Origin of the sequence: Roseinatronobacter thiooxidans, assembly GCF_001870675.1 — a bacterium.
Lineage (GTDB): Bacteria > Pseudomonadota > Alphaproteobacteria > Rhodobacterales > Rhodobacteraceae > Roseinatronobacter > Roseinatronobacter thiooxidans.
In genome coordinates, this window is record NZ_MEHT01000009.1 from 283225 (window position 1) to 396887 (window position 113663).

Genomic DNA, 113663 nt, shown 5'->3' on the forward strand with positions numbered 1-113663 from the left:
CCAACTGGCGCGGCGGCCCCTCCAACCCCGGCGCATTGTTGCCAGAGCTGGAATATGAACTGGAGGCTGCGCGCGTGGGTGTCGAGGCCGATATTCCCACTGTGATCGTGCATTCCGGCGAAAGCCAAACCGACATGGGCACCGCCGCGCGGGTCTATTGGACGCTGAAATCGCTGGGGGTGCAGGATCTGGCGCTTCTGAATGGCGGGTTTGCCGCTTGGGCGGGCGCTGAACTGCCTGTCTCGACCACACCTGTCGAAATCGCCGAGACCGATTTCATGGCAGAGTGGAATGACGAATGGTACATCTCGACCACCGAAGTGGCCGATCTGGTAGAGCGCGGCGAGGCGCGCTTGCTCGATAGCCGCCCAAGCGGGTTCTTTGAAGGGATCGCATGGTCCATCGCACGCCCCGGCACAGTTCGCGGTGCAGAAAACCTTGAATATGGCGATTTCTTTGACGGCAACCGCATGGTCAGCCCAGAGCGTGCGCGTGAAGTGGCAGCCCAAAAAGACCTGCTCGAATCGCCGGTCACTGTGTCCTTTTGCAATACAGGCCATTGGGCTGCACTGAACTGGTTTGCCCTAAGCGAATTGGCAGGCGTCGAGAATACGCGCCTTTATGCCGAGAGCATGGCAGAATACACCATCCATGGCCACGAGCTGGACAATGAACCCACACGCGTTGCCTATCTGTGGCGTTCAACCAAGCGCTGGGTCGAGGGCTTGTTCTGATCCGCTATTTGCGGCACCTTGCATAACACCACGTTCGACGCGCGCAGCTTTGGCGCGCGTCCTCTTTTTTAGCGAAAGGCCATCAAGATGTTCCTTCAGCGTGCCTCTGTGCTTCTGATCGTGCTGGGTTTTGCAGCATTTACCTTTGTTATGGCAGGGCCGCGCGCAGGGCTTCTGGTGCTGGTGGGCCTTGGCTTCGGGCTGGTGCTGGAAGGGTTGCGTTTCGGCTTTGCCGGTCCTTGGCGAATGATTGTCACAGATCGTGACGGGCGCGGGCTGCTGGCGCAGTTGATCGCTATTGCCCTTGTTGCCGTGGTGGCCTTTCCGCTGATGGCAGGCAGCAGCGGCGAGTTGGTGCCTGCACATGCGCCCGTGGGTGTGGGCATGATTCTTGGGGCGTTTGTTTTTGGCGCAGCGATGCAGCTTGTCATGGGCTGCGGCTCTGGCACGCTGGTGAATGCGGGCAGTGGCAATCTGGTCGGGCTGATCGCACTGGCCGGTTTCATCGGGGGCAGCTTTGTGGGAACGCTGCATCTGGGCTGGTGGACCAGCCTTGGCAGCCTGCCGGTTTTGTCCGCTCAGGGCAGCTTTGGCGATATGGGCGGGCTGGCACTGACACTGGCGGGATTGGTGCTGGTCGGGGTGGTGACATTCCTGCGCAGCGCACCGGGCAAACGCATGCCCCCACGCCGCTTGTGGATCGCTGCGGCCCTGATCGCTGTGCTTGCACTTGCCAATCTGGTCATTGCGGGCCAGCCTTGGGGTATTGTCTACGGGCTTGGGCTGTGGGGGGCAAAAATCGCGCAAGCGGGCGGCGCCGACCTTGGCGCGACAGCGTTCTGGGCAGCAGAGGGCAACGCCGCGCGGCTGGCCGAATCGATCCTGACAGACGTCACCTCGCTGACAAATATCGGGCTGTTGATCGGGGCCTTTGCGGTCATGCGCTGGCGCGCTGACCCCGGCGCACAGACCCAAGCGCTGACACCCCTCTCCTATGCCGCAGTGCTGGCGGCGGCGGTGGTGCTGGGGTATTCTGCGCGCATGGCTTTTGGTTGCAATGTTGGCGCGTTTTTCAGCGGCATATCGACCGGATCGCTGCATGGCTGGGTCTGGCTGGTCGCGGCCTTTGCTGGCTCGATCCTTGGCATTCGGATGCGTCCGGTGTTGTTGCGGCCAAGTCTTAATCAGGGGGCCTACGCATGAGCGCGCGTCTTTCTCGCCCGGCCACAGGGTTCATGGCGCTGGCGCTGGTGCTTGCAATTCTGGCGCTGGACCTCTCGCGCAGTGGCGCGCCTGACCTGTTCAGCGCACCGCCCGCTTTCGCTCTAGGCTCTGGCGCGGCCCCCGAAGGGGCGCATTGCACAGGCGGATAAATCAGGATTCGGGCTGGTGCAGATGGGATTTTTCTGTTCTCGTACAGATGATACGTTCCAGAGTCAGGAGAACCCCATGCGCCGCCTTTTCCTTGCGCTTCCCGCAGCCCTTGCCTTGGCCGCCTGCGTTGAAGTTGACATGACAGTCGACGTGCTGAACGAAGATGAAGCGCGGCTGACAGGTTTTGTCCAGATGCAACGCCAGATGTTCGAGATGTCGGGCGAAGACGCGTCCTTTTGCTCTGCAGAAGATGGCGGCACGCTAGAGCTGACAGATACGCATGCGCGCTGCACATTCGATCAAACCGGCACTTTCGCAGAGTTGATGCGCCCGAATGCAGCAGAGGATGTGCCAAGCGATATACAGGGCGAGTTGACCTATCTGGGCGCAGACCGCGTGCGCGCGCTGTTCCCTTTGTCGGCAATGAATGAAGGGATGGACGAGATGATCGAAGACCCGCAGATGATGGCGATGATGCGCCAGATGTTTGCGGGCATGTCAATCAGCTTCACCGTTCAGGGGCGCGAGATCGAAAGCTCGACCGGCACGATTTCCGATGATGGCACGCGCGCCACGATCTTGCTGGGGGTGGATGATCTGATCTCACCCGATGCAGACCAATTGACCGATTTTGAAACAATCGTGCGCTTCTGAGGGCGCCAAAAGCGGATAGAAAGCACGGCAATCTGTGGCGCTTTCTACGATTTCTAGGCGCAGTCTCTAGCCTTGATAGGCGCGCAAGAAGGCAACAAGCGCTTGTGTGGACGGGTCTTTGTCCGAGGCATCTGCCCCGTCCAGAACCGGCCCCAGGGCAGATGCGAGTTCCTTGCCCAGTTCGACCCCCCATTGATCGAAGGAATTGATGCCAAGCACCACCCCTTCCACGAAAACGCGGTGTTCATATAACGCAATGATCTGGCCCAGGACGAAGGGCGTAAGCTGCGGATAGACCAGTGTTGTGGACGGGCGGTTTCCGGGGAAGACGCGGTGGCGCGCCTGCCGGTCCAGTTCTGCACCCTCCAGCCCTTTGGCCGCCATCAGCGCGCGCGCCTCTTCAAGCGAGCGGCCACGCATCAGGGCCTCTGACTGCGCCAGACAATTTGCGGCCAGCAACCTGTGCTGGTGGGCCAGTTCCGGTTCATGCCCTTTTGCGGCCAGCAGAAATTCGCATGGCACAATCCGCGTGCCCTGATGGATCAGCTGATAGAACGCATGCTGCCCGTTGGTTCCCGGCTCTCCCCAGACAATCGGGCCGGACTGGCGGTCCAGATCGCGCCCGTCCATGCCGACACGCTTGCCATTCGATTCCATTTCCAATTGCTGCAAATAGGCCGGAAGCCGCGCAAGCCGCTGGTCATAGGGCAACACCGCGCGGGTTGCATGGCCGCAAAGCTGGTTGTGCCAGATGCCCACAAGCGCCAGCAATACTGGCATATTCTGGTCCAATGGCGCATCCATGAAATGCGCATCCATCGCGCGGCCACCAGCCAGAAACCCATCAAACCCCTCCGCGCCGATTGCGATCATCAGGCTCAGCCCTATCGGCCCCCAGACCGAATAGCGCCCCCCCACCCAATCGGCAAAACCAAAGACGCGTTCAGGCGCGATGCCAAATTCCGCCGTCTTGTCCAGTGCGGTAGAGACGGCTGCGAATTGCGCCCCCGGATCGGCAACTTTTGCCGCCATCCAGTCGCGCGCGGTGCGCGCATTGGTCATCGTCTCGATGGTCGTAAAGGTCTTGGACGCAACAATCACCAAGGTCGTCTCGGGGGTCAACCCCTTCAGCGTATCGGCAATATGCGCCCCATCCACATTGCTGACATAATGCACGCGCGGCCCGTCGTGATAGGGGGCAAGTGCCAGTGTCGCCATTGCAGGCCCCAGATCAGACCCGCCAATCCCGATATTGACCACATCCGTGATCCGTCCGCCCTGCCCCTGAAAACGCCCCGCGCGCACGTCTTCTGCAAAGCCATAGGCGCGCGCGCGGATCGCGCGCAATTCCGGCATGACATCTGCGCCCGCACAGGCAATGACCGCGTCATCGCCCGCGCGCTGCGCGATATGCAGCACCGCGCGCCCTTCAGTCTCGTTGATCTGCGCACCGCCAAACATCGCCGCACGCTTTTCAACCAGCCCCGCTTCTTCGGCCAGCCGCACCAACAAGGCGCGCCCGTCCTCGTCGATATTGGTCTTGGAATAATCCAGTACCATCTCGCCTGCCTGCACCGCAAACTGCGCAGCGCGCGCCGTATCTGCGAAAAGTTCCCGAATATGCCGCGTTTCGGTTGCGCGTTGATGCCGCGCCAGATCGTTCCAGATGCTCATGCCGTGCCCCAAGTCATTTTCTTGCTCTAAATACTCAAATCAGGGGGCGTCAGCCCCCTGCCCTTTATTCTGCCCAATGCACCTGCGCCTGATCCAGCACGCAGGCAATCGGGGCTTCTCGCGGTGTCAGCTTCGCCGCGCGCTCGATTGCGGCGCGTTTGGACGCGCCTGTAATCAGCACATGCACCCGCAGCGCTGCGCGCAAGACAGGTGCCGTCAGGGTGATGCGCGGCTCGCCTGCCGCCTCGGCGCGCATGGCCATCAGGGGTGGCGCGCCCGGTGCAAGTGCCGCGTCCAGATTATCGGCCCCCGGAAACAGCGAGGCTGTGTGCATATCCTCGCCCATTCCCAACAGCAGCACCGAAATCGGCAGATGTGGCAAAAGCCCGTCGATCAACCCGTCAAGTGCCGCGTCCGGGTCCGGCAGATCAGCATAAAGCGGGATCAATTTCGCCTGCGCGGCCTTGCCATGCAGCAGACGCGCGCGCAGCAAGGCCGTGTTCGAGCGCGGATTGTCTTCCCCCACCCAGCGTTCATCATTCAGCACGACCGAGACCTGTGACCAGTCCAGATCAACCCCGCTTAGCGTATCGAAAACCGGCCCCGGTGTGGTCCCGCCCGGCACAGACAGCGTGGCGCGGCCATGCGCGCGCAAGCTTTCGCCCAATTCGGATGCGATGCGCTGCGCCACGCGCAGCATCATCATTTCGCGGTCCGGATATTCGTGAAATTCCATCATCTGATCTCCCGCCAGCGTCGGCCGTCCTTATGCATCAGCATAAGCGCGCCTTCCGGCCCTGTCGATCCCGGCTCATAGGCCTCGGGGCGGTCATCGCGCTGCTCCCACCCCTCGATCACGGGGTCGACCCAAGCCCAAGCGGCCTCTACCTCATCCCCGCGCATGAACAGGGTCTGGTTGCCGCGGATCACATCCATGATCAGCCGCTCATAGGCATCCGGAATATCCAGATCATTGCCCAAGGCTTCGGCAAAGCTCATGTCCAGCGCCACATCCTTCAGACGCATACCCCCCGGCCCCGGTTCCTTGATCATAACGCGCAGATCCATGCCTTCATCGGGTTGCAGGCGGATCACCAGCACATTTTCGCGCCACTGGTTCGATTCGCCAAAGATCGAATGCGGGGGTTCCTTGAAGGTCACGGCAATTTCGGACACGCGCGATTTCAGGCGTTTTCCTGTGCGCAGGTAAAACGGTGTGCCCTTCCAGCGCCAGTTCGAGATATGCAGCTTCATGGCGATGAAGCTTTCGGTGCGGCTGTCAGGATTGCCGCTGTCGATCAGATAATCCTCGCGCCCGCGCCCCCGATACTGGCCGCGCACATATTCGCCCGGTCCCATAGGGTCCAGCGCGCGAATGACCTTCAGCTTTTCGTCGCGCATGGCGTCGGGTTCAAAGCAATGCGGCGGCTCCATTGCGATCAGGCATAAAAGCTGCATCAGGTGGTTTTGCACCATATCGCGCATGGCACCCGAAGTGTCGTAATACTCGCCCCGTCCATCGACCCCCACTGTCTCGGCCACGGTGATCTGGACATGGTCCACGAATTGCGAATTCCACAGCGGCTCGAACAGGATATTGGCAAAGCGCACGGCCATCAGGTTCTGGACCGTTTCCTTGCCCAGATAATGGTCGATGCGGTAAATCTGGTCTTCGTGGAAATACTCGGCCAAGGCGGCGTTCAGCGCGCGCGCGGTTGCCAGATCCTTGCCAAAGGGTTTTTCAACCACAATGCGCGAATTCCGGTCTGCAATGCCGCGCGTGTGCAGGCGTTTGGCAATATCGCCAAACAGGGCGGGCGCGACCGAGAGATAGAACGCCCGCACAATATCGGCGCGCATCATGTTGGACAGCACATCCCAGCCAGCATCGCCCTTGGCGTCGATGGTTACATAATCCAGCATGTCCAGGAAACTGGCGATTGTGTCATCCACCAGTTCCTTGCGGTCCAGAAACTCTTGCAAGGCGGCGCGCACCATCTCGCGGAAATCGTCGCGTGCAACCTCGCTGCGGGCGGCCCCGATAATTTTCGAGCCTTCGGGAATTTGCCCTTCCTTCCAGCGCCGGTACAGGCCCGGCAGGATCTTGCGGCGTGCCAGATCGCCTGTTGCGCCGAAAATGACAAGATCGAACTGTTCAACCGGAATAACGCGTGCAACCATGCTAACCCCTTGCCCGTAGGCCTGCCTTGCGCCGTGCCGGCTGTCTGCGCTGTGCCGACTGTCCGTTAGCGCTATCACCGCCTCATTTACAGTGTGGCGGACCACCTGTCCAGAGGGCAGGAATAGAGCGCGCTTACGCGTCCAGTTCGGTATCCCAATACAGGTAATCAAGCCAGCTGTCATGCAGATGGTTGGGCGGAAAGCGGCGGCCCAGATTGCGCAACTGCTCGGATTCGGGACGCGTGGGTTGGGTGCGCAGCTTCATGCCCGACTCGCGCAGGGTCTTGGACCCTTTGCGCAGATTGCACGGCGCGCAGGCAGCCACCACATTTTCCCAGCTTGTCACCCCGCCCAGTTTGCGCGGCAGAACATGGTCAAAGGTCAGATCATGTTTTGCGCCGCAATACTGGCAGGAAAATTCGTCACGCAAGAACAGGTTGAAGCGGGTGAAGGCCACGCGTTTGCGCGGCTTGACATATTCGCGCAGCACGACGACAGACGGCACCCGAATTTCCATCAACTGGCTGCGCACAACATGGTCATATTCGGCCAGAATATCGACCCTGTCCAGAAACACCGCCTTAACCGCATCCTGCCACGGCCAGAGCGATAGCGGGTAGTATGAAAGCGGCCTGTAATCGGCATTCAGCACCAAAGCGGGAAACTGACGCAGCGCGACAGGGTCGCGTACAAAATCTGTTCTGAAATCACCATCCACAAGTGCCGCCTCCGCTCTGGCGGCCCTTGGGGCGACATCTTGCGCGCGCCCCGCAGGGCCGAATGTATGCTGCGCCACAGCATTCCATGGCATGGACTATATATAGCGCGAAGCATCTGGCAAGCATTTAGATCGCACCAAATGTCGCATGATCATGTGCTAAGAGGGAACTGCGACACCCATATGACAGATCGCGGGACGCAGTGCTGCAACATTGGGCACTTGGCCGGAATAGCTAAAAGGGCGTGTGCCAGTTGGCAGAAGCTCTACAATGAGGGGTTGGGGGGTGTTGGAAAGCTGGCCCAAGCCGCGTAGCGTCGGGCCGCGGTGCGGCGATCCTCGATTTGGGCTATAGCACTTTATGCTTGCCAAATCCTCGAAAGATCAAGGCTTTGTACGGTGCCAAGCCAAATCGCCGTGCCGTCGGGGCGGCCCGGCGATGCGCGGCGGCGCTACGCACATTGACTCCGCGCGTGGGGGCAACTGAAACGCTGCCACGTCTCGCGCTTGCAGCGTCCAAGCGCGAAGGCTTCATGGGGCGGCGACGTTGATGGCTGGCGGGATAAACAGTCGTCCAACACCCCAAACCGCCGCCAAACGCCTCCCCCCGATAAGCGCCAAGCGGGCCTTAGCCCGGCAGTTTCTCGCGCAGGAATGACAGCGCCAGCGACAGCCCGTCATGGGCGATACCATGCGCTGTCCCCTTCGAGATATGGCTATAGGTTTCAAACCCTGCGGCCACCAGCGCATCAGCGGCTTCGGATAGGCTGGCAAGGGGCACAACATCGTCCTGATCACCATGAACCAACAGGATTGGCAGGGGTGACACCGCCTCGCCTTCCAGCCGTTCCGGCACCATCAACCGGCCTGAAAAGCCCACAAGCCCTGCAAGCGGGTCACCCCTGCGGGGTGCGATATGCAGGCTCATCATTGTGCCTTGCGAAAACCCCACCAGCGCAAGCCGGTCAGGGGTCAGCCCTTCATCGGCCAGAACCTTGTCAAGAAAGGCATTCAGATCCTGCGCCGCCGCTTCCAGCCCTGCAAGTGCCTGCTCCTCGCTGGACCCATCCAGCCAAGGGATCGGGAACCACTGAAACCCGAACGGGTTGCCAGTGCATTTCTCGGGCGCGTTGGGCGAATAGAACGCCGTGTCAGGCAGGTGCGGGCCAAGCGGGTCGGCCAGTCCAAGCAGGTCCGCGCCATCGGCCCCATATCCATGCACAAATATAACGGCGGATTTCGCCTTGCCCCCCGAAGCAGGCCCCCGGCGGTCAGAGTGCAGCGCGCGTGTCATATGATTCCTTCCCTCTCGGTTTCGACGCGGTAATAAGCCCACAACAGCCCCGCCGCAACTGTGCGCCAAGGGGTCCAATCTGCTGCCATACGCCGCATGGCGGCTTCTCGCGGGCGGTCGGGCAGATGGAACAGCCGCTTGGCGGATTCCTGCAAGGCAAGATCGGCAGGCGCAAAGACATCGGCGCGGCCAAGGCTGAACATGGCGTAAATCTCGGCCGTCCAGCGCCCGATGCCCGACACTTCGGTCAGGATGCGGGTGATCTCTTCATCGGGCAGAACGCGCAAAGCGTCGAAATCTATGCCCGCGCTGGCAAGCGCGCGCGCATAGCGCATTTTCTGCATCGACAGGCCGGGCGCGCGCAGGGTTTCATCATCGGCGGCCAGCACCGCCTCTGGCGTGGTCAGCCCTGCCCCCTCCATCCGGCCCCAGATGGCGCGGGCGGCATGGGTGCTGACCTGCTGGCTGACAATGGCCGACAGCAGGTGCGCGAATCCGTCCGGCCTGCGCCGCAGCGGTGGCGTGCCCGTCAGGCGAAGGGCATGGGCAAAACGCGGCTCATGCGCGGCCAGCCATTCGGCCCCTTCGGCCATGCAATCCTCACTGGTCAGGATGCGCCCGACCATCACGCCTGCGCCGTTTTGTTGCACATGTAAAAGACCCCTTCCCCAAGCCAGATATTCCGTCTAATCCTGCGCGCATGAATGATACAGTTGCAACCCCCGATAACGCCCGCGCCAAACGCAATGTGATGGTCCTTGTCGCTGCGCAGGCAGTGGTGGGCGCGCAATTGCCGATCCTGTTCATCATTGGCGGGCTTGCGGGGCAGATGCTGGCCTCTAACCCCTGCTGGGCCACGCTGCCCATCTCGCTGATCGTGCTGGGGTCTATGGCGGCGGCCACGCCGCTGTCCAGTTTCATGCAGGCTTACGGGCGGCGCGCGGGGTTCTGGGTGGCCTGCGGCGCGGGTGCTGTGGGGGCAGCGATTTCGGCCTATGCGCTGATGCTTGGCTCTTTCGAGTTGTTTCTTCTCGGGTCTTTCATCACCGGCACTTACATGTCGGCCAACGGGTTCTACCGCTTTGCCGCGACCGACACAGCCACCCCCGAATTCCGCCCAAAGGCGATTTCCTATGTCATGGCAGGCGGGCTGCTCTCGGCAGTATTCGGCCCGCAACTGGTCTCGTTGACGACTGATGCAATGCCGGTGCCGTTTCTGGCAACCTATCTGACCGTGATCGCGCTGAATATCGCAGGCGTGGCGCTGCTAAGCGCGCTGGACATTCCCACCCCCCCCAAGCCCACCAGCACCAGCATTGCAGGCCGGTCGCGCAGAGAGTTGCTGAGTGTCCCTGTTATTGCAGTGGCCGTGATTTGCGGCACAGTCGCCTATGCGCTGATGAACCTTGTCATGACCTCGACCCCGCTGGCGGTGGTGGGTTGCGGCTTTGCCACATCGGATGCGGCCAATATCGTCTCGGCGCATGTGCTGGCAATGTATGCGCCATCCTTCTTTACCGGCCATCTGATCGCGCGGTTTGGCGCGCGGGCCATTGTGGGCACTGGGCTGGTCATTCTGGCCGCCTCGGGCGCGGTGGCGATGACGGGGGTAGAATTGGAGCAGTTTTATATCGCCCTGATCCTGCTGGGTGTGGGCTGGAATTTCGGCTTTATCGGGGCCACAACCATGCTGACCGCCAACCATACCCCCGAAGAACGCGGGCGGGTGCAGGGCATGAATGACATGATCGTTTTTGGCGGTGTTTTTGTCGCCTCGCTCAGTTCCGGCACGCTGATGAATTGCTCTGGGGGCAATGCCGAGACGGGCTGGCAACTGGTCAATATGGCGATGCTGCCTTTCCTTGTGCTGGCAGGCTCTGCGCTGATTTGGCTGGCCCTGCGCCCGCGCGAGGCCTGACGCCTGCCCTGAACACGCGCCTTTGAACGGGCACCGGCCTGCCTGTGGCTTGCGTGGCGGGGCTATCAATGCTCTGCTGGGTGCATTGGGAAGGGAGGCCCGCCATGCATCCATTCAAGACCGGCGCCGATCTGCGCGCGATCGAGGCTGAAAGCAGTTGGGACGCGCGCGAAATGCCTGTCTCGGTCTATCGGGCGCTGCAACAAACTGCCAAACGCCACGGCGCGCGCAAGGCCATCAGCTTTCAGATGTTCGCCGCCCCCGGTGCGAAAGCGCAAACGCTGACATGGGCGCAACTGCTGGCGCGCGTCACCCAAGCGGCCAATCTGTTTCGCAGCCTTGGTGTGGGGGAAAGTGACAGTGTCGCCTATATTCTGCCCACGCTGAATGAAACCGCCATCACGCTGCTGGGCGGGATGACAGCGGGGCGCGTGTCGCCCATCAACCCGCTGTTGGAGCCGGAGAAAATTGCAGCGCTTTTGCGCGAGACGGGCGCGAAAGTTGTCGTCACGCTGCGCGCCTTTCCCAAAACCGATGTGGCGCAAAAAGTGGCGCAGGCTGTGGCACTTGCGCCAGATGTCCAGACAGTGCTGGAATTGGACATGCTGCCCCATCTCAGCCCGCCCAAAGCTTGGATCGTGCCGTTCATCCGCCCCAAGAACCCGCATAACCACCCCGCGAAAGTGCTGGATTTTCACCGCGAACTTGACCGCCAGCCAAGCGATGCACTGACCTTTGACGCACCAAAAACCGACCGGATTGCGGCCTATTTCCACACGGGCGGCACCACAGGCATGCCCAAAATGGCGCAGCACCGCTATGGCGGGATGATCTATAATGGCTGGCTGGGGGCAGAGCTGATCTTCACGGAAAAGGACGTGCTTCTCTGCCCTCTGCCGCTATTCCATGTGTTTGCGGCCTATCCCATTTTGATGTGCTGCATCATGTCGGGCGCGCATGTCGTCTTTCCCACCCCCCAAGGCTACCGCGGCGAGGGGGTGTTCGACAATTTCTGGAAACTGATCGAGCGTTGGGGCGTCACCTTCATGATCACAGTGCCCACAGCCCTGTCGGCCCTGATGCAGCGCAAGGTGGATGCCAATATCACAACCCTGCGCACCGGCATTTCGGGTTCTGCCGCGCTGCCGCGCGAGACGTATAAGCGTTTCGAGCAAGCGACCGGCGTGCAGATTGCCGAAGGCTATGGCCTGACCGAAGCGACCTGCCTTGTGTCCTGCAACCCTGTGGACGGGATGAAAAAAATCGGCTCTGTCGGGTTGCCGCTGCCCTATACCAAGGTCAGGATCATGCGCACAGATAATGGCGCCATGGTAGACTGCGCCACGAATGAGGTGGGTGAAATTTGTATCAGCAGCCCCGGCGTGACCCCGCCAACCTATACAGAAGAAAAGAAAAACCATGATCTGTATGTCGCAGGGGATTTTCTGCGCACAGGCGATCTGGGGCGCGTTGATGAAGATGGCTATCTGTGGATCACAGGCCGCCAGAAAGACCTGATCATTCGCGGCGGCCACAATATCGACCCCGCCGAGATTGAAGAGGCACTTCTCAGCCACCCCGATGTGGCCTTTGCCGGTGCCATTGGCCAGCCGGATGCGCGTTCGGGCGAGTTGCCTTGCGCCTATGTCGAACTTGTCACCGGCGCGCGCACCACGCCAGATGCGTTGCTGGCGCATGTGACGGACCTTATTTCGGAACGTGCCGCCATCCCCAAACATATCGAGGTTCTGGACGAATTGCCCAAAACCGCTGTTGGCAAAGTGTTCAAGCCCGATTTGCGGCGCTTGGCGATTGCGCGCGTGCTGGATGCGGCACTGAGCGATGCAAAGCTGGCCGCGCGCGTGTCAGAGGTGGTTGAAGACAAGCATCGCGGCCTTGTCGCGCGGATCGACGCCAAGGATAGCGCCAGCGACAGTGACCTTGCACAAGTGCTGGACAAGTTCACCATCGCCACCGAACGGGTTTAACCCCGCAATTGGGGTTTATTTCCGCACTGTGCCATCGCCTGTGACCAGATATTTGAAGCTGGTCAACTGCTCTGCCCCCACTGGCCCGCGTGCATGCATCTTGCCGGTGGCAATGCCAATCTCGGCCCCCAGCCCGAATTCGCCCCCATCGGCAAACTGGGTCGAGGCATTGTGCATCAGAATGGCCGAATCCAGCCCCGCAAAGAACCGCGCAGCGACCCCCGCATCTTCCGCAATCACCGCCTCGGTATGTTGCGAGCCATAAGCACGAATATGCGCCATTGCGCCCTCGACATCTTCGACCACCGCCGCCGCCATGATCATGTCGAGAAACTCATAGCCGAAATCCTCCGGGCGCGCAGCCACAACACCGGGCAGATGCTGCAAGCCGTCGCCCACGCGCATCTCCACCCCTGCGGCGACCAGATCGGCAATAATCTGCGCGCCAAGCCCGCCCACAATGTCGCGGTGGATCAGCAGGCATTCCGCCGCCCCGCAAGGGCTGGTGCGGCGTGTCTTGGCGTTCAGGACCACGCGGCGCGCTTTCTCTGCATCGGCGCTGGCATCGACAAAGACATGGCAAATGCCTTCGAGATGCGAGAATACCGGCACCCGCGCCTCGCGCTGCACCAAGCCCACCAGCCCCTTGCCCCCGCGTGGGACGATCACATCAATATGCTCGACCATGCGCAGCATGTCCGATACAGCCGCGCGGTCGGTGGTCTGGACAAGCTGGATCGCATCTTCGGGCAGCCCTGCCGCCTGCAATCCGGCCACCAGCGCGCCATGGATCGCGCGCGAGGAGTTGAAACTCTCCGACCCACCGCGCAGGATCACGGCATTGCCGGATTTCAGACACAGCGCGCCCGCATCCGCCGTGACATTCGGCCGCGATTCAAAGATCACGCCGACCACGCCCAGAGGCGTGCGCACGCGCTGGATATGTAGCCCGTTTGGGCGATCCCATTCCGCGATGACCGCGCCCACAGGATCGGGTTGCGCCGCAATCTCGCGCAAGGCGCCCGCAATTCCCTGCAAACGCGCCGCGTCCAGCATCAGTCGGTCCAGCATCGGAGCCGACAGCCCCTTGTCGCGCCCCGCTGCCATATCAAGGGCATTGGCCGCAAGGATCGTCTCCTGCGCCGCGATCAGCGCCTCGGCGGCGGCGTTCAGCGCCTGCGCCTTGGCCTCGGGCGGGGTGGTGGCAAGCACTGTAGCAGCAGCACGGGCGCGCGCGCCCATCTCAAACATCTGGGGACTGATTTCGGTCATAAGGCCATCTCGTCTCTGTGGATAAGGGCCACGCGGCCCGGATAGTTGAGTATTTGTTCAATCTCGCGCGAATGGTGGCCCGCAATCGCGGCAGCCTCTACGCTGTCATAGCCTGCCAGCCCGATGCCCAACGGCCCCTCTGGCCCCATAATGGCCACCGGATCGCCGCGCTGAAACTGCCCTTCGACACGCGCAACCCCCGCAGGCAGCAGCGACTTGCCCTGCCCCAGCGCCTGCACCGCACCCGCATCGACATGTAAAACGCCCTTGGGCTTCATCGCTGCAATCCAGCGCTTGCGCGCCGAGCGCGGGTCGCCCTGTGCCAGAAACAGCGTGGCGCGTGCGCCTTTTGCCAGCTGGTCCAGCGGATGCATGGCAGCGCCCGCCGTAATCACCATCGCGCAGCCCGCCGCCACTGCCGTTTTCGCGGCCATGACCTTGGTTTTCATGCCCCCTTTCGACAGGCTGGAGGTGGGCGCACCCGCCATCGCCTCAATCTCGGGGGTGATCATATCGACCTGCGCGAAATGGCGCGCCTGCGGGTCGGTCTGCGGGTTGCCGGTATACAGCCCGTCCACATCGGACAAAAGCACCAGCAGATCGGCCCCGATTGTCACCGCAACTTGTGCCGCCAGCCGGTCATTGTCGCCGTAGCGGATTTCATCGGTGGCGATTGTGTCGTTCTCGTTTACAATCGGCACAACCCCAAGGCCCAGCAAAGTGGCCAGTGTCGCACGGATATTCAGATAGCGGCGGCGGTCATGCGTGTCATCCAGCGTCAGCAGGATTTGCCCTGTGGCAATCTTATGCGGCGTCAAAGCCTCTTCATAGGCGCGCGCCAGACGGATCTGCCCGACAGAGGCCGCCGCCTGGCTTTGCTCCAACGCCAAAGCCCCGGCAGGCAGCCCCAGCGCCCCGCGCCCCAGCGCGATAGAGCCGGAAGACACGATCACCACATCCGCCCCGCCCGCGCGCAAAGCGGCCACATCTGCGGCCAGACTGCGCAGCCATTCCCCCCGCAAACTGCCTTGTTCCACCAACAGCGCCGAGCCTATCTTGATCACAACCCTGCGCGCCTGTGCCAGCGCGCTGGCAGCAGTCAGGGTTGCCATGGCCCATCATCCTCTTCGCGGGGTTTCGACTTGTCGATCCGTGCCAGCAGGGCGCGCAGCACAGTCTGCATCCCCTCGCCCGAAACCGCCGAGATCATATGCACAGGCCGCCCGCAAATCGCCTCGAGTGCGGCCTTTTTCTCGGCGCGTTCCTCATCATCCAGCGCGTCGATCTTGTTCAGCGCGATGATGCGCGGCTTGATGGCCACATCATGCGAATAGGCATCAAGCTCATGGTCGATGATACGCCAGTCTTCGGCCACATCTTCGGATGTGCCATCGACAAGCTGCAACAGCACCGAGCACCGCTCGACATGGCCCAGAAACTGGTCGCCCAAGCCCCGCCCTTCGGAGGCACCCTCAATCAGGCCGGGAATATCGGCCATGACAAACTCGCGCCCATCCACACCCACAACCCCCAGATTGGGGTGCAGTGTGGTAAACGGGTAATCCGCAATCTTGGGCCGCGCGTTGGATGTGGCGGCCAGAAAGGTCGATTTGCCTGCATTGGGCAGGCCCGCAAGGCCGGCATCAGCAATCAGTTTCAGGCGCAGCCAGATTTCACGCTCAACCCCCGGCTGGCCCGGATTGGCGCGGCGCGGGGCCTGGTTGGTCGATGACTTGAACTGAAGATTGCCCCAGCCGCCATTGCCACCCTTGGCCAGAAGCACACGCTGGCCCACTTCTGTCAGATCGGCGATGACCGTTTCCTGATCTTCGTCCAGAATCTCGGTGCCCACAGGCACCCGCAAGGTTACCGAAGCACCATCCTTGCCCGTGCGGCCCTGCCCCATGCCGCCCTGGCCGGAATTGGCAAAGAAATGTTGCTGAAAGCGGAAATCGATCAGCGTGTTCAGCCCATCGACCACTTCGGCCCAGACATCGCCACCCCGACCACCATCGCCCCCGTCAGGGCCACCATATTCAATGAATTTCTCGCGCCGGAACGACACGCAACCGGACCCACCCCCGCCAGAGCGGATTTGGACCTTAGCAAGATCTAGAAATTTCATGCGCGCGCACTCCGCCTTAGGTTCAGGCGCTAGCCTCTACAGGCAAATGACGGCCGCCTCAAGCGCTCACCGTCCTCTCAGAAGCCCGCCAAGCACACCGCGCACAAGCGCCTGCCCAGAGCGCGTGCCCAATTGCCGCGCCATAGATTTGGCAAACACATCCACAGCCGAGTCGCCACGCCGCGCCGGGCTTCGACCCGGCGCCTCCCGGCTGGCCCCGCGCGCGGGCGGCTGATAGCGGCGCGCAGCGGTGAATTCACGCTCTTTTTCCGCCTCGGCCTGCTGCAATACCGCTTCGGCCTCTTTCGCCGCCTGCTCTGCGCGGCGCGCCAGCATTTCATGCGCGCTGTCGCTGTCGATCATCACCTCATACTTGCCCGCAACCGGCGCGCGCAGCATCAGCATCCGGCGCGCGCCCTCTTCTATCGGCCCCATCTGCGAGGACGGCGGGCGGATCAGCGTGCGTTCGGCAATTCCCGGACTGCCCTTATCTTCCAGAAACGAGGTCACCGCCTCACCCACGCCGACATCGCGGATGGCATCGCCAATATCAAACCGCGCATTGGGCCTGTAGGTCTGCGCGGCGCGGCGAAGCGCCTGCTGGTCGCGCGCAGTGAAAGCGCGCAACGCATGCTGGATACGATTGCCCAACTGGCCCAAGACGGACTCGGGCACATCATCGGGGTTTTGTGTCACGAAATAGACCCCCACCCCCTTGGACCGGATCAGCCGCGCCACGCGTTCCACCTTTTCCACCAGCGCGCGGGGGGAATTGTTGAACAGCAAATGCGCCTCGTCAAAGAAGAACACCAACACAGGCTTGTCCGGGTTTCCAACCTCTGGCAATTCCTCGAACAGTTGCGACAACAGCCAGAGCAGGAAGGTCGCATATAGCTGCGGGGTGCGCATCAGCCGTTCGGCATGCAAAATGCTGACATAGCCGCGCCCGTCAGGGGCAATGCGCATGAAATCCGCCAGTTCCAGCGCGGGTTCCGAGAAGAAATGCGCCGCCCCCTGATTTTCCAGCACCAGCAGCTTGCGCTGGATGGCCCCGATGCTTTGTGTGGTGACATTGCCATATTGCAGTGAAATTTCGCGCTGGTTCTCGCCCAGAAAATTCAGGATCGCGCGCAAATCTTTCAGGTCCAGAATCGGCAAGCCTTCATCGTCGGAAATGCGAAAGGCCACATTGATCACGCCTTCCTGCGCCTCGGTCAGATCCAGCATGCGCGACAGCAAAAGCGGGCCAACTTCGGCAATGGTCGCGCGCACAGGGTGGCCATGCTCGCCAAAGAAATCCCAGAAAATGACCGGCGTTTCACGGTAGCCAAACCCCTCCAGCCCGATTTGTTCGGCGCGCCGTTCGAGCCCCGCACGCGGGGTGCCGGGCATCGCCATGCCGCCCACATCGCCCTTGATATCGGTCAGGAAGACCGGCACGCCCGCCGCCGAGAATTCTTCGGCCAGAACCTGCATGGTGATGGTCTTGCCTGTGCCGGTGGCACCCGCAATCAAGCCATGCCGGTTGCCATAATCCAGACGCAACACCTGCGGGTCGCGCTGCGTCTCGCCCCCGCCCCCCACGAAGATTGCTTTTTGCGAAATCGACATAAAAAACCTTTCCTGCTCAAACCTGCAATACACACAAACGCCGCGCCAAGCCTAGAACAGCGCAGGCTGCTTTGGAAAGGCATTCTTAATCTTTCCAAGGCAGAGTGGAAGGGCAGGCATGCCCTGTCTGCATTTCCTCCCTGTCAGACTCGCTGCGCCACTGGCGCAGCGTTTTTTGGGCGCATGGCTGCCTGTGCGCTGGCCTGTCCGCTGGCCTGTCAACGCATGTAAACCTGTACGCGCAATGCAGAAAATCTGGCAAAGGTTTTTCTGTTGACGGACCCAAGATTTAATTCTAACGTCTTGTCAATTCGTCGGCCGGTCCGGCAGGGAGATAAAAAAATTAAACGAATAAGGGCCTTTGGGCCCTTATTTTAATTTTTGCGCAGCGCGGCCTTCGTGCGCGTGTTGGCAGTTTGGGGCACTGGCTGCCAGTCTTTGGCCGGGATCGGTGGCGCTGCTGCTGGCTCACAGATGTTCAAATGTCTCGCAAATCTCGTTTTTCTGCCTGACTCTTGATTTGACACATGTTACCAGTTCCCCAATCCAGACCATGATTTTAAGGAACCAGAATGGCACAGTGGACTGTTGGCATTATCAAAACAACCATGGCCGCCGCGGCCTTTACATTAAGCGCATCAAGTCTGTTCGCACAGACATCCGAAGCGGCCGACTCGCCCCTGACAGGCTTGTCTACGGGTGAAATCATCACTCAGGAAAATGACGAAAGCTATGTTGGCAACACGCATGGCGATTGGGAACTTGTCTGCGTGCGCATTCCTGATGAACAAGACCCTTGCCAGATGTACCAGCTTCTGCGTGACGGCGAAGGCAACGCCACTGCGGAAATCACTGTATTCCCCCTGCCCCCGGGCCAAGAGGCAGCGGCAGGCGCAACCATCCTGACACCGCTTGACACGCTGCTGACGGCGCAGTTGGTCATGCAGGTCGATAATGGGGATGCAAAACGCTACCCTTTCACATTCTGCACCGCCATCGGCTGCATTGCACGGGTGGGCTTCACGGCTGCCGAAGTTGATGCATTTCGTCGTGGCGCAACTGCGACATGGTCGCTGGTACCTGTTGCGGCACCAGATCAGGTTGTGAACCTGAATATGTCCCTGATCGGCTTCACTGCCGCTTTCGCCGAATTGAACGAGCAACTGGGCGAATAAAACCGCTGAAATTCTGTCTTGGCCCGGCCATTGTGCCGGGCTTTTTCATGCCCGCAAGCTTGGTGGTTGTTGTTGCAAGCCGTTCAAACGGGTCAGAACCCCGCCGCATCGAAATTGGGATCATATGTGCGCGCCAGTCGCAATGCGGCCTGCCGCGCGAACCCCTGAAGCACCGCCCTCCGCCGCGCTGGCGCCAAAGGCATGGCGTCGGGCATACGCAAGATTTCAGCGCCATATCCATCCCCCAGCAACAGGCCAGAGGGCTCGGGCAAAATCTCGGTCGGGAATTCGGGGCCGACAGCCCAGAAAAACCTGTCGCACCACTCCAGATAGCCCTGCCATTTCTGGTCTGACATGAAATCGCTGCGGCTGGATTTGCATTCGATTACCCAGATCTCGCCCTTCGGACCAAGCCCCATGACATCGACACGCAGCCCGCGCGCGGGCACAAATTCGGTCAATGGCGCAAACCCCAGACTGCTGAGGCAGCGGCTAACACCGCGCGCCAGCACCATGCCGGGGGCCAATGGCTGTTGGTCTGGGGGTAAGGGCTGCATCGGGGTAAACATGAACACATCATGAACTTGCGTCAAGTGCATGTTTGATCTTGCACCACTGCCAGACGCAACCTATCTGTATGGCAGGCAGGTGCTGCTCTTCGCGTGCGTGGCCCTTTTCCAGTGGCCGATAAGTACATCCGAGGGAGCTGGCTCTGACAGGGTCCTGGCCTTGTTATCTGGCGCCCACCTGAATTTTCAGGCTCTCGGGAAATTCACGCCACCACGGTTGCTGCGGGCCTGCCGCCCTTTAAAGCGTTCCGGTTTTTCTGTTGAAACTGCCGAAACGCTTTTGTTTTATGCTGCCAGCAGCTTGAACCAGAAAAACCCGCCAGCTTTCCCTGAGATTGCCTTAGCGCAGGCCGTCCCTGTCGCGTGTAGAAATGCGGATCGGAATCAGCTTGCCGTTCCAGATGGGCATGCCGCGGTCGTCATCATCGTCATCATCGTCTTCATACCCCATCCGCATGATGCGAATGGCAAACTGAACTGCCGCAAAGACAAGCCCGTTGAAGAAGAAGATAAGAAAAAGCCCCAGCAACCCGTCGCTGGAGCCAAGCAGCAATCTCTGAAGATTGCCGATGTCGAAATATATCAGAATGGCGGTAAAGACCGCAGACAGACCAAAGCCTATGAAAATCTGCTGGATATAGAGCTTGATCAGTTTCGGCATATCTGGCCCCCTGGCGTTAGAAGATACAGATAGGCATCACGCACCGAAATACAACCTGTTATCGCACAGACTGGCGAGATGTCGCACACAGACAAAACTTCAGAAGATGGTCGGGGCGATAGGATTCGAACCTACGACCTACGGTACCCAAAACCGTCGCGCTACCAAGCTGCGCCACGCCCCGACTGAGAGTGTCTTTAGCGGGGTTGTCGGACAGAGAAAAGAGCGAATTGAACTTTCGGCAAAAGAAAAATGCTCACTCGCATGGCCAGAGCGCGGCAGCCTGATCCAGCCGCGGGTGGCGCATCTCGCTGCCCGTGACCATGCCCAGCATCTGCGACAAACCGCCGTTGATTTCCAGCACCATCAAAACATTCGGGCCACCGGGAATCGGCGTTATGTCATGCGGAATCGCGTCGCGGTGAATGCGCGTCACCTGCCCTGTCGGATCAACAAAAATCATGTCCAGCGGGATCAATGTGTTGCGCATCCAGAACGAGGGTTCTGTCGGCGCGTCATAGATGAACAGCATTCCAGCAGACCGCGGCAGGCTTTCGCGGTGCATCAGCCCGCGTGCCCGCGTTTCTTCGGTATCGACAATCTCGACAGAGAAACGCGCCTGCCCCCATGGGCCGCGCAGATCGACATATTCCTCTGCGCAGGCGGCAAAAGCGCCATTCGCCAGCAGAGACAGTACACCCGCCACCAGCACTATGTGCAAGGCGCGCATCATTCTTGTGCCGCCCCGCTTTCGGCCTTGCGCGGCACGATACCTGCCTCCCACGGTTCGATCGAGACGGCCATGCGCCCCCGCTCTCCCGCGACGGCGCGCAGGGCGATGGCTTCGCCCGGTTGCAGATCGGCCATGCCAGACCGGCGCAGGGTTTCCATGTGAATGAACACATCCTCGGACCTGCCAAAGACATTGGCGAAGCCAAATCCCTTGACCTTGTCAAACCACTTCACCCGCCCGGGCTCTATCGGGATAGAGGTGTCGATCGGCATGGCCTGCCCGTCTGCATCATCGGTTGACGCGGTCTCGTCTTCGGGGGGCAGCACTTCCAGCACTTCATGGGTCTGCAACCCCCGCGCGGTGCTTTGCACCGATACGCGGATGCGCGCGCGGTCGCAGACAGAACTCAGACCGAAATTGCGCAGCGCATTGGCATGCAGCAGAATATCCGTCTCTGCCTCATCCGACAAGATAAAGCCAAAACCCTTGGCCGGATCAAACCATTTAACCACCCCCGCGATGATTTCGACGGAGCTTTCGTCAGAGGCCATTCTTACTGTCTCGCCTGTTCTGGGGTGATCTAGCGGATCGCGGACCACAGTCTTTGGATTAACACTCGGAACACAGAATACAAACGCAGATATCAGCTTTTTCAGGACTTAGGGCGACAATCTCAATATGGTCCAACCCGTCTCTGAAGGCGCTTTACGCCAGCATATCCTGTCATGCAATCGAAACGCACCATCGGCCCAGAATTCAATTTCGACAGGGGTAATCTTGAACCCGCCCCAAAAAGGCGGGCGCGGCGGGTTGGTGCCATGGCGCGCGGTCTGGCGCGCAACTTCGGCCATCAGTTCCGCCCGCGACCCCAAAGGTTGCGACTGGCGCGACGCCCATGCCCCAAGGCGGCTTTTCAGCGATCTTGACGCGTAATATGCATCGGCTTCTGGCCCATCCAGCTTGCTGACATGCCCGCGCACGCGCACCTGACGCCTCAACGACTTCCAATGCATGACAAAAGCAGCCTTGCCGCCGTATTCCAATTCCTGCGCCTTGGCACTCTCGAAATTTGTGTAGAATGTAAAACCGTCGGGTGCGATATCTTTCAGCAGCACCATCCGCGCATTCGGCATGCCTGTGCTATCGACAGTCGACAGGGCGATTGCATTGGGGTCATTGGGTTCGGAAAGTTCCGCCTCGTCAAGCCAACGCTTCACAATCTCGAACGGGTCTTGCCCGGCAAATATTCCGCTTCGCTCGCTCAAGGTCATTCCTTTTTGCATGGACATGATCACATCACAAAGTGACAGGTTTCGCCACAGCACCCAACAGGAAACTATTTTAATTCACAAGTGTTAACAACTCTGTCAGATGACGCAACCCCGCATAAAGGGTTTCAACCGCCGCGCCCCTGCCGCGCCTTGGCGCATCCTGTGTTTCACCCCGGACAATCTTGCCCTTGTGCATGGCTTGGCATAGAACACCGTAACGTCATCTTGGGGTAGACATAAAATGAGCGGTTTGATGAACGGCAAGCGTGGCCTGATTATGGGCCTTGCGAATGACAAATCCATCGCATGGGGAATTGCCAAGGCACTGGCCGAACATGGCGCGGAACTTGCGTTCTCGTATCAGGGCGAAGCGCTGAAAAAACGCGTGCTGCCGCTGGCGGAACGTCTTGGCACGCCGCAGGTTTTTGAATGTGACGTGGCCGACATGGCCTCTCTCGACCAGCTGTTTGCAGACCTCGAAGCGCTCTGGGGCAAGATAGATTTTGTCGTCCACGCCATCGGCTTTTCCGACAAGAACGAATTGCGCGGCCGCTATGTCGATACCAGCCGCGACAATTTCAACATGACAATGGACATCTCGGTCTATTCCTTCACCGCCGTATGCCAACGCGCGGCCCGCATGATGAATGATGGCGGCAGCCTGCTGACCATGACATATTACGGCGCAGAACAGGTTATGCCGCATTACAATGTGATGGGCGTGGCAAAAGCGGCGCTGGAAGCATCGGTCAAGTATATTGCCGAAGACCTGGGCAAAGACGGCATTCGCTGCAATGCCATCAGCGCGGGGCCGATCAAGACGCTTGCGGCATCCGGCATTGGCGATTTCCGCTATATCATGAAATGGAACGAGCTGAACTCTCCCCTGCGGCGCAATGTTACGCAGGAAGAAGTTGGCAAGGCCGCGCTGTATTTGCTGTCAGACCTCGGCTCTGGCACAACGGGCGAGAACCTGCATGTCGATGCAGGCTATCATGTCGTCGGCATGAAAGCCGTAGATGCGCCCGATATTGATGTTGTGACCGGCAAGAAAGAGGCTTGAGAATGACCGAGCGCCTGCCCCATGAAAAAGGCTTCCACATCAGCTGGGACCAGATCCACCGCGACAGCCGCGCGCTTGCGTGGCGGTTGGAACAGCAAGGCCCCGGTGGCGGGCAATGGCGGGCGATTGTTGCCATTACGCGCGGCGGGCTGGCGCCTGCAATGATCATCGCGCGCGAATTGGACATTCGTGTGGTCGATACGATTTCCGTGAAATCCTATGACAACCAGACTCAGGCCGAAGCCGTTGTCCTGAAAGCCCCGCAAGCCGAGATCATGGGCGATCAGGGCGAAGGCATTTTGGTGATCGATGATCTGGTAGATACCGGCAAGACGCTGGATCTGGTGCGCAAACTCTACCCGAAAGCGCATTTCGCCACTGTCTATGCAAAGCCGATGGGCCGCGACATGGTGGACAGCTTCATCACCGAAGTCAGTCAGGACACATGGATTTTCTTTCCATGGGATATGGCACTGCAATATGTGGAACCCTATCGCGGGCGCTAAGGCCGCGATACCCGCCCCAGACGTTCGGCGATCACTGCTTGGGCCTGCGCAATAGCCTGCTCGATGCTCAGATCGGTCGTGTCCAGCACCACGGCATCTTCTGCCGGACGCAACGGCGCATCTGCGCGTTCCATATCGCGGGCGTCCCGAATGCGCACCTGCTCCAGCACCTCGTCATAGCTGCCTTCGCCCGTTTCTTGCCAACGGCGCATGGCGCGCGTCTCGGGGCTGGCGGTGACAAACAGTTTCACTTCGGCCTGCGGGCAGATGACAGTTCCAATATCGCGCCCGTCAAGAACCGCGCCGCCCTCGCGGCGGGCAAAGTCGCGCTGGAACGCAACCAGTGCGGCGCGCACCTGCGGGTTGACGGCCACACGGCTGGCAGCCTCACCCGCCGCAACTGTGCGCAACCCCTCGCGCGCAAGATCCTGCGCCGAGAGCGTGCGCGCAATCTCGACCGGATCGCCCGTTTTCATGCCAACCGCGCGGTATAACAGCCCTGTATCCAGATGGGCCGCGCCCAGATGCTGAGCGATTGCGCGGCTGATCGTGCCTTTTCCGGCCGCTGCGGGACCATCGATAGCGATTGTGAACTGCATTCCGATTTCCTGTTTTTTCACCGCTCTGATGCCCGCTCTGTAACCAAATAACAAGATTTCTGTGGCAGATTCATATTTCCAACTTGGACAGATGCAAATCCACACAAAAGGCCTTAAGTATAATCGAGACCACCACGACCTGAGTCGCTTTTAACGTTTGGGAGTATCATGAAACACCGTCTTTGTGCCATTTCGACAGGTATACTTGCCGCAGCCTTGCTGTCACAGCCCGTGCTGGCACAGGATCGCGCGTTGTCGTTTTCGGTGACAGGTGGGGCGGGCGTTGCGCCCAGCTACTTCGGGGCGGATGATTACACCATCAGCCCGACGGGCAGTCTTGGCTTTACCGGCCTGCGCTTTGGTGCCGTGCAACTTGGCGACCCGGATGGGCCTGCGCGTTTTGTTCCCGGCACACGGCTACGCGGCGCGTTTCGCTATATCTCCAAGCGCGAAGGCAAGGACGAGCTTGCAGGATTGAACGATGTAGATGCCGCGCTGGAAATCGGTTTGGGCCTGCACCACTCTGCCGAATGGTGGGAAGTTTATGGCGACCTGCGCTATGGGGTGATTGGCCACAAGGCTTTCGCGGGCGAAATTGGGACGAACCTGATCTACCGCAGCGAAACAGGACTGGTTTTATATGGGGGGCCGCGCGCCGAATTTGGCGATGCCCGCTTTATGCGGACATATTTTGGCGTGACGGGGGCGGAAACTGGTCCGTCCTTTCCCACTGCTTACACCCCCAGCGGTGGCCTGTATTCGGTCGGGGCCGAACTTGGCGGCTATCAACCCTTGAACGCCGATTGGGGCGTGACCGGCAGGCTGCGCTATGACCGGTTGCAAGGCGACGCGGCGGACTCTCCCATCGTGCAACAAGGCAGCCGCAACCAGATTTCAGCCCAGATCGGCCTGACACGGCATTTTAACCTGCGGTTCTGAAGGCCGCCAGACAGACAGCGACGGGAATTAAACCTTGGCATGAAACCAGCATGGCCTTTCTGCCTTAGTCGCGCTACCTCTGGGCTGAACCAACACCCGGAGGCCATATGACCCGCAGCTTGCTGACCGAAGCCAAGCCTTTCACACCTGACGCGCTTGCCACTCATACAGGGCAGGTCATTCTGTTCGCGGATGTAGGCAGCCCCCTGCCCCGTGCCACCCAGCATGCGGACCAACTGACCCATGGCGCGATTGCGCGCGCGGTTGCGAGCGAAGCATTCGCCAAGCTGAAATCCGGCGCGGGGCTGAAACTTGGCTTTCCATCGGGGATGCTGGCCGAATCTGTTCATCTTATCCGCTTGTCACACACCCCTGCTGAAACTGAGTTGCGCGCCGCAGGCCTGACAATCGGCAAGGTTCAGGACAAAAGCGCGACGCTCATCTGCGCCGACAGCCTGCCAGTGGGCGAGATGGCACAGGCCGCCATGCTGCGCGCCTATCAGTACGAATCCCAGAAATCCGACCCGAAGCCCGAATTCGGCCCCCTGCATCTGATGGTTGCTGACGCGCCTGCGGCCACCGAAGCGCTGGAACTGGCAACAAGCATGGCGCGCGCGGTCCACCTGACGCGCGATCTGGTCAATGCCCCGGCCAATATCCTGACCACCACCAGCTTTGCCAAACAGATCGAAGGGATGGCCGAACTTGGCCTGAAAATCGAGATTCTGGATGAGGACGCGTTGGAGCAGCTTGGCATGCGCGCGCTTCTGGCTGTAGGGCAAGGGTCTGAAAGCCCATCCAAGGTGGCGATCATGAAATGGCAAGGGGCAAGCGGCGCGCCTGTGGCCATTGTGGGCAAGGGCGTGATGTTCGACACAGGCGGCGTGTCATTGAAGCCGGGCGCAGGCATGGAAGAGATGACCATGGACATGGGCGGCGCGGCGGTCACTGTGGGGCTGATGCACGCCTTGGCCGAACGCAAGGCACGCGCGCATGTCATCGGGCTGGTTGGTCTGGTCGAGAATATGCCAGATGCCCGCGCGCAACGTCCCGGCGATGTGGTGAAATCCATGAAGGGCGACATGATCGAGGTCATCAACACCGATGCCGAAGGGCGCATGGTGCTGGCCGATGTGCTGTGGTACGCGCAAACCCGATTCAGCCCCCGCGCGGTGATCGATCTTGCCACACTGACAGGGGCCATCATCGTCGCCCTTGGGCATGAAAAGGCAGGTGTGTTTTCCAATAATGACGATCTGGCCGAAAGCGTGCTGACAGCGGCCGCTCAGGTTGGCGAGGGGGCGTGGCGCATGCCGCTGGACCCTGGCTATGAACCGCTGATCAAATCGCGCATCGCCGATATAAAGAACACAGGCGGGCGGCCTGCAGGCTCCATTACCGCTGCGCAATTCCTGCAACATTTCATCAAGCCGGATATGCCTTGGGTGCATCTGGACATTGCAGGCGTGGCGTTGACAAAAACCGACAGCGCCCATGCCCCCAAAGGTGCGTCAGGATGGGGCGTTCTGACGCTTGACGCCCTGATCCGCGCCAAATTCGAGGACGGTTAACGCCAGATGGGCAAGGCTATGTTCTACCACCTGACGCAGAACCCGTTGGAGGTGACAGCCACCAACCTGCTGACACGCGCCTATGGTCAGGGGCTGCGTGTGGCCGTGCGCGCGCGCGATGCCGCGCGGCTGGACTGGTTGGACGCGGCGCTGTGGCTTGGGCATAAAGCAAGCTTTCTGCCCCATGGGCTGGCCGGTGGCCCGCATGATGCCGCCCAGCCCATTTTGCTGACCACACAGACCACCAGTCCGAATGCGGCCCGGATTGTCATGGCAATCGATTCCGCCGAAGCGCAGCCCGAGGAAGTCGCCCAACTGGAACGGCTTTGGGTGCTGTTCGATGGCAACGACTCCGATGCCGTCGCGCATGCGCGCCTTCAGTGGAAAGCAATGGTGGCGGCAGGGGTGTTGGCGGAATACTGGTCCGAAGACAGCGGACGCTGGGAGATGAAAGCGCAAACTGCCACCCAGAGTTCGTCACCTGACGCAAGATAACAGGTGACGGCTGGGAAGGGCTTCGGGGACATTGAAGAGGTGACCCAAGCCGCGCAGCGTCGGGCCGTAGTGCGGCGATGCTCGCTTCCTGCTACAGCACTTTATGCCAGCCAAATCCGCGTATGAACAAGGCTTTGCGCGTAGCCAAGCCAAATCGCCGTGCCGGGGTACGGCACGGCGATGCGCGGCGGCCTACGGCCTGTACTCCGCGCAGGCGAATGGCTGAGTTGTCCCGCAGAGCTAACCTTCGTAACTGAGGGCCATTTTACACAGGACACCTGTCTTTCAGGTGGCGACTGAACGGGTATGCGGCGCAGTTCCTGGCAGGTGTCGTTTATTGCACAGCTGCTGTGGCCTGATGCGGAATGGCGCTGCTTGGGGGTGAAAAGCTATGTGTCTGTCATCACTGACAAAGGATATATCATCATGACTAACACAACCTTTCTTCTTGCCGCGCGTATACTGCTGGGGCTTCTCTTCGTTGTCGCAGGGCTTGGCAAACTTGGCGATGTCGCGGGCTTTGGCGGCTTCATGGCAACAGGCGGAATTCCCGCAATACTGGCCTGGCCTGTCGTCCTGTTTGAAATCATCGCCGGTCTGGCGCTGATTGCAGGGTTCCAGACACGCATCACCGCGCTTGCGCTGGCGGGGTTTTGTGTGCTGTCGGGGCTGCTCTATCATTTCGACCCTGCCGACCAGATGCAGATGACACAGGTGCTGAAAAACCTTGGCCTTGCAGGCGGGTATCTGGCGCTATGGGTTACAGGCGCGGGCGCGTGGTCGCTGGATGCGAAACTGGGCCGCACGGCAACAGCTTAAACCGCGATATTAGGGCGAGGGGTTCCCCCCTCGCCCTGATGCAATCTTTCAAGACTTGTCGGACAGGCCACGCGCTGCGCGCACCAGATCCAGAATTTTCTTTGCCGCATCTGGAATATTCGTGCCCGGCCCGAAAATGGCCTTCACGCCTGCATCGTAAAGAAACTGGTAATCCTGCTGCGGAATAACGCCCCCGCAGATAACCAAAATATCATCCGCACCTGCCTTTTTCAGCGCTTTCACCAGTTGCGGTGCAAGCGTCTTGTGGCCAGCGGCCTGACTGGAAATGCCGATCAGGTGCACGTCATTGTCGATCGCATCCTGCGCGGCCTCGTCCGGGGTCTGGAACAGAGGGCCGACATCGACATCGAACCCAATATCGGCGAATGCGGTGGCAATCACTTTGGCCCCGCGATCATGCCCGTCCTGCCCCATCTTGACCACCAGCATGCGCGGGCGGCGGCCCTCTACCTCGGCAAAGGCTTCGACATCGGCTTGAATGGCGGCGAAGCTGTCATCGCCCTCATAGGCGGCACCATAGACACCTGCCAAAGTCTTGACCTCGGCGCGGTGGCGGCCGAACACTTTTTCCATAGCCATGCTGATCTCTCCGACAGAGGCGCGGGCGCGCGCGGCATCAACAGCCGCTTCAAGAAGGTTGCCGCCCTCGGTGGCGCGGCGGGTCAGTTCTTCAAGGGCGGCATCGCACGCGGCCTGATCGCGGGTTGCACGAATTTTCTCAAGTCGCGCAATCTGGCTGTCGCGCACTTTGGCATTGTCGATATCGCGGAAATCGATCGGGTCTTCGCTGTCCTTGCGGTATTTGTTGACGCCGACAATCACTTCCTCGCCGCGGTCGATCATGGCCTGACGGCGTGCCGCTGTCTCTTCGATGCGCAGTTTCGGCATGCCAGAGGCGACCGCCTTGGTCATGCCGCCCAGTTCTTCCACCTCTTGCATCAGCGCCCAAGCGGCATCGGCCAGATCATTGGTCAGCTTTTCAATGTAATAGCTGCCCGCCAATGGGTCCACGACCTTGGTGACGCCGGTTTCTTCCTGCAACACCAACTGCGTGTTGCGTGCAATGCGCGCGCTGAAATCGGTGGGCAGGGCAATCGCTTCGTCCAATGCATTGGTGTGCAAGGACTGCGTGCCGCCCAGCACTGCCGACATCGCCTCATAGGCTGTGCGGATCACGTTGTTATACGGGTCTTGTTCCTGCAAACTAACGCCCGATGTCTGGCAATGCGTGCGCAGCATGCTGGATTTCGGGTCTTTGGGGTCGAACTCTTCCATCACGCGCGACCACAACAGACGCGCGGCGCGCAATTTGGCGATTTCCATGAAGAAATTCATGCCGATGGCAAAGAAGAACGACAAGCGGCCTGCGAAATGGTCCACATCCATGCCGCGATGAATGGCCGCGCGCACATATTCGCGCCCATCAGCCAGCGTAAAGGCCAGTTCCTGTACCAGATTGGCGCCTGCTTCCTGCATGTGATAGCCGGAAATCGAGATCGAGTTGAACTTCGGCATCTCGGCGCTGGTATATTCGATGATATCCGCGATGATCCGCATCGAGGGTTCGGGCGGATAGACATAGGTGTTGCGGACCATGAATTCCTTGAGAATGTCATTTTGAATGGTGCCGGACAGAAGTTTGCGGTCAACGCCCTGTTCTTCGCCGGTGACAATGAAATTTGCCAGAATTGGAATGACCGCGCCGTTCATCGTCATCGACACGCTGACTTTTTCCAGCGGGATACCATCGAAGAGGATTTTCATATCCTCGACCGAGTCGATGGCCACACCGGCCTTGCCCACATCCCCCTCAACGCGCGGGTGGTCGCTGTCATAGCCGCGATGGGTGGCCAGATCGAAGGCCACAGACACACCTTGCTGCCCCGATGCCAGCGCCTTGCGGTAAAAGCTGTTCGACTCCTCGGCGGTGGAGAAGCCCGCATATTGCCGGATCGTCCAAGGGCGGCCTGTATACATGGTGGCGCGCACGCCGCGCGTATAGGGTGCCTCGCCGGGGATACTGCCCAGATGGGGCAGTCCCTCGACATCGGCCTGCGTGTAAAGCGGCTGCACCTTGATCCCTTCAAGGGTGTTCCATGTCAGGCTGTCAAGCGGGCGGGATTTCAACTCTTTCGCCGCAATAGTCGACCAGCGGCTTTTCGGATCGCTCATGGCAAGTCCTTTCTGACGTCAGGCAACGGCAAAAATGCGTGCCCTATGGTGTTTTCTTTGGATTTACGCCTATATGCACAACATGCAGGAGGCCTTATGAAACCGCTCTTTACGATTGTTTTCTCACTCGTTTTTCCATTCGCCCTTGGGGCGACGGAAGTCACCGATACTGGCGCAGCCGCCCAAGACACTGCCTTGGCCGCACAGGCCGAAACCGTGACCGATGCGCAAGACGAAGCGCTTGATCCCGATACCACTTTGCTGTTTCTGGATGCCCGCGAGGTGGATGTGCGCGATTTCATCTGGGAACGGCGCATCATCGTGGTGATGGCAGAAACACCTGATGACCCGCAATTCAACCGCCAGCTGGATGCCTTGCGCGAACGGGCCGCAGAATTCATCGAGCGTGATGCCGTCGTAATCTTTGACGCCCATCCGCAGGACCGCAGCACATTGCGGCAGGTGCTGCGCCCGCGCGCCTTCATGACCGCCATCATCGACAAGGATGGAGAGGTCAAGGCACGGCGTCCGGCAGTGCGGTCGGGGCGCGAGTTGATGGCGGTAATCGACCGGTTCCCAACGCGGCGGCAGGAAATGCTGGAGCAGCGCCCCGCCGGGCGGTAAACGGGTTTGACCTTATTGTGGCTGCCGCCAAGCCTATCTTGCGGGGGGCTGCCGCCCCCAAGCGGCTGCGCCGCTTTCCCCCGCGCCTGTTGCAGATGGGTCATTTGAAATACCCGATCTTCTCGGCCCATTGCGACATGATCCACCAGCCCGGCCCGAACACACCGGCCAGCCAGAAAACAAGTGCTGTCCCCGGGTCCATCAGGCCCAGCCAGACGACGCCCGTCAAAACCGCACCAAGACCATAGACCAGCCCGCCCCCCACAGCGATGAATTCCAGCCCCAACCGGATACGGCTAAGCAGTGGAAACAACCCGTGAAAAACTGCCATCCCCCCCAGTGGCGGCAATAGCAGCAGCATCCATTGCCCTTCGCGCACGCCCTCGGCAAGGCGCATCAGGATCAGCCAGCATAGCGCCAGCGCCGCCACAAAGCTGATGAAATACATCACAAACAGGCGCATGGGGCTGCGGGCCTGCATCATTCAAACTCCATGATGACTTCGTCCACGGCCAAAGATGCGCCCGCAACCGCATTGACCTTGGCGACCTTGCCCTTGCGTTCGGCACGCAGGATGTTTTCCATCTTCATCGCTTCAATCGTGGCAAGGGCCTGACCTTCATATACCTCGTCCCCTTCCTCGACCGAAATTGACACAACCATACCCGGCATGGGGCATAGCAGCAGCTTCGAGGTGTCGGCGGGCACTTTCTCGGGCATCAAACGGGCCAGTTCGGCCTGCCGTTCCGAGAAGACATGCACTTTCAGATCCGCCCCGCGCAGACGCAGACGGAAGCCGCCGGGCAATTTGCCCACCTTCATAACCAGTGGCGTGCCATTAATCATCAGGCGCGCCAGCGGCTGGCCCGGTTTCCAGTCGGAGGTGATGCGGAACTCCTGCCCTGCCAGCAGGACAGTCGCCCCCTCGCGGTCGGCGGCTATGCTGGCTTGCAGGCTATGCCCGTCGATATTGATGACCCACTCGGTGCCGACAACGCGTTCGTGGTTGTCCATCCGCCCAGAAACGCGCGCACGCCGGATTTCGGCCACGCGGTTCATGGCACATGCACCCGCAGCCACGCGGTGCAGCAGATCATCTGTCAGCGCAGCCCCCTCGAACCCGTCGGGGTATTCTTCGGCGATAAAGGCAGTCGTAATCTCGCCCGAGACAAAGCGCGGGTGGTCCATGACGGCAGAGAGGAACGGCAGGTTATGGCCAATGCCTTCCAACTCGAACTCGTCCAGCGCCAGACGCATTTCCTCTATGGCCTTGGCGCGGGTGGGGGCCCAAGTGCAGAGTTTGGCGATCATCGGGTCATAATACATCGAGATTTCGCCACCCTCGTAGACGCCGGTATCGTTGCGCACGGCGCGCGCGGCTTCGACCACTTCGGCAGGGGGCCGGTAGCGCGTCAGACGCCCGATCGAGGGCAGAAAGTTGCGATACGGGTCTTCGGCATAAAGGCGCGATTCCATGGCCCAGCCGTTGATCTTCAGGTCTGATTGGGCGAAAGGCAATTTCTCGCCCGCGGCCACGCGGATCATCTGTTCAACCAGATCAACGCCTGTAATCAATTCTGTCACAGGGTGTTCCACCTGAAGGCGCGTGTTCATTTCAAGGAAATAGAAATTGCGGTCACCGTCCACAATGAATTCCACGGTGCCCGCCGAGGTGTAGCCCACAGCCGCCGCCAGCGCGCAGGCCTGCTCGCCCATGGCGCGGCGGGTGTCTTCATCCAGAAATGGCGAGGGGGCTTCCTCGATTACCTTTTGATTGCGGCGCTGGATCGAGCATTCGCGCTCATGCAGGTAAACCGTGTTGCCATGCTGGTCGGCCAGCACCTGAATTTCAATATGGCGCGGTTGGGTCACGAATTTCTCGATGAAAATGCGGTCATCGCCAAAGCTGCTGGCCGCCTCGTTCTTGGAGGACTGAAAGCCCTCGCGCGCCTCTTCATCGTTCCATGCGATGCGCATGCCTTTGCCGCCGCCGCCCGCGCTGGCCTTGATCATCACCGGATAGCCGACTTCGTTGCTGATTTTCACAGCATCTTCAGCATCGGAAATCAGGCCCATATAGCCGGGAACAGTACTGACATTGGCTTCTGCCGCCAGCTTTTTCGAGGTGATCTTGTCGCCCATCGCTTCAATCGCGCTGGCAGGCGGGCCGATAAAGGCCACGCCCTCGGCGGCAAGCGCTTCGGCGAATTTCATATTCTCGGACAAGAACCCATACCCCGGATGCACTGCTTCCGCGCCGGTCTGGCGAATGGCGTCCATGATCTTGTCAATCACGATATAGGACTGGTTCGCAGGGGCCGGGCCGATATGCACCGCTTCATCGGCCATGCGCACATGCAGCGCGTTGCGGTCGGCATCGGAATAGACCGCCACGGTTGCAATACCCATCTTGCGGGCTGTCTTGATGACGCGGCAGGCAATTTCGCCACGATTGGCGATCAGGATCTTGCGGAACATGCGGACTCCTTTTCCGGGAATGGGCTGTGGGGAATGGTGCGCGCAGACATCACTCTTCCCATGTGTCAAATGCGAATTCAGAAGACCCGTCAAAAAGCTGGGGGAAATTGGCCTGTGCAACGCGCATGTCAACGCGCAGCAAAGCCTCGTAGCTTTCGGGGTCAAAGGGTTCGGAGGCGGGCACAACTTCGCGGCCCAAGAGCCACGACAGGCGGCCGGCATCCAGATTGCCCCGCTCGAACGGGCCATCGGAGAAATGCGCCATCAATGCGCCAAGAAAGGCCTCATCCGCGCGCCGGTCAGCGGCGCGCCGGTCGGCAAAGCGCTTGCGTGCCACAAGCGGGGTCACGCCTTTTGGGTTGGCGCGGCGAATGGTGAACTGGAAATCAGTGCTGGGCAAACGCCCGGGAAAACCGCGATGCTTCAGCATGACTGCCCCCCATGGCTCAGGGTGGCAGTTGCGGTGTACGGGCCAGACATTACCGCCTGACCCGTATATTCATGGCCCTCAGCCTTTGTAGCTGCTTGGCTCCATGATAATGGGCGCGGGCATTGGCGCGGGTTCAGGCTCTGGCGCCTGACGTGCACATGCGGCCAAGGCGAGGGTCGCGCTGACAGCAACGATAATAGTGGTTTTTGACATGGAACACTCCTGTTGTCAGTTTCGGCTGGCATGCATGATCCCAACCAAGTTTCCGCACATGCGTTGCCGCAGCACGGCACTGAAACGGTAGCAGAAGCAATTTCGTTTGACCACAGGGACATTGCGCCCATGGGGTGCGCATCCGAATAAGGGCGGTCTGTGACAGCGCGCCGCACGCGGCTGTCAACTCTGGCTAGGGCAGAGCCAAAGCTCTGCCCTGCCTGAATATCAGCGGTATTTGCCCTTGGACGAGGCGGGTTCAACATAGATCGGGGCCGAGATTGGCTCGAAATGCTGAACAGGTTCGGGGGACTTTTTCGCACAGGTTGCCGGGATAAAAGACACCAGAAACGCTGCGGCCAAAGCGAGTTTCGCCATTCTATTCTCCTGCTCAAAATGCCAGAGCGCGATTTTTCTGATGCACGCGCCCGTTGGTTATGGTTCGCACGCGCCTGAATGGACGCGCACGGCACCACATTAGCGTGTTTGCAGAATCCTGACCACGAAAATATTTCGTCATCAGTGCCTTGTTGCAGCGTTGCATCAAATAGGGACAGGTCGGCCAGATCAGTCATGATATTCATCCAATTCAGGTTCACATCCATCCATGGACAGAGAAAACCATTCAAACAACTGAAAAATTTCCGCGTCACGCATACCGAACTCGATCGGCCTGTCCATCAGCGTAACCACAACACTTTCCCAGCCCTGTTCGCGCGCATCTTCTCCGGCGGCAAACACATTCTGCATCTGTGTTTCACACAGCCATTCCATGTCTTCAAAAACGCGCAACGCATCCGCGTGATACAGGCTTTCAGGCTCTGCCAGTTGTGGCACGACATAGCGCAGGCGAATAACCGACAGGTCTTCATCCCAGATTATATCGTAATAGCTGGCCTGCACACCCGAGGGCAGGATCAGCGGCGCATCCTGCGCGAAAGCCTGCGCCGCGCCGCATAGCACAAGCGCAGAAGCTGCCGCCTGTTCCATTGACCGTATCAAACGACCTGCCCCCAGCATCTTTGCATCACAGCGGGATATTGTCGTGTTTCTTCCATGGGTTTGCGAGCTTCTTGTTGCGCAATGCCGCGAAGGCGCGCGCAACGCGCTTGCGCGTGGATTGAGGCATGATCACTTCGTCAATAAAGCCCTTCTCTGCCGCAACAAACGGGTTGGCAAAGCGCTCTTCATATTCGTTGATCCGCGCGGCGGTTTTTTCCGAGTCGCCCAGTTCCGAACGATAGAGGATTTCAACCGCCCCCTTGGACCCCATCACCGCAATTTCTGCCGTGGGCCATGCATAGTTGAAATCGGCCCCCATATGCTTGGACGCCATCACCACATAGGCCCCGCCATAGGCTTTGCGTGTAATAACCGTGACTTTGGGAACCGTCGCTTCGCCGTAAGCATACAGCAGTTTCGCACCATGCTTGATGACGCCCGCATATTCCTGCCCTGTCCCCGGCAGAAAGCCCGGCACATCCACGAATGTCAGGATCGGAATTTCAAACGCATCGCAGAACCGCACAAAGCGCGCGGCCTTGCGCGAGGAATCGATGTCCAGACAGCCCGCAAGCACCATGGGCTGGTTGGCCACCACACCCACTGTCTGCCCTTCCAGACGAATGAATCCGGTGATGATGTTTTTCGCAAACTCTGCCTGAATTTCGTAAAAATCTCCTTCATCCGCGGTTTTCTGGATCAGCTCTTTCATATCATAAGGGCTGTTGGGGTTGTCGGGGATCAGGCTGTCAAGGCTTGGCTCCACACGCGCAGGGTCATCGAAGAAGGGCCGCACCGGCGGCTTTTCGCGGTTGTTCAGCGGCAGGAAATCGATCAGGCGGCGCACCTCGATCATTGCCTCGACATCGTTTTCAAATGCCCCGTCCGCCACAGAAGATTTGCGCGTATGGGTTGACGCGCCGCCCAACTCCTCGGCGGTGACTACCTCGTTTGTGACGGTTTTCACCACATCGGGGCCAGTGACGAACATATAGCTGGAATCCTTCACCATGAAGATGAAGTCGGTCATCGCTGGGCTATAGACCGCGCCGCCCGCGCATGGCCCCATAATGACACTGATCTGCGGCACCACGCCCGATGCCTTGATATTGCGGTCGAACACATCGCCATAGGCGGCCAGACTGGCCACCCCTTCCTGAATGCGCGCGCCCCCTGAATCGTTCAGGCCAATGACCGGCGCGCCATTCTGGATCGCCATATCCATGATCTTGCAGATTTTCTTGCCATGCGTCTCGGACACAGAGCCGCCCATGACCGTGAAATCCTGTGCAAAGACATAGACCATCCGGCCATTCACAGTGCCCCAGCCCGTAACCACCCCGTCGCCCGCCGGACGTTCGGCCTGCATCCCGAAATCGGTGCAGCGATGGGCCACGAACATGTCAAATTCCTCGAAGCTTCCCTCATCAAGCAACAGCTCGATCCGCTCGCGCGCGGTCAGCTTGCCCTTGGCATGCTGCGCATCAACGCGGCGCTGTCCACCCCCCAGCCGCGCGGTTGCACGCTGGCTTTCGAGTTGTTGCAAGATGTCCTTCATGCGCTCCCCCATCGTCACAAAATCAGGCCAAGTTTGCCTTTTGTGTTACACTACCGGCGCGCTGCGCAACAAGAAAGTGAAATTCGGAAAATTTGCAAATATGCCCGCACCTTGCGCCGCTAATTTGCAAACCCTACGACAGCTTGACTTTTGCGGGCCTTGCACTTCTGTTCACATGTGTAATACGAGCTGCAAACCCCATCGAAAGCACAGGTCCATGATGCAGGCCCACCCCGCTGCTGAAGTCAGGTTTCTGGACAGCCAGACACCGCCGCATGTCGCAACACTGGTTGCGCAGGCGTCAATCGCGGCGCTGGCGATGAATGTGTTTCTGCCCTCGCTGCCGTCCATGGCCGTGTATTTCGACACCGACTATGCGGTGATGCAGCTTTCTGTGTCACTATATCTGTTGGTGAACGCAATTTTGCAGGTGTTCATCGGCGCGATTTCCGACAGGTTCGGGCGCAGGCCGGTCATGCTGGCCGCCCTGATCGGGTTTATTCTGGCGACAATCGGAACCTTGTTTGCAACTTCGGCGGTCGTCTTCCTGATCTTTCGGATGATGCAGGCAGTGGTCGTGTCTGCGATTGTTCTATCCCGCGCCTCTATCCGCGATGTTCTGGACGAGGCGCAGGCGGCCTCGCGCATTGGCTATGTGACAATGGGCATGGCGATTGTGCCGATGATTGCGCCCGCAATCGGTGGGGTGCTGGACGAAGCATTTGGCTGGCGCGGCAGTTTCGGGCTGATGCTGCTGGCGGGGATCGGCGTGCTGGTGCTGAGTTGGCGCGACATGGGCGAGACAAAACAGAACCTCGGCGGGCCGGTCAAGGGCCTGTTCGATGGTGTGCCAGAGTTGATGCGCGCACGGCGATTCTGGGGCTATTGCGTCACGGCAACGCTGGCCTCGGGGGCGTTCTTTGCCTATTTGGGCGGCGTCCCGTTTGTCGGCTCGCAGGTGTTTGGCCTGTCCCCATCGGTGCTGGGGCTGTATTTTGGCGCGCCTGCCTTGGGCTATGCGGCGGGCAATTTTCTGGCCGGTCGCTATGCCGCGCGGCTGGGGATCAACCGGATGATCCTGCTTGGCTGCCTTGTGGGCTTTGGCGGCATGGTTTTGTTGCTGGCGCTGTATCTGGCGGGGTTTTTATCGGCCCCTGTCTTTTTTGGGTGCTTCATCTTCACTGGGCTTGGCAATGGAATGCTGCTGCCCTCGGCCACATCCGGCATGATGTCGGTGCGCCCGCATCTGGCAGGCACGGCCAGCGGGATTGGCGGGGCGATCATGATCGGCGGCGGGGCCGGGCTGTCGGCCCTTGCAGGCGCGATCCTGACTGCGGAAAGCGGGGCCGCGCCGCTGATCTGGCTGATGGTCATCACCACGGCGCTGGCAATCTTGCCGCTGCTGTATGTGCTGCACCGCGAAAAGCAGATTTCAGCTTGACCGCGCAACGCCACTTTGCAAAGCCTTGACGCAGAGTTAGCAAAACCAGCCGGGGTCATATGCCGCCACAAAAACTCTACGCGGGCGCGAAACTGCGAGAGACGCGCAACCAGCTTGGCCTGACCCAAAAGGATTTCGCCACAAAACTGGGTGTGTCGCTGCCCTATCTGAACCAGATGGAAAACAACAACCGCCCCCTGTCCACTGCGGTAGTGCTGGCTTTGGCGCGTGAATTCGGGATGGATGTGACCGAGCTTTCGGCAGGCGACAGCGAGCGGCTTGTGTCGGACCTGCGCGAAGCTTTCGCAGACCCGCTTTTTGGCAAGACCACCCCTGCCCTGCCCGATCTTCGGCTGGTGGGCGCGAATGCGCCCGGCTTTGCACGCGCCTTTCTGGACCTGCACCGCGCCTATAGGCAAGCGCAGGAACAGCTTGCCTCGCTGGACGAGGCGTTGGGGCGCGAAGACACCACCCTGCGCCTGTCCCCCTGGGAAGAGGTGCGCGATTTCTTCCATTATTGCGACAATTACATCGACCCCGTGGACCGCGCTGCCGAACATTTCGCAGCACAGGGGCGCGATGCCCTGTCGCTGGCGACCGAGGCACTGGCACGGCGCAAGATCACCCTGCGCTATAGTTCCGGCCGGATATTGCGCCATCTCGACCATGACACAAACACGCTGGAGATCTCGGCCAAGGCCACCCGCGCCACGCAAGCGTTCCAGATGCTACACCAAGTCGCGCTGCTGACACAAAATGACCTGCTGGAAGCGACATTGGACTTGGCGCGGTTCCAGTCGGATGAATCGCGCGCCATCGCCAAGATCGGCCTTGCCAATTATTTCGCAGGTGCCGCGCTGATGCCCTATCGCCGTTTTCAGGAAGCGGCCAGCGCCACCCGCCACGATCTGGAAGCGCTGGCCGACCAGTTCGGCGCCTCGATCGAGCAGGTGGCCCATCGCCTGTCAACCCTGCAACGCCCCGGCCTGAAGGGGGTGCCCTTCTTCTTCGTGCGCGTCGATCAGGCAGGCACCATCACCAAGCGCCATTCTGCCACGCGGCTGCAATTTGCCCGTTTTGGGGGCGCATGCCCGTTGTGGAATGTGCACCGCGCGTTCGAGACGCCGGGGCGTTTTTTGCGGCAACTGGCCGAAACACCGGACGGGGTGCGCTATTTCTGCCTTGCTTTGGCGGTGACGAAAGGGGGCGGCGCGTTTCATGCGCCTGTGCGGCGCTACGCCATCGGGCTGGGCTGCGAGATCGACCATGCAGGCGCGCTGGTCTATGCCGATGGCATGGATCTGGGGCGCGAGGCGAGTTTCGAGCCTATCGGCATTTCCTGCCGCATATGCGAACGTGACACATGCCATCAACGCTCTGTCCCGCCACTGGAAAGGCGGTTGAAGGTTGACCATGATTTCCGCGAATTGCTGCCCTACCGGATAGAATAGCGCGCTCCCTACTCGAACACATCTTCGGGGTCGACACCCCACAGATGGCGCTTCTCGATCCAGCCGCGCGCGCTGTCCACCTCCAGCCGGCACCAGTCGGGCTGGCAGGTACGGATGCGCGCAATCACGCCCCGCTCCAGCAGGGCGGCGGGCGGGCTGGCCACATCCGGGCGCTGGTGCAGCTGTGCCATATCGGTTTGCACCAAGGCAGTGCGCAAGCCCGATAACAGCGCGTAATGCATCCAGCCGCCCATGCCCTCGGCATCTTCGACCTTGCGCCAATGTTCATATTCCGCCGTCACCCGCAGCGGCAGGTCGCGGCGCTGATACACCCAGTCGATGCGGTGCGACTGGTCCGGCCCGCGTCGCGCATTGCCTTCATTCGCCTTAAGCGAGACAAAGCGCGGCAGGGGCAGGTTTGTCACCGGCCCGCGTTCGCTGGCCTGCGCCATTTCCGGCGCCCACGCAATCAGCGCGGCAAGCGCCACAGTCCAGAAAGCCTGTATTCTCATGTGCCTGTGCGCCCGGTTGGTCCGGGTTCCTTGGGTTTGAACTGCTCTTTGTCACTGTTGCGGCCCGTTTACGGCATTTGACCGCTTGTAGAACGCAGCAAGTGCTGGCAGTTTGCCAGAAACACCGTCAGATGCAAAGAGGTGAGACGCGCAAATGCCCAATCAACGCCTGAGTGTTGTCGTAACGCGACGCCTGCCCGATGTGGTAGAAACCCGCCTGAAAGAACTTTTCGATGTAGAGTTGCGCGAAGATGACGCGCCCATGCGCCGCGAAGAGATTGCACAGGCGATGCGCCGCGCCGATGTGCTGGTGCCCACCCTGACGGACGATATCGATGCGACATTGCTGGCGCAGGCAGGCGACCGGCTGAAACTGATTGCCAATTATGGCGCAGGCGTGGACCATATCGATGTGCATTCAGCCCGCCAGCGCGGCATTCTAGTGGCCAATACCCCCGGCGTGGTGACCGATGATACGGCAGATATGGCGATGGCGCTGATGCTGTCAGTGACCCGCCAGATCCCGCAGGGGCTGGCAAAGATGCAGGCCGATACATGGCGCGGCTGGTCGCCCATGGCCAATCTTGGCACACGCATCGGCGGCAAGCGGCTTGGTATTCTGGGTATGGGGCGGATCGGGCAGGCGGTGGCGCGGCGCGCGCGCGCCTTCGGGATGCAGGTGCATTACCACAACCGCCGCCGCTTGCGCGCAGAAGTGGAAGACGCGCTGGAAGCCACATGGTGGGAAAGTCTTGACCAGATGGTTGCGCGGATGGATGTCATCTCCATCAACTGCCCGCATACGCCCTCGACATTCCACCTGATGAATGCGCGGCGGCTGAAGCTGCTCAAGCCCAGCGCGGTCATCATCAACACCTCACGCGGCGAAGTCATCGACGAAAACGCCCTGACACGGGGCTTGCGTGCGGGCGAGATTGCGGGCGCGGGGCTGGACGTCTATGAACGCGGCCATGATATAAACCCGCGCCTGCGCGAATTGCCCAATGTGGTGCTGTTGCCCCATATGGGGTCGGCCACGCTGGAAGGCAGGATTGAGATGGGCGAGAAAGTCATCCTGAACATCAAGACCTTCGCTGACGGGCACCGCCCGCCGGATCAGGTTTTGCCGGGCATGCTGTAGCACGCCAGTTGCGTCCCAGTCAGGGCGCAACCACAGCTTTTGCGTTTTGGCTACAGGGTTTCACCGCCCTGTCATCAGATGGTCGAGTTCCGCGTGATCAGGAAGCGTGCGGTCAATCGCGCGGCCTGCGCGCAGAACGATACGGTCTGATTGCGGGCGCGACAGCGCCTCGCCCCAGTTGCGCGCGCGCAGGATGACCAGATCGGCAGGTGCGCCCGCCTCCAGACTTGGCATCTCAAAGCCGCAGGCACGGGCGGGATTGGAAAGAAAAGCCGTAATCCAGTCCGGGTCGGCGTGATCCAGATGCGCGATGCGCGTGGCCTCGCGCAGCACTTCCAGCATATCGAGGTCGCCATAGGCATAAAACGGATCGCGCGTGTTATCCGAGGCGAAACTGACATTGATCCCGCGCGCCTTCATCTCATGCACAAGCGTGACGCCGCGCCAGCGGGGCGTGCGCCCGGATGCGCGGTCTTGCAGATACATGTTGCACATGGGCAGCGACACAATATTCAACCCCGCCCTGGCGACCAGATCGAGGGTTTCATAAACCTCCCCCTCTGGCTGCACAGCGAGAGAGCAGCAATGGCCGACGCTCACCGCCCCCTGATACCCCAGTTCCAGCACCGTTTCGGCAATCACGCGCAGCGTGGTGGCAGAAGGGTCGGCGGTTTCGTCGGCATGAAAATCCACCTCTAATCCGCGATCCATAGCCAGCTTGAAAAAGCCGCGCAATTTGTCGCGCAGGTCTGGCACAGGATAGGTGACAAGGCCCAGCACGCCGCCATGTTCGGCCACGATGTCGGCTGTTCGGGCATATTCGCCCGTCATATCGGCGCGGTCCACCCCGGTCAGCGATGCGCCTTGCAGGGCGATACGCCCCGCCCATTCCGCCCGCAATGCACCGAATATGGGCCATGAGATAGCATCTTGCGGGGCAATGCTGTCGATATGTGTGCGAATGGCACGCGTGCCATGGGCGTAGGCGCAGCGCAGCGCGAAATCCATCCGCGTGGCGATATCTTCTGCGGTCCAGTTGGCCACCCTGTCCGCGCCGACAGTTTCCAGCGCCCCCATGAAACTGCCATCAGGGTTGGGACTGCGTGGCCAGATATGGCCCTTGTCCAGATGGGTATGCATGTCGATGAAGCAGGGCAGCACCATCGCGCCGCCCATATCCAGCGTGGGCATATCACGGCGGTCGGACAGGCGCCCCCCCTCAACGCTGAGCGCGTGGCGCACCAGCCCGCCGCCCTGCCCCAACAGACAGGCCGGTATGGTGATGTTGTCCAGCCGGTAGGGGCCAGATGCGGGCAGGGTTTTGAAATCTGTCATGTCTGTCAGCCTATATGCAGAATGCGGATATGTCCGCATTCCGCGCTGTGTTCGGTTTTGCAGCCAGCGATCACAAGGTCGCGTTAACAGCGCCCCCATCCAGCAACAGGTTCTGGCCCACGATGAAGCCCGCATGTTCCGAGCATAGAAACGCGCAGGCTGCGCCGAACTCGGCCGCGGTGCCGTAGCGCCCTGCCGGAATGGTCGCTTGCCGCTTCGCGCGGGCCTGTTCCACTGTAATGCCTTCGGCCTTGGACACGCCCCCGTCCAGCGCGGTCGCGCGGTCAGTGTCATGAATACCGGGCAACAGGTTGTTGATGATCACACCCTTGCCCGCAACCTGACGCGCCGTACCTGCGACATAGCCCGTCAAGCCCGCGCGTGCCGAATTCGACAGGCCCAGCACCGCCAATGGTGCCTTGACCGATTGCGATGTGATATTGACCACACGGCCCCAGCCGCGCTCTATCATGCCCGGCATCAGCGCTTTCATCAGCGCGATCGGTGTCAGCATATTCGCATCCAGCGCCTTGATGAAATCCTCGCGCTCCCAATCGCTCCACATTCCGGGCGGGGGGCCGCCTGCGTTATTGACCAGAATATCCACCGCACCCGCGGCTTGCAGCACTTTCGCGCGCCCCTCCTCGGTGGTGATATCGGCGGCCACTGTCACCACCTCGACCCCATGGGCGGCGCGGATGGCTGCGGCGGCCTCTTCCAATGCGGCACTCCCACGGGCATTCATGACCAGATGAACCCCCTCTGCGGCCAGTGCCTCGGCGCAGCCGCGCCCCAAGCCCTTGGACGACGCACAAACCAATGCGCGCTTTCCGGCGATACCCATATCCATGTTGCAGACCCTCCATGTTGCATCCCTTGCCCCTCTAGCATTGTCCCGCCAAGGCCGCCAGTGACCGAAAACGACACAACAATGTCGCAAAACTACTTTTTCTTACCGCAAAGGGGTAACATTCTCTGACAAAGCCGTGTTAAGGCTGCTGTCTCAAACACACATCAGCCCCCACAAATGAAATGGAGGGACCATGTATCGGAAAGTCATCTTTCCGGTCGATCTGACGCATATCGACCAATTGACCCGCGCCTTGCAGACCGCGATTGATCTGGCGCTGCATTACAAGGCCGAAATCTGCTTTGTCGGGGTATCCGGCACGGCCCCCAGCGCCCTTGCGCGCACACCACAGGAGTATGAAAGCAAGCTTGCAGGCTTCGCGGATGAGCAGGGCAAGGCGCATGGTCTGAAAAGCAGCGCCAAAGCCTGCATCAGCCATGACCCAAGCATCGATACCGACAAAACCCTGCTGGCGGCCATAGCCGAATTGGGCGGCGATCTGGTGGTCATGCAGACCCATACCCCGCAAGCGCTTGATTACATCTGGGCGGGCCATGGCGATACGATTGCCGTGCATTCCAAGGCATCGGTCTTTTTGGTGCGCTAATCGCGCCCACGACACCAGCGTAACCGCCGCAAACCACCACCGGCACAAGAAACAGAAAATGGAGCAAATGCATGGCGAACCATGACGAAGACGCCATTCAGGACGCAGGCGAAGAGGCCTTGCGCGAACCTGAAGGCGCGTCCGAGATCATCGAGACGGATTATGAAATCGGTCAAGACAACATAACCCCGAAAATCGGCCCTTTCGGGCTGGACATACACAATCCCGTTTTTGCCATTTCCGGTATTGTCGTGGTGGCGTTCGTCATCGTCACACTGGCTTTTCAAGATCAGGTTGGGCCGGCCTTGGGGGCCATGCGCGCCTTTCTTACCTCCAGCTTTGACTGGTTCTTTCTGATGGCAGGCAATATTTTCGTGCTGGTCTGCCTTGGCATTCTGGTCTCGCCCTTGGGCAAGGTCCGCATTGGCGGCGTCGATGCAACGCCTGATTACAGCTATCTGGGCTGGTTTTCCATGTTATTCGCCGCAGGCATGGGCATTGGCCTGATGTTCTTCGGGGTGTTGGAGCCTGCATATTACTTTGCCACGCCATGGGGCGATCAACCCCTTAGCCGCGATCTTGGGATTGTGGATGGTGTGCTGATGGACCCCGCCGCCGTCGAAGCGGCCCGCCTGACCGCGATGGCGGGCACGATCTACCATTGGGGGCTGCACCCTTGGGCAATCTATGCGGTGGTGGCCCTTTCACTGGCGCTGTTTGCCTATAACAAGGGTCTGCCGCTAACTGTGCGCTCTATTTTCTACCCGATCTTTGGCGAACGCATCTGGGGCTGGCCGGGCCATATTATTGACATATTGGCAGTATTTGCCACGCTGTTTGGGCTGGCCACCTCGCTTGGGTTTGGCGCGCAGCAGGCATCGGCGGGTATTGGCTATGTGTTTGGCATAGAAGGCATCAATGACACCGTCACCTTCTCTGTCATCCTGATTGCGGGCATCACGGGACTGGCGCTGATTTCGGTGTTGCGCGGGCTGGATGGCGGCGTGAAGCGGTTGTCAGAGCTGAACATGATCCTTGCCATCATTCTGCTGTGCTTCGTGATTATCGTTGGGCCGACGATGTTGCTGGTGTCGCAATTCTTTGGAAATGTCGGGGCCTATTTCTCGGAGATTTTTGCCCTGTCCAACCCGATCGGGCGCGATGATGATGGCTACCGTCAGGGCTGGACGGCCTTCTACTGGGCGTGGTGGATCAGCTGGTCGCCTTTTGTGGGCATGTTCATTGCCCGCGTCAGCCGCGGGCGGACAGTGCGCGAATTCCTGACATGTGTGCTGTTGATCCCCACCATCGTATCCGCAATCTGGATGACGGCCTTTGGCGGCACTGCGATTGACCAGATGATCAATCATGTCACGGATAGTGCGGTTTTCGGCTTTGTGATCGATTCCTATGTGCCGGAATTGTCGCTGTTTGGCATGCTGTCCGAATTGCCGCTGGCAAGCATCACCTCGGTCGTGGGTATTGTGCTGGTGATCGTGTTCTTCGTCACTTCATCCGATTCAGGGTCACTGGTGATCGACACGATCACGGCAGGCGGCAAGATCAATGCTCCTGTCAGCCAGCGCATTTTCTGGGTGATCTTCGAGGGGCTGGTGGCCGCAGCCTTGTTGCTGGGCGGCGGGCTGGTGGCGCTGCAAGCGGCCTCTGTCTCGACCGGATTGCCCTTTGCGATTGTGTTGCTGTTTGCCTGCTACGCGCTTGTCAAAGGACTGATGGACGAGCCGCGCTAGACCTGCACTGCACGGAACGACACCAAAGGGCGCCCCATGGGGCGCCCTTTGGCATTATTGCGCGCATCGTGCGCACGATATTGAAAATGTTAAATGAGTCTGCGCAATAGTGGTGTCATCATGCGGCACCGCAAGCGGAAAGGCACTGTGTTGGTATATCACTATGAATGCGAAGTTTTCGAGGCGTCGGCCCTGCGGGTAAGCTGGGGCATAAATGAAGGCGATGCTTTGGGCCTGCCCGCATATGCCTGCCTTGGCGATATCTATACCCTGCCCCCACAGGCCGCACCGCTGCTGCTGCGGCTGGAAATTTCGGACAGGACAGTAATTGCGCCAGATCAGCAGGCGCAACTTGCGGGCCTGACACCGGGGCAAGAGGTGGCGACTTGCGGTGAAATGCGGCTGATGTCCTCGGACGGGGAAGTGGTGACAGCGCTGGTGCTGGAATGCTGCGGCACATTGCTGTTTTTGCCCCTGAACCCCATGCGCCCCGACACGGGCTATGCACTGATTGCCCTGCAAGAGACCGCTTCGGCGCTGCGCATGTCCGAATTGGTGCAGGGCTGTTTTGGAACGGGGGCGCGCGTCTCGATGGAAGATGGCAGCCTATGCGCGGTCGAGGATCTGCAAACCGGCATGGACATCCGCACCCGCGACCATGGCCCCCAAACCCTGCGCTGGATCGGGCAGATCACCATGCGCGCGCATGGTCCCTTTGCCCCTGTGACATTCGCGCCAAATGTTCTGGGCAATCTGGGGGCGCTGACGCTTGGCCCGCTGCAACGCATCTTTCTGTATCAACGTGGCGAAGACCGTCTTGGCACCCGCGCAGAGGTTCTGATACAGGCGCAAACGCTGGTCGACGGGCGCCGCGTTTTGCAACGCGAAGGGGGCTTTGTAACCTATTACCATCTGGCCTTTGATGACCATCAGATCATCTATGTCGAGGGGATACCCGTTGAAAGCATGCTTGTGTCGCGTGCAACACTCGCCCGCCTGCCAGAGGTGCTGGCGCAAGACCTCTCTAGACGGTTTCCGCATTTGAACCAGCGCGCACATTTTGCCCAAGACCTGCCATCAACGCAGGTCACGGCTGACATTCGGGACGCACTTTTGCGCCAGAAAGAAAAGTGACGACGCTGGAACAATCTGCTATTCAGACGTCTCTGCCCTCATATGTTTCGCATAGGTTGACTGTGTTTCAACTGAAAACAATTCTTGCTGCCACAGATTTCACCCCGCGTTCCGCCGCTGTCACGCGGCGCGCGGCGCAATTGGCCTGCGCGCATCGCGCGCGGCTGGTGCTGGTTCATGCCATTGAAACGCGCCAGACCAAGGTGCAGCGCTTGCGGCTGCGCAAACCTGTCGATCCGGTTGCGCGGGCCGATGCCGAAATGGACAAGCTGCGCGCCAGCTGCCCCGAACTGGACCTGAGCTGCCATATCCTACACGGCAAACCCGGCAAGCTGGTGCCGGAACTGGCCCGCGACATTGGCGCAGATCTGATCGTACTGGGTTTGCATGTGGTGCGCCGTGTGCTGGAGACTGTGCGCCTGACAAATCTGGAACGGATCACCCAGCACGCCCCCTGCCCCATTCTGATTGCCCATAATCCCGATGTGCGCCCCTATCGCAAGGTTTTGGGCGCGATCACTTTCGCGCCTGCCTCTGCCAAGGCGCTGGAAATTGCCGCCGCGATTGCGCCTGATGGCAGCTATCACGCCATCCATGCGCTGCAACTGCCCCTTAGCGCGAAGCTGCCATCTTCCGATGTTATGAAAAGCGCCGAGATGACAGAGGCCGAGTTGCTGCGCCAGACCTTCATGAGCTTCAAAGGATTGCCCAAATCCCTGCCCCTGCCTGAAATCGTGCCCGGTGGCGTGCATGAAGTGCTGCAATTTCGCGTCCGCGAATTGCAACCCGATCTGGTGGTCATCGGCAGCCATTCGGGGCGCGATGCCAACACCTTGGGCAATTACGCGCGCGATCTGATGCGCGCGCCCCCCACAGATATGCTGGTTGCCAAGCCAGATTGAGCGCGCGCCGGCAGGTCTGCACGCGCTGCATGTCCGTCATGCGCAAAAACTCTCGCAACCATGCATCTTTTGCGGTAAGAAATGGTTTAACATTGAACTATTGCTTCACGGGAGGAGGCGCCGCGTATGGCCACACGAAAATCCACTGCCAAATCAAATGTTTCAGCAGAAGAATTGCAATCCTATTACCGCGACATGTTGTTGATCCGCCGATTCGAGGAAAAAGCCGGTCAGCTATACGGCATGGGTCTGATCGGGGGCTTTTGCCATCTGTATATCGGGCAGGAAGCCGTTGTTGTCGGGCTGGAAGCCGCAGCCAAAGAGGGCGACAAGCGCATCACATCCTACCGCGACCACGGCCATATGCTGGCCTGCGGCATGGACCCGAAGGGGGTCATGGCCGAGTTGACGGGGCGCGAGGGCGGCTATTCGCGCGGCAAGGGCGGCTCGATGCATATGTTCTCGAAGGAAAAGCATTTCTACGGGGGCCACGGCATTGTCGGCGCGCAGGTGCCGCTGGGGGCCGGGCTGGCCTTCTCGGACAAATACAAAGGCAATGACAACGTCACCTTTACCTATTTCGGCGACGGCGCGGCCAATCAGGGGCAGGTTTATGAAACCTATAACATGGCCATGCTGTGGGATTTGCCTGTGATCTTCGTGATCGAGAACAACAAATACGCGATGGGCACATCCGTCCAGCGCGCGACCAAATCCCCCTCCCTTTGGGAACGCGGGGCCGCCTACGGGATCGCGGGCGAAGAAGTGGACGGCATGGATGTGCTGGCCGTCAAGGCAGCTGGCGAGAAGGCCGTGGCGCATTGCCGCGCAGGCAAAGGGCCGTATATCCTTGAAGTCATGACATACCGCTACCGCGGCCATTCGATGTCTGATCCGGCCAAATACCGGACCCGTGACGAAGTGCAGAAAATGCGCAGCGAACGCGATGCGATCGAACATGTGCGCGAATTGCTGCTGCAAGGCAAGCACGCCACCGAAGATGACCTGAAGGCCATCGACAAAGAGATCAAGGCCGTCGTGAATGAAGCCGCAGAGTTCTCGAAAGAAAGCCCGGAACCGGCGCTTGAGGAACTCTGGACAGATATCTACGCGTGAAGCGGCCGGGAGGATAGTACCAATGGCAACCGAAATACTTATGCCTGCACTCTCTCCGACCATGGAGGAAGGCACACTGGCAAAATGGCTGGTGAAAGAGGGCGACACCGTCAGTTCCGGCGATATTCTGGCCGAGATCGAAACGGACAAGGCCACGATGGAATTCGAGGCCGTCGATGATGGCGTGATGGGCAAAATCCTGATCGCGGCTGGTACCGAAGGTGTGAAGGTCAACACGCCGATTGCAGTGCTGGTGGCCGAGGGCGAGGACGTGCCCGCCGAAGGCGCGAAAGCGGCCACAACGCCAGCACCCGCCGCCCTGAATGGCGCGGAAGACAAAACCGCCGCCCCTGCCACTGCGGCCCCTGCCCCCGCCACGCCCAAGGCCGACACCACGCCGGACTGGCCCGAAGGCACGGAAATGAAAACCCAGACCGTGCGCGAGGCGTTGCGCGACGCGATGGCCGAAGAAATGCGCAGCACGGACGAAGTCTTCGTCATGGGCGAGGAAGTGGCCGAATATCAGGGGGCCTATAAGATCACCCAAGGGCTGCTGGATGAATTCGGCGCGCGCCGCGTGATCGACACCCCCATTACCGAACATGGGTTTGCAGGTATCGGTGTGGGCGCGGCCTTTGGCGGGTTGCGGCCGATTGTGGAATTCATGACCTTCAACTTTGCCATGCAGGCCATTGACCATATTCTGAACTCTGCCGCGAAGACGCTGTACATGTCAGGCGGGCAGATGGGCTGTCCCATTGTGTTCCGTGGCCCCAATGGCGCGGCGGCCCGCGTGGGCGCGCAGCACAGCCAGTGCTATGCGGCGTGGTATTCGCAGATTCCGGGGTTGAAAGTGGTGATGCCCTATTCGGCGGCGGATGCGAAAGGCTTGCTGAAGCAAGCCATCCGCGACCCGAATCCGGTGGTGTTTCTGGAAAATGAAATCCTCTACGGGCGCAGTTTCGAAGTGCCGGTGCTGGACGATTTCACAATTCCCTTCGGCAAGGCGAAAACATGGCGCGAAGGGACCGATGTCAGCATCGTCAGCTTCGGAATTGGCATGACCTATGCCTTGGAAGCCGCAGAACGGCTGGAAAAAGACGGGATCAGCGCCGAGGTGATCGACCTGCGCACGATCCGGCCCATGGATACAGATGCAATCCTTGCATCTGTCATGAAAACCAACCGTCTGGTCACGGTCGAGGAAGGCTATCCGCAAGGCTCGGTCGGCAATTATATCACCTCTGTCGTGATGGAGCGCGCATTTGATTATCTGGATGCGCCCGTCATCAACCTGACCGGCAAAGATGTGCCAATGCCCTATGCCGCCAATCTGGAAAAACTGGCACTTGTGACGACCGATGAAGTGGTCGAAGCCGTGCGCAAAGTGACATATCGCTAAGAGGGAGGGTCTAAAATGCCAACAGAAATCCTGATGCCTGCGCTCTCCCCCACGATGGAGGAAGGCACGCTGGCCAAATGGCTGGTCAAGGAAGGCGACAGTGTTGCCTCGGGCGATATTCTGGCCGAGATCGAGACGGATAAGGCCACGATGGAATTCGAGGCCGTAGAGGAAGGCGTGATCGGCAAGATCCTGATTGCAGCCGGAACCGACGCGGTGAAAGTAAACACCCCCATCGCGGTTATGCTGGCAGAGGGCGAAAGCACCAGCGATATCGGCGCGCCGTCACAAGCCGCGCCAGCGGCGGCACCCGCTGCCGATGCCGGCGCAAAGGCCGCCCCCGATGCTGGTTCCCAATCGTCCGCACCACCTGCACCGAAAGCCGATGGCCAGCGCATCTTTGCCTCGCCCTTGGCGCGTCGGATTGCAGCGGATAAAGGCATTGATCTGACCCAGATCAGCGGCTCTGGCCCGCATGGGCGGATTGTCAAAGCCGATGTCGCAGATGCGAAACCGGAACAGCACACTGCCGCCAGCGCAGAAGCCGCACAGCCCGCCGCCCCAGCGACAGCCGCTATGGCAAGCGGGCCAACGGCAGGGCAAGTCGCCAAAATGTATGACGGGCGCGACTATGAGGAAGTCAAACTTGACGGGATGCGCAAGACTGTTGCCGCACGCCTGACAGAGGCCAAACAGACCATCCCGCATTTCTATCTGCGCCGCGACGTGCAACTGGACGCGCTGATGAAATTCCGCGCCGATCTGAACAAGCAGCTGGAGGCGCGCGGGGTCAAGCTGTCGGTCAATGATTTCATCATCAAGGCCTGTGCGATGGCGCTTCAGGCGGTGCCGGGGTGCAATGCCGTCTGGGCGGGCGACCGGATGCTGCGGCTGAAACCGTCAGATGTGGCCGTCGCGGTTGCCGTAGAAGGCGGGCTGTTCACGCCCGTGCTGAAAGACGCGCATCTCAAGTCCCTCTCTGCGCTGTCAGCCGAGATGAAAGACCTTGCAGGGCGCGCGCGCAACAAGAAGCTCGCCCCGCATGAATATATTGGCGGCGCGATGGCGATTTCCAATCTGGGCATGTTCGGGATCGAGAATTTCGATGCTGTCATCAACCCGCCGCACGGGTCGATTCTGGCGGTGGGTGCTGGGTTGAAAAAGCCGGTAGTGGGCAGTGATGGTGAACTCAAAGTCGCAACTGTCATGTCCATGACGCTGTCTGTGGATCACCGTGTGATTGATGGCGCGCTGGGGGCCGAGTTCCTGAAAGAGGTTGTGGCCTATCTGGAAAACCCTGTCACCATGCTGGCCTGAATGGGGAGTGCAAAGGGGGCGCAAGCCCCCTTTGCGTGTTCACACAGGCCCTAGAGATGCCGGGTCAAGCCCGGCATTACCTTATAGCCTGCATCAGATCAACCGCCCGACGCGGCAAACCTGCCAGATCAGATCTCGCCGTTGAACAACTGGTCCATCGTCATGGAAGGTTGCGCACAGCCCGCCTCGCCCACGATCCGCGCGGGGATGCCTGCAACTGTTTTGCGCGCGGGCACATCTTCGAGCACCACAGACCCTGCCGCCACACGCGCGCAATCGCCCACATGAATATTGCCCAGCACCTTGGCCCCCGCCCCGATCAGCACACCATTGCCGATTTTGGGGTGACGGTCGCCATCGGATTTGCCGGTGCCGCCCAAAGTCACCGAATGCAGCATCGAGACATTGTCGCCCACCACTGCCGTCTCGCCAATGACAATGGAATGGGCGTGGTCGATCATGATTCCCTTGCCGATCTTGGCACCGGGATGGATATCGACACCGAAGCATTCCGACACCCGCATCTGGAACAGGCTGGCGAAATCCGCGCGCCCCTGACGGCACAGCCAATGAGCGATGCGGTAGGCCTGAACCGCCTGAAACCCTTTGAAATACAACAGCGGTTTCAGGAAGCGGTTGCAGGCGGGGTCACGTTCGAATGTGGCGACGATATCGGCGCGCGCCGCCTCGCCCAATGATGGGTCATCGGCATGGGCTTCGTCCATAATCTCGCGCAAGATCTGTTCCGACATTTCGGCAGAGGCAAGTTTCTGCGCCAATCGAAACGCCAGCGCCTGTTCCAATGTCTTGTGATGCAGGATCGAGGAATGGAACATTCCCCCCAGAAGCGGCTCTCGCTCCAGCCCCTGTTGGGCTTCCTCACGGATGCGTGCCCATACAGGGTCCAGCCGTGTGACATTGGGCTTGTGGCGCGGTCCGAATTCGCTCTGGGGTGACATTGTGATCATCCTGTTCCTGATCTGCGATCAACTCGCATCCGAGAGGTGAAATATATGGTTTTAATGACAGGAAAACAACGCTGGCAGATCAAGTTTTCAGCGATGGCGCGGGCGCGTCATTTTGTGCGAGTGCCAAAAGCGCGCGCAGCCGCGCAGGCGGGATCGCGCGCACCTCCAAGGCAGTGAAAACATGCACTGTGTCAAGATCATGGTCGCATACAGCATGGTCCGAAACCCAGCCGCCCATACCCAGATACATCCGCAACAGCGCCGGAACATCGCGCAGGTCGGCCAGTCGCGGTCTGTGTCCATCTGTCGGGCAAAAATGGTCCAGCCCCGCGCGTTTGCCCGGGCGCAAGGCCACAGGGCCAATATGCCTGTCAAACAAAAAGCGCAGTGCATCTGCGTGGCGCTGCGGCGCAGCCCCCGCAAATGACGCGCACCCCACCAGCATGTCAGCACCACAGAGCGCCGTGATCCGCGTCATTGCGGCCAGCAGGGCGCGGGCGACATCGACATCTTGCGCATAGGCGGTGTCAATGCAGACCCGCCCCACCTCGACCAGTCTTTGCCCCGCTTGCGCAAGCGCATTCAGGTCATAGAATTGCGCCGAATAGCTGGTGTGAATATCCTCTGGCGCGGTCAGGATGCGCAGTCTGGCAACGGCTATGGCCGCAGGGTCTGGGGGGCATCGGATCATCAGATGGTGGCACAGCGCGTCGAATCGATCCAGATCACCCGAGGCCGATCTGTTGCGAAACCGTGCTGCGCGCAGGCGCTGGACAGCCGCCATCTGGTCTGCGCCCTGCGCCAGCGTTGCAGTGAATGCCCCCAGCCGAAGCGCAAAACGCGACAGGTCGGGCTGATCATGCAAACCGTGTGTCACATCCAGCATCCCCAGATGAGGTCTTGATTGCCGAATCGTTCAAGGGCCGGTGCCCCCGCGCGCGAAAACCGGCCCGCGATCAGCCGCCCAACATCTGCGCCGGGTTGAACTGACCAAAATTGCTAAGCAGCTGGCGCAACAATGTGGCACCTGTAGGCCCGGTCGAGGTGACGCGGCGCGACAGGGCAACCACTTCGCCCTGTTCCTGGCCAAAGCGCTCGACATTGGCGACACGCCCTGCCCCGTCAAACGAAATTGCCACCACTTCGCGCCGCACTTCGACAGGCGCGCGCCAGCCTTCATGCACCCAGTCGCTTTGGACATAATACCAAGCAGAACCTTCCATGACCCCCATCATGCCCGGCCTGCCGATTTTCTCGGCCACCGTGTCGCGCGTGTCGCGAGACACTTCGATCTGGGCAAGCTGTGCGTCATCAGGCGCGTAGCCGTGAAACCTTTGGACAGGGCTACAACTGGCGAGAACCAGAATCAGCACCGGAAAGACAAGCCGCATTGCAAGTGTTTTCATCTGCCTATTGCTTCCTCAAACTAAACGCCCGCCGTCGAATCCCAACACTGTGCACGCCATTTTTCCAATTTGACAGCTTGTCTTGCAGACTGTCGCTACAATGAGGGATACAGAAGGACGCCGCGCACTTCAAGAAAGGAACGAAACCGCCTATATGTTCTGTCAGAAACGCCTGACACAAGGATAGGTCCGAATTGTCCCAGACACCCCAACCGATAACTTCCCTCGTATTGATGCCCCCTTTGCGGGTGGGCCAGCTGGATGGACGGCGCGTGCAAGATATTGATTTGCAGCCAGACGCGGCCCAACGCCAGCAAATCGCGCAGCTGCTGGGGCTGGAAGCAGTAAAGAAATTCAGGTTTCATGCCGAACTGCGCCCGCTCAACAAATCCGACTGGGAATTGGTGGGTGTTATGGGGGCCACCATCGTGCAGCCCTGCGCGATCACACTCGCCCCTGTGACCAGCCGAATCGACGAACGTGTGACGCGCCGTTTTCTTGCCGATCTGCCGGAACCTGACGCGCATGAAGTGGAAATGCCCGAAGATGACAGTATCGAGGCGCTTGGCGCTGCAATCGACATCAGCGCGCTCGCGCTCGAGGCGCTGACACTGGCGATTCCCGCATTCCCACGCGCCGCAGATGCAACCCTGTCCGACCAGGGCTATCTGGAACAAACACCCCCCGGTGCCACCCCGCTGCCCCAGAACACGCACAAACCCTTTGCAGGCTTGGCAGAGTTGAAGGCAAAACTGGAGAAAACCGAAGGCGAGGCCCCAAAACCCCGCAAATAGTCGTTGCATGGTCATAAAAGATCACTATTTTCCGCGGCTCGCGCATTGGGGGCTTGGAAGCATCGTGCAATCCGTGTATGCCGCGCCAAATCGCAACTTTCCGCTTTCGCGTCGGGACAGGCCCCTACAGGGCAAACAGTCCGGATGCCCTGACACAGAGGTCTGATATGGCTGTTCAACAGAATCGCGTTACCCGTTCCCGCCGCAACATGCGCCGCGCACATGATGCGCTGGTCGCGGCGAACCCAAATGAATGCACAAACTGCGGCGAGCTGAAGCGCCCGCACCATGTGTGCCCGTCTTGTGGTCACTACGCTGACCGCGAAGTGATCGCGCAGGCCGGAGATGTCGATCTGGAAGACGACGCGGCGTAAGACGGCGTATCCCGTTCCGGGGTGACATATGACACGCACGCCGCAGGGCATCATGCAGACTGAACGCGCGAAGGTCACAATTTCCGTCGACGCAATGGGGGGCGACCATGGCCCCGCCGCTGTTGTTGAAGGATGTGCCCTTTCTGCGGCAAAGAATGGCGAGATCGCGTTCATTCTGCATGGCGATGAAGCAGTGCTGAAAGCTGCTGTCGCGCGGTACCCCGTACTTGCCGACATAACCCAGATACACCACAGCCCCGGCGTTGTGCAGATGGGGGACAAACCGTCGCAGGTTATGCGTCGCGGGCGCGAAACCTCGATGTGGTCGGCGCTGACTGCTTTGCGCGACCATCACGCACAAGCGGCGGTATCTTGCGGAAATACCGGCGCGCTGATGGCAGTGTCCATGCTGCGCCTGCGCAAGCTTGACGGTGTGCACCGGCCCGCAATCGCATGCCTGTGGCCCTCTCGTGGCAAAAGCGGCTTCAACACCATGCTGGATGTGGGCGCAGATGTGCGCGCCGATGAGGATTCGTTGCTGCAATACGCCTTGATGGGCGCTGCCTATTACCGCAACGCCTTTGACGCGGAACGCCCGCGTGTGGGGCTGTTGAATGTCGGCACCGAAGAACACAAGGGCCGCGCCGAAATCAAAGAGGCCGCGCGCCTTATTGCCGAAGCCGCCGAAATTGGCCGGTACGAGTTTGTGGGCTTTGTCGAAGGCAATGATCTGCCGTCAGAGCATGTCGATGTGATCGTCACAGACGGGTTTACAGGCAATGTCGCGCTGAAAACCGGCGAGGGAACCGCGCGTCTTATCGGCGATACGCTGCGCGAAGAACTGACAGCGAACCTGCCTTCGAAGCTTGCAGCCCTCTTCGCCAGCGCGCCTTTGGGCCGGCTGCGCAAACGCATGGACCCGCGCCGCATGAATGGCGGTGTATTTCTGGGGCTGAATGGCACTGTTGTAAAATCACACGGCTCGGCCGATGCCACTGGCATATCGGCAGCCATCAAACTGGCATTCACTCTTGCGCGTTCCGGCTTTCAGGATCGTATGGCAGAACGCCTTGCATCTGTCGCAGATGCGCAGCAGGAAAAAATGCTGGGCAAGGATGACACGCCTGCGCAGGATGGATCGGCAGAGGGCGACAACCAGATGGGGCAATCATGAGCATGATAAGACCTGTGATTCGGGGCACTGGCCACTATCTGCCCGCACGCATCGTGCCCAATTCCGAATTTGCTGCCACGCTTGACACCAGCGATGACTGGATCGTGTCGCGCTCTGGGATCGAGCGGCGCCATTTCGCGGCCGAGGGGGAGTTCACATCCGATCTGGCCATTCACGCCGCCCGCGCGGCGCTGGCCAATGCGGGGCTGGAACCGAATGATCTGGATGCGATCATCGTCGCCACCTCGACGCCCGATTACACCTTTCCCGCAGTGGCGACACAGGTGCAGGCGGGCTTGGGCATGACCAAGGGCTTTGCCTTTGACATTCAGGCGGTGTGTGCAGGGTTTGTGTTTGCGCTGGCCAATGCCAGCGGCCTGATTGCCGCCGGACAGGCGCAGCGCGTTCTGGTCATCGGGGCAGAAACCTTCTCGCGCATCATGGACTGGACAGATCGCGGCAGTTGCGTGCTGTTCGGCGACGGGGCCGGGGCGCTGGTGCTTGAAGGGCAAACCGGCACCGGATCGAACACGGATCGCGGTGTGCTGGCTTGTGATCTGAATTCAGACGGGCGCTACCGGGATTTGCTGTTTGTCGATGGGGGTGTGTCACGCACCGGCACTGCGGGTGTGCTGCGCATGCAGGGCCGCGAGGTGTTTCGCCACGCTGTAGAGAAGCTGGCCACCACCGCAACCCAAGCGCTTGAAAAAGCGGGCTTGGGTGCGGATGATGTGGACTGGGTTGTGCCCCATCAGGCCAATCTGCGCATCATAAAAGGCACCGCGCAGAAACTGGGTGTGCCGATGGAGCGTGTCATTGTCACTGTGCAAGATCATGGCAACACATCTGCCGCCTCGATCCCGCTTGCCTTGTCGGTTGCCGATGCCAGCGGCCGCTTCAAGAAAGGCGACCTTATCCTGACCGAAGCGATTGGCGGCGGGCTAAGCTGGGGCGCAGTCGCGCTGCGGTGGTAGCTGCGGATATGGCGGTTTAACGCCATGCAACAAGCCCCTGATATTGACTCGAAAATCACTTTCCCCCATGCTGCGGGAAAGCTTGGGGGATAAGATGTCAAACAAGACACTGACGCGGATGGATTTGACAGAAGCCGTGTTTCGGGAAGTGGGGCTGTCGCGCAACGACTCGGCCGCTTTGGTCGATTCGGTGCTGGAACATGTGTCAAATGCTCTGGCTTCCGGCGAACAGGTAAAGATCTCGTCTTTCGGGACATTTTCGGTTCGTGACAAGAAAGCCCGCATCGGACGCAACCCGAAAACCGGCGAAGAAGTGCAGATTTCTCCGCGGCGCGTCCTTACCTTTCGCCCATCGCATCTGATGAAAGAGCGTGTGGCCGAAGGCAACCGAAGTCAGGATTGATCCATGCGAAAAGCACCGGACGCGTTTCGCACAATTAGCGAAGCGTCGGATGCATTGCAGACCCCGGCGCATGTTCTGCGTTTTTGGGAAAGCAAATTCTCTCAGATAAAGCCTGTAAAGCGCGCAGGCGGGCGCAGATATTATCGCCCTGCGGATATCAACCTGCTTTCGGGCATCAAGATGTTGCTGCATGATCAGGGCATGACCATTCGGGGCGTTCAAAAGCTTCTGGTGGAAAAAGGCGCGCGCCATGTCGCACAACTGGCCGTGGTTGAACATCTGCCGACAGATGCGCCGATTCTTGAGGCACAGAAAGATGAATTGCTTCCGGATATTGGCTATGCAGATGACGCAGAGATGCCCAGCGAGATTGCGCCTGTAACAGCGCTGTCAGAGGCAACGGACACGGCCAAGGTGGATGTCGCGCAGGACGACGCGCCAGAGGCAGAGGCAGAGGCAGAGGCAGAGGCAGAGGAAACAGCGCCACCAACGAAGCCCCTGCAAGCAGAGCCTGCGGCAACCGCGCCAATCCTGCCCTTTCCTGTTCCACCCGCGCCCAAGTCTGAAACCGGGCCAAAAAACGCTTTTGCCAATCTCAACAACCCAAAGCGCCGTCCCGCCATGCGTATGGCGGCACTTGCGCATATATTGCGCACAAACCCGCCTTCCGAAGACCGCTTGCGCAAAGCCGCGCCCGCAGCGGCACGGCTGGAAGCCCTGCTTGCACGGATGCAAAAAACCGACTGACCCCTTTGGCGGAAATTGTATATCCGGACCGGAATTCACCCTTGCTCTCAGGCGTGAATCGGGTAGATAGACGCCACATAGCGTCGGGCTATGGCGCAGTCTGGTAGCGCGTCCGTCTGGGGGACGGAAGGTCGCAGGTTCAAGTCCTGCTAGCCCGACCAAATTCTCACCTTGAAATCTTGTTGCAGCTTTGCACCCTATAAGCGCGATCTTGCCGCGTTGGTGCATATTAAGTGTTGGCAAATGGGCTAAGCGCCACCCGCCGGCAACTTCGCGCAAGGCGCGTTATTCAACCGCGCCCTGCGCCCACAAAGCCGTCACCAGGTATCTTCAGGCGGCACCCCTACCGCTTCATGGCACTTTCAAAGGCCTGCGCCATGTCGCGCCATGCTTTCTCGAAGCCATCGCGCATGTCGGCCCATGCTTTCTCGTTGCTTTCGCGCGCTTCGCGCAGCTTGACCTCGATCGCGTCGCGCTGCGTCTTCATTTCCTTCAACTGCTCTTCATATTTCAGCTTCATATCGGCCTGCGCGGCGCGCGCTTTGGCTTCTTGCTTGGAAATCTCTGCATTCCATTCGTCAATCTTGGCCTTCATCTTCTCGATATATGCATCGCGGTCCATGGCAGTCTCCTCCTCTGCGTGACTGGATGCAGACAGGCTACGCCTGCGCCCCCCATCTTGCAACCCGGCCGTGTAGGCGCGTGTGATCATGGACTTCCCAGCAGGGCTTTGCTTCTATATGCAGCAGCAAGCAGCAATGTGTCAGGAAAAGATCATGTCAGATTTCGGGGTTTTGCCAGCTCAGACCTTGCGCGAGATGGTCGCGCATGGCGTGATCCATGCAGACCCCGCTGTGACCAAGGAACAGATCCAGCCCGCCAGCCTTGACCTGCGCCTTGGCGCGCGGGCATGGCGGGTGCGGGCGTCATTTCTGGCGGGTAAGGGGCGGCGCGTGGCCGACCGGCTGGCAGAGCTGGAGATGCACCAGATGGACCTTCGCAACGGGGCTGTGCTGGAAAAAGGCTGTGTCTATGTGGTGCCCCTGATGGAATCGCTTTCGCTGCCCGCAGGAATTCAGGCGGTGGCGAATGCCAAAAGTTCAACCGGACGGCTGGACCTGCTGACGCGCATCATCACCGATGAAGGGGTCGAATTTGACCGCGTGGCCGAAGGCTATAGCGGCCCGCTTTATGCAGAAATCTGCCCCCGGTCATTTTCGGTTCTGGTGCGCCCCGGCATGCGCCTGAACCAGATCCGCTTTCGCAAGGGCCATGCAGTGCTAAGTGACGCGGAACTGCATGATCTGCACAGGGCCGAAACCCTTGTCCCCGATATGCCTGTGATTTCCGAAGGGTTGGGGTTCTCGGTCGATCTGCGCCCGAAAACCGGCACGCTTGTCGGCTACCGCGCCAAACCCCATACAGGCGTTATCGACATGGACAAAATAGCCGCTTACGAGCCGTCAGAGTTCTGGGAAGAATTGCACAGCAAGGATGGACAGATCATCCTTGACCCCGGCGCGTTCTACATTCTTGTCAGCCGCGAGGCGGTGCATATTCCGCCAGATTACGCCGCAGAAATGGCCCCCTATCTGGCCATGGTGGGCGAATTCCGCGTGCATTACGCCGGTTTTTTCGATCCCGGATTCGGCCATGCCGCAGCAGGCGGAACAGGGGCGCGCGGTGTGCTGGAAGTACGCTGCCATGAAGCGCCCTTCGTGCTGGAACATGGGCAGATCGTGGGCCGCTTGGTCTATGAACGCATGGCCGCGCGGCCAGAACGGTTGTATGGTGCAGACATCGCCTCGAATTACCAAGGTCAGGGCCTGAAACTGGCCAAGCATTTCAAGGCGGTCTAGGCGTGTTGGAACTGGTTGATATCGCCTTTGTCATCACCGCGTTTGTCACGCTGTTTGTGGTGATCGACCCTGTTGGCACAGCGCCCCTGTTTCTGGCGCTGACACAGGGCATGGATGCGGCCAGACGGCGCGCGATTGGCATACGCGCCTGCCTGATTGCGGCAATCCTGCTGGCCTTGTTTGGCGTTGCGGGCGAAGATTTCCTGCGCCTTATTGGCATATCCATGCCCGCCTTCCAGATTGCGGGCGGCATTTTGCTGTTTCTGACAGCGCTTGATATGCTGTTTGACCGCCGCAGCCAGCGCCGCAAGGACCATGCAGATGAAGGCAGCGGCATGCCTGCAGATGATCCGTCCGTTTTCCCGCTGGCCATGCCGCTGATTGCGGGACCGGGGGCGATGGCGACAATGGTGCTACTGATCGGCGATGCAGGGCGCACTGCGCAGGGCGTGGCACTTGTGACTGCCGTGATGCTGGCAGTCATCGCGCTTGTGTTGCTGGCCTTCCTGTCGGCAGGCTTGATCGAGCGGTTGCTGCGCCGGACAGGCACCATGGTTATGACGCGGCTATTCGGGCTGCTGCTGGCCGCGCTTTCTGTTCAGTTCGTGATGAACGGCGCGACCGCGATCGGGATTTTGCCCCAGATCAGCGCAAACCTGTAACACAAGCACCCGGCCAGATGCCGGGTGCTTGCCCTATTCTACTGTGGAAGACGAGCTGTTCGTGTCTTCCGATGCCGGTTTGCGGGGCTTGCGCGGCGCACGGCGGGGTTTTGGTTTTTCCTCACCCTCAGTCGCTTGCGGCTTTGGTGCATCCGCCTCTGCGCCAGTGTCTTCCGGCTGCTTTGCTACACGGGGCTTGCGGCGGTTCGCAGGTTTTGGCGCATCTGCCTGTGCCTGCTCGCTTGGCGCGGGGTCTTGCGCAACAGGTGCTGTGTGCGATGACTTGCTTTCCGGTGTTTCCACCAGCGTCGCTTCATCTGAATCCTGCGTCATATCCTGAACAGCAAAAGCGCTTTGCGATCCGCTGTCTTGCCCGTTGTTGCTGGCATAGCCCTGCACATGCGGCTGCGGCGTATCCTCGCTTGGGCGGCGGTTGTCGTGGCGGCGCGCGGAATGCTGGCCACGATCTTCTTGCTGCCCGTTGCGCTGGCGTTCGTCATGTTGCGGGCGATTGCGGTCGTCTTGCTGACGCGTCCGGTCATCCTGCTGCTGGCGGCGCGCATCCTGTTCGGCCTGCATCTCGCGCTGTGCCTGTGCCAGCATGCGGGTGTAATGTTCAGCATGCTGCTGGAAATTCTCGGCTGCAACACGATCGTTGGACAATTGTGCATCGCGCGCCAGAACCTGATATTTTTCAATGATCTGTTGCGGCGTTCCGCGAACCTTGCCTTCGGGGCCGGAACTGTCGAACACACGGTTTACGATATTTCCAAGCGACTTGGGGCGGTTCGGTTTCGAACGCGAGCGTTTGTTGGTAGATCTCATGCTTTAATATATCCTGCCTGTCATGGCATGAAACGCAGTCTTGGCCTAAGCAAATCGACTTTGAAATACCCGGACTGCTATGAGGGGATGTAAGTCATAACGCGCCCTTAGTGGACGCCGCTTACAATGCCATGTTGCATGGCTTCACGCGTATGACAAGCCCCTGCGCCATAAAATTTAGAAACATGGCGATATCGTGCGAGAGTGTTACAGCACGAATAGTCACGTCGCCTGTGCAATGACAGTTCGGCCACGCCCCGACATATCGGCGATGATCTGGCCATGCCTTAGCCCTGCCTGCGCGAACAGCGCCAGCACATCTGCGCCCTGCCCCAGACCGATCTCGACCATCAGCCAGCCTTTTGCGGCCAGATAGGCCGGCGCCTGCGCAGCAATGATGCGGTAGGCTGCAAGGCCGCTGCCGTCGCACGCGGCGGGCACCAGTGCCATACGGGGTTCCCAGTCGCGCAGCTCGGGGGCCAAAGTGGCGTAATCGGGTTCGGCGATATAGGGCGGGTTCGACACGATCAGGTCAAACTTGCCATCGACCGCGCCGAACCAGTCCGACTGCGCAAACCGTGCGCGCGCACCAAGACCCAGCGCATCGGCATTGCGCCGCGCGACCTGCAAAGCCTGCGGCGACAGGTCAATGCCCAAGCCCGTCGCCTCGGGCCGCTCTGCCAGCAAGCTTAGCAAGATTGCGCCGCTGCCTGTGCCCAGATCCAGCACTGTGGCAAATTGCTTCTGCAAGGCCGCCTCGACCAGCGTTTCGGTTTCGGGGCGCGGGTCCAGCACATCTGGTGTGACAAGAAAGGGCCGCCCCCAGAACAGCCGCGTGCCGATAATCTGCGCCACAGGCTGGCGGCGCAGGCGCGCGTCAATCGCCTGCCGAAACGCGGCTTGCTGCGCAGGTGGCACGGGGTCTCGTAACACCAAAGTCAGCCGGTCGCGCCCGATGCCAAGCGCATGCGCCAAAAGCCAGCGTGCATCGCGGGGCGCATCGTCAATGCTTGCCGCTTGCAGCTTGGCAACCCCTTCGGCCAGCAATGCCTGAGCCAGCATCACGCTTCCATCTCGGCCAGACGTGCGGCCTGATCGGCGGCGATAAGTGCATCCAGCACCTCATCCATCTCGCCTTGCAAGACAGCCTCCAGCTTGTAAAGCGTCAGGTTGATTCTGTGGTCAGTCATGCGCCCTTGCGGGAAATTATAGGTGCGAATGCGCTCTGAACGGTCGCCCGAGCCGACCTGCGCCTTGCGCGCATCCGCGCGGTCTGCGGCGGCGCGCTGCCGCTCCATGTCATACAGCTTCGCGCGCAAGACCTGCATGGCGATGGCGCGGTTCTGGTGTTGCGACTTTTCCGACGATGTCACCACAAGGCCTGTGGGCAGATGCGTTATGCGCACCGCGCTGTCGGTTGTGTTCACATGCTGCCCACCCGCCCCCGAGGCGCGCATCGTGTCGATGCGGATATCCTGCGCGGGAATGTCGATATCAACCTCTTCCGCTTCGGGCAGCACAGCGACCGTTGCTGCCGATGTGTGAATGCGCCCACCGGATTCGGTGACCGGCACGCGCTGCACACGGTGTACGCCTGATTCGAATTTCAGCCGCGCGAACACCCCTTCGCCCTCAATCCGCATCACTGCCTCGCGCAGGCCGCCCAGTTCCGTTTCGGAATGGCTGACCATCTGCACCTGCCAGCCGCGCGCTTCGGCATAGCGCTGATACATGCGCAACAGATCGGCGGCGAACAGGCTGGCTTCCTCGCCGCCTGTGCCGGGGCGCAACTCGATCAATGCGGGGCGGGCATCGGCGGCATCTTTGGGCAACAGGGCCAGCCGCAGGTTTTGCGCCAGAACAGGCAGTGTTTCTTCCAGTTCCGCCAGTTCTTCTTCGGCCAGCGCGCGCATTTCGGGGTCTGCGCGCATTGCCTGCGCTTCGGCCAAGGCAGTGTTGGCCTGCTGATAGGCCGCGATCTGGGCGACCACCGGCTTGAGTTCTGCATATTCCCGCGTCAGCGCCGCAATTTCTGACGGCGCGACCCCTTCCATCAGGCGCGCTTCAAGGAATTGGAACCTGCGGTTAATCTGATCTAGGGTTTCATTAGCGAACATGGGTGATCTAGTGACCAAACTCGCGCACAGGGTCAAGACATCACAGGGTTCTGCTGGACGCGCGCGCGTCAAAGATTTATGACCAAGAAAAGGCGTGCATGCGCCACATATAGGAATTTGAGGGCAAATGGGCGATTCCGCCGCGTATCTTGATACCGCTTTCTGGCTGAGTGTGGGCGCTATTGTGTTGCTTCTGGTGATCTCGGGGTTCTTCTCGGGGTCTGAGACGGCGCTGACGGCGTCCAGCCGCGGCAAGCTGAAAGCTCAGGCAGACAAGGGTGCGGCGGGTGCGCAAAAAGCACTGATGCTGACCGAAGACAGCGAGCGGATGATCGGTGCCATCCTGCTGGGCAATAACATGGTCAATATTCTGGCCGCTTCGCTGGCCACGGCGCTGTTCACACGCCTGTTCGGGGATGGCGGCGTCGCACTGGCCACATTGGTGATGACCTTGCTGGTGTTGGTTTTCTCTGAAGTGTTGCCAAAAACCTATGCCATCTCGAACCCCGAAGCGGCAGCAACGCGGGTGGCACCCCTATTGCGCTGGGTGGTGGCGATTTTCTCGCCCATGGTCAATGTGGTGCGCTTTATCGTGCGCCGCGTGCTGGCGTTATTCGGCGTCACGATCGACCCTGACCGCCAGATCATGTCGGTCCATGAAGAGATTGCAGGCACATTGGCGCTGGGACACTCGACAGGTTCGGTCGAGAAGGAACACCGCGACCGTTTGCTGGGCGCGCTGGATTTATCCGAACGCACAGTTGAAGAGATCATGCGCCACCGCTCTCAGGTTGAGACGGTCAATGTCGATGACCCGATTCAAGAGATCATCGCGCAATGCATCAACTCGCCCCATTCGCGCCTGCCCATGTACCGCGAAGACCCTGAAAACATTATCGGCATCCTATATGTCCGCGATCTGGTGCGCGAAATGCACGGGCTGGTGACAGCAGCAGGCGGGGCGTATTCTGCGGTTGCGAAACTCGACCTGAACGCGCTGGCCCGCCCGCCCTATTTTGTGCCAGAAACCACACCACTGGACGAACAGATGCAGGAGTTTCTGCGCCTGCAACGCCATTTTGCGCTGGTGGTCGATGAATATGGCGCGCTGCACGGGTTGATCACGCTGGAAGATATTCTGGAAGAGATCGTGGGCGAGATCGAGGATGAATATGACACCACCCATGCCCCCGAAGTGGAACGCGGCGAAGGGGGCGAAGTGCTGGTCGATGGCGCGATGACCATCCGCGACCTGAACCGCACGCTGGACTGGTCACTGCCCGATGAAGAGGCTGTGACTGTCGCAGGGCTGGTCATCCACGAAGCGCAATCCATCCCTGATGAGGGGCAGGTCTTTTCCTTCCACGGGTTCCGCTTCAAGGTACTGTCACGCGATGGCAACCGGATCACGCGCATCAGCCTGCGCCGCGCGGGCGAAGGGCGCGCCACCGACTGAGTGCGGCATCAATCCATGGTGCCAGAGGTCAGGGACAAAAACACATCTTCAAGATCGGGGTCTTCGCTGGTCACATCCAGGATCGTGCCCCCCGCAGCTGCGAGTGCCGCCAGTATCTCACCCGCCGTATGGACGCTGCGCCGGTAGGTCACCGCCAGCACCCCGTCCGCGCGCATCTCTTGGCGCGCCTGAGGCGGCAAATCCAGTTGCGCCAAGGGTTGCGCCAACCGGAACAGCAGGGTTTTTGCATCCAGCCTGCCCACCAGCGCGGCTGTCTTGTCGCGCACAATCACGCGGCCATGGTCGATGATGGCAATCTCGTCACACATCTGTTCGGCTTCTTCCAGATAATGCGTGGTCAGAATGATTGTCATACCCTGTTCATTCAGCTTGCGCACATTCGACCACAGCATCCGGCGCAACTCGATATCCACACCCGCCGTCGGCTCGTCCAGCACCAGCACATGGGGCGCATGCACCAGCGCCTTGCCCAGCAGCAGCCTGCGGCGCATGCCGCCAGAGAGCGTGCGCGCATAGGCTTCGGCCTTGTCCGACAGGCCGATCATTTCCAGAATCGCATCGGTGCGGCGTTGCGATTTCGGCACGCCATACAGCCCCGCCTGCACCTCCAACGCGCCGCGCGGGGTGAAGAACGGGTCCATGTTCAATTCTTGCGGCATCACCCCGATCGCCGCGCGCGATTGGCGCGGGTTTATGTCCTGATCAAACCCCCAGATCCGCACCTGCCCGCTGGTTTTGGTTACAAGTCCGGCCAGAATATTGATCAGGGTCGATTTGCCAGCCCCATTGGGGCCAAGCAGGCCAAAAATGCTGCCCGCAGGAATGGACAGATCAACCCCTTTCAATGCGTCTTTCGGCGCGGCCCCTTTTTGCCCGGCATAGGTCTTGCGCAGGCCGGTGATTTCAATGGCCTGTTGAGTCATGTTTGCCTCGTCTTTCCTCGCCCCGCTCTTGTCGCGGCTTGCGTTTTCAGTATGATAATGCATCTAAGGCACCAAGCGCGCAGCGACAAGGACAAGACAGATCATGACATCGCCGTTTTCCCATGACGCACCGGAAACCGAAATCGTCACCGCAATGCGCGTGTGCTGCGATGGGGGCGAAGGGGCGCTGGGGCATCCGCGCGTCTGGCTGTCACTGTCCCATGACACAGGCGCGGTCGAATGCCCCTATTGCGACAAGCGCTTTATTCACCGTGACTTCGCGGACGATCACGCCGCATAACCACCGACATTACCACGCGCGAGAGGGGTAGCCATGAGCGATAGCGAAACGGGCTTTGGAAAAGGCTGTCATCTTCACCTGATCGACGGGTCGGCCTATATTTTTCGCGCCTATCACGCGCTGCCGCCCCTATCGCGCAAATCCGACGGGCTGCCCGTGGGGGCCGTGGCGGGGTTTTGCAACATGCTGTGGCGGTATTTGGGCGAGAATGGCTCAAGTGCCGATGCGCCCACCCATGCAGCCGTCATTTTCGACTATTCCTCCAAAACCTTCCGCAACGAGATTTATGATCTTTACAAAGCCAACCGCCCGGCCCCGCCCGAAGACCTGCGCCCGCAATTTCCCCTGACCCGCGATGCCAGCCGCGCCTTCAACCTTGCCACAATCGAGATCGAGGATTTTGAGGCCGATGACATCATCGCCACCCTTGCCCGCCAAGCCCGAGAGGCAGGCGGGCGGGTGACCATCATCTCTTCCGACAAGGATCTGATGCAGCTTGTGGGCGGCGGCGTCGAAATGCTGGAGCCGATGAAAAACAAGGTGATCGGTGTCGAGGATGTGCGCGAGAAATTCGGGGTCGGCCCCGAACGGGTGGTCGATGTGCAAGCACTTGCGGGCGATTCGGTCGATAACGTGCCCGGCGCACCGGGAATTGGAATCAAGACTGCGGCCCTGCTGATCAACGAATATGGTGATCTGGAAACGCTTTTGGACCGTGCAGGAGAGATCAAACAGCCCAAGCGCCGCGCGGCCCTGCTCGACAATGCCGAGTTGATCCGCATTTCCAAACGTCTGGTGCAGCTTGATGACCAGACGCCGCTGGAGGTCACCTTGGAAGATCTGGAAGTGCGCGCCCCGGATGCGCAGGCGCTTCTGGGCTTTCTGAATGATATGGAGTTTCGCACCCTGACGCGGCGCGTGGCCGATCATTTCGGCACCACGCCCCCTGCCCTGCCCGCGACCCCGGCCGCGCCTGCGCGCAACGCTGTGCCGGGCGAAGACCCGGCACCTCTGGAGCAGCCCGATTTTGCCGCCGCCGAATATGTCTGCATCCGCGACCTCGACACGTTGAAAGACTGGATCACCCGGATCGAGGACCGCGGCTATGTCGCGGTCGATACAGAAACCACCTCGCTGGACGAGATGCGCGCGGAACTGGTGGGCATTTCATTGTGCATTGACGCAGGAACTGCCGCCTATATTCCAATGACCCACCGCGCAGGCGGCGGCGATCTGTTCGGCGCAACCGAACTGGTCGAAGGCCAATTGCCACTAAATCAGGTTCTGTCCCTGCTCAAACCTGTTCTGGAAGATGCAGCGATCCTCAAGATCGGGCAGAATATGAAATATGACGCCAAGATTTTTGCCAATCTGGGCATATCAGTCGCCCCGATCGATGACACGATGCTGATGTCCTATGCGCTGCATGGGGGCTTGCACGGGCATGGGATGGATGCGCTGTCGGACCGCTATCTGAACCATCAGCCGGTTGCGATCAAATCCCTGCTGGGCAGCGGCAAATCCGCCATCACCTTCGACCGTGTGGGCATTGACGATGCCACCCGCTACGCCGCCGAAGATGCCGATATTACCCTGCGTCTGTGGGAGCTGTTCAAGCCGCGCCTGCATACGGCGCAGGTTACCCGCGTTTACGAGACGCTGGAGCGGCCCTTGGTGCGCGTGCTGGCGCAGATGGAGCGCCACGGGATCAAGGTGGACCGCGATGTCCTCTCGCGCATGTCCAACGCATTCGCGCAGAAAATGGCCGGGCTGGAAGCCGAGATTCATGAATTGGCAGGCGAAAGCTTCAATGTCGGCAGCCCCAAGCAACTGGGCGAGATATTGTTTGACAAAATGTCGCTTGCGGGCGGCAAGAAGGGCAAGACAGGGGCCTATGCCACGGGCGCGGATATTCTGGAAGATTTGGCCGCAGAGGGCCATGACCTGCCCGCCCGCGTGCTGGACTGGCGGCAATTGTCCAAGCTGAAATCAACCTATACCGACGCGCTGCAAGACCATATCCACCCCGATACGGGCCGCGTGCATACATCTTATGTGATCACCGGCGCGGTGACAGGGCGTCTTGCCTCGACCGATCCGAACCTGCAAAATATTCCCATCCGGTCAGAGGAAGGACGGCGCATCCGCACGGCTTTCGTGGCTGAGAAAGGCAAGAAGCTGGTAGCACTAGATTACAGCCAGATCGAGCTGCGCATTCTGGCCCATATCGCCGATATCGACAGTCTGAAAGCGGCGTTTCGCGCGGGCCAAGACATTCATGCCATGACCGCATCCGAGATGTTCGGCGTGCCGCTGGAAGAGATGACACCTGAAATTCGCCGTCAGGCCAAGGCCATCAATTTCGGGGTGATTTACGGGATTTCTGGCTTCGGCCTTGCGCGCAACCTGCGCATTCCGCGCGCCGACGCGCAGGGCTTCATCGACCGCTATTTTGAACGCTTCCCCGGCATTCGCGCCTATATGGATGCAACAGTGGAATTTGCCAAAACGCATGGCCATGTTGAAACCCTGTTCGGGCGGCGCATCCATACGCCCGAGATCAATACCAAAGGCCCCGGCGCGGGGTTTGCCAAACGTGCCGCGATCAATGCACCCATACAGGGCACTGCCGCTGACATCATCCGCCGTGCGATGATCCGCCTGCCACAGGTGATCGAAGACCTGCCTGCCAAGATGCTGCTACAGGTGCATGACGAACTGGTATTTGAAGTGGCCGAAGATGCGGTCGAGACAGTGACCGAGCGTGTGCGCGCGGTGATGGAGGCCGCCGCAGAGCCGGTGTTGCGCCTTGATGTGCCGCTGGTGGTGGATGCGGGTGTGGGCGATACTTGGGCAGAGGCGCATTGACGCCAAGCCCCCGGGGCGCTGCCCCGGACCCCGGAGTATTTGACGCAAGAAAATGAGGCTTGCGTCAGATCACCTCGAAGCGGTCAACATCGACCATGCCATAATCCGTGATCTTGAGATGCGGGATCACTGGCAGGGCGATGAAGGCGAGTTGCAAAAACGGCTCTTGCAGGGTGACCCCAAGCGCGGTTGCGGCGCGGCGCAGCGCCACCAGCGCGGTATGGACGTTTTCATGCGGCTCTAGCGACATAAGCCCTGCCACAGGCAGCGGCAATTCTGCCAGAACCTGCCCGTTCAGCGCCACGACAAAGCCGCCCTCGATCTCTGACAAGCGGTTCACGGCCAGTGCCAGATCTTCGTAATCGGCCCCCACGGCCACGATATTGTGGTGATCATGCGCCACAGTGGCGGCTATCGCGCCGCGCGCCATGCCAAAGCCGCGCACAAAACCAGTGGCGATATTGCCATTCTTGCCATGCCGTTCCACCACTGCGACGCGCAGCAGATCGCGCGCGGGATCAGGGCGCTTGTCGCCCCCTTCGGGTGTGACCTGTTCGCGCAGATGCTGGGTGATGATCTTGCCTTCAAGAATGCCGATAACAGAGGTGTCTGGGGTATTGCCCGCATGGCGGAAGTCAGAGGCCGCGACTTTCGGCGCGCGCACGGAGTTGCGCGCGACCGGAGGGATGATATTGCGCGCAGCGAAGGCTGCATCAGTCACCACCTGACCGCCGCACAGCACCAGCGACGCGCGGCATTCGGCCAGATCGGGCAAGGCCACAATATCGGCGCGTTTTCCGGGCGCTATCTGGCCGCGATCTTTCAGGCCGAAAGCCTCGGCCGCTGAAAGGGTTGCTGCGCGGTAGACGGCCAGCGTGTCGCAGCCCATCGCAATCAAGCTGCGGATCATGTGGTCAAGATGCCCATGCTCGGCAATGTCGAGCGGGTTGCGGTCATCCGTACACAGACACATATAGGGCGCGGTCACAGGTGTCAGCAGGGGTGCGAGGGCGGCCATATCGCGGCTGACAGAGCCTTCGCGGATCAGGCAGCGCAGCCCTTTTTGCAATTTCTCGCGCGCCTCGCCAGCGGTGGTGGATTCGTGTTCGGTGCGGATGCCGGCCGTCACATAGGCATTCAGGTCGCGCCCCGACAAAAGCGGCGCGTGCCCGTCAATATGTCGGCCCGCGAAAGCATGCAGTTTTGCCATGCATCCCGGATCGCGGTGGATCACGCCGGGGAAATTCATGAATTCGGCCAGACCGATCACCTGTGGATGATCGGCGAGCGCCAGCAGGTCGTCAGCATCAAGCGCGGCCCCTGCCGTTTCCATATGTGTGGAGGGCACGCAAGACGACAGGTTCACACGAATATCCATGACTGTGCAGGTGGCAGCGTCAAGGAAATAGCGGATACCTGCGGCGCCCGCGACATTGGCAATCTCATGCGGGTCGCAAATGGCCGTCGTCACGCCGCGCGGGGCCACAAGGCGGTCAAATTCAAACGGAGTGACAAGAGAGGATTCGATATGCAGATGCGTGTCGATAAAGCCCGGCACCAGCACCTGACCGGACAGATCCAGAACCTCGCGCCCCTCATAGCTGTCACCGATGCCGATGATAACCCCTTCAGAGATGGCGACATCGCCTGCAATCCGCGCGCCGGTGACGGTACAAAGCACCTCGGCACCGCGCAAGACCAGATCTGCCGGCCCTTCGCCGCGGGCCTGTGCGATGCGTGTCTCCAAACTCATGATATCCCCCGGAATGTGACTGATAGCGCAGTGTTCTGCCAATAAAGGGGGCAAGGCAACCCCTTAGCGCGCGCCGCCACCCCGCGCCGAGGCATAGAGCGCGTAATCTTCGGCATAGTGCTGTTCAAGCCGCTGGCGCAGCGCAGGCGACAGGCTGATATGGTGGTTGGGCGAGACATTCTGCCGCTCTAGCGTGATCGCGGTGCCAAGGCGCGCTTCGAGGAAGGCGACAAACTCCGGCATCGCCTCATAGCGGAACAGGTGATCGACCGTCTCGCCCGTTTTGGGATGGGTCAGGAACTTTGCCTGCTGCCCGACTGCGGCGAAGGCCGGTTGTTTCTCTGCCAAATAGCCTTCTACGAACTGGTCGAAACTCAGCCCGCGGGTGCTGCGCGGCGTGCCTTCCAGCCAGCTGCCATGGCGAAAGCGGAACCAACTGCCAAGCCAGTCTTCGGGATGGCGGATCAGGGCTGCGGTTTGGGGGGCGTCTTCTTCAAATATCTGGATGAACTTCTCCATCCGCCATTTATAGCGCTGGAATGTACAATGCTTGATGCGCGGGTCACCTTGCAGCACGATATCTGCCAGCGGGGCAAGCGCATGTTCCAGCGCAGTGCTGCCCGCTTTGGGCGTGGCGAATAAAACCAGCTTATGTTTGAGGAAATACAACATCTCGAACTCTTGCATCATGAAACATTTGGCAAAACCCTACCGTGATCCCGTCGCAAGGTCCAGATTGGTGCCTTAGCGGCAGGTGCTTGCGACACGGATCTTGTCGCAAGCGGCGGACTGGTCGCTATGCGCGGTCTTGTCCCAGTAAAACGGTGCCGTGATCAGTTCATACAAAGCCTTGTACACTGCCAGCACAGCCAGCGGGAAATAGCCATGCAATGCAGGCAGCCACACGCGCAGATGGTGATGCGCCCGCGATCTGAGCGCCATCAGGCCCACACTGATGGTTACCGCCTCTGCCAGCAAAAAAACCGTCACAAACGCGATCATGACCCCTGAGCCAAATTGCGCATGCAGCGGATGACCCAAGCCCAGCATCATCAGCCAGAAGCTCCATAACAAAGGGGCCAGCATGAATTGCACCAAAGTGCCCAGAAACAGCACCTGAACCCCGAAAAACCGCCACGCGCCCAGTTGGTCCCACAATTGGCGGGGGGCGCGCATATGCACAAGCCATGTGACCGCATAGCCCTTCAGCCAGCGCGAGCGCTGCTTGACCCAAGGGATGGGGCGGCAATTTGCCTCTTCCAGCGTGACGGTGTCGAGAAGCTGCGTGTAATAGCCATGCCGCGCCAGACGAATGCCCAGATCGGCATCTTCGGTCACATTATGCGCATCCCATCCGCCCAAAGCCTCCAGGATGTCGCGGCGGAAAAACAGCGTGGTGCCACCCAAGGGCACTGCCAGCCCAAGGCGCTGCATTCCCGGCAGGATGATTCGGAACCATGTAGCATATTCAATGGCGAAACAGCGCGACAGCCAGTTTTTGCGCGGGTTGTAAAAATCCAGAACCCCTTGCACACAGGCAAGGTTCGGGGGGCCGTTCTGGAAACAGCGCACCACTTTATGTATCTGCCCCGGCTCTGGCGCATCTTCGGCGTCATAAACCCCGATAATGGACCCCCGCGCGAATAACATGGCGTAATTCAAGGCGCGCGGTTTGGTCTTGAGCGGCGCATCCGGCACAGGAATCACACGCATCCAGCGCGGCAGCTTGCATGCCGCCAGTGCATCGCGGGTCGGGTGGTCATGCTCTTCCACGACCAACAGAATATCCAGCACTTCGCGCGGCCATGTCAACCGCGACAGCCGGTTGATCAGACGCGGCACGACCAGAGGTTCATTATGCAGCGGCACAAGAATGGACACGACCGGCTTTCGCTGGCGGACAAGTTGCGTGACAGGGGCAATGGGCATGCCACGCGCGGTGCGATGGGTATGGACAGCAATGGCCGCCGCGATCTTGAGCAGCGCGTTGATCAGCAAAAAGAAAGTTGCCACCAATGTCAGCACCAGCAAGGTGGTCAGAGGGGCAAGGCAGGCCAGAACCGCAAGGGTCACAAGCCCCAGACAGAGCACATTTCCAAACCAGCGCGTGTGCATCTTGCGGCAGCTCTCTGCCTCTGCGACGCAGGTTTCTGCCCAAAGTTTCAATCGGTTGCGGCGTGTTTTTAACACAGTTTCGTGCAAGTCCCCCTCGCTGATGGTGACCATGGCAATATGGCCGAACCGTGCTTCAAGTTCACTGCGGCACTGGTCAAACTGGGCGGGCCGCGCGCAGGCAATCACCGTCACATCGCCCGCGCGATACCAAGGCAGGCATTGCAGTTGCAAACAACGATGCACGCCAAGCCGGTCGATCAAGCGCGGGTCGGGCAAAGGCTGCGCACGCGTGAAAAAGCTGGTATTATACTGGCGTGCAAGGGCGGCAAGCAAATGGTCCTCGCTGATAAGGTCGCGCGCGATCAGGATATCACCCAGAAAGCCGACCTGCCGCGACTGGGTTTCCAGCGCGCGCAACAGATCGTCATTTGTGACACATCCCATCTCCAGCAAAATCTGGCCCAGCGGTTTGCGTGGCGTGTCGCGCTTGCGCCGGACAACAAGTTCCAGCAAAGGCGCTGCGTGCCCCTGCAAGCTTCTGCACTGATCGAATGCCACGCTCTGCCCCATCACCCGCCCCGGATACCTCTGGCGATTAGATAGGCGAATGGTAAACAATGCCTTAACGCTGGCGCGGGTTTTCAGGCGGTTTGCACAGATGCCCGCCTGCCCAAAGGCCGGATTGGCGCCGCCTAGTCTTGAAAAACCTTGGCGGCCAGAAGGACACGCGCAAAGGCCGTCACCAGACATAACACCGCAAACCCCAAGGCAAGCGGCACGAATGCGGCTGGAAACAGGCAAAGTAGCAGGAAAAACACAATCGTTTCCGTGCCTTCCAGCAGCCCACCTGTAAAATACAAAGATTTGACGCCATGCGCATCAGAACGCATCTTCTGCTTTTCTGCCAGCACCGCAAAGCCCAGAAATGACCCCGCATTGACATAGAAACTCAGCAGCAAGAACGCCCCGACAACGCCATGCGACTGCGGGTCCAGCATGATAAAGGCCAAGGGAATGGCTGCGTAAAAAACATAGTCGCAGGTAATGTCGAGATAGCCGCCAAAATCTGTCACGCCGCGCACGCGCGCAACGGCCCCGTCCAGCCCATCGGCCAGACGCGACGCCAGAATAAACAACACCGCCAGAATGAAGGCTTCAAAAACAATGGCCAGCGCCGCTGCCAGCCCCAAGGCCAACCCCGCAAGCGTGACCATATTCGCACTGAACCCCATCAACGCAAACTGCCGCCCCAACCTGTTCAGGGGCGGATCGATGAAGGGTCTGATGTGACGGTCCAGCATCTGTTTTTACGCACTTGCCTATAGGGCTATATCGGTCATACGTTCCGAGACGATCAAGAGTTTCAAATAAACCTGTCTTTCGTGTCAGAATTTGCCGCAAAGATATGGCTTGGCAAAATACCATCCCCTCTGGCTTGGCAAGGGAGTATCGCACATATCGCGGATTTGCCAATGCCGCTGCATATCTCGCGCGCTATGGCAGGCGCCCGCGCCATTGACCAATCGCGCGGCCCTGACTACCACTTGCGCAATACCGGCCAGAACCCCAAGGACACCCCCATGTTTCAGACTTTTGCTGCCTCGACCCGCCCGGAAGACGGCCCGCCGCGTCTGGCGGCGCTGCGCGCAAATCTGCGGGCGGCAGGGGTGGATGGCTATATTCTGCCGCGTGCAGATGCGCACCAGGGGGAATATGTCGCAGCCTGTGATGAGCGGCTGTCCTGGCTGACAGGATTTACCGGCTCGGCAGGGTTCTGCATCGTATTGCCGGACCGCGCAGGGCTGTTTGTGGACGGGCGCTACCGTGTGCAGGCGCGGCTGCAATGCGCGCCCGATTTCACCCCTGTGAACTGGCCCGAGACAGCGCCCGCCACATGGCTGCGCGACGCCTGCCCCAATGGGGCGGTCATCGGCTTTGACCCGTGGTTGCACACACCAACTGAAATCGAGACATTGACCAAGGGGCTGGAGGGCAGCAACATTGGTCTGCGCCGCATGTCCAACCAGATTGATCCCCTTTGGACAGACCGGCCTGCCCCCCCCATGGCCCCTGCGCGGCCCTACCCCGAACACCTTGCGGGCCTGTCATCAATCGAGAAACGCGCCAATCTGGGCCAGACCCTGACGCAGAACGGCCAGCGCGCGGCGGTTCTGACCCAGCCTGACAGTATCTGCTGGCTGCTGAACATTCGCGGCGCAGACCTGCCGCGCCTGCCTGTTTTGCAAGGCTTTGCCATTGTCCATGAAGATGGCCGCGTCGATCTGTATACTGCCCCTTCAAAATGCGCGGGGTTGGAATGGGATGACGGCGTGCATATTCGCCCGACCGAGGCCTTTGCGCCCGCATTGCGCAGCTTGTCCGGCCCTGTCCGGCTGGACAAGGGAACCGTGCCGCTGGCTGTGGTTGATCTGTTGCAAGAAGGCAATGTCGAGATTGCCTATATGCAAGACCCCTGCCTGATGCCCAAGGCCCGCAAAACGGGCGCGGAACTGGCCAGCGCGCGGGCCGCGCATCTGCGCGACGGGGCCGCGATGGTGGAATTTCTGTGCTGGCTGGACAGGCAGGCCAGCGCGCTGCTGAAAAACCCGGATCATATTGTGACCGAGATTGACGTCGCACGCCATCTGGAACAGTGCCGCGTGGCAACTGGCCTGCTGGAAGACCTGAGTTTTGACACGATCGCTGGCTCTGGCCCCAATGGCGCGATTGTGCATTACCGCGTGACCGAAGACACCAACCGCCGCCTGTTGCCCGGTGATCTGATGCTGGTCGATTCGGGCGGGCAATATCTGGACGGGACCACCGACATCACCCGCACCATCGCCATTGGGCCTGTCGGCACGCTGGAAGTGGAGTGTTTCACCCGTGTGCTGCAAGGCATGATCGCTATATCGCGCGCGCGCTTCCCGCGCGGGGTGGCGGGCAGCCATCTGGATGCGCTGGCGCGCTATCCGCTATGGCTGGCGGGTCATGATTACGACCATGGCACAGGGCATGGCGTGGGGGCGTTTCTATCTGTCCATGAAGGGCCGCAACGCCTGTCGCGGATCAGCACTGTGCCGCTTGCCGAAGGAATGATCCTGTCGAACGAGCCGGGCTATTACCGCGAAGGAAGATTCGGCATCCGCATCGAGAACCTGATCGCCGTGCGCAAAGGCGCGGCACCAGAGGGGGGCGATGCCCGCGACTGGCTGGAATTCGAAACCCTGACCCTTGCGCCGATTGATCGCAGGCTGATACAGGTCAGCATGCTAAGCGCAGATGAACGTGCATGGCTTGACGCCTATCATGCCCGCGTGGCAGTTTTGCTGTCGCCTCTGGTCAGTGGCCCAACCGCTGTCTGGCTACAAACGGCCTGTCAACCGATCTAACCGCGCTGCTTGTGCGCATTTGCCCGCTTTGCCTTTGGCTGCAAAGCCTGCAATAGTGCCGCCAACCGATAACCGAGAGGAAAAAAGCAAGATGAGTAATGTCAGGATCTATCCAGCCGCTGGCACATGGGTTGTTCGTGCCAACGGGGCGGTTATCGGCGAAAGCACCCGCGCATTGGAATTGCTGCAACGGGATTTCCCTTTCGTCATCTATTTCCCGCGCGACGATATCGCGGCGGCCGTACTGGACGCATCAGACCGGCCCTTTATCTGCGATGACAGGGGTGCCGGCGTGCATTTTCACATCTCCAGCCCCGAGGGTGTGATTCAGAATGCGGCCTATAGCCTGACCGAACCCACCGCCGAGGCTGCGCAACTGCGCGAATATCTTGCCTTTGACGCAGGCAAGGTGACGGTCGAGCGCGTCTGATCTGGCCAAGACTGCCAAGCAGAGCAGGGAAAGGGGCCTTTTGGCCCCCTTTTTCATGGCCTTGCGGCCAATGCCTCACTCAGAACACTAAGTAGCAGATCGCCGGGAACATCGTCACACACAAAGGCCTGACCGATTTCGCGCGCAAGAATGAACCGCAAGCGCCCGTCCTGCACCTTTTTATCCTGCGCCATAAGCGCGACCAGCGCCGCGGCATCGGGCAGATCGCCCGCAATATCGGCCAGGTCCGTTGCCATGCCCATGGCGCGCAAATGCGCGCGCACGCGGCTTGGGGTTTCCTGTGCGCACAGGCCCATGCGCGCCGACACTTCAAAGGCCAGCGCGCAGCCAATCGCCACCCCCTCGCCATGCAGCAGACGGTCGCAATAGCCGGTCGCGGCCTCTAGCGCGTGGCAGAAGGTGTGGCCAAGGTTCAGAAGCGCGCGCTCTCCCTGTTCGGTTTCGTCACGCGCGACAATGCCTGCCTTCATCTCGACCGAGCGGCGCACTGCGTAGTGCCGCGCGCTTTTGTCGCCGCGCGCCAGTGCCGGGCCATTTACTTCCAGCCACTCGAAAAACGCGGCATCCCCCAGCAGACCGTATTTCACCACTTCGCCGTAACCGGCCAGAAAATCGCGCTTTGGCAGGCTGTCCAGCAAGTCGATATCGGCCAGCACCAGACTGGGCTGGTGAAACGCCCCCACAAGGTTCTTGCCGTGACGCGTATTTATGCCGGTCTTGCCCCCGACAGAACTGTCCACCTGCGCCAGAAGCGATGTCGGCACTTGCACAAACCGCACGCCGCGGCGCAGGATTGCGGCGGCAAACCCGCCCAGATCACCAATCACACCGCCGCCCAAAGCCACAACCACATCGCGTCGCTCGACCTTTTCATCCAGCAACCATTCAACAGACTCGCGCAGGCCGTCCCAGCTTTTGGTTCCTTCACCCGGTGTCAGCGCATGTGCGGAACTGGCAATGCCCTGCGCCGACAATCCCGCCTGCAAGTTTTCCAGATGCAAGCCCGCCACGCGGCTTTCAGTCAGCACCGCGACACGCGGGCGCGCCAGAAAAGGCTGCATCAGCGCACCCGCCTGTGCCACCAAACCCTGCCCGATCACCACATCATAGGCACGCGCACCCAAGGGCACATGCACCCGGTCAATCTGCGTCATGTCGAAGCCCCTTCCAAAACATCTGCGCGCAAGGCCAATTGCGCCAACACAGCGCGCGCTGTATCGGCAATGGCATAGGCCGGTTGCGTTTCCACCACCAGATCCGCCTTGGCATATACCGGCTCGCGCTGGGCCAGCAGTTGCGCAAGGGTCGCTTGCGGGTCGGATGTCATCAGCAAGGGTCGCGTCGGCTTTTGGCGCACCCGTGACCACAGCAGGTCCAGATCAGCCTTCAGCCAGACCGAAACCCCCAATTCCGAGATCATCTCGCGGGTCTGGGCGCGCAAGAATGCGCCGCCCCCCACGGACAACACACCGGGTTTGCCCCGCAACAGGCGGACAATCACTTCGGCTTCGCGGTCACGGAAAAACGCCTCGCCATCGCGTTCGAATATCTCGGCAATGCTCATGGCGGCTGCGGCGACGATCTCTTCGTCCGAATCAAGGAAGGGCACAGCCAGCATGCGCGCCAGTTCTTTGCCCACAGCGGTCTTGCCTGCCCCCATCATACCAACAAGAACAACTGTCTTGTGCAGTTTCATGCCAGTATCGTGCCCCCGTCATTCAATTTTCAAGTTTTCGTGGCCTGTCTGTTTATTGTCGTGATATTGCGTCAATGTCGACCGGTAAACCCCCAGAGGCATGTTGCTTCAAAGAGGGGTGTGAATTCAGAAAGGCAGGCCCTAATGCGCTATATCTTCCGTTTCTTGCTGATGCTTGTCGTGCTGGCGGCGATTGCTGTCATTGCCTATGCCTATGTGGGCGACCTGACAGCCCAACGCACCACAATCGAGACACCTGTAACGCTGGAAGTGAATTGAGCACATATCCCTCAAAATATCTGGGCATTGGGCTGGCTGCGGCAGTATTGGGGGTCGCGCTCGCCCCCTCTGCCCATGCGCAGGAGATGGGCGCACCGCTTAGCGCGATTGACTGGCTGGAACGCGCGATGAGCGCGCCACTGCCGCAACACAGCACGGCCCCCCCACCGCCACCGCCAGACGATACCCTCATCACCCTGCCCGCGCCGGGTTTCGAGGAAATCGCAAGCGCGCCGCTGGGCCGGTCAGAGCTGGAAACGACGGGTCTGTTCACAGCCGAACGTGTGGGACTGCCGCGCGCCCTCTGGGGGCCGACACCAACCAGTGAGATTGTGGCAGCCATTGTCAGCCTGCCCGCCGACACGATGCCCGCCGCCGCGCGGCTGTCGCTGCGTCTGCTGATGGCCGAATTTGCGCCGCCCTTGCAAAACATCCCCGAGACACGCGGCGCACTGCTGCTGGCACGGGTCGACAAGCTGGTGGAGCTGGGCGCTTTGGAACAGGCAGGGCAACTGATTGCCGCCGCCCCTGAAACAAGTGCGGCCCTGAATGCGCGCGCCTTCGACATTGCGCTGCTGCTGGGCGAGGAAGACCGCGCCTGCGCGCATATGAGCGGGCAGATCGCGGCACAGCACAGCCATTCTGCACAGATTTTCTGCATGGCCCGCCGGGGCGACTGGCAAAGCGCTTTTGCCAGTCTGCAAGTGGGCCGCGCGCTTGGCCTGCTGGACGAGAACGAAGCGGCCTTGCTGACGCGCTTTCTGGAAGAGGAAGAGGAAGAAGGCCAGATCACCCCCCCGGCCCAGATCACCCCCTTGGGATGGCGCATTATGGAGGCCTTGGGCGATCCGGTCACCACTGCCAGCCTGCCTGTGGCCTATGCCCATGCAGACCTGCGCGGCACCTCTGGCTGGCGCTCTCAGCTGGACGCGGCAGAGCGGCTGACCCGCGCAAGCGTGCTGGAGCCAAACCGCCTGCTGGGCCTGTATACGCAACGCCGCGCAGCGGCATCGGGCGGGCTGTGGGAACGTGTGCGCATCATCCAGCATCTGGAACGCGCGCTTCAGCAACGCAACGGGACCGCCATCGGCACAGCCCTGACCGAAGCATGGCCCCTTTTCGCCGCAGTCGAGCTGGAGGTGGCCTTTGCCCAGATGAAGGGCGAGGCATTGGCCAAAATCCCCTTGTCGGGTGCTGCGTCCGAAATCCTGTGGAAAATGCTGCTTTTGTCGCAAGAAAATGCAGCGCTTGCAGATGAGCTGGCACCCGATACGGATTTGGGGCGTTTCATCATGGCGCTGGCCAAAGGCGCAGAGGTGCTTCCAGTATCGAGCGCGTCGATGGCCGGGGCCATTCATGCGGCTTTTTCCGAACCTGATGTGCCGCAACAGGTGCAAGACCAGCTGGACGCGGGCGCATTGGGCCTGACATTGCTGGGTGCGCTGTCGCAGATCGCGGATGGGGCGGCAGGCGATCTGCATGCCGCAACCCTTGGGTTGCAGCGCCTGCGCGCGCTGGGGCTGGACCCTGTCGCGCGCCAGATCGCCATCGAGCTGCTGTTGCTGGAACGGCGCGGATGACGGGCACAGCCGCACAAGACAGCCTGCGCTGGGTGTCCACCTTTCTGGATGCCCATGCCGCCGAACAGGGGTCTGCGCGCAACACGCAACTGGCCTATGCGCGCGATTTGCGCGATTTCGGGGAATGGTGCGCAGGCCAAGCGCTTGATTTCGCACAAATCACCCGCACAGAAATTGAACGCTATCTGATCCATTGCGATGCACAGGGGCTGGCGCAGGCCACCCGCGCGCGGCGTCTGGCGTCGATCCGGCAGTTGTTCCGCTTCGCCTATGCCGAAGGCTGGCGCAGCGATGACCCCGCCAGCCGGATTTCCGGCCCCGGCAAGTCGAAAAAACTGCCCATTACCCTTTCGACAGAAGATGTGAGCGCGCTCTTGCGTGCGGCCCCCCAGACAGGGCGCAGCGCGCGCGACAGGTTGCGCAACGCCTGCCTGTTGGAATTGCTTTATGCCACGGGCTTGCGCGTGACCGAACTGGTCAGCCTGCCTGTTGCCAGCGCGCGCGGCGACCCGCGCATGATTCTGGTGCGCGGCAAGGGCGGCAAGGAACGCATGGTGCCCCTGTCAGACCCCGCGCGTGCGGCCCTAAGCGCATGGTTGCAAGACTGGGACGACCACGCCACCGATCTGCGCGCCAAACGCCTGCCAGAGCCGCGCTTTCTGTTCCCGTCCAACGGGCGCGACGGGCATCTAAGCCGCGTGGGTTTCTACCTGATCCTGAAAGAGATCGCGCTGAAGGCAGGGCTGGACCCTTCGCGCATCAGCCCGCATGTGCTGCGCCATGCGTTTGCCACGCATCTGCTGGCGGGCGGGGCCGATCTGCGCGCAATCCAGACACTGCTGGGCCATGCCGATGTGTCCACCACAGAAATCTACACACATGTTCTGGAGGAACGCCTCAGGTCGCTGGTGTTGGAGTTTCACCCTTTGGCGCAGACATGAACGCCAGCACCGAACGCGCGGCGCGCAGCCCCGGTGCCTCGCCTCCCTGCCCCAGCCGCGTCATTGTCAGGCGCATTGCCTGACGCTGCGCAGCTTGGGCCGGTTCACTGTCTATCAGGGTTTTCAGCGCAGGCGCGATCTTGTCCGGGGTGCAATCATGGCCCAGAAATTCCGGCACAGCGCGCGTTTCAGACACCAGATTGACCAGTGTCACCGTATCCAGCCGGATCAGGCGCTTTGCCAGAAACCGCGTCAGCGGGTTCACGTCATAGGCAATAATCATCGGCGTGTCATTCGCCGCCAGTTCCAGCGACACAGTACCCGATGCCGCCAGGGCCACCTCTGCAGCGGCAAAGGCCGCGCGTTTCTCGGCCCTGTCAGTCAGCACATGGGCGGGCACATTCCAGCGTTCCACGCAGGCGCGCATGGCGTCGGCCTGAGAGGTGACGCTGGGCACCAGCACTTGCATGCCCTGCGGCACTGCCTGCGCCAACGCAGCACCAAAGCGCGGCGCCAGCCGCGCAATCTCGCCGCCGCGCGAACCGGGCAAGGCCAGCATGATCCGGCCTGAAAACCGCGCGCGCAGGGCCGCGATTTCCGCATCTGTGGCGCGGGCCTCGGCAACAACCGGATGGCCTACGAAATCGCAACTCATGCCAGCTTTTTGCATATAGGGCGGCTCGAATGGCAGCAGGGCAAGCACATGATCGACCAGCGGCGCCATGCGCGCCGCGCGCCCCGGACGCCATGCCCAGACCGACGGGGCAACATAATGGACCACCGGCAGGTCTGGCCGCGCCTGCCGTGCCTTGCGCAGCACACGCAGGCAGAAATCGGGGCTGTCGATGGTGACAACCAGATCGGGCTTTTGCGCCGCAATCGCCGCTGCCGTCTGTGCAATGCGCTGGCGCAGCAGGCGGATGCGCGGCAACACCTCTGCCAGCCCCATAACCGACAGATCGGACATCGGAAACAGCGAGGTCAGGCCCGCGCCCTGCATCCCCTCGCCGCCCACACCGTGAAATGTGGTGGCAGGCGCAAGCTGGTGAAGCCCCATCATCAGGGCCGCGCCCAGCTTGTCGCCCGACGGCTCGCCTGCGATGACAAAAACCTTCACACGCCCTCTCGCGCCCAAAGGAACAGGCCAAGCGCGTTGGCGCGCGCAACCATCTCGGCGCGGTCAATCAGCAAGACGCCGCCCGCCTCAAAGGCAATGCCGCGCAGGCCTGCAGCATGGACAGCGTCCAGCGTCTCTGGCCCAAGGGCGGGCAGATCAATACGCCGGTCCTGCGCCGGTTTGGGGGCCTTGCAGAACACCCCCCCCACTGGCAGCGCCATCCCGCCCGCGCGCAACGCGGCCAGTTGGGCCAGCATCGCATCGGTTCCCGGCAGCGCCTCTAGCGCCAGACACTGGCCGCGCGCCACCACGCAGCCCTGCCCGACATCGGCAGCCCCCATGAGGCGCAAAATCTCGAACCCGCGCGCGGCATCTTGTTTGTCGCCACCTTTGGGATGCGCATCACTTAAGACAACAGGTTCAGCAACCAGATCGGCGCAGATATCCTGCGCGCCAACCACCTCGACCCCCCATTCCCCCATCAGCGCGATCACTTCGCGCAAGGTGCCATCATCGCCGCTATTCATCGCGGCCATGATGCGGGGCAAAAGCTGCATGGTGGCAGGATCGATCAGCGCGGGGTCAAGACGCGGGCGATGCACCCCACCTGCAAAAACCGCCTGCGTCACACCCATATCCTGCAACTTGTCCAGAAACGGCACCAGCCGTTCCAGCCGAAAGCGCAGCACGTCATCATGCGCGGCACTCAGGCTTTCAAAGCCTTCCATCTCGGCCAGTACAACCGCGCGCCCCTCGGCCTGCAAGCGGTCTGCCAGCAGATGCGGCAGCCGCCCACGGCCAGAGATCAGGGCAATCACGCTCATGTCGGGCGCAGGAAATTGCGCCCTGCCTCGCCCGTGAAAAACCGCGCAACCTGCGCTACCACCTCGGACTCGGCGTCTTGCATCAATGCCTGCGCCAGATCGCCAAGCGCGCCCTCTTCTGTTGCAAGACGCTTATAGGCCGCGCGCAATGCGGCAATCTCTTCGCGCGCCATGCCGCGCCGTTTCAGCCCGATCAGGTTCAGACCATGCAGCACGCCATCCGGGCCCGAGACAAGGCCAAAGGGCATCACATCATGGGTCACGCGTGTCAGCGCGCCAATCATCGCCCCCTCGCCCACGCGAATGAACTGGTGCAACCCCGCAGAGGCACCCACGATCACCCGATCCTCGATCGTGACATGGCCTGCAACGCCTGCGTAATTGGCCAGAATCACGCCATTGCCCACCTGCGCGTCATGGCCCACATGCGCGCCTGCCATAACCAGACAGCCATCGCCCACCCGCGTCACACCGCCACCGTGTTCCGTGCCCAGATGCAAGGTCGCATTCTCTCGGATGCGACAATTTTTGCCCACGCTCAACCGCGTGCGTTCACCGGCATATTTCAGGTCTTGCGGCACCTCGCCCACAGAGGCGAAGGAGAACACGATGGTTCCCGCGCCAATCTCGGTCCAGCCGGTGACCAGCGCGTGGGGTTTGATCGTGACATTCTCGGCCAAGACAACCTCGGGGCCGATAATGGCGAAGGGGCCAACCGTACAGCCCGCGCCAATGGTCGCGCCCTGCTCGACCACGGCCATGGGGTGAATGACGGCGCTTGGGTCAATCATGATCAACTCACTTGTGTGCTGGCGTCTATCATCGCGGCGAATTCCGCCTCGGCGGCGATCTGGCCATCGACCTTGGCGACGCCTTCAAACTTCCAGATCCGTGTGGACCCGCGTTTGACAGTGACATGCAATTCCAGCACATCGCCCGGAACCACCTTGCGGCGGAACTTGGCCTTGTCGATGGACATGAAATAGACCAGCGGCGCGCGCTCTCCAAAACCCACTGACAGGCCCACCAGAACCGCTGCCGTTTGCGCCATTGCTTCCACAATCGTCACGCCCGGCATGATTGGGGCACCCGGAAAATGGCCCTGAAAATGCGGCTCGTTGAAGGTGACATTCTTGATCCCCACCGCAGATTCGCGGGCAACCACATCGCGCACCTTGTCCACCAGCAGGAACGGGTAGCGGTGCGGGATGATCTTCATGATCGTGGCCAGATCGGCCTCGGTCTGGACAGGGTTGGTCATCGGGTTCCTTTCGAGCCTCTGACGCTAAGCCGCGCCATATTTTCACGTCACATGCGGCAGCAAGCCGGTTGCGCCTTCGCCGATGCTCTAGCAACTGCGCTATAGGCTGGCAAGCATCGCGTCCTGCCGCTTAGGGCAGATTGATTGGGAAAGGTGGCGGCCCGCCATCGCCAATAGACTCGTCCAAAGCCGCAATGGCCGCTTCGGTTATATCCATTCCCGGCACACCAATGATGACCGCGCGCGCATCGATCAGAACCTGACCGCCGACAGAATCCAGAACCTCTTGCAGCACATCTGCTGTGCCGCCGAAAAACCGCCTGCGCTCTGATTCCTCGAACTGGACAAGGCGCTGGCGCTTTTCGGCCTGTGTCCGGCGGACGGTTTCGGCCTGCATATCGAACGCATTTGCCGCGGCGCGAAAGGCCTCAACCGTCATGTCGGCGCGCAATTCCGTCAATTCGTTTTCGCGTGTCGTCAGTTCTTCCAGCAGTTGGTCATTCTCTGCTTCCAGCGCACGAGAGGCCGCCTCGATCTCTTGGGCGACTCTTTGCCCGAATAACGACTCTCGGAACAAGCGTTCGTCGTCAATGGTGCGCAAGGCCAGATCAGCCCCTTGCCTTGCCCCCGTGACCGCCTGGCCCAAGGAAAAGCCAAGCGGTTGTTGCGCCTGCGCTGGAGGGCACACCAGTGCCCCCACCGCCAGAATGCACACCGCAAAAACTGCGGCCCGAAACATCAGAATTGCGACACGATCGAGAAGTCGAAATTCTGCGCGCGGTCGCGTTCAAGCTTGCGAACCGGACGCGAGAAGTCGAAGCGCAGGGGGCCAAGTGGGCTTTCCCAGAACAACGAGACGCCAAGGGCTGCGCGGATATGCATTTTGTTATAGTCGGTGCCGTCATCGACCATCCCAGGTGCGGCCAAACCGCCGACATTATCCACCCCCCAGACCGAGCCGACATCGGCAAAGATGCCGCCGCTTAGCCCGTATTCTTCGGGCGTGCCCAGCGGAAACTGTGCTTCAACCTGCACTGAGAAATAACGGTTGCCACCGAGCACGTCATCATTTGTTGCCGCGAAATCCCGTGGCCCGGACTCACCGGGCGCGAAGCCGCGCATCACATTTGCCAGCTGATACCGTTCGCGGTTGCGCGACTGGCCATTCACCATGTGCAACAAGCCAACGCGCGCATCGGCACGCAAGGTGACATCTTCGTTAAAGATCGACATCTCGTAGCCCGCGCGCCCTTCTGTTTTCACAAAACGGCGGCTTTGGTTGCCAAGGCCGAAATCCTGACTGACCGAGAAGATGGAGCCGCGCGTGGGATCAATGCCAACACGGCGCGTGTCGAATGTGTAGGTGTAGCCAAGCGTCCCCGTCACAGCCGTGCTGCCCACATCATCCCGCAGCCGCGCTGAACCATCTGTCGCCAGCCCCGTCAGCCTGTCTGCGACCAGCCCCTGCCGCAGCTGTAGCCGCGCAAATTCGCTGACCGGAAAGCCGATCGAGTTGTTCAAAAACGCTTCGCGCGTGTCGAAGTTGGAAAAGAAGGAACTGGTTTCACGGTAGCCCACACCAAGCGAATACCGCAAGTCACGCCCGAACATGGCCGGTTCTGCAAATTGCAACGAGATGTCGCGCGACCCTTTGACCGTGTTAAAGCTGACCGACACTTGCTGGCCACGGCCCAGAAAGTTCTGCTCGGCAAAGGAAATCCCGAAGCCGACGCCCTGCGCGCGGCCATAGCTGACCGAGAAGCCCAGCGAGCCTGTTGTGGTTTCCTCTACCTCGACATCCACGATTGCCTGATCCGGCGCACTGCCCTGCCGTGTATCGACAGCAACATCTGCGAAATATCCCAAAGCGCGGATACGCTCTGCCGCTTCACGAATTTCGCGCGGGTTCAGCGGGTCACCTTCGGCCGAGGTGAACTGGCGGCGCACAACGCGGTCCAGCGTTGTGGTGTTGCCCTGAATGTCGATCCGCTCCACGAAAACACGCTCGCCCCGCACAATGGCGAATTCCACATCGATGGTCTGGTCGCGGTTGTTGCGGGTAAAGCGCGGCTCTGCGCGGATAAAGCGCAAACCGCGCTGTTCGGCCAAACGCTCGATCCGGGCGATATTCTGGTCCAGCACTGTGGGCGAGAAGATCGTGCCGGGGCGCAGGCGCAATTCGCGCTCATACTCCGCAGCATCTACACCTTCGACCTGACTGATAACCGAGATATTGCCAAAACGGTATTGCAACCCTTCACGGATATTGAAGGTCAGGAAAAAGCCGTCCCGTTCGCGCGCGAGTTCGGAGGTGACTGACAGAATTTCAAAATCGACATAGCCGCGCGAGAGGTAGAAATCCGACAGCAACTGCCGGTCCAGCCCGATGCGTTCTGCCACGAATGTGTCGCGCTGCACCAGCCAACGGAAAGCCCCCGCCTGTTTGGTGTTCAGCACCTGACGCAAGCGGTAGCTGGAAAAGGCGCGGTTGCCGACAAAGGACAGCCGCTCGATCTCGACGACATTGCCTTCGCGGATTTCAAAGGCCAGATCGACACGGTTATTGCCGCGTGGGATGATGCGCGGTGTGATTTCCGCCGCGCTGCGCCCCCGCTGCGCATAAATTTCAGCAATCGCGCGCGCATCGGCTTCTACAGTAGACGGCGACAAAACCCGGCCAGAGCGGGTTTGCACCGCACCACTGAGCACGTCATCATCAATGCGGCGGTTGCCCTCGAAATTGACAATGCCAATGGTCGGGTATTCACTGACGCGGATCAGCAAGGTGTTGCCCTGCGGCACGAATTCCACAGTTTCAAACAGGCCCGAGGCAGCAATATTGCCATAAGCCGCATTCAACTGCCCCGCTGTGACAGATGCGCCGCGGTTAAAACCGGCAAGCCCGAACAGCGTGGAATCATCCACCCGAATGTTGCCTTCAATGGCGATGGCGTTGAAACGATAGGTTTGCGCGCTTGCAGGTGTAACAATTGCTGCGCTTGTTACTGAAAACAAACAAAAAACCACCGTGGAAAAGACGTGCAGGCCATGTGCCCCACCGCCTTTGCGCGATGGCAGCGTGGTGTGAATTTCGCGCATATCGGGCCTCGTTTTACCGCTTTTTTATGTTTTAGTGACTATCGGGTAAGCCGCGCCTTGTCAAAGCAATCGCGCCGCTTTGCCAACACCTTCACTGCGGTGTTGCTGTTAAAACCCGAAACAGGCGCATGCGCGGCGCCTGAGAAACATCTCAATACAGGGGACAAAGGCCAGCGCTTGGCCTTATCAGGGCAGATGGCTTGGCGCATGCCCAAGCAGCACCGCAAGCGCACTGGCACTTGCAAGCCCCAACAAAATCAACCCGATAACAAGAACCAAGCTGACCACTTTCAGCCAGATCAGGCGGACATTCTGAATTTCTGCATCAAGATAGGCCATCATACGCTCCTTTCCGCATATTTCGCCGGAAAATCCGGCAAAATCTGGGCAATTTATGGGCGCAATCGTGGCGAATCTGTCTAACAGGTCAGATCATTGAACAAGGCAAAGGCAAACAAGGTCAGCACCAGCGTCAAGCCAATCGTAATCAGAATTTGCATGGCTTTGTCACCCGCGGGCCGGCGCATGATCGCCTCATAGGCATGGAACACAAGATGGCCGCCATCCAATGGGGGTATGGGAAACAGGTTCAACAGGCCAATGGCAACCGACAACACCGCAATAAACCACACAAATTCCAGCAGCCCGTCATTGGCCATTGAAGCAGATGCTTCGGCAATGCCGATGGGGCTGGACAGGTTGCAGGTGCTGATCTGGCCGACGACCATGTAATACAGCCCCTCCAGCGACGTGCGGATGACGCGCCAGATCTGGTCGGCGGCGATGCCCGATGCCTCTAGCACGCCGGGTGTACGGGTGCCGTATTCAAACACCGCGCCAGACGACAGGCCGATCAGATAGCGCGTCTCGAACCCGCCGCTGGCAAGGGGCAAATCGGTGCTGCGCGGCACCATCGTCAACTCCAGATCGCGCCCGTCGCGCCAGACCCGCAGTTCCAGCGCATTGCCGCCCGATGCGGCAACCATGTCGCGCAATTCCCCGAATGTCGCAATTTCGACGCCGTTGATGGCGGTGATCACATCGCCCGTCTGCATCTGCGCATCGCGTGCGGCAGATTTCATCTGTACATTGCCAGCAAGGGGCGGCTGCGGGTGGGGGCCGGTCACATCGATCACGCGCCCCGCACGCTCGACAGTGTAGCGCAACACCGATTGGGCGGGCAGTGCTTCGGCAGATTGCAGGAAATCCGCCAGCGTTTCCGTCTCGACCCCTTCTACCGCAAGAATACGGTCGCCCGCCGCCAGCTCAAAGGGTTGCGCTGGCAGGGCAGTGATTTCCCCCACCACAGGTTCGTCCACCGCGACGCCCTGATACATGATCACCGAGGCAAACACGAAAAAGGCGAAGATGAAGTTGAAGATTGGCCCCGCCGCGACCGTAATCGCCCGCGCCCAGAGGGGGGCGCCATGCATGGTGCGGCGGCGCTGCGCGGCGTCCATCTGCGCGATCCCATCGCCGTCTTTGCCCGATACCGCACTGGAATCGCCCGCAAATTTGACATAGCCGCCCAAGGGGAAAGCCGCAATCTGCCAGACCGTGCCGCGCTTGTCGGTGCCTTTGGCCAGAACAGGCCCGAAACCTATGGAAAACACATCCGCATGGATGCCCGACCAGCGCCCGACAATGTAATGGCCATATTCATGCACGGCCACGATGATCGACAACACAACAACAAAAGCGGCGATTGTGTAAAAGAAATTCCCGAAACTTGGCAGCAGCCCGATCAGATCCAAACTTTATCCCCTTATGTGTTGCGCATCAGATCACGCAGTACGCGCGGCAAATCTGGTTGCGATCTCTCTTGCCATTTGGTCCATGGACATGATTGTTTCAAGCGCTTCTACGGCATGAGTAAGGCCAGAATCAGACAAAAGACTGTCAAGTGTGTGCTCGACCAGTCTTGCCATGTCCAAAAACCCAATGCGGCCTGCGATAAATTCATCCAGTGCCACTTCTTTCGCCGCATTGAACACTGTGCCTGCATGGCCGCGCAGTTCCATCACCTCGCGCGCAAGGCGCAGGGCGGGAAAGCGGTCTGGGTCAGGTGCTTCAAAATTCAGTTGCGACAGTTGTGCCAGATCAAGCCGCGCAACAGGCAAATGCGCGCGTTCCGGCCAGTTCAGCGCATAGCCGATAGCGTGGCGCATATCGGCCGCGCCAAGATGCGCCATCAAGGCCCCGTCCCGAAACCCGACCAGCGCATGGACGATGGATTGCGGGTGGACGATGACTTCGATCTGATCGGGTTCAAACCCGAAATATTCACGGGTTTCAATAAGTTCCAGCGCCTTGTTAAACATGGTCGCGGAATCGATCGTGATGCGCTGGCCCATGTCCCATGTCGGGTGCGTGCCAGCCTGCGCCAATGTGGCCGCGGCAAGCTGGTCCTTGCTCCAGCTGCGGAACGGCCCGCCGGATGCGGTGATGATCACCCGCTCGACCGCTGTGATATCTTCGCCGGTCAGGGCCTGAAACACAGCCGAATGTTCACTATCAACCGGCAGGATGCGCGCATTGTGCCGTGCTGCTTCGCGCATCAACAGCGGGCCTGCGGTGACAAGCGATTCCTTGTTGGCCAGCGCCAGTGTCGCGCCCTGCGCCAAGGCGCGAAACCCCGGAGCAAGACCTGCCGCGCCGACAATCGCAGACATGACCCAATCGGTGGGGCGCTCTGCCGCAGCGATCAGCGCCTCGGTTCCTGCGGCAACTTCTACACCGCTGCCCGATAACGCCTCTTTCAAAGCAAGATAGCAGTCGTCATGGGCCGTAACCGCAACTTCAGCCGACAGGCTGCGCGCCTGTTGCGCAAGCCGTTCGACATTGCGCCCGCCTGTCAGGGCAACTGTCTGGATATCGTCGCGCCGCGAGACCAGATCGAAGGTGCTTTCCCCGATCGATCCGGTCGCGCCAAAAACAGAAACCCGCATATGTTGCCCGTCAGCTCAGAAGCCGGGCAATCACCCCGACTTCGGTCAAAATCAGCATGATCAGCGCCGCCGCGATCATGGCATCGAAACGGTCCATAACCCCGCCATGGCCGGGAATAAGGGCCGAGCTGTCCTTGACGCCCGCGTGGCGCTTAATCGCGCTTTCCGCAATATCGCCCGCCTGCCCTGCCATCGCCACAAGCACCGAGACAGCCACCAGCCCCGCACCCGCACCCAATGCGGGCATGAACGCCGCCCCGATCGCTGCGGCAAGCACCCAGCCCGCCACAGTGCCGGACCATGTCTTTTTCGGGCTGACGCGCGGCCACAGCTTTGGCCCGCCCAGAAGACGGCCTGCAAAATACCCTGCCACATCCGATCCGATGACAAGCAAAACCAGCCATAAAACCCAGACCCAGCCGAAACTGTCCCGCAGCGCAATCAAGCCCAGACCTGCAAACAGGATCAACGCCAGATAGGCCGCGGCAATGCCGCGATCTTTGGGAAAACGCCACGCCAGCAGGAAAACCGACAGCGCCAGAACCCCCAGCAACCAACCCCCTGCAAGCTGCACCCAGAATACCAGCAGCGCCACCGCCGCTGTCAGCCCCGCCGCTTCGGCCTTGCCGCGCGGGGCGTCCTTGTCCAGCATCCGCGTCAGTTCCCAGACCATCAACCCGCATAATGCACAGACCAGTACTGTGAACCACAGCCCCCCTGCCCAGACCGCGGCAATGCCGATTGCCGCCATGGCAACCCCCGACACGCTGCGGTCGCGCAAGTCTGCGAAACTGGGTGACTGGCCGCTCACTTCACGACCCCGCCAAAGCGGCGCTCACGCTCGCCATAAGCCTGAAGGATTGTGTTCATTGTCTGGGGGGTGAAATCCGGCCATAGCACAGGGGTGAACACATATTCAGAATAGGCCGCCTGCCAAAGCAGAAAATTCGACACGCGCGTTTCACCAGAGGTGCGCACAACCAGATCGGGGTCTGGTAGAAAACCAGTGTCCAGATATTTGGAAATCATGGCATCGCTGACCTGTTCCAAAGCCAGCGCCCCAGAGGCCACATCGCGCGCCATCGCCTGTGTGGCGCGCCTAATCTCATCGCGCCCCCCGTAATTGATGGCGACAGTCAGATGCACCCTGTCATTGCCCGCAGTCTCTTTCTCGATCCAGTCGAACAATTCGCGCAATTTATTGTCCAGTCGCGCGCGGTCGCCGATGATGCGCATGCGCACACCTTCGCGGTTCATGCGCCCTGCCTCGCGCTTGATGTAGCGCGCGAACAGGGACATCAGGCCCATCACCTCTTCGGTGGTGCGTTTCCAGTTCTCGGTCGAAAAGGCATATAGGGTCAGATACTTTATGCCAATATCAGGGCAGGCATCGACCAGTTCGCGCACACGTTCCGCCCCTTTGCGATGCCCGACCAGACGTGGCCAGCCTCGGTTCGAGGCCCAGCGGCCATTGCCATCCATGATCACCGCGACATGCAGATGATTCGAAAGGGCGGGGTCTTCCCCCTGGCCGGGCTGGTCGAATGTCATAACGGTTCCCTCTAGCGGTCCGAGATCAGACCTGCATGATCTCTTCCTGCTTGCTCTCAAGCGCTTTGTCGACCTTGCCGATATAGCTGTTGGTCAAGTCCTGAATCTCCTCGGACCACAGCTTTTGCTCGTCCTCGCTCATTCCGGCGGCTTTCGCTTTCTTGATCTGGTCCATCCCGTCGCGGCGCAGGTTGCGCACGGCAACGCGTGCATGTTCGGCATATTGGGCCGCAACCTTTGTCAGCTCGCGGCGGCGTTCTTCGTTCAGTTCCGGGATCGGCAACATGATGATCGTGCCGTTCAGCTGCGGGTTAATCCCAAGGCCCGATTCGCGGATGGCCTTTTCGACCTTGCCGACCATCGACTTGTCCCAGACATTCAAAGTCACCATGCGCGGCTCTGGCACGTTGACAGTGCCCACCTGATTGACCGGCGTCATCTGGCCATAGGCATCAACCATGATCGGCTCCAGCATGGATGCCGAAGCGCGGCCTGTGCGCAGGGACGCAAATTCGGTTTTCAATGCAGACATTGCCCCGTCCATCCGGCGCTTGAGGTCGTCCAGATCAATTTCGATTTCATCTGACATGCTGTATCTTCCTCGTCTTGTGCAGCGTCTTCGCTGGCCCTTTGGGGCTTTCTAGCGCGATGCTGCTGTTTTTGTAAGCCTCTTGCGTGCCCTGCTCAGGCATGGACGCGGGTATATGTCCCCTCACCGCGCACAATGCCGCCAAAGCCACCCGGCTCATCCAGTGAAAAGACGATCAGCGGCATTTTATTGTCGCGGCATAGCGCAATCGCCGAGGCATCCATGACCTTGAGATTGGCGCGCAGCACTTCGTCATAGCTGATATCGCTGAAGCGCTTGGCGGCCGCATTGGCCTTGGGGTCGCTGTCATAAATTCCATCGACCTGCTTGCCCATGAAGATCGCCTCGCAAGCCATTTCAGAGGCGCGCAATGCAGCGGCAGTGTCGGTGGTGAAATAAGGGTTGCCGGTGCCCGCGGCAAAGATGCAGACGCGCTTCTTCTCCAGATGGCGCACCGCGCGGCGGCGAATATAGGGTTCGCACACCTGATCCATAGGGATTGCGCTTATCACGCGGGTATGAACGCCCAGTTCTTCCAGCGCGGTCTGCATGGCCAGCGCATTCATCACGGTGGCCAGCATGCCCATGTAATCGGCCTGTGTCCGCTCCATCCCCTGCGCCGAGCCTTGCAGCCCGCGAAAGATATTGCCGCCGCCGATCACCATGCAAATCTCGACATCCATATCATGGACCGATTTCACCTCTCGCGCGATGCGCTGGACGGTAGGGGGATGCAATCCAAACCCCTGATCCCCCATCAGCGCCTCTCCCGAGATTTTCAGCATGACGCGCGTGTAAGTGGTTTGGGGGGTGTCCGACATGGTAATTTCCTTTCCGCAAAGCGCGACAGCCACACCAGATGCAGCCCACCGCTTTTAACTTGCGACAAAATGTCGGAAAACGCGGGCGGGTTCAATCTGAAAGCAGGGCATCATGGCCAAATTCCCCGATCCTTTGGCGCGCGCGCTGGACTGGCTGCACACCAGCCCGCCAGACCCGGCGCGGCCGGTCCTGCTGGCAGGGCCAACCGCCAGCGGAAAATCGGCGCTGGCACTGGCTTTGGCCCGGCACCAAAACCGCGTGATTGTGAATGCCGATGCGTTGCAGGTCTATGATATGTGGCGCGTGCTGTCTGCCCGCCCCGATGCGGCCGATTGTGCGCAGGTGCCACATTACCTGTATGGAACAGTCACGCGCGATCAGGATTGGTCCGTAGGCCATTGGCTGCGCGCGGTAGAAGGGCTGATGGCGCGGCATGGCAACCCCGTTATCGTGGGCGGGACGGGCCTGTATTTTCGCGCGCTGACAGAGGGGCTGGTCGAAATCCCGCCCATCCCGGCGCAAGTGCGGGCCGAGGCCGACACCCGCTTGGCAGCCGAAGGGGTGGGGGCACTGTTGCAAGAGCTTGACCCGCACACCCGCGCGCAGATCGACACGCAAAACCCCGCCCGCGTGCAACGCGCATGGGAAGTGCTGCATGCCACTGGGACAGGGCTGGCCGACTGGCAGGCCCGCACCCCTCCGCCCCTGCTGCCCGCCCCGCAGGCGACCGCCTTGGTGCTGCGCCCGCAGGTTGAGTGGCTGAATGCGCGAATCGATTCGCGCTTCGCGGCGATGATGGCGCAAGGCGCGCTGGAAGAAGCCCGCGCCGTGCTACCCCATTGGCAGCCGCGCGCCCCTTGGGCCAAAGCGATTGGCGCCCCAGAGCTGATCGCGCATCTTCAGGGCCATATATCGCTGCCCCAGGCCCATCTGGCCGCAACACTTGCCACGCGGCAATATGCCAAGCGCCAGCGGACATGGTTTCGCAACCGCATGAAAGACTGGACGATCCTGAGTTGAGAGAGTCACCAAATTGCAACGCCTACCCCAAATGGTGATAAAACTCACAACCGCGTGACTGAAATCTCTTTTCCCGTTCCGGTCTTGGCATATTCTTTGCTGTTGAACGGGGGGCGCATGACACAGATAATTCCTGACCAACAGACACGACCGAAACTTGTGCAGATCAGCAAGCTTGCCGCAGCGCCAAAGTGGCAACTGGAAACCATGCGCGCCTTGCGAGAACCTTTATTCCTCTGGGTGACCCACGGACAGGGCCGAATCGCGATTGGTCCCAGAACGCGCGGTTTTCATCCGCATAATGCCATTTTCATTCCGGCCGGCACGCTGCACGGGTTTCAGGCGATGACCCGCGTTCAGGGGACAGCGATTTATTTTGGAACCACGCACGGGCTGGAGCTGCCCCAAACCCCGCTACACTTGCGGTTGCGCGATGCAGGCCAGCATGCCGAAGTGTCGCAGCTGGTGGATTTTGTGCAACGCGAAGTCGATGGCAAGCGCCCGAAGGCCGCCCAAGCCGCGTATCACCAGTTGGGCCTGTTGGCGATCTGGCTGGACAGGCATCATGCGGCACATCAGGGCGAAAACGGGGGCGATCTGACACAGCTGAATGCCAATGAGCGGCTGGTTGCACGCTATGCGACCCTGATCGAGCGTGAATTCGGCTCTGCACTGAATGTCAATGATTACGCCACCGCCCTTGGCGTGACCCCCACCCATCTGACGCGCGCCTGCCGCGCCAGTTGCGGACACACTGCGCTGGATATGTTGCAACTCCGCCGCCTGTATGAAGCGCGGCGGCTGTTGATGGAAACCGACACGCCAGTGCAAGACATTGCGCGCAATCTTGGCTTTTCGACGCCCAGCTATTTCTCACGCGCTTTCGCAAAGAAAATCGGGCAGCCCCCGTCAAGCTATCGCAAGCAACACGAGGCAAAGCCAAGATTGACGCATTGACCCGCGCTGTGGCAGCGCGGCGGGCCTATGGTTTGGGCTGTGTCTTGCGCGCCTCTGTGCGGCACCGCTCAGAGCAATAGCGCACTTCTTCCCAGACCCGCGCCCATTTCTTGCGCCACGCAAAAGGCCTGCCACAGGTGACGCAGATTTTCTCTGCCAGATCGCCTTTGCGGCGCATTTTGGGCATCAGATGCGATGCCCTGCTACTGCACGGCGATGCATTTAATCGCCATCGCGCACAGTCATTTGCCCATCTTCCCAATCGCCGGACAGAACCTCGCCCGTCGCATAGCGCAGCACGCCGCGGCCATGGCGCTGGCCGTTGCGGAATTCCCCTTCATAGACATCGCCAGTGGAATAGGTGGCCGTTCCCGTGCCGGTAATCTGGCCGCCGGACCATTCGCCCTCATAGACGAAGCCATCTGCCAGCTCGATCCGCCCCTGCCCTTCGCGCGCGCCTTCAGTAAACTGGCCCCGATACACCGACCCGTCAGGATAGGTCATCTCGCCCTGACCGTGCAATTCACCCCCCGCAAACATACCCGTATAGATGCGCCCGTCAGCATAGGTCATAACGCCCTGCCCTTCGGACAAGCCTTGCACGAAGCCCCCTTCAAACACAGCGCCATCGGCAAACACCGCACGCCCCTGCCCGTGAAACTGCCCTTCCGACCATTCACCATCATAGGTGCTGCCGTCCGCATAGGTGATTGTGCCGGTTCCATCCGGCAAGCCCGCCCGAAACTGGCCTGTATAGACCGAGCCATCGGGCTGCTGCAGCACGCCCTCGCCCTCGATCTGGCCTGCAACCCATGTCCCCTCGTACAGATAGCCATCCGGCCCGCTTAGCCGCCCCGGCCCGTCGCGCATGTCATTGACAAATGTCCCCTCGAACACCAGCCCATCGGCCTGTGTGACTTGCCCCGCGCCATCGCGCAGCCCCGCACGGAAGCTGCCCGAATACACATCGCCATTGGCCTGACGCAATTCGCCCGTGCCATGTAACTGGCCGTTCTGCCATGTGCCTTCATAGCGCAGGCCGTCAGGGTTGGTCAGAATCCCTGTGCCATGGCGCTGGTCGGCCAGCATTTCGCCCTCATAGACTGTTTCATCAGGATATGTGATGCGCCCCGGCCCTTCGCGCAGCCCGTCAACCCACGCGCCCTCATAGCGGTAGCCATCCGGCCGCGTCAAAACGCCCTCGCCATGCGGTTGCCCGTCAATGAAGCTGCCAACATAGACCGAGTCATTGGTAAAGCGCCGCTCGCCCTGCCCCTCGATGCGCCCCTCGACCCATGCGCCATTGTAGGTTGAGCCATCTGCGAATGTCATCAAGCCTGTGCCATGCGGGCGGCCCGCAACGAACGCCCCTTCATAGATCGCGCCTGACGGGTAGCGCGCCACCCCAATGCCGCTGATCTCGCCATCCAGCCATTCGCCGGTATATTCAAACCCGTTGGGCAAACGATAGGTGCCCTGCCCATGCTGCAAGCCGTCGCGGAACTCGCCCTCATAGATGCCGCCATCTTCATACTGGCGCGTCAACACACCGTCGGTCTGCGCAAATGCAGGCATGGCGCAACTCAGCCCTACAGCCAGAAACAGCGCGCGAGACAAATCACAGCCTGAGGACATAACGCAGATCTCCCTGTAGTTTCGCCCTGAACCTATTGCGGGGCGCACGGGCTGGCAAGACCTTTGGGACTGCATTGGCCCGCACCGTGTCACGCGTGCGCGGTTTCGTTCCATCACATTGGGCTGAAAGCGCCTCTTTCCTTGCACGACCAGCGTGATATGTGGGGCCGAATGCTGCCGCGCGAAGGCCCTTTGACATGTCCGATCGTTTCCGCCTGACCCTTGCCCAACTGAACCCGACCCTTGGCGACATCGCGGGGAACGCCGCCAAGGCGCGCCATGCATGGGCCACAGCCAAGGCCGAAGGCGCCGATATGGTGGCGCTGCCAGAAATGTTCCTGTCAGGCTATCAGACGCAGGATCTGGTCTGGCGGCCTGCATTTCAGGCTGATCTGCGCGAGGCGCTGGATGCACTGGCGCGCGACTGTGCACAGGGGCCAGCCCTTGGTATAGGTGTGCCGCTGGTCGAGGGGGGGGCGCTGTTCAACTGCTGGGCAGTTCTGTCCGATGGCCGCATTTCCGCCGTGATCCGCAAGCACCACCTGCCCAATACATCGGTCTTCGATGAAAAGCGGCTGTTTCACGCGGGCGAGATTTCCGGCCCCTACCGTCTTGGCCCGATCCGCATCGGCTCGCCCATCTGCGAAGATGCGTGGCTGGAAGATGTGGCCGAGGCGCAGGCGGAATCGGGCGCCGAGATGCTGCTTGTCCCCAATGGCTCGCCCTATGCACGCGAAAGGTATGACACCCGCATGTCCCACATGGTGGCGCGTGTGGTCGAAACGGGCCTGCCGCTGGTCTATCTCAACCTTGTGGGGGGACAGGATGATCAGGTTTTTGACGGTGCCAGTTTCGTGCTGAACCCCGGGGCCAAGCTGGCGCTGCAACTGCCTGCCCATGAAGAGGCCATCGCCACACTGGATTTCACCCGCACGCAAGATGGCTGGCGCGCAGAAACCGGCGCGCGCGCGCATCTGCCCGATACTTGGGAACAGGATTACCGCGCAATGGTCGTGGGCCTGCAAGATTACTTGGCCAAATCGGGGTTTACCAAGGTGGTGCTGGGGCTGTCGGGCGGGATTGATTCGGCGCTGGTTGCCGTCATTGCCGCAGATGCCATCGGGCCAGAGAATGTGCATTGCGTGATGCTGCCCTCTGAATACACCTCGCCCCATAGTCTGGAGGATGCAACTGATCTGGCGCAGCGCCTTGGCTGCAAGCTGGATGAGATCGGCATTGAAGGGCCGCGCGCCGCAATCGGGGCCGCGCTTGCGCCTGTGTTCTCGGGGCTGGAGGCGGATGTGACAGAAGAAAACATCCAGTCACGCATTCGCGGCACGCTGCTGATGGCGCTGTCCAATAAAACGGCTGCGCTGTTGCTGACCACTGGCAACAAATCCGAACTCGCTGTGGGCTATGCCACGATTTATGGCGACATGAATGGCGGCTATAATCCGATCAAGGATCTGTACAAGACGCGGGTGTTTGAAACCTGCCGCTGGCGCAATGCCAACCACCGCGACTGGATGGCCGGTCCTGCCGGCGCAGTGATCCCGCCACGCATCATCGACAAGCCCCCTTCGGCGGAATTGCGCGCCGATCAGCGCGATGATGACAGCCTGCCCCCCTATGCGGAACTTGATGCCATTCTGGAAGGGCTGATGGAGCAAGACCTGTCTGTGGCCGAACTTGTGGCGCAAGGCCATGACCGCGCTACGGTCAAAAGGGTCGAGCATTTGATCTATATCTCGGAATGGAAGCGGCATCAGGCCGCGCCGGGGCCAAGGCTGACCATGCGCGCGCATTGGCTGGACCGGCGCTATCCGCTGGTCAACCGCTGGCGCGATACGCGCGGATAAGCGTGGTCACGCAATCGTTCGGTTTCACATCGCAGACAGCCGCGCTACAATGATTGCGTTGCGGCGGACAGGGTGCTTTATGGGCTGTCGAAACGCAATGTATGGTGTAGAATAGTGTTTGATTTTGCGATGATCTGCTTAAACCTGACACCAGATCAGGGCAGATATACAATGTGGAGAGGCAGAATGCGCAGCGCGATCTATCGGATTCTGGCCCTTGGGGTAATTGCAGCAGGAAGCCTTTCGGCCTGTATGGATGGCAACACCCCCGGCACGTCGCGCACAGATGGTGCCGCTTCAACCCGCACTCAGATAAGCGAGCGTGATATCGAAGATGCAAGCATCTTCTCGCGGCGGGAATTGGGCCTGTGGGATGGGCGCCCCTCGCTTGGCGGTGTCTGGGTCGCCCACCCCGAGGCGACAACACCCGAACGCGTGATCATTCGCAATCGTGCAAATGGACAGGAAACCATCGGGGCTTTGTTCCGGCGCGAGCGGCTGAACCCCGGCCCGGCCTTTCAGGTTTCTGCCGAAGCGGCCAATGCTGTCGGCATTCTTGCAGGCGCACCAACCGAAATCGAGGTTGTGGCGCTGCGTACCGAACAGATCGAGGATGAGGCCCCGCCACCCCCAGTCGCCAGCCCTGCGCCCGCAGCTGCACCTGCGTCTGCTCCGGCACAAGAAGCGGACTCAACGAATAGCGTGCAACCCCAAGCATCTGCCCCATCGCAGGGGGAAGATGCACCGATTGTGACGCTACAAGGACAAGCCCCGCGCCAGCGGCCCGGGTTTTTGGGGCGTCTTTTGGGGCGCGACACAGCCGCGCCCCCTGCCGCGGAAGTGATTGAGACCGAAATTCTGGACGACCAGTTGGCCATGGCACAGATCCCAGCACCACAGCCCGCCGCGCCTGAACCTCAGCAATCCCGCCCCGCAGCGCCGCCCGCCACGCCTGTAACGCAGCCCGCCGCAACATTGGAGCGCCCCTATATCCAGCTGGGCATTTTCAGTGTCGAGGGGAATGCGCGCAGTGCAGAGACAATGGCCCGGAATTCCGGCCTGTCGGCGCGGACTGTCGAAGGGCGCACGCAAGGCAATGCATTCTGGCGCGTGGTGATCGGCCCTGCGCAGACGCAGTCCGAACAGGCAGAGTTGCTTGCGCGCGTCAAATCGCTGGGCTTTAATGACGCGTATACAGTGCGCCGCTAAAGGCGACAGCAGTTTGGGGGCATGAAATGCACAAGGCTATTCGGCAGGCCGTGGGTCTGAGCACAAGCGTGATGATCGCGGCAATGGGCATGGCCCATCAGGTATCAGCACAGACAGTGGGCGGTTTTGAAACCCGCGCAACTTCGGCATATGTCCGCGATCTGACCACAGGAACCGTCCTGATGGAAAAAGCCGCAGATGTGCCGCTGCCGCCTGCCTCTATGTCCAAGCTGATGACACTTCTGATGCTGTTTGAAGCCATTGAAGACGGGCGCACAACCTTGGACACGACCTTTACCGTCTCGCCGCGCGCGTATCAGATGGGCGGCTCGCGCATGTTTCTGGAACCCACCGACAGGCCCACAGCCGAAGACCTGATCCGTGGCATTGCGGTGTTGTCGGGAAATGATGCAACTGTCGTGGTGGCCGAAGGGCTGGCGGGGACCGAAGAAGCTTTTGCCCAACTGGCCACGCGGCGTGCCCGCGAACTGGGCATGCGCAACACGACGCTGGCCAACTCCTCTGGCTGGCCGCACCCTGATCACCTGATGTCCAAGCGCGATCTGGGCATTCTGGCCGAATATATCATCAGCAATTTTCCGCAATATTACCCCTATCTGGCCGAACGCGAATTCACATGGAATGGCATCACCCAGCCCAACCGCGTGCCGCTGCTGGGGGCCGGTGTGGGGCTGGACGGGCTGAAAACCGGCTTCACATCTGCGGCGGGCTATTCGCTGACCGGCTCTGTCCGGCAGGGAGAGCGGCGCATCGTCTTTGCCTTTGGCGGGCTGGACAGCGAACGCGCCCGTGTGCAGGAAGCCGAAGCGATCATCAACTGGGCGTTCCGGCAGTTTGCCAAGGTTACTGTCGGCGAAGCAGGTGCCACGATGGCGGATGCGCCTGTATGGCTTGGCGAAAGCGCGTCGGTCCCGCTGGTTCTGGCCGATAGCGCCGAAATTCTTGTTCCCGCCATTGGCACGCGCGATTTCCCGGCGCGCGTTGTCTATGACAGCCCCCTGCCCGCGCCTATCGCGGCCGGTGACGAGCTGGGCATGCTGATCGTCGAAATCCCTGATATGGGCGAGATGCGCCTGCCGCTTGTCGCAGGTGCCGATGTGGCCGAGGGTGGTTTTACGGTGCGCGCCACTGCCTCGGCGCAGCGCTTGATGAATATGGTGCTGGGCTCTGCGCGCGAGGCAATGAACTAGGCATGACACAGTCAGCGCATGCAGGCGTCTTTGTCAGCTTTGAAGGGATTGACGGGTCTGGGAAATCCACACAGGCGCGCGTTTTGGCCGAAAGGTTGCGCACGCTTGGCCATGACGTGGTTCTGACACGCGAACCGGGGGGCGCTGCGGGGGCCGAGGATATTCGCCGCCTGCTGGTCGAAGGCGACCCCGACCGCTGGTCGCCCGAAACAGAAATCCTGCTGTTCAACGCCGCGCGCCGTGACCATCTGGAAAAGACCATCAAACCGGCCCTTGCATCAGGACAGATCGTGATCAGTGACCGCTTTGCCGATTCCACGCGCGTCTACCAAGGTGCGGCGCGCGCCAGCCTGCGCCCCTTGGTCGAGACGCTGCATGATCTGGTTATCGGGGTTGATCCTGAACTGACCTTCCTGATCGACATGGACCCTGACGCGGCGCTGGCGCGCGGTTTGGCGCGCCAGTCGGGCGAAGACCGGTTTGAAGAACTGGGCGCGGGCTTTCAAACGCGGCTGCGCGCGGGGTTTCTGGCGCTGGCGCAGGCAAACCCCGCGCGGTTTCGCGTCATCGACGGCGCGCATCCGCCAGAGCATGTTGCAGACCAGATCGAGACCGAGATGCGCAACTGGCTGCGCATAAACAAAGCATGAGCGCGCGCGACGATCTGCCCGTTCCCGACCAGATTGACGGGGCACCCCACCCGCGAGAAGCGCCGGTGCTATTCGGGCAAGGCGTGGCCGAAGCCGCGTTTTTGCAAGCGTTCAATTCCGGCAGGTTGCATCATGGCTGGATGCTATGCGGCCCGCGCGGGGTGGGCAAGGCCACGCTGGCGTGGAAACTGGCGCGATTCCTGCTGGCAACGCCCCCGCCCGATGGCGGCATGTTCGCCGCCCCTGCGCCCGCCACATTGGACATTCCCGAAGATCACCCCGTTGCCCGCCGCCTGCGCGCGGGCGCGGATGGGGGCCTGTTGGTCATCCGGCGCGGGCATGATGACAAAGGCAACCTCAAGCGCGACATCACAGTGGATGTCATGCGCAAACTGCAAGGATTTTTCGGGCTGAGTGCGCCCGATGGCGGTCGGCGCGTGGTCATCATCGACGCCGCCGACGAGATGAACCCAAATGCCGCCAACGCGCTGCTGAAAGCGCTGGAAGAACCCCCCTCCAATGCGACGCTGCTGCTGGTCGCACACCAACCCTCGCGGCTGCTGCCCACGATCCGCTCGCGCTGCCGCGAATTGCGCCTGATGCCATTGGACGCGGCCGATATGGGCGCAGCCCTTGCGCAGGCGGGGGTCGAGGCGGACAGCACAGCCATGGCGGAATTGTCCGGCGGGTCAGTCGGGGCGGCGATCACCTTGGCGCAGGCAGGCGGGGCCGAGATTTATGAAACCCTTGTGAAACTGTTCCACGGATTGCCACGGCTGGACAGGCAAGCCGCCCTTGCCCTTGCCGAAAGCGCGGCGGGCAAGGCCAATGATGCGCGCTTCGCCATGATCCTCACGTTGTTTGACCTGTTCATGGCGCGGATGGCGCGCGCAGGCATCACCGGCCCTGGCCCAGAGGCCGTGCCGGGCGAAGCCGCGCTGTTTTCCCGCCTTGCCCCCCATGCGGGTGCCGCCCGCGCCTATGCCGATCTCAGCCAGCGCATGGGCGCGCGCTCACGCCACGGGCGCGCTGTCAACCTTGACCCTGCTGCATTGGTGCTTGATATGGTGTGGCAGACCGAAGCAGAGGCGCGCAAGTTCCTCTGACCCTCACACCTCGGAGCGTTTATGTCCCTGCCCCAGATCGTTGACAGTCATTGCCATCTCGATTTCCCAGAATTGGCGGGCGAGATTGACAATGTCATTGACCGCGCCCGCGCCGCAGGCGTCACCCGCATGGTCACGATCTGCACCAAGCTGCGCGAGGTGCCGCAGGTGCGTGCCATCGCCGAGGCGCATGAGGGCGTGTTCTTCGCCGCAGGCACCCACCCGATGAGCGTTGCAGCCGAGCCTATGGCCACGGTTGCGGAATTGGTCGCCCTTGCCGCCCATCCCAAGATGGTGGGCATAGGCGAGTCCGGTCTGGATTATCATTACACCGCCGAGAGCATGCAGGTGCAGCAAAACAGCCTGCGCCGCCATATCGAGGCTGCGCGCCAGACCGGCCTGCCGCTGATCATCCATGCGCGCGACGCCGATGCCGACATGGCCCGCATCCTGACCGAAGAACACCGCGCGGGCGCATATACTTGTGTGATGCACTGTTTCTCGTCCAGTGCTGAACTGGCGCAAGCGGCGCTGGATCTGGGGTTTTACCTGTCCATGTCAGGCATCGCGGCCTTTCCCAAAAGCACCGCACTGCGCGAGATTTTCGCCGCAGCCCCGATTGAGCGCATATTGGTGGAAACCGACGCGCCCTATCTGGCCCCGCCCCCGTATCGTGGCAGGCGCAATGAACCGGCTTATACGGTCCACACAGCGCAAGTGGGTGCGGACCTGTTCGGCATGTCGCTGGCAGATTTCGCCGCAGCAACATCGGCGAATTTTGACCGTCTTTTCTGGAAGGCTGCATAATGGCTGAATTGCGCGCAACAATTCTGGGCTGCGGGTCTTCGGGCGGGGTGCCGCGACTGGGGGGCGATTGGGGGGCCTGCGACCCTGCCAACCCGCGCAACACGCGGCGGCGCTGCTCGCTGCTGCTGGAGAGGGTGACCGATGCGGGGCGCACGCAAGTATTGATCGACACCTCTCCCGATATGCGCGCGCAATTGCTGGATGCTGGCATCGGTCGGCTGGATGCGGTGGTCTTCACCCATTCACATGCCGATCATGTGCATGGCATCGACGATCTGCGCCAGATCGTCTTCAACACCCGCGAACGGCTTGCCGTCTGGGCCGATGGCGCCACGCAAGATGCGCTGTATTCGCGCTTTGGCTATGCGTTCACCCAGCCCGCTGGCTCTCCCTACCCGCCCATTCTGGACATGCACACGATTGACGGTGCGATCACGATTGACGGTGCTGGCGGGCCGCTGACCCTGCACCCGCTGCGGCTGAACCATGGCAGCATTGACGCGCTTGGCTTTCGCGTGGGCGGGTTGGCCTATACGCCCGATGTGGTGATGATCTACCCCGAAAGCTGGCCCATGCTGCAAGGGCTGGATTTGTGGATTGTCGATGCGCTGCGCCGCAAGCCGCATCCGACACATGCCCATCTGGACATGGCGCTGGACTGGATCGCGCAGGCCCGCCCCGCGCGCGCCGTGCTGACCAACATGCATGTCGATCTGGATTACGCCACCGTTGCGGCAGAAACCCCCGACCATGTCACACCTGCCCATGACGGCATGGTGCTGACTCTACAGGTTTAGCATGCAGGCACTGGCCGATGTCATCCTGCCGGTCTTTCTGGTCATCGGATTTGGCTATGTTGCGCGCTGGCGCAAGCTGATCACAGATGCCCAAGTGGATGGCGTTGTCTGGTTTACCCAGACCTTTGCCATACCCTGCCTTTTATTTGTCGCCATTGCACGGCTGGATCTGGGACAGGAATTCAACTGGCGGCTGCTGGTCAGTTTCTACACCGGCGCGATTGCGGGGTTTACACTGGGCTTCTGGGGCGCGCGACTGATCTTCAAACGCGACTGGGAGGATTGCGTGGCAATCGGCTTTGTTGCGCTGTTCTCGAACTCGGTTCTGCTGGGCCTGCCAATTACCGAACGCGCATATGGTGCCGATGCGCTGGGGCCGAATTACGCGATTATCGCGGCGCATTCACCGATTTGCTACGCCATCGGCATTACCACGATGGAGATGATCCGCAATCGGGGCGGGCGGCTGCGCGACAGTGCTGCGCGGGCATTTTCGGCCATGTTTCGCAATGCGCTGGTCATTGCGATCGGCCTTGGCTTTGTCGTCAATCTGACAGGACTGCCCATGCCGGGCGTGCTTAATCAGGCGCTGGATATGATGGTGCGCGCGGCCCTGCCTGCGGCCTTGTTCGGGCTGGGGGGGGTGCTGTATCTCTACCGCCCCGAGGGGGATTTGCGCACCATCGGTTTTGTTGTGGCGCTGTCGCTGGTGGTGCATCCGGTCATCACATTCGGCCTTGCCTATGCGCTGGGGGTTAGCACCGAGGCAATGCGCTCGGCGGTGATAACTGCTGCGATGGCACCGGGGGTAAATGCCTATGTCTTTGCCAATATGTATGGACGGGCCAAACGGGTCGCGGCATCGGCGGTGCTGATCGGCACAGCCGGCGTGATGGTCACAGGCTGGTTCTGGTTGCAAATCCTGCCCTGATGGCCATTGCGGGGCTTGTCGGTGCCCTCTGCGCATGGCACGAAGTGACAAAGCAATGAAAGGCCACGCAGATGACTCCAGCCCCGTTCCCCGCCGCCCGCATGCGCCGCCTGCGCCGCACCAATGCCTTGCGCGAGATGGTGCAGGAAAACGGGCTGAGCACGCGCGACCTGATCTGGCCGGTCTTCATCCGCGATGGTGAGGGCGTGGAAGACCCCATCGCCCCTCTGCCCGGCGTGAACCGCCTGTCACTGGACAAGCTGCTGCCTGCTGCCGAAAAAGCGCATGCGCTTGGCATTCCGGCGATTTGCCTGTTCCCATACACCGACCCGTCCTTGCGCACCGAGACATGCGAGGAAGCGTGGAACCCTGAAAACCTGACCAACCGCGCCATCCGTGCGCTGAAGGCGGAATTGCCTGATCTGATGGTCATGACCGATATCGCGCTGGACCCCTACAATGCCAATGGACATGACGGGTTCGTGGTGGATGGCACGATCGTCAATGATGAAACCGTCACAGCTTTGGTCAAGATGGGGCTGGCGCAGGCCGAAGCGGGCGCGGATATCCTTGGCCCCTCGGATATGATGGACGGGCGGATCGGTGCGCTGCGACTGGCGCTGGAGGAAATGGGCTATAGCGATGTGGCGATCCTGTCCTATGCCGCGAAATTTGCCAGTGGCTTTTATGGCCCGTTCCGCGATGCGGTGGGGGCCTCTGGCCGTCTGGTGGGCGACAAGGCCACCTATCAGATCAACCCTGCCAACACGGAAGAAGCGCTGGCCTGTGTTGCGCGCGATCTGTCCGAGGGGGCAGATATGGTGATGGTCAAACCCGGCATGCCCTATCTGGATATTTGCCGTCAGGTGAAAGACCGCTTCAACCGCCCGACTTTTGCCTATCAGGTGTCGGGCGAATATGCGATGCTGATGGCGGCTGCGCAAAACGCCTGGCTGGATGGCGACAAGGTGATGCTGGAAAGCATGATGGCCTTCAAGCGCGCGGGCTGTGACGGGGTGCTGACCTATTTTGCCCCCCGCATCGCCACCGCGTTGAAGGGGCAAGGCTGAACCGGCAGAACCACGCCGAATTTATCGCCCCCCTGGCCTGACAAGATGACAGACAGGTGATTTGGCTGTATCCTATTTCAAAAACGCGCTGACGCGCCAAATATAAAGAGGCAGAGCATGACATATCTCAACCGGCGCGCCTTTGCGCTGTCTGGACTTGCAGGGCTTGCGACACTGGCCGCCTGCTCGAACCCGATTGGCAGCCAAGGGGCTGCGGATCTGGACGCGCGGGTGGATGCTGCGCGCGACTATCTGCGCAACAATTTTCCAAATCTGGGCGAGTTGTTTGAAAACTCGCGTGGCATTCTGTATATCCCGGTCGTCACCGAAGCGGGCTTGTTCGTGGGCGGGGCCTATGGGCGCGGTGCGTTGCGGATCAATGATGCAACGGTGGATTACTATTCTGCCACACGGGCCAGTTTCGGGCTGCAAGCGGGTGCACAGCAATATGCGCATGCGTTGTTCTTCATGACCGAACAGGCGCTGTCGGATTTCCGCTATTCGCCGGGTTGGGCCGCAAGCGCGGATTTGCGCTATGCCACCCCCACGCAGGGCGGCTCGATGGGCAGCGAGACCACCACGCAATTTGCGCCCGTAATCGCTGTGGTCTTCGGGCAGTCCGGCATTCTGGCAGGCGCGTCCCTTGCAGGCGTGAAATACACCCGTATCATTCCCTGACACATCCCTGTCCTCCGCTGGAACGCGGGGGTAAGGGTGGCAAGCCGAGAGGTTCCGAGTTAAACTCGGAACAGCGGTGCTTATGCTTGCAGGGCAGCGATATCCTCGGGCGTGCCGAAATTGCGCGTCTCGGCCCCTTTGGCACTGCGTTTGATCATGCCAGACAGGGCCTTGCCTGCGCCGATTTCCCAAAATTCGGTCACACCCTGATCCGCCATCCAGACGGTCGACTCGCGCCAGCGCACAGCGCCTGTCACCTGTTCAATCAGCAGGGCGCGCAAAGTGTCGGGATCGCTGAGCGCAGTTGCGCGCACATTGGAAACCAGCGGCACCTTGGGCGCATTCAGCGTGACCTGCGCCAAGGCTTCGGCCATGCGATCTGCGGCGGGCTGCATCAGGGCGCAATGGAACGGCGCGGACACCGGCAGCAACAGGGCGCGCTTGGCACCGCGTGCCTTGGCAAGATCGACCGCGCGCTCTACCGCAGCTTTGTGACCGGACACGACAACCTGCGCGGGATCATTGTCATTGGCGGCCTGACACACATCGCCCTGCGCTGCGGCCTGTGCCACCTCGGTGACTGCGGCGAAATCCAGCCCCAGAATGGCCGCCATCGCCCCCACGCCCACGGGCACCGCCTCTTGCATGGCGCGGCCACGGATGCGCAGCAAGCGCGCCGCATCGGCAACACCAAGCGCGCCAGACGCGGCCAATGCCGAATATTCACCCAAGGAATGCCCCGCCACAAACGCAGTATCCGTCAGAGACACGCCTTCGGCTTCCAAGGCGCGCAATGCGGCCAGCGATGTTGCCATCAAGGCAGGTTGTGCATTGGCTGTCAGGGTCAGATCGGCAATGTCACCTTCCCAGATCAAGGCTGAAAGGTTTTCGCCCAGCGCATCATTCACTTCATCAAAGACGGCTTTTGCTGCCGGATATGCCTCGGCAAGGGCGCGCCCCATACCGATGGTCTGTGCCCCTTGTCCCGGAAAAACGAATGCGCGGCTCATCTTGCCCTCCAACCCGTGAAAATTTGACATCACATGCCGCAAAGCCTGTCGCTGTGCAAGCCTGTCGGCCCTGGCCTACCAGCCCATGGCCTTGCGCAGCATGTTCAGCGCCATGACCATGATGAACACAGCAAAAACCCGCTTCAGTGGTTTTGGGTCCAGCGCATGGGCCAGCCTTGCCCCCAAGGGCGCAGTCAGCAGCGTCATGGCGATGACAATGCCAAAGGCGGGCAGATTGACCGCCCCGATTGTGAAGGGCGGGGCATTCTCAACGCGCAGCAGCAAAAACCCAAGCACAGAGGGCACCGCGATCAGCAACCCGAACCCCGCAGAGGTCGCAACCGCGCGATGTATCGCCACGCCATACAGCGACATCAGCGGCACAGCAAAAGCGCCGCCGCCGATACCCATAAGCACGGACAAGAAACCCACCATGGTGGATTGCACCGCGCGCACCGGCCCGGTGGGCATGACAGACCCCAGCCGCCATTCGGGCCTGCCAAAGGCCAGATACAGGCCGATCATGACCCCGATCACACCGAAAATCCCCTGCAATATGACCGAGCGCAGCACAGATGCCATCAGCACCCCAAGAAGCGCACCAACCGCAATGCCCAGCGCCCATTTGCGCAAGATCTCCCATTCCACCGCGCCCTTGCGATGATGGCTTTGCACAGAGCGCGCCGAGGTGACGATGATGGTTGCCAAAGATGTCGCAAGGCAGATCTGCATCAATTGCGGGCCAGCAAACCCCAGCGCGGTGAAGGCGTAAAAGAATGCAGGCACCAGAACAATGCCGCCCCCCACACCAAGAAGACCTGCAAGAACACCCGCGAAAGCACCGATCAGCGCCAGCAGACCGGCCAGTTGCAGCAGCAAAACAGGGTCGGTCATGCGCGCGCGGCATCCGTTGCAACAGACTGGATACGCCCGACCATGGCGCGCAACCCGTTGGAGCGTTGCGAGGACAGATGCTCGTCCAGCCCCAGTCGCGCCAGTTCGGCCATCGCATCCACTTGGGTCACCTCTGCGACACTCAGCCCCGAATACATCGCATGCAGCACCGCAATCAGCCCGCGCACGATCATGGCGTCACTGTCGCCCGTGAAATCGAATGTGGCACTTGGCCCGGCACCTTGCAGAACCGGGTGAATCCAGACCTGACTGGCACAGCCTTCCACCTTGGTAAACGGCGATTTCAGCGCCTCTTCCATCGGTGGCATTGCGCGCCCCAATTCAATGACATGGCGGTAGCGATCTTCCCAATCGTCCAGAAAGTCAAAGGTTTCTGCGATATCCTCAAAGGCTTCGGTGGCCATGATACTTGCCTTTCTGCTGTTGCGGCTAGAGCTAAGCCGCCTTGGCCCAAAGGTCCAGCCCGAAGCGACAGATCGACCGCCCACACCCCAAGCGCCAGCCGTTTTACCGCATGCCTTGCCTGTAACACCGCTGGGCACTTTTCAAACCCGCCGGATTGCGCTAACCCATGGTGACAGAGTTCGTTCATACAGATCGAGAGGACGCCCGAATGCAAAAGCCCGCTCTTGCCGCTTTGGCCATGGTGCTCGCGCTTGGGGCCTGCGGGTCGGTGCGGGACTCGCGGATCAACCCTATGAACTGGTTTGGCCGCGACAGTACAGAAACCCTTGCGCCAAGCGGGGGCTGGGGGGGCGAGGTGGATCGCCGCGCGCTTGTGCCTGTGGTGACAGAGCTGGAAGCGATCCCAACCACTGGCGGGGCTTTGGTGCGCGCAAGTGGCGTGACTGCAACGCAGGGCTGGTGGGACGTGGAATTGCGCCCTGTCAATAACGCGCGTCCCGTCGATGGGGTGTTGATCTATGAATTTGTTGTGGCAGAGCCGCGCAGAGCAACCGGCACCGCGTCCGAGGCATCGCGCACCGTAACTGCAGGGGTAAAGGTGACACATAGCCGCCTTGCGGGGGTGCGCAGTATTGTCGTGCGCGGCGCACAGAACCAGCGCAGCGTGGCGCGCTAGGGCGCGCAGCTATGTGCCGCAATTGGTGTTGCCATCTGACACCGTTTTCCAGACTGCCTCGATTTATTTCGTCGAGGTGACGGTATGGGCGTGATTGTCGGCAATGCGGGACTTCAGTTGTGCGCGCGGAGTCAAGGCGCGTAGCGCCGCCGCGCATCGCCGGGCCGTACCCCGGCACGGCGATTTGGCTCGGCTATGCGCAAAGCCTTGATATTTCGCGGATTTTGCCAGCATAAATTGCTGTAGCAGGGGCGGAGGATCGCCGCACCACGGCCCGACGCTGCGCGGCTTGGTTTACCTTCCCAATGTCCTCTAAAGCCCTCCCAGCCGTCACTCGACCATGCCACCAATCCATCCCAGCCCCCTAGGTGATACCCGCCTGTTATCGGATATGCCGGAGCATTGGGTCGCCGCTAGCGGGCATTCTCGAATATGGCATCGATCATCGCCTGATTGCCTTTTGACATTTCCAGCGGGCAGGCAAAGGGCGTGCCGTTGCGCACAGATGCGCCAAAAGCCTCGATCATCAGCGCGTATTGGTTCACATTGTTGAACCGCTCGGTCATCACCAGATCGCCTGATTTCCATTCAACACAGGTATCACCATAAACCGACCCGTTGAACGGGGCCGACAAAGTGATCCAGCCATCCTGACCATGAAACACCATTTGCTGGCGGCGCGATTGCATCATGCCGCAGTAAAACGACATGGTGAATTCGGGAAAATCGGCCCAGACACGGGCAAAGATATCGACGCCGTTCTGCCAGCGGATATCGGACACCACCCGCGCTGGTTCGGCCCCTGTGACCATGCGGGTTGTGATGCAGGGATAGACCCCCACATCGCGCACGCCCCCGCCCCCCATCTCAGCGCTGTGGCGGATATTGTCATAGTCGCGGTTGGTATAGGTGAAGCTGCCCTCGACATGCTCCAGCTTGCCGATGATCCCGTCATCAAGCAAGGCGCGCACCCGCGCCCATTGCGGGTGGTGCGCCACCATAAAGGCCTCGGCGATCAGTTTGCCGCTGTCATTGCGGGCCGCAATCAGCGCATCTATCTCGGCGGCATGCAGCGCGATGGGTTTTTCACATAGCACATGCTTGCCCGCCTGCGCAGCCTTGATCGACCATGCGACATGCAGGTGATTGGGCAGTGGGATATAGACCGCATCCACCTGTGGGTCATCCAGCAGTGCTTGATAGCTGTCATGCACGCGCAGGCCGGGCACAAGAGCCTGAAACGGGGTGGCGCGCGCAGGGTCACGGGTGGCCAGCGCAACCAGTTCCGCATCATGCGCAAGCTGTATGGCCGGTGCCAGATCGGTCTGTGCGATCTTGGCGGCCCCTAAAATTCCCCACCGCATGTTCTGCCCCCTGTGTTTGTGATAGCGCTACCTTACAGCCAGCACCTTGGGCTGCAACCCCCGCGCCCCCATTGACGCGCGCGAAGACGCGGCGTAGGGCAAGAGCAACAAAGAGGACGGACGCGATGAACCTGTTTTCCGATATTCGCACGCTTGTAATTGCCTGCCTTGATGCGATGGTGCGCGACGCGATCCTGCCCGAAGGGCTGGACTTCGCCAATGTCGCGGTAGAGCCGCCGCGCGATGCGGCACATGGGGACATGGCCACGAATGCCGCCATGGTGCTGGCCAAACCCGCCGGTCTGAAACCGCGCGAGATTGCCGATGCGCTGGCCGCGCGCCTGCTGGATGACGCGCGCATTGCGGCTGCCGATGTGGCAGGTCCGGGCTTTCTGAACTTGCGGCTTGCGCCCTCTGTCTGGCAGGGGATCATCGCCACCGCACTGGCGCAGGGCAATGATTTCGGCCGCTCGGATATGGGACAAAACCTGCGCGTGAATGTAGAGTTTGTTTCCGCCAACCCCACCGGCCCCATGCATGTGGGCCACACACGCGGGGCCGTTGTGGGCGATGCGCTGTCAAACCTTTTGGCCTTCGCGGGCTATGACGTGACGCGCGAATATTACATCAATGATGGCGGCGCGCAGGTCGATGTGCTGGCGCGTTCCGCCTTCGAGCGCTACCGCGAAGCCCATGGCCTGTCCCCCGAGATTGCCGAAGGGCTGTATCCCGGCGAATACCTGATCGAGGTGGGCGAGGCGCTGAAGCAGGAATTTGGCACGCAATATCTGGACCAGCCGGAATCTGTCTGGCTGGAAACCGTGCGCAATTTCGCCACTGACCGCATGATGATCATGATCCGCGAGGATCTTGCAGCTCTTGGCGTGCGGATGGATGTCTATTCCAGCGAGAAGGCGCTTTACGGCACCGGAGAGATCGAGACAGCCATTGACCGGCTACAGGCCCAAGGGCTGATCTATGAAGGCGTGCTGGAACCCCCCAAGGGCAAAACCCCCGAGGATTGGGAACCGCGCGAACAAACCCTGTTCCGCTCTACCGCGCATGGCGATGATGTGGACCGGCCTATCAAGAAATCAGATGGCGCATGGACATATTTTGCCCCCGATATTGCCTATCATTACAACAAGATCGCGCGCGACTTTGATCTTCTGATCGACATTTTCGGGGCCGATCATGGCGGCTATGTGAAGCGGATGAAAGCCGCCGTCTCGGCGCTGTCGGATGGGCGCGTCCCGCTAGAGGTGAAGCTGATCCAGCTGGTGAAGCTTTACAAGAATGGCGAACCATTCAAAATGTCCAAGCGCGCAGGCACGTTTGTCACCCTGCGCGATGTGGTCGAGGAAGTGGGCGCGGATGTCACCCGCTTTGTCATGCTGACGCGCAAGAATGACGCAACGCTTGATTTCGATTTTGACAAGGTTCTGGAGCAGTCCAAGGACAATCCGGTTTTCTATGTGCAATATGCCCATGCGCGGGTGTGTTCCGTGCTGCGCAAGGCCACTGAAGCCGGATTTGCCACAGATGACGCAAGCCTTGCGCAGGCAAATATCGCCCAACTGGACCATGAGGCAGAGCTTGCAATGATGCGCAAACTGGCCGAATGGCCGCGCATTGTGGAACTTGCCGCCCGCACCCAAGAGCCGCATCGCAT

General features: G+C 60.5%; 114 protein-coding genes and 2 tRNA genes (2 of these 116 only partly in view). 55 read left to right on the forward strand and 61 right to left on the reverse strand.

What is annotated here, in order from left to right; translation table 11 throughout:
• The 4 genes from BG455_RS05960 to BG455_RS05970 all read left to right on the forward strand — a co-directional run.
• Positions 1-734 carry the 3' portion of a sulfurtransferase gene (locus BG455_RS05960; protein WP_071469028.1) on the forward strand. The gene continues 199 nt to the left of window position 1, outside the view, so the window shows 734 of its 933 coding nt (coding positions 200-933); its start codon lies off the left edge, out of view; its stop codon occupies positions 732-734.
• An 87-nt stretch (positions 735-821) separates the two neighbouring features.
• Entirely contained in the window at positions 822-1937 is a 1116-nt protein-coding gene (locus tag BG455_RS05965) for a YeeE/YedE family protein (RefSeq protein WP_071469029.1), read from the forward strand.
• Positions 1934-2107: a hypothetical protein gene (locus tag BG455_RS17275; protein ID WP_170124685.1), complete on the forward strand. Its 174-nt coding sequence runs from the start codon at positions 1934-1936 to the stop codon at positions 2105-2107. Before BG455_RS05965 ends, BG455_RS17275 begins: the two co-directional genes overlap by 4 nt.
• A 76-nt stretch (positions 2108-2183) precedes the next feature.
• Complete coding sequence (locus tag BG455_RS05970; protein ID WP_071469030.1) at positions 2184-2762, forward strand: hypothetical protein; 579 nt, start codon at positions 2184-2186, stop codon at positions 2760-2762.
• A 66-nt stretch (positions 2763-2828) separates the two neighbouring features.
• Here the strand turns inward: BG455_RS05970 and pgi are convergent, their stop codons facing one another.
• The 6 genes from pgi to BG455_RS06000 form a co-directional block, all read right to left on the reverse strand.
• The gene (gene pgi, locus BG455_RS05975; protein WP_071469031.1) at positions 2829-4436 is read right to left on the reverse strand and encodes a glucose-6-phosphate isomerase; all 1608 of its coding nucleotides are present in this window, start codon (positions 4434-4436) and stop codon (positions 2829-2831) included.
• 64 nt (positions 4437-4500) lie between these two features.
• Positions 4501-5172, reverse strand: a complete 672-nt coding sequence (gene pgl / locus BG455_RS05980; RefSeq protein ID WP_071469165.1) for a 6-phosphogluconolactonase — start codon at positions 5170-5172, stop codon at positions 4501-4503.
• On the reverse strand, positions 5172-6617 hold the full coding sequence (zwf, locus tag BG455_RS05985; protein ID WP_071469032.1) for a glucose-6-phosphate dehydrogenase: 1446 nt from the start codon (positions 6615-6617) through the stop codon (positions 5172-5174). Before zwf ends, pgl begins: the two co-directional genes overlap by 1 nt.
• A 133-nt stretch (positions 6618-6750) precedes the next feature.
• Positions 6751-7335, reverse strand: coding sequence for an HNH endonuclease (locus BG455_RS05990; protein ID WP_071469166.1), 585 nt, complete (start codon positions 7333-7335; stop codon positions 6751-6753).
• 628 nt (positions 7336-7963) lie between these two features.
• A complete protein-coding gene (locus BG455_RS05995) occupies positions 7964-8629 on the reverse strand; it encodes an alpha/beta hydrolase (RefSeq protein WP_071469033.1) in 666 nt (221 codons plus the stop codon).
• The gene (locus BG455_RS06000) at positions 8626-9258 is read right to left on the reverse strand and encodes a DNA-3-methyladenine glycosylase family protein (protein WP_071469034.1); all 633 of its coding nucleotides are present in this window, start codon (positions 9256-9258) and stop codon (positions 8626-8628) included. The genes BG455_RS05995 and BG455_RS06000 overlap by 4 nt, the downstream gene beginning before the upstream one ends.
• Positions 9259-9329: 71 nt before the next feature.
• Here BG455_RS06000 and BG455_RS06005 point away from each other — a divergent pair, with 71 nt between their 5' ends.
• On the forward strand, positions 9330-10547 hold the full coding sequence (locus BG455_RS06005) for an MFS transporter (RefSeq protein WP_071469035.1): 1218 nt from the start codon (positions 9330-9332) through the stop codon (positions 10545-10547).
• A gap of 104 nt (positions 10548-10651) precedes the next feature.
• Positions 10652-12535 carry an acyl-CoA synthetase gene (locus BG455_RS06010; RefSeq protein WP_071469036.1) on the forward strand — a complete coding sequence of 628 codons (1884 nt, stop codon included), beginning with the start codon at positions 10652-10654 and terminating at the stop codon, positions 12533-12535.
• Between the two features lie 15 nt (positions 12536-12550).
• Here the strand turns inward: BG455_RS06010 and BG455_RS06015 are convergent, their stop codons facing one another.
• The 4 genes from BG455_RS06015 to BG455_RS06030 all read right to left on the reverse strand — a co-directional run bounded on the left by BG455_RS06015 (position 12551) and on the right by BG455_RS06030 (position 17543).
• Positions 12551-13807 carry a glutamate-5-semialdehyde dehydrogenase gene (locus tag BG455_RS06015; protein ID WP_071469037.1) on the reverse strand — a complete coding sequence of 419 codons (1257 nt, stop codon included), beginning with the start codon at positions 13805-13807 and terminating at the stop codon, positions 12551-12553.
• A complete protein-coding gene (proB, locus tag BG455_RS06020; RefSeq protein WP_071469038.1) occupies positions 13804-14919 on the reverse strand; it encodes a glutamate 5-kinase in 1116 nt (371 codons plus the stop codon). Before proB ends, BG455_RS06015 begins: the two co-directional genes overlap by 4 nt.
• Entirely contained in the window at positions 14907-15932 is a 1026-nt protein-coding gene (gene obgE, locus BG455_RS06025) for a GTPase ObgE (RefSeq protein ID WP_071469039.1), read from the reverse strand. The genes proB and obgE overlap by 13 nt, the downstream gene beginning before the upstream one ends.
• A gap of 66 nt (positions 15933-15998) precedes the next feature.
• Complete coding sequence (locus BG455_RS06030) at positions 15999-17543, reverse strand: helicase HerA-like domain-containing protein (protein WP_071469040.1); 1545 nt, start codon at positions 17541-17543, stop codon at positions 15999-16001.
• 572 nt (positions 17544-18115) lie between these two features.
• Between BG455_RS06030 and BG455_RS06035 the strand changes: the two genes are divergently transcribed.
• The gene (locus tag BG455_RS06035) at positions 18116-18718 is read left to right on the forward strand and encodes an invasion associated locus B family protein (protein WP_071469041.1); all 603 of its coding nucleotides are present in this window, start codon (positions 18116-18118) and stop codon (positions 18716-18718) included.
• Between the two features lie 92 nt (positions 18719-18810).
• Here the strand turns inward: BG455_RS06035 and BG455_RS06040 are convergent, their stop codons facing one another.
• From BG455_RS06040 to pdxH, 6 genes are all read right to left on the reverse strand, one after another.
• Positions 18811-19287, reverse strand: coding sequence for an MmcB family DNA repair protein (locus BG455_RS06040; protein WP_084386163.1), 477 nt, complete (start codon positions 19285-19287; stop codon positions 18811-18813).
• 340 nt (positions 19288-19627) lie between these two features.
• Complete coding sequence (locus BG455_RS06045) at positions 19628-19948, reverse strand: hypothetical protein (RefSeq protein WP_071469042.1); 321 nt, start codon at positions 19946-19948, stop codon at positions 19628-19630.
• Positions 19949-20055: 107 nt separating this feature from the next.
• Positions 20056-20132, reverse strand: a tRNA-Pro gene (locus BG455_RS06050).
• Between the two features lie 72 nt (positions 20133-20204).
• Positions 20205-20678: a DUF192 domain-containing protein gene (locus BG455_RS06055; protein WP_425438719.1), complete on the reverse strand. Its 474-nt coding sequence runs from the start codon at positions 20676-20678 to the stop codon at positions 20205-20207.
• Complete coding sequence (locus BG455_RS06060) at positions 20678-21232, reverse strand: cold-shock protein (RefSeq protein WP_071469044.1); 555 nt, start codon at positions 21230-21232, stop codon at positions 20678-20680. The genes BG455_RS06055 and BG455_RS06060 overlap by 1 nt, the downstream gene beginning before the upstream one ends.
• 108 nt (positions 21233-21340) lie before the next feature.
• Positions 21341-21946: a pyridoxamine 5'-phosphate oxidase gene (gene pdxH, locus BG455_RS06065; protein ID WP_071469168.1), complete on the reverse strand. Its 606-nt coding sequence runs from the start codon at positions 21944-21946 to the stop codon at positions 21341-21343.
• Between the two features lie 247 nt (positions 21947-22193).
• Here pdxH and fabI point away from each other — a divergent pair, with 247 nt between their 5' ends.
• Positions 22194-23015 (forward strand): enoyl-ACP reductase FabI, encoded by an 822-nt coding sequence (gene fabI / locus BG455_RS06070; protein ID WP_071469045.1) that lies wholly within the window; start codon positions 22194-22196, stop codon positions 23013-23015.
• Positions 23016-23017: 2 nt separating this feature from the next.
• Positions 23018-23521, forward strand: coding sequence for a xanthine phosphoribosyltransferase (gene gpt / locus BG455_RS06075; protein WP_071469046.1), 504 nt, complete (start codon positions 23018-23020; stop codon positions 23519-23521).
• On the opposite strand, the gene BG455_RS06080 is transcribed toward gpt, so the two are convergent.
• Positions 23518-24120 carry a (d)CMP kinase gene (locus BG455_RS06080; protein WP_071469047.1) on the reverse strand — a complete coding sequence of 201 codons (603 nt, stop codon included), beginning with the start codon at positions 24118-24120 and terminating at the stop codon, positions 23518-23520. The two genes, gpt and BG455_RS06080, sit on opposite strands and share 4 nt — an antisense overlap.
• 168 nt (positions 24121-24288) lie before the next feature.
• On the opposite strand from BG455_RS06080, the gene BG455_RS06085 reads away from it, so the two are divergent.
• The 4 genes from BG455_RS06085 to BG455_RS06100 all read left to right on the forward strand — a co-directional run bounded on the left by BG455_RS06085 (position 24289) and on the right by BG455_RS06100 (position 27944).
• Entirely contained in the window at positions 24289-25059 is a 771-nt protein-coding gene (locus BG455_RS06085; protein ID WP_071469048.1) for a MipA/OmpV family protein, read from the forward strand.
• A 107-nt stretch (positions 25060-25166) separates the two neighbouring features.
• On the forward strand, positions 25167-26630 hold the full coding sequence (locus BG455_RS06090; protein WP_071469049.1) for a leucyl aminopeptidase: 1464 nt from the start codon (positions 25167-25169) through the stop codon (positions 26628-26630).
• 6 nt (positions 26631-26636) lie between these two features.
• Positions 26637-27125 carry a DNA polymerase III subunit chi gene (locus BG455_RS06095; protein ID WP_071469050.1) on the forward strand — a complete coding sequence of 163 codons (489 nt, stop codon included), beginning with the start codon at positions 26637-26639 and terminating at the stop codon, positions 27123-27125.
• A gap of 426 nt (positions 27126-27551) precedes the next feature.
• A complete protein-coding gene (locus BG455_RS06100) occupies positions 27552-27944 on the forward strand; it encodes a DoxX family protein (protein WP_071469169.1) in 393 nt (130 codons plus the stop codon).
• Positions 27945-27992: 48 nt separating this feature from the next.
• Here the strand turns inward: BG455_RS06100 and scpA are convergent, their stop codons facing one another.
• On the reverse strand, positions 27993-30137 hold the full coding sequence (gene scpA, locus BG455_RS06105) for a methylmalonyl-CoA mutase (RefSeq protein WP_071469051.1): 2145 nt from the start codon (positions 30135-30137) through the stop codon (positions 27993-27995).
• Between the two features lie 96 nt (positions 30138-30233).
• Here scpA and BG455_RS06110 point away from each other — a divergent pair, with 96 nt between their 5' ends.
• On the forward strand, positions 30234-30761 hold the full coding sequence (locus BG455_RS06110) for a DUF4174 domain-containing protein (protein WP_170124686.1): 528 nt from the start codon (positions 30234-30236) through the stop codon (positions 30759-30761).
• A 100-nt stretch (positions 30762-30861) separates the two neighbouring features.
• Here BG455_RS06110 and BG455_RS06115 read toward each other — a convergent pair whose 3' ends face one another.
• From BG455_RS06115 to BG455_RS06135, 7 genes are all read right to left on the reverse strand, one after another.
• The gene (locus BG455_RS06115; RefSeq protein ID WP_071469053.1) at positions 30862-31245 is read right to left on the reverse strand and encodes a hypothetical protein; all 384 of its coding nucleotides are present in this window, start codon (positions 31243-31245) and stop codon (positions 30862-30864) included.
• Positions 31242-33239 (reverse strand): acetyl-CoA carboxylase biotin carboxylase subunit, encoded by a 1998-nt coding sequence (locus BG455_RS06120; protein WP_071469054.1) that lies wholly within the window; start codon positions 33237-33239, stop codon positions 31242-31244. The genes BG455_RS06115 and BG455_RS06120 overlap by 4 nt, the downstream gene beginning before the upstream one ends.
• Before the next feature lie 49 nt (positions 33240-33288).
• Positions 33289-33669 carry a hypothetical protein gene (locus BG455_RS06125; RefSeq protein ID WP_071469055.1) on the reverse strand — a complete coding sequence of 127 codons (381 nt, stop codon included), beginning with the start codon at positions 33667-33669 and terminating at the stop codon, positions 33289-33291.
• A gap of 78 nt (positions 33670-33747) precedes the next feature.
• Entirely contained in the window at positions 33748-33882 is a 135-nt protein-coding gene (locus tag BG455_RS17645; RefSeq protein WP_281243905.1) for a hypothetical protein, read from the reverse strand.
• 228 nt (positions 33883-34110) lie between these two features.
• Positions 34111-34260 (reverse strand): hypothetical protein, encoded by a 150-nt coding sequence (locus tag BG455_RS17280; protein ID WP_170124687.1) that lies wholly within the window; start codon positions 34258-34260, stop codon positions 34111-34113.
• Positions 34261-34449: 189 nt separating this feature from the next.
• Positions 34450-34872 carry a DUF6497 family protein gene (locus BG455_RS06130; protein ID WP_071469056.1) on the reverse strand — a complete coding sequence of 141 codons (423 nt, stop codon included), beginning with the start codon at positions 34870-34872 and terminating at the stop codon, positions 34450-34452.
• Between the two features lie 37 nt (positions 34873-34909).
• Positions 34910-36442 carry an acyl-CoA carboxylase subunit beta gene (locus BG455_RS06135; protein ID WP_071469170.1) on the reverse strand — a complete coding sequence of 511 codons (1533 nt, stop codon included), beginning with the start codon at positions 36440-36442 and terminating at the stop codon, positions 34910-34912.
• Positions 36443-36659: 217 nt separating this feature from the next.
• Here BG455_RS06135 and BG455_RS06140 point away from each other — a divergent pair, with 217 nt between their 5' ends.
• Both BG455_RS06140 and BG455_RS06145 read left to right on the forward strand, forming a co-directional pair.
• Positions 36660-37883, forward strand: a complete 1224-nt coding sequence (locus tag BG455_RS06140; RefSeq protein ID WP_342742038.1) for a multidrug effflux MFS transporter — start codon at positions 36660-36662, stop codon at positions 37881-37883.
• A gap of 59 nt (positions 37884-37942) precedes the next feature.
• Positions 37943-39334 (forward strand): helix-turn-helix domain-containing protein, encoded by a 1392-nt coding sequence (locus tag BG455_RS06145; RefSeq protein ID WP_071469057.1) that lies wholly within the window; start codon positions 37943-37945, stop codon positions 39332-39334.
• A gap of 8 nt (positions 39335-39342) precedes the next feature.
• Here the strand turns inward: BG455_RS06145 and BG455_RS06150 are convergent, their stop codons facing one another.
• Positions 39343-39846: an SH3 domain-containing protein gene (locus BG455_RS06150; RefSeq protein ID WP_071469058.1), complete on the reverse strand. Its 504-nt coding sequence runs from the start codon at positions 39844-39846 to the stop codon at positions 39343-39345.
• A 154-nt stretch (positions 39847-40000) separates the two neighbouring features.
• Between BG455_RS06150 and BG455_RS06155 the strand changes: the two genes are divergently transcribed.
• On the forward strand, positions 40001-40987 hold the full coding sequence (locus tag BG455_RS06155) for a 2-hydroxyacid dehydrogenase (RefSeq protein WP_071469059.1): 987 nt from the start codon (positions 40001-40003) through the stop codon (positions 40985-40987).
• 60 nt (positions 40988-41047) lie between these two features.
• On the opposite strand, the gene BG455_RS06160 is transcribed toward BG455_RS06155, so the two are convergent.
• Positions 41048-42322 carry a cytosine deaminase gene (locus tag BG455_RS06160; protein ID WP_071469172.1) on the reverse strand — a complete coding sequence of 425 codons (1275 nt, stop codon included), beginning with the start codon at positions 42320-42322 and terminating at the stop codon, positions 41048-41050.
• A gap of 70 nt (positions 42323-42392) precedes the next feature.
• The gene (locus tag BG455_RS06165) at positions 42393-43172 is read right to left on the reverse strand and encodes an SDR family oxidoreductase (RefSeq protein WP_071469060.1); all 780 of its coding nucleotides are present in this window, start codon (positions 43170-43172) and stop codon (positions 42393-42395) included.
• A gap of 193 nt (positions 43173-43365) precedes the next feature.
• Here BG455_RS06165 and BG455_RS06170 point away from each other — a divergent pair, with 193 nt between their 5' ends.
• From BG455_RS06170 to BG455_RS06200, 7 genes are all read left to right on the forward strand, one after another.
• Positions 43366-43779 (forward strand): universal stress protein, encoded by a 414-nt coding sequence (locus BG455_RS06170; protein ID WP_071469061.1) that lies wholly within the window; start codon positions 43366-43368, stop codon positions 43777-43779.
• A 71-nt stretch (positions 43780-43850) separates the two neighbouring features.
• Complete coding sequence (locus tag BG455_RS06175) at positions 43851-45530, forward strand: BCCT family transporter (protein ID WP_071469062.1); 1680 nt, start codon at positions 43851-43853, stop codon at positions 45528-45530.
• Positions 45531-45623: 93 nt separating this feature from the next.
• The gene (locus BG455_RS06180; protein ID WP_071469063.1) at positions 45624-46664 is read left to right on the forward strand and encodes a Hint domain-containing protein; all 1041 of its coding nucleotides are present in this window, start codon (positions 45624-45626) and stop codon (positions 46662-46664) included.
• Between the two features lie 62 nt (positions 46665-46726).
• Positions 46727-47566 (forward strand): universal stress protein, encoded by an 840-nt coding sequence (locus tag BG455_RS06185; protein ID WP_211307035.1) that lies wholly within the window; start codon positions 46727-46729, stop codon positions 47564-47566.
• A 126-nt stretch (positions 47567-47692) separates the two neighbouring features.
• Positions 47693-48682, forward strand: coding sequence for a pyruvate dehydrogenase (acetyl-transferring) E1 component subunit alpha (pdhA, locus tag BG455_RS06190; RefSeq protein WP_071469065.1), 990 nt, complete (start codon positions 47693-47695; stop codon positions 48680-48682).
• Positions 48683-48704: 22 nt separating this feature from the next.
• On the forward strand, positions 48705-50084 hold the full coding sequence (locus BG455_RS06195; protein ID WP_071469066.1) for a pyruvate dehydrogenase complex E1 component subunit beta: 1380 nt from the start codon (positions 48705-48707) through the stop codon (positions 50082-50084).
• Between the two features lie 15 nt (positions 50085-50099).
• Entirely contained in the window at positions 50100-51401 is a 1302-nt protein-coding gene (locus BG455_RS06200; RefSeq protein ID WP_071469067.1) for a pyruvate dehydrogenase complex dihydrolipoamide acetyltransferase, read from the forward strand.
• Positions 51402-51529: 128 nt separating this feature from the next.
• Here BG455_RS06200 and cysE read toward each other — a convergent pair whose 3' ends face one another.
• From cysE to BG455_RS06215, 3 genes are all read right to left on the reverse strand, one after another.
• Positions 51530-52360, reverse strand: a complete 831-nt coding sequence (gene cysE, locus BG455_RS06205; RefSeq protein WP_071469173.1) for a serine O-acetyltransferase — start codon at positions 52358-52360, stop codon at positions 51530-51532.
• An 88-nt stretch (positions 52361-52448) separates the two neighbouring features.
• The gene (locus tag BG455_RS06210; RefSeq protein ID WP_071469068.1) at positions 52449-53255 is read right to left on the reverse strand and encodes a GNAT family N-acetyltransferase; all 807 of its coding nucleotides are present in this window, start codon (positions 53253-53255) and stop codon (positions 52449-52451) included.
• Between the two features lie 70 nt (positions 53256-53325).
• Entirely contained in the window at positions 53326-53775 is a 450-nt protein-coding gene (locus BG455_RS06215; RefSeq protein ID WP_071469069.1) for an outer membrane protein assembly factor BamE, read from the reverse strand.
• Between the two features lie 233 nt (positions 53776-54008).
• On the opposite strand from BG455_RS06215, the gene BG455_RS06220 reads away from it, so the two are divergent.
• From BG455_RS06220 to BG455_RS06250, 7 genes are all read left to right on the forward strand, one after another.
• A complete protein-coding gene (locus BG455_RS06220; RefSeq protein WP_071469070.1) occupies positions 54009-54569 on the forward strand; it encodes a YceD family protein in 561 nt (186 codons plus the stop codon).
• A 167-nt stretch (positions 54570-54736) separates the two neighbouring features.
• Positions 54737-54943 (forward strand): 50S ribosomal protein L32, encoded by a 207-nt coding sequence (rpmF, locus tag BG455_RS06225; protein WP_071469071.1) that lies wholly within the window; start codon positions 54737-54739, stop codon positions 54941-54943.
• A 28-nt stretch (positions 54944-54971) separates the two neighbouring features.
• Positions 54972-56117 carry a phosphate acyltransferase PlsX gene (gene plsX, locus BG455_RS06230; protein WP_071469072.1) on the forward strand — a complete coding sequence of 382 codons (1146 nt, stop codon included), beginning with the start codon at positions 54972-54974 and terminating at the stop codon, positions 56115-56117.
• A gap of 2 nt (positions 56118-56119) precedes the next feature.
• Positions 56120-57091 carry a beta-ketoacyl-ACP synthase III gene (locus BG455_RS06235; RefSeq protein WP_071469073.1) on the forward strand — a complete coding sequence of 324 codons (972 nt, stop codon included), beginning with the start codon at positions 56120-56122 and terminating at the stop codon, positions 57089-57091.
• A gap of 94 nt (positions 57092-57185) precedes the next feature.
• Positions 57186-57494 (forward strand): integration host factor subunit alpha, encoded by a 309-nt coding sequence (gene ihfA / locus BG455_RS06240; RefSeq protein WP_071469174.1) that lies wholly within the window; start codon positions 57186-57188, stop codon positions 57492-57494.
• Between the two features lie 3 nt (positions 57495-57497).
• Positions 57498-58241, forward strand: coding sequence for a MerR family transcriptional regulator (locus BG455_RS16830; protein ID WP_084386149.1), 744 nt, complete (start codon positions 57498-57500; stop codon positions 58239-58241).
• Positions 58242-58325: 84 nt separating this feature from the next.
• Positions 58326-58402 (forward strand) — tRNA-Pro (locus BG455_RS06250).
• Between the two features lie 182 nt (positions 58403-58584).
• Here BG455_RS06250 and BG455_RS06255 read toward each other — a convergent pair.
• On the reverse strand, positions 58585-58863 hold the full coding sequence (locus BG455_RS06255; protein WP_071469175.1) for a sll1863 family stress response protein: 279 nt from the start codon (positions 58861-58863) through the stop codon (positions 58585-58587).
• Positions 58864-59017: 154 nt separating this feature from the next.
• Here BG455_RS06255 and BG455_RS06260 point away from each other — a divergent pair, with 154 nt between their 5' ends.
• Positions 59018-60100, forward strand: coding sequence for a 2'-deoxycytidine 5'-triphosphate deaminase (locus tag BG455_RS06260; RefSeq protein ID WP_071469176.1), 1083 nt, complete (start codon positions 59018-59020; stop codon positions 60098-60100).
• Positions 60101-60111: 11 nt separating this feature from the next.
• Positions 60112-60762 (forward strand): MarC family protein, encoded by a 651-nt coding sequence (locus BG455_RS06265; RefSeq protein ID WP_071469177.1) that lies wholly within the window; start codon positions 60112-60114, stop codon positions 60760-60762.
• 33 nt (positions 60763-60795) lie between these two features.
• Here BG455_RS06265 and BG455_RS06270 read toward each other — a convergent pair whose 3' ends face one another.
• The 3 genes from BG455_RS06270 to prfA form a co-directional block, all read right to left on the reverse strand.
• Positions 60796-61587, reverse strand: a complete 792-nt coding sequence (locus tag BG455_RS06270) for a DUF4167 domain-containing protein (RefSeq protein WP_071469074.1) — start codon at positions 61585-61587, stop codon at positions 60796-60798.
• A 222-nt stretch (positions 61588-61809) separates the two neighbouring features.
• Positions 61810-62649, reverse strand: coding sequence for a peptide chain release factor N(5)-glutamine methyltransferase (gene prmC, locus BG455_RS06275; protein WP_071469075.1), 840 nt, complete (start codon positions 62647-62649; stop codon positions 61810-61812).
• Positions 62649-63704, reverse strand: a complete 1056-nt coding sequence (gene prfA / locus BG455_RS06280) for a peptide chain release factor 1 (RefSeq protein WP_071469076.1) — start codon at positions 63702-63704, stop codon at positions 62649-62651. The genes prmC and prfA overlap by 1 nt, the downstream gene beginning before the upstream one ends.
• A gap of 127 nt (positions 63705-63831) precedes the next feature.
• Between prfA and BG455_RS06285 the strand changes: the two genes are divergently transcribed.
• On the forward strand, positions 63832-65160 hold the full coding sequence (locus BG455_RS06285) for an HlyC/CorC family transporter (protein ID WP_071469077.1): 1329 nt from the start codon (positions 63832-63834) through the stop codon (positions 65158-65160).
• Between the two features lie 8 nt (positions 65161-65168).
• Here the strand turns inward: BG455_RS06285 and BG455_RS06290 are convergent, their stop codons facing one another.
• Complete coding sequence (locus BG455_RS06290; protein ID WP_071469078.1) at positions 65169-66104, reverse strand: ABC transporter ATP-binding protein; 936 nt, start codon at positions 66102-66104, stop codon at positions 65169-65171.
• A gap of 103 nt (positions 66105-66207) precedes the next feature.
• Here BG455_RS06290 and BG455_RS06295 point away from each other — a divergent pair, with 103 nt between their 5' ends.
• Together BG455_RS06295 and polA are read left to right on the forward strand one after the other, a co-directional pair.
• Entirely contained in the window at positions 66208-66405 is a 198-nt protein-coding gene (locus BG455_RS06295) for a zinc-finger domain-containing protein (RefSeq protein WP_071469079.1), read from the forward strand.
• 33 nt (positions 66406-66438) lie between these two features.
• The gene (gene polA, locus BG455_RS06300; protein ID WP_071469080.1) at positions 66439-69273 is read left to right on the forward strand and encodes a DNA polymerase I; all 2835 of its coding nucleotides are present in this window, start codon (positions 66439-66441) and stop codon (positions 69271-69273) included.
• 64 nt (positions 69274-69337) lie between these two features.
• Here the strand turns inward: polA and ade are convergent, their stop codons facing one another.
• The 4 genes from ade to BG455_RS06320 form a co-directional block, all read right to left on the reverse strand.
• A complete protein-coding gene (ade, locus tag BG455_RS06305; RefSeq protein ID WP_071469081.1) occupies positions 69338-71026 on the reverse strand; it encodes an adenine deaminase in 1689 nt (562 codons plus the stop codon).
• Between the two features lie 63 nt (positions 71027-71089).
• Positions 71090-71716: a hypothetical protein gene (locus BG455_RS06310; protein ID WP_084386150.1), complete on the reverse strand. Its 627-nt coding sequence runs from the start codon at positions 71714-71716 to the stop codon at positions 71090-71092.
• Positions 71717-71770: 54 nt separating this feature from the next.
• Positions 71771-73675: a glycosyltransferase family 2 protein gene (locus BG455_RS06315; RefSeq protein ID WP_177190873.1), complete on the reverse strand. Its 1905-nt coding sequence runs from the start codon at positions 73673-73675 to the stop codon at positions 71771-71773.
• 158 nt (positions 73676-73833) lie between these two features.
• The gene (locus BG455_RS06320) at positions 73834-74442 is read right to left on the reverse strand and encodes a CDP-alcohol phosphatidyltransferase family protein (RefSeq protein ID WP_071469082.1); all 609 of its coding nucleotides are present in this window, start codon (positions 74440-74442) and stop codon (positions 73834-73836) included.
• Positions 74443-74721: 279 nt separating this feature from the next.
• On the opposite strand from BG455_RS06320, the gene BG455_RS06325 reads away from it, so the two are divergent.
• Together BG455_RS06325 and BG455_RS06330 are read left to right on the forward strand one after the other, a co-directional pair.
• Positions 74722-76533, forward strand: coding sequence for an aminopeptidase P family protein (locus tag BG455_RS06325; RefSeq protein WP_071469180.1), 1812 nt, complete (start codon positions 74722-74724; stop codon positions 76531-76533).
• Between the two features lie 91 nt (positions 76534-76624).
• Positions 76625-76963, forward strand: a complete 339-nt coding sequence (locus BG455_RS06330) for a DUF427 domain-containing protein (RefSeq protein ID WP_071469083.1) — start codon at positions 76625-76627, stop codon at positions 76961-76963.
• A gap of 53 nt (positions 76964-77016) precedes the next feature.
• Here BG455_RS06330 and aroB read toward each other — a convergent pair whose 3' ends face one another.
• Both aroB and BG455_RS06340 read right to left on the reverse strand, forming a co-directional pair.
• Entirely contained in the window at positions 77017-78138 is a 1122-nt protein-coding gene (gene aroB, locus BG455_RS06335) for a 3-dehydroquinate synthase (protein ID WP_071469084.1), read from the reverse strand.
• Complete coding sequence (locus BG455_RS06340; protein ID WP_071469085.1) at positions 78135-78680, reverse strand: shikimate kinase; 546 nt, start codon at positions 78678-78680, stop codon at positions 78135-78137. Before BG455_RS06340 ends, aroB begins: the two co-directional genes overlap by 4 nt.
• Positions 78681-78824: 144 nt before the next feature.
• Here BG455_RS06340 and BG455_RS17650 point away from each other — a divergent pair, with 144 nt between their 5' ends.
• Genes BG455_RS17650 through BG455_RS06350 form a run of 3 tightly spaced genes read left to right on the forward strand, consistent with a single transcriptional unit; the run spans position 78825 to position 81480 of the window.
• Positions 78825-78959: a hypothetical protein gene (locus BG455_RS17650; RefSeq protein WP_281243907.1), complete on the forward strand. Its 135-nt coding sequence runs from the start codon at positions 78825-78827 to the stop codon at positions 78957-78959.
• Positions 78956-80539, forward strand: coding sequence for a hypothetical protein (locus BG455_RS06345; RefSeq protein WP_084386151.1), 1584 nt, complete (start codon positions 78956-78958; stop codon positions 80537-80539). The genes BG455_RS17650 and BG455_RS06345 overlap by 4 nt, the downstream gene beginning before the upstream one ends.
• Entirely contained in the window at positions 80536-81480 is a 945-nt protein-coding gene (locus BG455_RS06350; RefSeq protein ID WP_071469086.1) for a site-specific tyrosine recombinase XerD, read from the forward strand. Before BG455_RS06345 ends, BG455_RS06350 begins: the two co-directional genes overlap by 4 nt.
• Here BG455_RS06350 and lpxB read toward each other — a convergent pair.
• The 13 genes from lpxB to pyrH form a co-directional block, all read right to left on the reverse strand.
• Positions 81437-82597, reverse strand: coding sequence for a lipid-A-disaccharide synthase (gene lpxB, locus BG455_RS06355; RefSeq protein ID WP_071469087.1), 1161 nt, complete (start codon positions 82595-82597; stop codon positions 81437-81439). The genes BG455_RS06350 and lpxB overlap by 44 nt on opposite strands.
• The gene (locus BG455_RS06360) at positions 82594-83421 is read right to left on the reverse strand and encodes an LpxI family protein (protein ID WP_071469088.1); all 828 of its coding nucleotides are present in this window, start codon (positions 83419-83421) and stop codon (positions 82594-82596) included. Before BG455_RS06360 ends, lpxB begins: the two co-directional genes overlap by 4 nt.
• The gene (gene lpxA / locus BG455_RS06365; protein WP_071469089.1) at positions 83418-84212 is read right to left on the reverse strand and encodes an acyl-ACP--UDP-N-acetylglucosamine O-acyltransferase; all 795 of its coding nucleotides are present in this window, start codon (positions 84210-84212) and stop codon (positions 83418-83420) included. The genes BG455_RS06360 and lpxA overlap by 4 nt, the downstream gene beginning before the upstream one ends.
• 2 nt (positions 84213-84214) lie before the next feature.
• Positions 84215-84682 (reverse strand): 3-hydroxyacyl-ACP dehydratase FabZ, encoded by a 468-nt coding sequence (gene fabZ, locus BG455_RS06370; RefSeq protein ID WP_071469090.1) that lies wholly within the window; start codon positions 84680-84682, stop codon positions 84215-84217.
• 130 nt (positions 84683-84812) lie between these two features.
• Complete coding sequence (locus BG455_RS06375; protein ID WP_071469091.1) at positions 84813-85421, reverse strand: OmpH/Skp family outer membrane protein; 609 nt, start codon at positions 85419-85421, stop codon at positions 84813-84815.
• Positions 85421-87697: an outer membrane protein assembly factor BamA gene (bamA, locus tag BG455_RS06380; RefSeq protein ID WP_245735484.1), complete on the reverse strand. Its 2277-nt coding sequence runs from the start codon at positions 87695-87697 to the stop codon at positions 85421-85423. The genes BG455_RS06375 and bamA overlap by 1 nt, the downstream gene beginning before the upstream one ends.
• Before the next feature lie 270 nt (positions 87698-87967).
• Positions 87968-88120, reverse strand: coding sequence for a hypothetical protein (locus tag BG455_RS17285; protein ID WP_170124692.1), 153 nt, complete (start codon positions 88118-88120; stop codon positions 87968-87970).
• Between the two features lie 80 nt (positions 88121-88200).
• Positions 88201-89535: an RIP metalloprotease RseP gene (gene rseP / locus BG455_RS06385; protein ID WP_071469092.1), complete on the reverse strand. Its 1335-nt coding sequence runs from the start codon at positions 89533-89535 to the stop codon at positions 88201-88203.
• Between the two features lie 30 nt (positions 89536-89565).
• Positions 89566-90729, reverse strand: a complete 1164-nt coding sequence (gene dxr / locus BG455_RS06390) for a 1-deoxy-D-xylulose-5-phosphate reductoisomerase (RefSeq protein ID WP_071469093.1) — start codon at positions 90727-90729, stop codon at positions 89566-89568.
• 10 nt (positions 90730-90739) lie between these two features.
• Positions 90740-91540 carry a phosphatidate cytidylyltransferase gene (locus BG455_RS06395; RefSeq protein ID WP_071469094.1) on the reverse strand — a complete coding sequence of 267 codons (801 nt, stop codon included), beginning with the start codon at positions 91538-91540 and terminating at the stop codon, positions 90740-90742.
• Positions 91537-92280, reverse strand: coding sequence for a polyprenyl diphosphate synthase (gene uppS / locus BG455_RS06400; RefSeq protein WP_071469095.1), 744 nt, complete (start codon positions 92278-92280; stop codon positions 91537-91539). Before uppS ends, BG455_RS06395 begins: the two co-directional genes overlap by 4 nt.
• A gap of 25 nt (positions 92281-92305) precedes the next feature.
• On the reverse strand, positions 92306-92869 hold the full coding sequence (frr, locus tag BG455_RS06405; RefSeq protein ID WP_071469096.1) for a ribosome recycling factor: 564 nt from the start codon (positions 92867-92869) through the stop codon (positions 92306-92308).
• A 95-nt stretch (positions 92870-92964) separates the two neighbouring features.
• Entirely contained in the window at positions 92965-93690 is a 726-nt protein-coding gene (gene pyrH, locus BG455_RS06410) for a UMP kinase (protein ID WP_071469097.1), read from the reverse strand.
• Between the two features lie 112 nt (positions 93691-93802).
• On the opposite strand from pyrH, the gene miaA reads away from it, so the two are divergent.
• Positions 93803-94711, forward strand: coding sequence for a tRNA (adenosine(37)-N6)-dimethylallyltransferase MiaA (miaA, locus tag BG455_RS06415; RefSeq protein WP_084386153.1), 909 nt, complete (start codon positions 93803-93805; stop codon positions 94709-94711).
• A 117-nt stretch (positions 94712-94828) separates the two neighbouring features.
• Entirely contained in the window at positions 94829-95668 is an 840-nt protein-coding gene (locus BG455_RS06420; RefSeq protein WP_071469184.1) for a helix-turn-helix domain-containing protein, read from the forward strand.
• Between the two features lie 25 nt (positions 95669-95693).
• Here the strand turns inward: BG455_RS06420 and BG455_RS06425 are convergent, their stop codons facing one another.
• Positions 95694-95855 carry a DUF2256 domain-containing protein gene (locus BG455_RS06425; protein ID WP_177190874.1) on the reverse strand — a complete coding sequence of 54 codons (162 nt, stop codon included), beginning with the start codon at positions 95853-95855 and terminating at the stop codon, positions 95694-95696.
• 35 nt (positions 95856-95890) lie between these two features.
• Positions 95891-97243 carry an MORN repeat-containing protein gene (locus BG455_RS06430; protein WP_425438720.1) on the reverse strand — a complete coding sequence of 451 codons (1353 nt, stop codon included), beginning with the start codon at positions 97241-97243 and terminating at the stop codon, positions 95891-95893.
• A gap of 257 nt (positions 97244-97500) precedes the next feature.
• Here BG455_RS06430 and BG455_RS06435 point away from each other — a divergent pair, with 257 nt between their 5' ends.
• The 10 genes from BG455_RS06435 (at position 97501) to BG455_RS06480 (ending at position 107621) form a co-directional block, all read left to right on the forward strand.
• Positions 97501-99162 carry an NAD+ synthase gene (locus BG455_RS06435; RefSeq protein WP_071469099.1) on the forward strand — a complete coding sequence of 554 codons (1662 nt, stop codon included), beginning with the start codon at positions 97501-97503 and terminating at the stop codon, positions 99160-99162.
• A 186-nt stretch (positions 99163-99348) separates the two neighbouring features.
• Entirely contained in the window at positions 99349-100371 is a 1023-nt protein-coding gene (locus BG455_RS06440) for an SPOR domain-containing protein (RefSeq protein WP_245735485.1), read from the forward strand.
• 50 nt (positions 100372-100421) lie between these two features.
• Entirely contained in the window at positions 100422-101582 is a 1161-nt protein-coding gene (locus BG455_RS06445; RefSeq protein WP_245735486.1) for a D-alanyl-D-alanine carboxypeptidase family protein, read from the forward strand.
• 2 nt (positions 101583-101584) lie between these two features.
• On the forward strand, positions 101585-102232 hold the full coding sequence (gene tmk / locus BG455_RS06450; RefSeq protein ID WP_071469101.1) for a dTMP kinase: 648 nt from the start codon (positions 101585-101587) through the stop codon (positions 102230-102232).
• Positions 102229-103338, forward strand: coding sequence for a DNA polymerase III subunit delta' (locus BG455_RS06455; RefSeq protein ID WP_071469102.1), 1110 nt, complete (start codon positions 102229-102231; stop codon positions 103336-103338). Before tmk ends, BG455_RS06455 begins: the two co-directional genes overlap by 4 nt.
• A gap of 21 nt (positions 103339-103359) precedes the next feature.
• Positions 103360-104145, forward strand: coding sequence for a TatD family hydrolase (locus BG455_RS06460; protein WP_071469103.1), 786 nt, complete (start codon positions 103360-103362; stop codon positions 104143-104145).
• Positions 104145-104942, forward strand: coding sequence for an MBL fold metallo-hydrolase (locus BG455_RS06465; RefSeq protein ID WP_071469104.1), 798 nt, complete (start codon positions 104145-104147; stop codon positions 104940-104942). The genes BG455_RS06460 and BG455_RS06465 overlap by 1 nt, the downstream gene beginning before the upstream one ends.
• A 1-nt stretch (position 104943) precedes the next feature.
• A complete protein-coding gene (locus BG455_RS06470; RefSeq protein WP_071469105.1) occupies positions 104944-105873 on the forward strand; it encodes an AEC family transporter in 930 nt (309 codons plus the stop codon).
• A gap of 71 nt (positions 105874-105944) precedes the next feature.
• Entirely contained in the window at positions 105945-106943 is a 999-nt protein-coding gene (gene hemB, locus BG455_RS06475) for a porphobilinogen synthase (protein ID WP_071469106.1), read from the forward strand.
• Positions 106944-107060: 117 nt separating this feature from the next.
• Positions 107061-107621, forward strand: coding sequence for a lipid-binding SYLF domain-containing protein (locus BG455_RS06480; RefSeq protein WP_071469107.1), 561 nt, complete (start codon positions 107061-107063; stop codon positions 107619-107621).
• Between the two features lie 80 nt (positions 107622-107701).
• On the opposite strand, the gene fabD is transcribed toward BG455_RS06480, so the two are convergent.
• The 3 genes from fabD to BG455_RS06495 form a co-directional block, all read right to left on the reverse strand.
• Positions 107702-108631 carry an ACP S-malonyltransferase gene (gene fabD / locus BG455_RS06485; RefSeq protein WP_071469187.1) on the reverse strand — a complete coding sequence of 310 codons (930 nt, stop codon included), beginning with the start codon at positions 108629-108631 and terminating at the stop codon, positions 107702-107704.
• 75 nt (positions 108632-108706) lie between these two features.
• Positions 108707-109525 (reverse strand): sulfite exporter TauE/SafE family protein, encoded by an 819-nt coding sequence (locus tag BG455_RS06490; RefSeq protein WP_071469108.1) that lies wholly within the window; start codon positions 109523-109525, stop codon positions 108707-108709.
• Positions 109522-109950: a SufE family protein gene (locus BG455_RS06495; protein ID WP_071469109.1), complete on the reverse strand. Its 429-nt coding sequence runs from the start codon at positions 109948-109950 to the stop codon at positions 109522-109524. The genes BG455_RS06490 and BG455_RS06495 overlap by 4 nt, the downstream gene beginning before the upstream one ends.
• Before the next feature lie 209 nt (positions 109951-110159).
• Between BG455_RS06495 and BG455_RS06500 the strand changes: the two genes are divergently transcribed.
• A complete protein-coding gene (locus tag BG455_RS06500) occupies positions 110160-110627 on the forward strand; it encodes a hypothetical protein (protein ID WP_071469110.1) in 468 nt (155 codons plus the stop codon).
• 413 nt (positions 110628-111040) lie between these two features.
• Here the strand turns inward: BG455_RS06500 and BG455_RS06505 are convergent, their stop codons facing one another.
• Positions 111041-111991 carry a Gfo/Idh/MocA family protein gene (locus BG455_RS06505; protein ID WP_071469111.1) on the reverse strand — a complete coding sequence of 317 codons (951 nt, stop codon included), beginning with the start codon at positions 111989-111991 and terminating at the stop codon, positions 111041-111043.
• A gap of 125 nt (positions 111992-112116) precedes the next feature.
• On the opposite strand from BG455_RS06505, the gene argS reads away from it, so the two are divergent.
• Positions 112117-113663, forward strand: partial view of an arginine--tRNA ligase gene (gene argS / locus BG455_RS06510; protein ID WP_071469112.1) — the 5' portion only. Its footprint extends 199 nt past the window's final position; only the first 1547 of its 1746 coding nucleotides appear in the window; the start codon lies at positions 112117-112119; its stop codon lies off the right edge, out of view.

Coding starts and splice junctions, on each gene's coding strand:
- BG455_RS06150 (WP_071469058.1), bottom strand. CDS start 39,846: ATGAGAATACAGGCTTTCTGGACTGTGGCGCTTGCCGCGCTGATTGCG.
- BG455_RS06480 (WP_071469107.1), top strand. CDS start 107,061: ATGACATATCTCAACCGGCGCGCCTTTGCGCTGTCTGGACTTGCAGGG.
- lpxA (WP_071469089.1), bottom strand. CDS start 84,212: ATGATTGACCCAAGCGCCGTCATTCACCCCATGGCCGTGGTCGAGCAG.
- BG455_RS06115 (WP_071469053.1), bottom strand. CDS start 31,245: ATGATGCAGGCCCGCAGCCCCATGCGCCTGTTTGTGATGTATTTCATC.
- tmk (WP_071469101.1), top strand. CDS start 101,585: ATGACACAGTCAGCGCATGCAGGCGTCTTTGTCAGCTTTGAAGGGATT.
- BG455_RS06285 (WP_071469077.1), top strand. CDS start 63,832: ATGGGCGATTCCGCCGCGTATCTTGATACCGCTTTCTGGCTGAGTGTG.
- pdhA (WP_071469065.1), top strand. CDS start 47,693: ATGGCCACACGAAAATCCACTGCCAAATCAAATGTTTCAGCAGAAGAA.
- fabI (WP_071469045.1), top strand. CDS start 22,194: ATGAGCGGTTTGATGAACGGCAAGCGTGGCCTGATTATGGGCCTTGCG.
- BG455_RS06425 (WP_177190874.1), bottom strand. CDS start 95,855: ATGCCCAAAATGCGCCGCAAAGGCGATCTGGCAGAGAAAATCTGCGTC.
- BG455_RS06085 (WP_071469048.1), top strand. CDS start 24,289: ATGAAACACCGTCTTTGTGCCATTTCGACAGGTATACTTGCCGCAGCC.
- BG455_RS06360 (WP_071469088.1), bottom strand. CDS start 83,421: ATGAGCGTGATTGCCCTGATCTCTGGCCGTGGGCGGCTGCCGCATCTG.
- polA (WP_071469080.1), top strand. CDS start 66,439: ATGAGCGATAGCGAAACGGGCTTTGGAAAAGGCTGTCATCTTCACCTG.
- BG455_RS06130 (WP_071469056.1), bottom strand. CDS start 34,872: ATGGAACAGGCGGCAGCTTCTGCGCTTGTGCTATGCGGCGCGGCGCAG.
- BG455_RS06455 (WP_071469102.1), top strand. CDS start 102,229: ATGAGCGCGCGCGACGATCTGCCCGTTCCCGACCAGATTGACGGGGCA.
- uppS (WP_071469095.1), bottom strand. CDS start 92,280: ATGACATTCGACCAGCCCGGCCAGGGGGAAGACCCCGCCCTTTCGAAT.
- BG455_RS06435 (WP_071469099.1), top strand. CDS start 97,501: ATGTCCGATCGTTTCCGCCTGACCCTTGCCCAACTGAACCCGACCCTT.
- BG455_RS06120 (WP_071469054.1), bottom strand. CDS start 33,239: ATGTTCCGCAAGATCCTGATCGCCAATCGTGGCGAAATTGCCTGCCGC.
- BG455_RS16830 (WP_084386149.1), top strand. CDS start 57,498: ATGCGAAAAGCACCGGACGCGTTTCGCACAATTAGCGAAGCGTCGGAT.
- BG455_RS06060 (WP_071469044.1), bottom strand. CDS start 21,232: ATGGCCTCTGACGAAAGCTCCGTCGAAATCATCGCGGGGGTGGTTAAA.
- BG455_RS06490 (WP_071469108.1), bottom strand. CDS start 109,525: ATGACCGACCCTGTTTTGCTGCTGCAACTGGCCGGTCTGCTGGCGCTG.
- BG455_RS05965 (WP_071469029.1), top strand. CDS start 822: ATGTTCCTTCAGCGTGCCTCTGTGCTTCTGATCGTGCTGGGTTTTGCA.
- BG455_RS06260 (WP_071469176.1), top strand. CDS start 59,018: ATGTCAGATTTCGGGGTTTTGCCAGCTCAGACCTTGCGCGAGATGGTC.
- BG455_RS06045 (WP_071469042.1), bottom strand. CDS start 19,948: ATGCCGAAACTGATCAAGCTCTATATCCAGCAGATTTTCATAGGCTTT.
- BG455_RS06255 (WP_071469175.1), bottom strand. CDS start 58,863: ATGGACCGCGATGCATATATCGAGAAGATGAAGGCCAAGATTGACGAA.
- BG455_RS06040 (WP_084386163.1), bottom strand. CDS start 19,287: ATGTTTACCCCGATGCAGCCCTTACCCCCAGACCAACAGCCATTGGCC.
- BG455_RS06095 (WP_071469050.1), top strand. CDS start 26,637: ATGGGCAAGGCTATGTTCTACCACCTGACGCAGAACCCGTTGGAGGTG.
- rpmF (WP_071469071.1), top strand. CDS start 54,737: ATGGCTGTTCAACAGAATCGCGTTACCCGTTCCCGCCGCAACATGCGC.
- BG455_RS17280 (WP_170124687.1), bottom strand. CDS start 34,260: ATGGCGAAACTCGCTTTGGCCGCAGCGTTTCTGGTGTCTTTTATCCCG.
- BG455_RS06350 (WP_071469086.1), top strand. CDS start 80,536: ATGACGGGCACAGCCGCACAAGACAGCCTGCGCTGGGTGTCCACCTTT.
- dxr (WP_071469093.1), bottom strand. CDS start 90,729: ATGCGGGTTTCTGTTTTTGGCGCGACCGGATCGATCGGGGAAAGCACC.
- obgE (WP_071469039.1), bottom strand. CDS start 15,932: ATGAAATTTCTAGATCTTGCTAAGGTCCAAATCCGCTCTGGCGGGGGT.
- BG455_RS06160 (WP_071469172.1), bottom strand. CDS start 42,322: ATGACAGATTTCAAAACCCTGCCCGCATCTGGCCCCTACCGGCTGGAC.
- BG455_RS06080 (WP_071469047.1), bottom strand. CDS start 24,120: ATGCAGTTCACAATCGCTATCGATGGTCCCGCAGCGGCCGGAAAAGGC.
- BG455_RS06055 (WP_425438719.1), bottom strand. CDS start 20,678: ATGCGCGCCTTGCACATAGTGCTGGTGGCGGGTGTACTGTCTCTGCTG.
- BG455_RS06210 (WP_071469068.1), bottom strand. CDS start 53,255: ATGCTGGATGTGACACACGGTTTGCATGATCAGCCCGACCTGTCGCGT.
- ade (WP_071469081.1), bottom strand. CDS start 71,026: ATGAGTTTGGAGACACGCATCGCACAGGCCCGCGGCGAAGGGCCGGCA.
- BG455_RS06110 (WP_170124686.1), top strand. CDS start 30,234: ATGAAACCGCTCTTTACGATTGTTTTCTCACTCGTTTTTCCATTCGCC.
- plsX (WP_071469072.1), top strand. CDS start 54,972: ATGACACGCACGCCGCAGGGCATCATGCAGACTGAACGCGCGAAGGTC.
- BG455_RS06325 (WP_071469180.1), top strand. CDS start 74,722: ATGTTTCAGACTTTTGCTGCCTCGACCCGCCCGGAAGACGGCCCGCCG.
- BG455_RS06375 (WP_071469091.1), bottom strand. CDS start 85,421: ATGTTTCGGGCCGCAGTTTTTGCGGTGTGCATTCTGGCGGTGGGGGCA.
- BG455_RS06195 (WP_071469066.1), top strand. CDS start 48,705: ATGGCAACCGAAATACTTATGCCTGCACTCTCTCCGACCATGGAGGAA.
- BG455_RS06310 (WP_084386150.1), bottom strand. CDS start 71,716: ATGATGCAAGAGTTCGAGATGTTGTATTTCCTCAAACATAAGCTGGTT.
- prfA (WP_071469076.1), bottom strand. CDS start 63,704: ATGTTCGCTAATGAAACCCTAGATCAGATTAACCGCAGGTTCCAATTC.
- ihfA (WP_071469174.1), top strand. CDS start 57,186: ATGTCAAACAAGACACTGACGCGGATGGATTTGACAGAAGCCGTGTTT.
- BG455_RS06440 (WP_245735485.1), top strand. CDS start 99,349: ATGCGCAGCGCGATCTATCGGATTCTGGCCCTTGGGGTAATTGCAGCA.
- BG455_RS06165 (WP_071469060.1), bottom strand. CDS start 43,172: ATGGATATGGGTATCGCCGGAAAGCGCGCATTGGTTTGTGCGTCGTCC.
- BG455_RS06140 (WP_342742038.1), top strand. CDS start 36,660: ATGATGCAGGCCCACCCCGCTGCTGAAGTCAGGTTTCTGGACAGCCAG.
- BG455_RS06270 (WP_071469074.1), bottom strand. CDS start 61,587: ATGAGATCTACCAACAAACGCTCGCGTTCGAAACCGAACCGCCCCAAG.
- BG455_RS06465 (WP_071469104.1), top strand. CDS start 104,145: ATGGCTGAATTGCGCGCAACAATTCTGGGCTGCGGGTCTTCGGGCGGG.
- BG455_RS06005 (WP_071469035.1), top strand. CDS start 9,330: ATGAATGATACAGTTGCAACCCCCGATAACGCCCGCGCCAAACGCAAT.
- pgl (WP_071469165.1), bottom strand. CDS start 5,172: ATGGAATTTCACGAATATCCGGACCGCGAAATGATGATGCTGCGCGTG.
- BG455_RS17275 (WP_170124685.1), top strand. CDS start 1,934: ATGAGCGCGCGTCTTTCTCGCCCGGCCACAGGGTTCATGGCGCTGGCG.
- BG455_RS17645 (WP_281243905.1), bottom strand. CDS start 33,882: ATGTCAAAAACCACTATTATCGTTGCTGTCAGCGCGACCCTCGCCTTG.
- aroB (WP_071469084.1), bottom strand. CDS start 78,138: ATGACGCAGATTGACCGGGTGCATGTGCCCTTGGGTGCGCGTGCCTAT.
- BG455_RS06015 (WP_071469037.1), bottom strand. CDS start 13,807: ATGACCGAAATCAGTCCCCAGATGTTTGAGATGGGCGCGCGCGCCCGT.
- gpt (WP_071469046.1), top strand. CDS start 23,018: ATGACCGAGCGCCTGCCCCATGAAAAAGGCTTCCACATCAGCTGGGAC.
- miaA (WP_084386153.1), top strand. CDS start 93,803: ATGGCCAAATTCCCCGATCCTTTGGCGCGCGCGCTGGACTGGCTGCAC.
- pyrH (WP_071469097.1), bottom strand. CDS start 93,690: ATGTCGGACACCCCCCAAACCACTTACACGCGCGTCATGCTGAAAATC.
- fabD (WP_071469187.1), bottom strand. CDS start 108,631: ATGAGCCGCGCATTCGTTTTTCCGGGACAAGGGGCACAGACCATCGGT.
- BG455_RS06175 (WP_071469062.1), top strand. CDS start 43,851: ATGGCGAACCATGACGAAGACGCCATTCAGGACGCAGGCGAAGAGGCC.
- BG455_RS06495 (WP_071469109.1), bottom strand. CDS start 109,950: ATGGCCACCGAAGCCTTTGAGGATATCGCAGAAACCTTTGACTTTCTG.
- BG455_RS17650 (WP_281243907.1), top strand. CDS start 78,825: ATGCGCTATATCTTCCGTTTCTTGCTGATGCTTGTCGTGCTGGCGGCG.
- BG455_RS06035 (WP_071469041.1), top strand. CDS start 18,116: ATGGCACAGTGGACTGTTGGCATTATCAAAACAACCATGGCCGCCGCG.
- BG455_RS05995 (WP_071469033.1), bottom strand. CDS start 8,629: ATGACACGCGCGCTGCACTCTGACCGCCGGGGGCCTGCTTCGGGGGGC.
- BG455_RS06090 (WP_071469049.1), top strand. CDS start 25,167: ATGACCCGCAGCTTGCTGACCGAAGCCAAGCCTTTCACACCTGACGCG.
- BG455_RS06470 (WP_071469105.1), top strand. CDS start 104,944: ATGCAGGCACTGGCCGATGTCATCCTGCCGGTCTTTCTGGTCATCGGA.
- BG455_RS06155 (WP_071469059.1), top strand. CDS start 40,001: ATGCCCAATCAACGCCTGAGTGTTGTCGTAACGCGACGCCTGCCCGAT.
- BG455_RS17285 (WP_170124692.1), bottom strand. CDS start 88,120: ATGGCCTATCTTGATGCAGAAATTCAGAATGTCCGCCTGATCTGGCTG.
- BG455_RS06420 (WP_071469184.1), top strand. CDS start 94,829: ATGACACAGATAATTCCTGACCAACAGACACGACCGAAACTTGTGCAG.
- BG455_RS06030 (WP_071469040.1), bottom strand. CDS start 17,543: ATGTCGATTTCGCAAAAAGCAATCTTCGTGGGGGGCGGGGGCGAGACG.
- BG455_RS06170 (WP_071469061.1), top strand. CDS start 43,366: ATGTATCGGAAAGTCATCTTTCCGGTCGATCTGACGCATATCGACCAA.
- BG455_RS06235 (WP_071469073.1), top strand. CDS start 56,120: ATGATAAGACCTGTGATTCGGGGCACTGGCCACTATCTGCCCGCACGC.
- BG455_RS06330 (WP_071469083.1), top strand. CDS start 76,625: ATGAGTAATGTCAGGATCTATCCAGCCGCTGGCACATGGGTTGTTCGT.
- frr (WP_071469096.1), bottom strand. CDS start 92,869: ATGTCAGATGAAATCGAAATTGATCTGGACGACCTCAAGCGCCGGATG.
- fabZ (WP_071469090.1), bottom strand. CDS start 84,682: ATGACCAACCCTGTCCAGACCGAGGCCGATCTGGCCACGATCATGAAG.
- BG455_RS06290 (WP_071469078.1), bottom strand. CDS start 66,104: ATGACTCAACAGGCCATTGAAATCACCGGCCTGCGCAAGACCTATGCC.
- BG455_RS06010 (WP_071469036.1), top strand. CDS start 10,652: ATGCATCCATTCAAGACCGGCGCCGATCTGCGCGCGATCGAGGCTGAA.
- hemB (WP_071469106.1), top strand. CDS start 105,945: ATGACTCCAGCCCCGTTCCCCGCCGCCCGCATGCGCCGCCTGCGCCGC.
- zwf (WP_071469032.1), bottom strand. CDS start 6,617: ATGGTTGCACGCGTTATTCCGGTTGAACAGTTCGATCTTGTCATTTTC.
- BG455_RS06135 (WP_071469170.1), bottom strand. CDS start 36,442: ATGAAGGACATCTTGCAACAACTCGAAAGCCAGCGTGCAACCGCGCGG.
- BG455_RS06430 (WP_425438720.1), bottom strand. CDS start 97,243: ATGCCTGCATTTGCGCAGACCGACGGTGTGTTGACGCGCCAGTATGAA.
- BG455_RS05970 (WP_071469030.1), top strand. CDS start 2,184: ATGCGCCGCCTTTTCCTTGCGCTTCCCGCAGCCCTTGCCTTGGCCGCC.
- BG455_RS06200 (WP_071469067.1), top strand. CDS start 50,100: ATGCCAACAGAAATCCTGATGCCTGCGCTCTCCCCCACGATGGAGGAA.
- proB (WP_071469038.1), bottom strand. CDS start 14,919: ATGGCAACCCTGACTGCTGCCAGCGCGCTGGCACAGGCGCGCAGGGTT.
- scpA (WP_071469051.1), bottom strand. CDS start 30,137: ATGAGCGATCCGAAAAGCCGCTGGTCGACTATTGCGGCGAAAGAGTTG.
- BG455_RS06340 (WP_071469085.1), bottom strand. CDS start 78,680: ATGAAACTGCACAAGACAGTTGTTCTTGTTGGTATGATGGGGGCAGGC.
- BG455_RS06215 (WP_071469069.1), bottom strand. CDS start 53,775: ATGAAAACACTTGCAATGCGGCTTGTCTTTCCGGTGCTGATTCTGGTT.
- BG455_RS06125 (WP_071469055.1), bottom strand. CDS start 33,669: ATGCTGAAGCATCGCGGTTTTCCCGGGCGTTTGCCCAGCACTGATTTC.
- BG455_RS06145 (WP_071469057.1), top strand. CDS start 37,943: ATGCCGCCACAAAAACTCTACGCGGGCGCGAAACTGCGAGAGACGCGC.
- BG455_RS06220 (WP_071469070.1), top strand. CDS start 54,009: ATGCCCCCTTTGCGGGTGGGCCAGCTGGATGGACGGCGCGTGCAAGAT.
- BG455_RS06500 (WP_071469110.1), top strand. CDS start 110,160: ATGCAAAAGCCCGCTCTTGCCGCTTTGGCCATGGTGCTCGCGCTTGGG.
- BG455_RS06320 (WP_071469082.1), bottom strand. CDS start 74,442: ATGCTGGACCGTCACATCAGACCCTTCATCGATCCGCCCCTGAACAGG.
- pgi (WP_071469031.1), bottom strand. CDS start 4,436: ATGAGCATCTGGAACGATCTGGCGCGGCATCAACGCGCAACCGAAACG.
- BG455_RS06505 (WP_071469111.1), bottom strand. CDS start 111,991: ATGCGGTGGGGAATTTTAGGGGCCGCCAAGATCGCACAGACCGATCTG.
- BG455_RS06295 (WP_071469079.1), top strand. CDS start 66,208: ATGACATCGCCGTTTTCCCATGACGCACCGGAAACCGAAATCGTCACC.
- prmC (WP_071469075.1), bottom strand. CDS start 62,649: ATGCTGGCTCAGGCATTGCTGGCCGAAGGGGTTGCCAAGCTGCAAGCG.
- BG455_RS06180 (WP_071469063.1), top strand. CDS start 45,624: ATGAGTCTGCGCAATAGTGGTGTCATCATGCGGCACCGCAAGCGGAAA.
- BG455_RS06460 (WP_071469103.1), top strand. CDS start 103,360: ATGTCCCTGCCCCAGATCGTTGACAGTCATTGCCATCTCGATTTCCCA.
- BG455_RS06100 (WP_071469169.1), top strand. CDS start 27,552: ATGACTAACACAACCTTTCTTCTTGCCGCGCGTATACTGCTGGGGCTT.
- cysE (WP_071469173.1), bottom strand. CDS start 52,360: ATGTCACCCCAGAGCGAATTCGGACCGCGCCACAAGCCCAATGTCACA.